General features: G+C 71.1%; 110 protein-coding genes and 1 tRNA gene (1 of these 111 running past the window's edge). 44 read left to right on the top strand and 67 right to left on the bottom strand.

From position 1 onward, the window contains the following. The first annotated feature begins 25 nt into the window (after window positions 1-25). Both BJP60_RS06665 and BJP60_RS06660 read left to right on the top strand, forming a co-directional pair. On the top strand, window positions 26-1,258 hold the full coding sequence (locus tag BJP60_RS06665; protein WP_203138457.1) for a thiolase family protein: 1,233 nt from the start codon (window positions 26-28) through the stop codon (window positions 1,256-1,258). A gap of 8 nt (window positions 1,259-1,266) precedes the next feature. After that, window positions 1,267-3,411, top strand: coding sequence for a 3-hydroxyacyl-CoA dehydrogenase NAD-binding domain-containing protein (locus tag BJP60_RS06660; protein WP_203139044.1), 2,145 nt, complete (start codon window positions 1,267-1,269; stop codon window positions 3,409-3,411). A gap of 87 nt (window positions 3,412-3,498) precedes the next feature. On the opposite strand, the gene dxs is transcribed toward BJP60_RS06660, so the two are convergent. The 5 genes from dxs to dut form a co-directional block, all read right to left on the bottom strand. After that, window positions 3,499-5,454: a 1-deoxy-D-xylulose-5-phosphate synthase gene (gene dxs / locus BJP60_RS06655; protein ID WP_203138456.1), complete on the bottom strand. Its 1,956-nt coding sequence runs from the start codon at window positions 5,452-5,454 to the stop codon at window positions 3,499-3,501. Window positions 5,455-5,539: 85 nt separating this feature from the next. Continuing rightward, complete coding sequence (locus tag BJP60_RS06650) at window positions 5,540-8,410, bottom strand: aconitate hydratase (protein WP_203138455.1); 2,871 nt, start codon at window positions 8,408-8,410, stop codon at window positions 5,540-5,542. Window positions 8,411-8,597: 187 nt separating this feature from the next. Beyond that, a complete protein-coding gene (locus tag BJP60_RS06645) occupies window positions 8,598-9,326 on the bottom strand; it encodes a DUF3159 domain-containing protein (RefSeq protein ID WP_203138454.1) in 729 nt (242 codons plus the stop codon). Between the two features lie 4 nt (window positions 9,327-9,330). Continuing rightward, a complete protein-coding gene (locus BJP60_RS06640) occupies window positions 9,331-9,918 on the bottom strand; it encodes a DUF3710 domain-containing protein (protein WP_203138453.1) in 588 nt (195 codons plus the stop codon). Next, a complete protein-coding gene (dut, locus tag BJP60_RS06635) occupies window positions 9,915-10,367 on the bottom strand; it encodes a dUTP diphosphatase (protein ID WP_203138452.1) in 453 nt (150 codons plus the stop codon). The genes BJP60_RS06640 and dut overlap by 4 nt, the downstream gene beginning before the upstream one ends. Window positions 10,368-10,379: 12 nt before the next feature. On the opposite strand from dut, the gene BJP60_RS06630 reads away from it, so the two are divergent. Further along, window positions 10,380-10,889: a DUF3093 domain-containing protein gene (locus tag BJP60_RS06630; RefSeq protein ID WP_203138451.1), complete on the top strand. Its 510-nt coding sequence runs from the start codon at window positions 10,380-10,382 to the stop codon at window positions 10,887-10,889. Here BJP60_RS06630 and BJP60_RS06625 read toward each other — a convergent pair whose 3' ends face one another. Next, on the bottom strand, window positions 10,890-11,186 hold the full coding sequence (locus BJP60_RS06625) for a DUF4193 domain-containing protein (RefSeq protein ID WP_203138449.1): 297 nt from the start codon (window positions 11,184-11,186) through the stop codon (window positions 10,890-10,892). It lies immediately after the preceding gene. Between the two features lie 241 nt (window positions 11,187-11,427). On the opposite strand from BJP60_RS06625, the gene sepH reads away from it, so the two are divergent. After that, complete coding sequence (gene sepH / locus BJP60_RS06620; RefSeq protein WP_203138448.1) at window positions 11,428-12,483, top strand: septation protein SepH; 1,056 nt, start codon at window positions 11,428-11,430, stop codon at window positions 12,481-12,483. Window positions 12,484-12,522: 39 nt separating this feature from the next. On the opposite strand, the gene BJP60_RS06615 is transcribed toward sepH, so the two are convergent. Next, on the bottom strand, window positions 12,523-13,647 hold the full coding sequence (locus BJP60_RS06615) for an alkaline phosphatase family protein (protein WP_203138447.1): 1,125 nt from the start codon (window positions 13,645-13,647) through the stop codon (window positions 12,523-12,525). Between the two features lie 95 nt (window positions 13,648-13,742). Between BJP60_RS06615 and BJP60_RS06610 the strand changes: the two genes are divergently transcribed. From BJP60_RS06610 to BJP60_RS06600, 3 genes are read left to right on the top strand one after another with little or no spacing between them, the layout of a single operon-like run. Then, window positions 13,743-16,196 (top strand): DNA gyrase/topoisomerase IV subunit A, encoded by a 2,454-nt coding sequence (locus BJP60_RS06610; protein ID WP_238439602.1) that lies wholly within the window; start codon window positions 13,743-13,745, stop codon window positions 16,194-16,196. A gap of 10 nt (window positions 16,197-16,206) precedes the next feature. Beyond that, window positions 16,207-16,962, top strand: coding sequence for a sulfite exporter TauE/SafE family protein (locus tag BJP60_RS06605; protein WP_203138446.1), 756 nt, complete (start codon window positions 16,207-16,209; stop codon window positions 16,960-16,962). Between the two features lie 6 nt (window positions 16,963-16,968). After that, complete coding sequence (locus BJP60_RS06600) at window positions 16,969-17,547, top strand: uridine kinase (protein ID WP_203138445.1); 579 nt, start codon at window positions 16,969-16,971, stop codon at window positions 17,545-17,547. Between the two features lie 109 nt (window positions 17,548-17,656). Here the strand turns inward: BJP60_RS06600 and BJP60_RS06595 are convergent, their stop codons facing one another. Further along, the gene (locus tag BJP60_RS06595; protein WP_203138444.1) at window positions 17,657-19,753 is read right to left on the bottom strand and encodes a DNA gyrase/topoisomerase IV subunit B; all 2,097 of its coding nucleotides are present in this window, start codon (window positions 19,751-19,753) and stop codon (window positions 17,657-17,659) included. A 195-nt stretch (window positions 19,754-19,948) separates the two neighbouring features. On the opposite strand from BJP60_RS06595, the gene BJP60_RS06590 reads away from it, so the two are divergent. Further along, window positions 19,949-20,164, top strand: coding sequence for a DUF7455 domain-containing protein (locus tag BJP60_RS06590; RefSeq protein WP_442923414.1), 216 nt, complete (start codon window positions 19,949-19,951; stop codon window positions 20,162-20,164). A gap of 175 nt (window positions 20,165-20,339) precedes the next feature. Here the strand turns inward: BJP60_RS06590 and BJP60_RS06585 are convergent, their stop codons facing one another. Together BJP60_RS06585 and BJP60_RS06580 are read right to left on the bottom strand one after the other, a co-directional pair. Then, window positions 20,340-21,371 carry an alanine racemase gene (locus tag BJP60_RS06585; protein WP_203138443.1) on the bottom strand — a complete coding sequence of 344 codons (1,032 nt, stop codon included), beginning with the start codon at window positions 21,369-21,371 and terminating at the stop codon, window positions 20,340-20,342. Next, window positions 21,368-22,051 carry an alanine racemase gene (locus tag BJP60_RS06580; protein ID WP_203138442.1) on the bottom strand — a complete coding sequence of 228 codons (684 nt, stop codon included), beginning with the start codon at window positions 22,049-22,051 and terminating at the stop codon, window positions 21,368-21,370. The genes BJP60_RS06585 and BJP60_RS06580 overlap by 4 nt, the downstream gene beginning before the upstream one ends. A gap of 52 nt (window positions 22,052-22,103) precedes the next feature. Here BJP60_RS06580 and BJP60_RS06575 point away from each other — a divergent pair, with 52 nt between their 5' ends. Beyond that, a complete protein-coding gene (locus BJP60_RS06575) occupies window positions 22,104-23,126 on the top strand; it encodes a sugar-transfer associated ATP-grasp domain-containing protein (protein WP_203138441.1) in 1,023 nt (340 codons plus the stop codon). 55 nt (window positions 23,127-23,181) lie between these two features. Here the strand turns inward: BJP60_RS06575 and BJP60_RS06570 are convergent, their stop codons facing one another. The 3 genes from BJP60_RS06570 to BJP60_RS06560 form a co-directional block, all read right to left on the bottom strand. Further along, the gene (locus tag BJP60_RS06570) at window positions 23,182-23,880 is read right to left on the bottom strand and encodes a coenzyme F420-0:L-glutamate ligase (protein WP_203138439.1); all 699 of its coding nucleotides are present in this window, start codon (window positions 23,878-23,880) and stop codon (window positions 23,182-23,184) included. 7 nt (window positions 23,881-23,887) lie between these two features. Beyond that, window positions 23,888-25,264, bottom strand: a complete 1,377-nt coding sequence (locus tag BJP60_RS06565) for an RNA polymerase sigma factor (protein WP_203138437.1) — start codon at window positions 25,262-25,264, stop codon at window positions 23,888-23,890. A gap of 249 nt (window positions 25,265-25,513) precedes the next feature. Continuing rightward, on the bottom strand, window positions 25,514-26,446 hold the full coding sequence (locus BJP60_RS06560; protein WP_203138435.1) for a proteasome assembly chaperone family protein: 933 nt from the start codon (window positions 26,444-26,446) through the stop codon (window positions 25,514-25,516). Between the two features lie 68 nt (window positions 26,447-26,514). On the opposite strand from BJP60_RS06560, the gene BJP60_RS06555 reads away from it, so the two are divergent. From BJP60_RS06555 to sucB, 3 genes are all read left to right on the top strand, one after another. Beyond that, entirely contained in the window at window positions 26,515-28,002 is a 1,488-nt protein-coding gene (locus BJP60_RS06555; protein ID WP_203138434.1) for a leucyl aminopeptidase, read from the top strand. Next, window positions 27,999-29,372, top strand: coding sequence for a dihydrolipoyl dehydrogenase (gene lpdA, locus BJP60_RS06550; protein ID WP_203138433.1), 1,374 nt, complete (start codon window positions 27,999-28,001; stop codon window positions 29,370-29,372). The genes BJP60_RS06555 and lpdA overlap by 4 nt, the downstream gene beginning before the upstream one ends. A 75-nt stretch (window positions 29,373-29,447) precedes the next feature. Then, a complete protein-coding gene (sucB, locus tag BJP60_RS06545; protein ID WP_203138432.1) occupies window positions 29,448-31,238 on the top strand; it encodes a 2-oxoglutarate dehydrogenase, E2 component, dihydrolipoamide succinyltransferase in 1,791 nt (596 codons plus the stop codon). Window positions 31,239-31,304: 66 nt separating this feature from the next. Here the strand turns inward: sucB and BJP60_RS06540 are convergent, their stop codons facing one another. Then, window positions 31,305-32,678 carry a hypothetical protein gene (locus BJP60_RS06540; RefSeq protein ID WP_203138431.1) on the bottom strand — a complete coding sequence of 458 codons (1,374 nt, stop codon included), beginning with the start codon at window positions 32,676-32,678 and terminating at the stop codon, window positions 31,305-31,307. A gap of 142 nt (window positions 32,679-32,820) precedes the next feature. Between BJP60_RS06540 and BJP60_RS06535 the strand changes: the two genes are divergently transcribed. Then, entirely contained in the window at window positions 32,821-33,528 is a 708-nt protein-coding gene (locus BJP60_RS06535; protein ID WP_203138430.1) for a DUF4191 family protein, read from the top strand. A gap of 46 nt (window positions 33,529-33,574) precedes the next feature. On the opposite strand, the gene BJP60_RS06530 is transcribed toward BJP60_RS06535, so the two are convergent. Further along, a complete protein-coding gene (locus BJP60_RS06530) occupies window positions 33,575-33,970 on the bottom strand; it encodes an RDD family protein (RefSeq protein WP_203138429.1) in 396 nt (131 codons plus the stop codon). Between the two features lie 156 nt (window positions 33,971-34,126). Here BJP60_RS06530 and glnA point away from each other — a divergent pair, with 156 nt between their 5' ends. From glnA to BJP60_RS06500, 6 genes are all read left to right on the top strand, one after another. Next, window positions 34,127-35,551 (top strand): type I glutamate--ammonia ligase, encoded by a 1,425-nt coding sequence (gene glnA / locus BJP60_RS06525; RefSeq protein WP_203138427.1) that lies wholly within the window; start codon window positions 34,127-34,129, stop codon window positions 35,549-35,551. A gap of 113 nt (window positions 35,552-35,664) precedes the next feature. Beyond that, a complete protein-coding gene (locus BJP60_RS06520) occupies window positions 35,665-36,039 on the top strand; it encodes a hypothetical protein (RefSeq protein ID WP_203138423.1) in 375 nt (124 codons plus the stop codon). Next, entirely contained in the window at window positions 36,036-36,425 is a 390-nt protein-coding gene (locus tag BJP60_RS06515; protein WP_203138420.1) for a hypothetical protein, read from the top strand. The genes BJP60_RS06520 and BJP60_RS06515 overlap by 4 nt, the downstream gene beginning before the upstream one ends. 188 nt (window positions 36,426-36,613) lie before the next feature. Next, complete coding sequence (locus BJP60_RS06510; protein ID WP_203138418.1) at window positions 36,614-37,210, top strand: hypothetical protein; 597 nt, start codon at window positions 36,614-36,616, stop codon at window positions 37,208-37,210. Between the two features lie 150 nt (window positions 37,211-37,360). After that, entirely contained in the window at window positions 37,361-37,597 is a 237-nt protein-coding gene (locus tag BJP60_RS06505; RefSeq protein WP_203138415.1) for a hypothetical protein, read from the top strand. A gap of 227 nt (window positions 37,598-37,824) precedes the next feature. Further along, on the top strand, window positions 37,825-38,463 hold the full coding sequence (locus BJP60_RS06500; protein ID WP_203138413.1) for a hypothetical protein: 639 nt from the start codon (window positions 37,825-37,827) through the stop codon (window positions 38,461-38,463). A gap of 601 nt (window positions 38,464-39,064) precedes the next feature. Here BJP60_RS06500 and BJP60_RS06495 read toward each other — a convergent pair. Next, on the bottom strand, window positions 39,065-39,382 hold the full coding sequence (locus tag BJP60_RS06495; protein ID WP_203138411.1) for a hypothetical protein: 318 nt from the start codon (window positions 39,380-39,382) through the stop codon (window positions 39,065-39,067). A 395-nt stretch (window positions 39,383-39,777) separates the two neighbouring features. On the opposite strand from BJP60_RS06495, the gene BJP60_RS06490 reads away from it, so the two are divergent. Continuing rightward, window positions 39,778-39,945: a hypothetical protein gene (locus tag BJP60_RS06490; RefSeq protein WP_203138409.1), complete on the top strand. Its 168-nt coding sequence runs from the start codon at window positions 39,778-39,780 to the stop codon at window positions 39,943-39,945. 1,143 nt (window positions 39,946-41,088) lie between these two features. Then, a complete protein-coding gene (locus BJP60_RS06485) occupies window positions 41,089-42,660 on the top strand; it encodes a glycosyltransferase family 2 protein (protein WP_203138407.1) in 1,572 nt (523 codons plus the stop codon). Here BJP60_RS06485 and BJP60_RS06480 read toward each other — a convergent pair. From BJP60_RS06480 to BJP60_RS06415, 14 genes are all read right to left on the bottom strand, one after another. Next, window positions 42,657-43,613: a phosphatase PAP2 family protein gene (locus BJP60_RS06480; protein WP_203138406.1), complete on the bottom strand. Its 957-nt coding sequence runs from the start codon at window positions 43,611-43,613 to the stop codon at window positions 42,657-42,659. The two genes, BJP60_RS06485 and BJP60_RS06480, sit on opposite strands and share 4 nt — an antisense overlap. Window positions 43,614-43,658: 45 nt before the next feature. Then, on the bottom strand, window positions 43,659-46,652 hold the full coding sequence (locus BJP60_RS06475) for a bifunctional [glutamine synthetase] adenylyltransferase/[glutamine synthetase]-adenylyl-L-tyrosine phosphorylase (protein WP_203138405.1): 2,994 nt from the start codon (window positions 46,650-46,652) through the stop codon (window positions 43,659-43,661). 10 nt (window positions 46,653-46,662) lie between these two features. Further along, the gene (locus BJP60_RS06470; protein ID WP_203138404.1) at window positions 46,663-48,000 is read right to left on the bottom strand and encodes a glutamine synthetase family protein; all 1,338 of its coding nucleotides are present in this window, start codon (window positions 47,998-48,000) and stop codon (window positions 46,663-46,665) included. A gap of 137 nt (window positions 48,001-48,137) precedes the next feature. Next, complete coding sequence (locus BJP60_RS06465) at window positions 48,138-48,356, bottom strand: SPOR domain-containing protein (protein ID WP_203138403.1); 219 nt, start codon at window positions 48,354-48,356, stop codon at window positions 48,138-48,140. 192 nt (window positions 48,357-48,548) lie between these two features. After that, window positions 48,549-49,061, bottom strand: a complete 513-nt coding sequence (locus tag BJP60_RS06460; protein ID WP_203138400.1) for a histidine phosphatase family protein — start codon at window positions 49,059-49,061, stop codon at window positions 48,549-48,551. A gap of 47 nt (window positions 49,062-49,108) precedes the next feature. Next, the gene (lnt, locus tag BJP60_RS06455) at window positions 49,109-50,812 is read right to left on the bottom strand and encodes an apolipoprotein N-acyltransferase (RefSeq protein WP_203138399.1); all 1,704 of its coding nucleotides are present in this window, start codon (window positions 50,810-50,812) and stop codon (window positions 49,109-49,111) included. After that, window positions 50,809-53,253, bottom strand: coding sequence for a DEAD/DEAH box helicase (locus BJP60_RS06450; RefSeq protein WP_203138391.1), 2,445 nt, complete (start codon window positions 53,251-53,253; stop codon window positions 50,809-50,811). Before BJP60_RS06450 ends, lnt begins: the two co-directional genes overlap by 4 nt. Further along, window positions 53,250-54,008 carry a twin-arginine translocase subunit TatC gene (tatC, locus tag BJP60_RS06445; RefSeq protein ID WP_203139041.1) on the bottom strand — a complete coding sequence of 253 codons (759 nt, stop codon included), beginning with the start codon at window positions 54,006-54,008 and terminating at the stop codon, window positions 53,250-53,252. The genes BJP60_RS06450 and tatC overlap by 4 nt, the downstream gene beginning before the upstream one ends. Window positions 54,009-54,067: 59 nt before the next feature. Then, window positions 54,068-54,334: a twin-arginine translocase TatA/TatE family subunit gene (locus BJP60_RS06440; protein WP_203139034.1), complete on the bottom strand. Its 267-nt coding sequence runs from the start codon at window positions 54,332-54,334 to the stop codon at window positions 54,068-54,070. 121 nt (window positions 54,335-54,455) lie between these two features. Continuing rightward, window positions 54,456-55,403 carry a helix-turn-helix transcriptional regulator gene (locus BJP60_RS06435; RefSeq protein WP_203138387.1) on the bottom strand — a complete coding sequence of 316 codons (948 nt, stop codon included), beginning with the start codon at window positions 55,401-55,403 and terminating at the stop codon, window positions 54,456-54,458. After that, entirely contained in the window at window positions 55,400-56,386 is a 987-nt protein-coding gene (locus tag BJP60_RS06430) for a helix-turn-helix transcriptional regulator (RefSeq protein ID WP_238439601.1), read from the bottom strand. The genes BJP60_RS06435 and BJP60_RS06430 overlap by 4 nt, the downstream gene beginning before the upstream one ends. 80 nt (window positions 56,387-56,466) lie before the next feature. Further along, window positions 56,467-57,462: an FKBP-type peptidyl-prolyl cis-trans isomerase gene (locus tag BJP60_RS06425; RefSeq protein ID WP_203138386.1), complete on the bottom strand. Its 996-nt coding sequence runs from the start codon at window positions 57,460-57,462 to the stop codon at window positions 56,467-56,469. A 10-nt stretch (window positions 57,463-57,472) separates the two neighbouring features. After that, complete coding sequence (locus tag BJP60_RS06420) at window positions 57,473-58,513, bottom strand: tRNA (adenine-N1)-methyltransferase (RefSeq protein ID WP_203138383.1); 1,041 nt, start codon at window positions 58,511-58,513, stop codon at window positions 57,473-57,475. Then, window positions 58,510-59,256, bottom strand: a complete 747-nt coding sequence (locus tag BJP60_RS06415) for an HAD family hydrolase (RefSeq protein WP_442923413.1) — start codon at window positions 59,254-59,256, stop codon at window positions 58,510-58,512. Before BJP60_RS06415 ends, BJP60_RS06420 begins: the two co-directional genes overlap by 4 nt. 166 nt (window positions 59,257-59,422) lie before the next feature. Here BJP60_RS06415 and BJP60_RS06410 point away from each other — a divergent pair, with 166 nt between their 5' ends. Continuing rightward, on the top strand, window positions 59,423-60,313 hold the full coding sequence (locus BJP60_RS06410) for a PAC2 family protein (RefSeq protein WP_238439600.1): 891 nt from the start codon (window positions 59,423-59,425) through the stop codon (window positions 60,311-60,313). 39 nt (window positions 60,314-60,352) lie between these two features. Here the strand turns inward: BJP60_RS06410 and BJP60_RS06405 are convergent, their stop codons facing one another. The 6 genes from BJP60_RS06405 to BJP60_RS06380 all read right to left on the bottom strand — a co-directional run bounded on the left by BJP60_RS06405 (window position 60,353) and on the right by BJP60_RS06380 (window position 66,280). Then, window positions 60,353-61,186, bottom strand: a complete 834-nt coding sequence (locus tag BJP60_RS06405; protein WP_203138382.1) for an undecaprenyl-diphosphate phosphatase — start codon at window positions 61,184-61,186, stop codon at window positions 60,353-60,355. Window positions 61,187-61,223: 37 nt separating this feature from the next. Beyond that, a complete protein-coding gene (locus BJP60_RS06400; protein ID WP_203138381.1) occupies window positions 61,224-62,522 on the bottom strand; it encodes a M20/M25/M40 family metallo-hydrolase in 1,299 nt (432 codons plus the stop codon). Window positions 62,523-62,597: 75 nt separating this feature from the next. Continuing rightward, window positions 62,598-62,683 (bottom strand) — tRNA-Leu (locus BJP60_RS06395). A gap of 201 nt (window positions 62,684-62,884) precedes the next feature. Next, window positions 62,885-63,958, bottom strand: coding sequence for a VIT1/CCC1 transporter family protein (locus BJP60_RS06390; protein WP_203138380.1), 1,074 nt, complete (start codon window positions 63,956-63,958; stop codon window positions 62,885-62,887). 68 nt (window positions 63,959-64,026) lie between these two features. Then, entirely contained in the window at window positions 64,027-64,521 is a 495-nt protein-coding gene (locus tag BJP60_RS06385) for a hypothetical protein (protein ID WP_203138379.1), read from the bottom strand. A 7-nt stretch (window positions 64,522-64,528) separates the two neighbouring features. Then, a complete protein-coding gene (locus BJP60_RS06380; RefSeq protein ID WP_203138377.1) occupies window positions 64,529-66,280 on the bottom strand; it encodes a DEAD/DEAH box helicase in 1,752 nt (583 codons plus the stop codon). A gap of 106 nt (window positions 66,281-66,386) precedes the next feature. On the opposite strand from BJP60_RS06380, the gene BJP60_RS06375 reads away from it, so the two are divergent. Then, complete coding sequence (locus tag BJP60_RS06375; protein WP_203138375.1) at window positions 66,387-67,214, top strand: SGNH/GDSL hydrolase family protein; 828 nt, start codon at window positions 66,387-66,389, stop codon at window positions 67,212-67,214. On the opposite strand, the gene BJP60_RS06370 is transcribed toward BJP60_RS06375, so the two are convergent. Continuing rightward, window positions 67,215-68,024 (bottom strand): TrmH family RNA methyltransferase, encoded by an 810-nt coding sequence (locus BJP60_RS06370; protein ID WP_203139025.1) that lies wholly within the window; start codon window positions 68,022-68,024, stop codon window positions 67,215-67,217. A 33-nt stretch (window positions 68,025-68,057) separates the two neighbouring features. Between BJP60_RS06370 and BJP60_RS06365 the strand changes: the two genes are divergently transcribed. The 4 genes from BJP60_RS06365 to BJP60_RS06350 all read left to right on the top strand — a co-directional run bounded on the left by BJP60_RS06365 (window position 68,058) and on the right by BJP60_RS06350 (window position 71,269). Then, window positions 68,058-68,906, top strand: a complete 849-nt coding sequence (locus BJP60_RS06365) for a Sir2 family NAD-dependent protein deacetylase (RefSeq protein ID WP_203138374.1) — start codon at window positions 68,058-68,060, stop codon at window positions 68,904-68,906. A 147-nt stretch (window positions 68,907-69,053) separates the two neighbouring features. Then, window positions 69,054-69,635 (top strand): histidine phosphatase family protein, encoded by a 582-nt coding sequence (locus BJP60_RS06360; protein WP_203138373.1) that lies wholly within the window; start codon window positions 69,054-69,056, stop codon window positions 69,633-69,635. A gap of 21 nt (window positions 69,636-69,656) precedes the next feature. Then, window positions 69,657-70,682, top strand: coding sequence for a DNA topoisomerase IB (locus tag BJP60_RS06355; protein ID WP_203138371.1), 1,026 nt, complete (start codon window positions 69,657-69,659; stop codon window positions 70,680-70,682). Between the two features lie 113 nt (window positions 70,683-70,795). Further along, window positions 70,796-71,269, top strand: a complete 474-nt coding sequence (locus tag BJP60_RS06350) for an Lrp/AsnC family transcriptional regulator (RefSeq protein ID WP_203138369.1) — start codon at window positions 70,796-70,798, stop codon at window positions 71,267-71,269. 3 nt (window positions 71,270-71,272) lie between these two features. On the opposite strand, the gene BJP60_RS06345 is transcribed toward BJP60_RS06350, so the two are convergent. Beyond that, window positions 71,273-72,151 carry an alpha/beta fold hydrolase gene (locus BJP60_RS06345; protein ID WP_203138367.1) on the bottom strand — a complete coding sequence of 293 codons (879 nt, stop codon included), beginning with the start codon at window positions 72,149-72,151 and terminating at the stop codon, window positions 71,273-71,275. A 362-nt stretch (window positions 72,152-72,513) separates the two neighbouring features. Between BJP60_RS06345 and BJP60_RS06340 the strand changes: the two genes are divergently transcribed. Further along, on the top strand, window positions 72,514-73,251 hold the full coding sequence (locus tag BJP60_RS06340; RefSeq protein ID WP_442923418.1) for a 3'-5' exonuclease: 738 nt from the start codon (window positions 72,514-72,516) through the stop codon (window positions 73,249-73,251). A gap of 20 nt (window positions 73,252-73,271) precedes the next feature. Continuing rightward, window positions 73,272-73,502, top strand: a complete 231-nt coding sequence (locus BJP60_RS06335; protein WP_203138364.1) for a hypothetical protein — start codon at window positions 73,272-73,274, stop codon at window positions 73,500-73,502. 177 nt (window positions 73,503-73,679) lie between these two features. Here BJP60_RS06335 and BJP60_RS06330 read toward each other — a convergent pair whose 3' ends face one another. Then, window positions 73,680-73,931: a type B 50S ribosomal protein L31 gene (locus BJP60_RS06330; RefSeq protein WP_135113515.1), complete on the bottom strand. Its 252-nt coding sequence runs from the start codon at window positions 73,929-73,931 to the stop codon at window positions 73,680-73,682. Between the two features lie 89 nt (window positions 73,932-74,020). After that, entirely contained in the window at window positions 74,021-74,803 is a 783-nt protein-coding gene (locus tag BJP60_RS06325; RefSeq protein ID WP_203138363.1) for an ABC transporter ATP-binding protein, read from the bottom strand. An 85-nt stretch (window positions 74,804-74,888) separates the two neighbouring features. On the opposite strand from BJP60_RS06325, the gene serB reads away from it, so the two are divergent. From serB to BJP60_RS06310, 3 genes are all read left to right on the top strand, one after another. Next, a complete protein-coding gene (serB, locus tag BJP60_RS06320) occupies window positions 74,889-75,524 on the top strand; it encodes a phosphoserine phosphatase SerB (protein ID WP_203138356.1) in 636 nt (211 codons plus the stop codon). Window positions 75,525-75,569: 45 nt separating this feature from the next. Then, window positions 75,570-76,025, top strand: coding sequence for a 2'-5' RNA ligase family protein (locus BJP60_RS06315; RefSeq protein WP_203138355.1), 456 nt, complete (start codon window positions 75,570-75,572; stop codon window positions 76,023-76,025). Between the two features lie 93 nt (window positions 76,026-76,118). Beyond that, entirely contained in the window at window positions 76,119-76,817 is a 699-nt protein-coding gene (locus BJP60_RS06310; RefSeq protein WP_203138351.1) for an alpha/beta fold hydrolase, read from the top strand. Here the strand turns inward: BJP60_RS06310 and fabG are convergent. Further along, on the bottom strand, window positions 76,814-77,533 hold the full coding sequence (gene fabG / locus BJP60_RS06305; protein WP_203138350.1) for a 3-oxoacyl-ACP reductase FabG: 720 nt from the start codon (window positions 77,531-77,533) through the stop codon (window positions 76,814-76,816). The two genes, BJP60_RS06310 and fabG, sit on opposite strands and share 4 nt — an antisense overlap. 152 nt (window positions 77,534-77,685) lie before the next feature. Between fabG and BJP60_RS06300 the strand changes: the two genes are divergently transcribed. The 3 genes from BJP60_RS06300 to BJP60_RS06290 are packed head-to-tail and all read left to right on the top strand — an operon-like array spanning window position 77,686 to window position 79,144. Continuing rightward, entirely contained in the window at window positions 77,686-78,075 is a 390-nt protein-coding gene (locus BJP60_RS06300) for a DUF3099 domain-containing protein (RefSeq protein ID WP_238439599.1), read from the top strand. After that, window positions 78,072-78,308: a hypothetical protein gene (locus BJP60_RS06295; RefSeq protein ID WP_203138348.1), complete on the top strand. Its 237-nt coding sequence runs from the start codon at window positions 78,072-78,074 to the stop codon at window positions 78,306-78,308. Before BJP60_RS06300 ends, BJP60_RS06295 begins: the two co-directional genes overlap by 4 nt. Beyond that, the gene (locus BJP60_RS06290) at window positions 78,305-79,144 is read left to right on the top strand and encodes an SURF1 family cytochrome oxidase biogenesis protein (RefSeq protein ID WP_203138347.1); all 840 of its coding nucleotides are present in this window, start codon (window positions 78,305-78,307) and stop codon (window positions 79,142-79,144) included. Before BJP60_RS06295 ends, BJP60_RS06290 begins: the two co-directional genes overlap by 4 nt. 22 nt (window positions 79,145-79,166) lie before the next feature. On the opposite strand, the gene BJP60_RS06285 is transcribed toward BJP60_RS06290, so the two are convergent. The 6 genes from BJP60_RS06285 to BJP60_RS06260 all read right to left on the bottom strand — a co-directional run bounded on the left by BJP60_RS06285 (window position 79,167) and on the right by BJP60_RS06260 (window position 83,831). Further along, the gene (locus BJP60_RS06285; protein ID WP_203138346.1) at window positions 79,167-79,712 is read right to left on the bottom strand and encodes a type 1 glutamine amidotransferase domain-containing protein; all 546 of its coding nucleotides are present in this window, start codon (window positions 79,710-79,712) and stop codon (window positions 79,167-79,169) included. A gap of 106 nt (window positions 79,713-79,818) precedes the next feature. Next, window positions 79,819-81,417 (bottom strand): ribosomal protection-like ABC-F family protein, encoded by a 1,599-nt coding sequence (gene abc-f / locus BJP60_RS06280; protein ID WP_203139024.1) that lies wholly within the window; start codon window positions 81,415-81,417, stop codon window positions 79,819-79,821. A 152-nt stretch (window positions 81,418-81,569) separates the two neighbouring features. Beyond that, window positions 81,570-81,905, bottom strand: coding sequence for a CHY zinc finger protein (locus BJP60_RS06275; protein ID WP_238439598.1), 336 nt, complete (start codon window positions 81,903-81,905; stop codon window positions 81,570-81,572). Continuing rightward, the gene (locus BJP60_RS06270; protein ID WP_203138345.1) at window positions 81,902-82,495 is read right to left on the bottom strand and encodes an energy-coupling factor transporter transmembrane component T family protein; all 594 of its coding nucleotides are present in this window, start codon (window positions 82,493-82,495) and stop codon (window positions 81,902-81,904) included. Before BJP60_RS06270 ends, BJP60_RS06275 begins: the two co-directional genes overlap by 4 nt. Then, complete coding sequence (locus tag BJP60_RS06265; RefSeq protein ID WP_203138344.1) at window positions 82,492-83,232, bottom strand: energy-coupling factor ABC transporter ATP-binding protein; 741 nt, start codon at window positions 83,230-83,232, stop codon at window positions 82,492-82,494. The genes BJP60_RS06270 and BJP60_RS06265 overlap by 4 nt, the downstream gene beginning before the upstream one ends. Further along, a complete protein-coding gene (locus BJP60_RS06260) occupies window positions 83,229-83,831 on the bottom strand; it encodes a biotin transporter BioY (protein WP_238439597.1) in 603 nt (200 codons plus the stop codon). Before BJP60_RS06260 ends, BJP60_RS06265 begins: the two co-directional genes overlap by 4 nt. Before the next feature lie 52 nt (window positions 83,832-83,883). On the opposite strand from BJP60_RS06260, the gene BJP60_RS06255 reads away from it, so the two are divergent. After that, window positions 83,884-84,456, top strand: a complete 573-nt coding sequence (locus BJP60_RS06255) for a TetR family transcriptional regulator (protein ID WP_203138334.1) — start codon at window positions 83,884-83,886, stop codon at window positions 84,454-84,456. A gap of 1 nt (window position 84,457) precedes the next feature. On the opposite strand, the gene BJP60_RS06250 is transcribed toward BJP60_RS06255, so the two are convergent. From BJP60_RS06250 to sufB, 8 genes are all read right to left on the bottom strand, one after another. Then, window positions 84,458-85,411 (bottom strand): siderophore-interacting protein, encoded by a 954-nt coding sequence (locus BJP60_RS06250; RefSeq protein WP_203138333.1) that lies wholly within the window; start codon window positions 85,409-85,411, stop codon window positions 84,458-84,460. Between the two features lie 27 nt (window positions 85,412-85,438). Then, window positions 85,439-86,866 carry an MFS transporter gene (locus BJP60_RS06245; protein ID WP_238439596.1) on the bottom strand — a complete coding sequence of 476 codons (1,428 nt, stop codon included), beginning with the start codon at window positions 86,864-86,866 and terminating at the stop codon, window positions 85,439-85,441. Continuing rightward, complete coding sequence (locus BJP60_RS06240; protein ID WP_203138332.1) at window positions 86,863-88,053, bottom strand: MalY/PatB family protein; 1,191 nt, start codon at window positions 88,051-88,053, stop codon at window positions 86,863-86,865. Before BJP60_RS06240 ends, BJP60_RS06245 begins: the two co-directional genes overlap by 4 nt. 76 nt (window positions 88,054-88,129) lie before the next feature. After that, a complete protein-coding gene (locus BJP60_RS06235; protein ID WP_203138326.1) occupies window positions 88,130-88,459 on the bottom strand; it encodes a metal-sulfur cluster assembly factor in 330 nt (109 codons plus the stop codon). A 10-nt stretch (window positions 88,460-88,469) separates the two neighbouring features. Continuing rightward, window positions 88,470-89,240 (bottom strand): Fe-S cluster assembly ATPase SufC, encoded by a 771-nt coding sequence (gene sufC, locus BJP60_RS06230; protein WP_203138324.1) that lies wholly within the window; start codon window positions 89,238-89,240, stop codon window positions 88,470-88,472. A 1-nt stretch (window position 89,241) separates the two neighbouring features. Then, a complete protein-coding gene (locus tag BJP60_RS06225; RefSeq protein WP_203138322.1) occupies window positions 89,242-89,568 on the bottom strand; it encodes a non-heme iron oxygenase ferredoxin subunit in 327 nt (108 codons plus the stop codon). Then, window positions 89,565-90,800, bottom strand: coding sequence for a Fe-S cluster assembly protein SufD (gene sufD / locus BJP60_RS06220; RefSeq protein ID WP_203138320.1), 1,236 nt, complete (start codon window positions 90,798-90,800; stop codon window positions 89,565-89,567). Before sufD ends, BJP60_RS06225 begins: the two co-directional genes overlap by 4 nt. Before the next feature lies 1 nt (window position 90,801). After that, entirely contained in the window at window positions 90,802-92,220 is a 1,419-nt protein-coding gene (sufB, locus tag BJP60_RS06215; protein WP_203138318.1) for a Fe-S cluster assembly protein SufB, read from the bottom strand. A gap of 234 nt (window positions 92,221-92,454) precedes the next feature. Between sufB and BJP60_RS06210 the strand changes: the two genes are divergently transcribed. Next, entirely contained in the window at window positions 92,455-93,540 is a 1,086-nt protein-coding gene (locus BJP60_RS06210; RefSeq protein WP_203138316.1) for a COX15/CtaA family protein, read from the top strand. 44 nt (window positions 93,541-93,584) lie between these two features. Here the strand turns inward: BJP60_RS06210 and BJP60_RS06205 are convergent, their stop codons facing one another. Continuing rightward, complete coding sequence (locus tag BJP60_RS06205) at window positions 93,585-94,100, bottom strand: YbhB/YbcL family Raf kinase inhibitor-like protein (protein WP_203138314.1); 516 nt, start codon at window positions 94,098-94,100, stop codon at window positions 93,585-93,587. A 164-nt stretch (window positions 94,101-94,264) separates the two neighbouring features. On the opposite strand from BJP60_RS06205, the gene BJP60_RS06200 reads away from it, so the two are divergent. Beyond that, window positions 94,265-94,642, top strand: coding sequence for a dinucleotide-utilizing enzyme (locus tag BJP60_RS06200; RefSeq protein ID WP_203138312.1), 378 nt, complete (start codon window positions 94,265-94,267; stop codon window positions 94,640-94,642). A gap of 60 nt (window positions 94,643-94,702) precedes the next feature. Here BJP60_RS06200 and BJP60_RS06195 read toward each other — a convergent pair whose 3' ends face one another. Then, window positions 94,703-96,160, bottom strand: a complete 1,458-nt coding sequence (locus BJP60_RS06195) for an MFS transporter (RefSeq protein ID WP_203138311.1) — start codon at window positions 96,158-96,160, stop codon at window positions 94,703-94,705. After that, on the bottom strand, window positions 96,160-97,092 hold the full coding sequence (locus BJP60_RS06190; RefSeq protein ID WP_203138310.1) for a heme o synthase: 933 nt from the start codon (window positions 97,090-97,092) through the stop codon (window positions 96,160-96,162). The genes BJP60_RS06195 and BJP60_RS06190 overlap by 1 nt, the downstream gene beginning before the upstream one ends. A 290-nt stretch (window positions 97,093-97,382) precedes the next feature. On the opposite strand from BJP60_RS06190, the gene tkt reads away from it, so the two are divergent. The 6 genes from tkt to pgl are packed head-to-tail and all read left to right on the top strand — an operon-like array spanning window position 97,383 to window position 105,459. Next, window positions 97,383-99,479 carry a transketolase gene (gene tkt / locus BJP60_RS06185; protein WP_203138309.1) on the top strand — a complete coding sequence of 699 codons (2,097 nt, stop codon included), beginning with the start codon at window positions 97,383-97,385 and terminating at the stop codon, window positions 99,477-99,479. Next, window positions 99,476-100,597: a transaldolase gene (gene tal, locus BJP60_RS06180; protein ID WP_203138308.1), complete on the top strand. Its 1,122-nt coding sequence runs from the start codon at window positions 99,476-99,478 to the stop codon at window positions 100,595-100,597. Before tkt ends, tal begins: the two co-directional genes overlap by 4 nt. Continuing rightward, entirely contained in the window at window positions 100,594-102,207 is a 1,614-nt protein-coding gene (locus BJP60_RS06175; RefSeq protein ID WP_203138307.1) for a glucose-6-phosphate isomerase, read from the top strand. The genes tal and BJP60_RS06175 overlap by 4 nt, the downstream gene beginning before the upstream one ends. Beyond that, window positions 102,204-103,760, top strand: coding sequence for a glucose-6-phosphate dehydrogenase (gene zwf / locus BJP60_RS06170; RefSeq protein ID WP_203138306.1), 1,557 nt, complete (start codon window positions 102,204-102,206; stop codon window positions 103,758-103,760). Before BJP60_RS06175 ends, zwf begins: the two co-directional genes overlap by 4 nt. Beyond that, window positions 103,757-104,695, top strand: coding sequence for a glucose-6-phosphate dehydrogenase assembly protein OpcA (locus BJP60_RS06165; RefSeq protein WP_203138305.1), 939 nt, complete (start codon window positions 103,757-103,759; stop codon window positions 104,693-104,695). The genes zwf and BJP60_RS06165 overlap by 4 nt, the downstream gene beginning before the upstream one ends. Next, window positions 104,692-105,459, top strand: a complete 768-nt coding sequence (gene pgl / locus BJP60_RS06160; RefSeq protein WP_203138303.1) for a 6-phosphogluconolactonase — start codon at window positions 104,692-104,694, stop codon at window positions 105,457-105,459. Before BJP60_RS06165 ends, pgl begins: the two co-directional genes overlap by 4 nt. 185 nt (window positions 105,460-105,644) lie before the next feature. Here pgl and BJP60_RS06155 read toward each other — a convergent pair whose 3' ends face one another. From BJP60_RS06155 to uvrC, 9 genes are all read right to left on the bottom strand, one after another. Then, the gene (locus BJP60_RS06155; protein WP_203138293.1) at window positions 105,645-105,998 is read right to left on the bottom strand and encodes an RNA polymerase-binding protein RbpA; all 354 of its coding nucleotides are present in this window, start codon (window positions 105,996-105,998) and stop codon (window positions 105,645-105,647) included. A 1-nt stretch (window position 105,999) separates the two neighbouring features. Next, a complete protein-coding gene (gene secG / locus BJP60_RS06150; RefSeq protein WP_203138292.1) occupies window positions 106,000-106,248 on the bottom strand; it encodes a preprotein translocase subunit SecG in 249 nt (82 codons plus the stop codon). Between the two features lie 106 nt (window positions 106,249-106,354). Next, the gene (gene tpiA, locus BJP60_RS06145) at window positions 106,355-107,143 is read right to left on the bottom strand and encodes a triose-phosphate isomerase (protein ID WP_203138291.1); all 789 of its coding nucleotides are present in this window, start codon (window positions 107,141-107,143) and stop codon (window positions 106,355-106,357) included. After that, entirely contained in the window at window positions 107,140-108,360 is a 1,221-nt protein-coding gene (locus tag BJP60_RS06140) for a phosphoglycerate kinase (RefSeq protein ID WP_203138290.1), read from the bottom strand. Before BJP60_RS06140 ends, tpiA begins: the two co-directional genes overlap by 4 nt. Window positions 108,361-108,449: 89 nt before the next feature. Continuing rightward, window positions 108,450-109,457 carry a type I glyceraldehyde-3-phosphate dehydrogenase gene (gap, locus tag BJP60_RS06135; protein WP_203138289.1) on the bottom strand — a complete coding sequence of 336 codons (1,008 nt, stop codon included), beginning with the start codon at window positions 109,455-109,457 and terminating at the stop codon, window positions 108,450-108,452. Window positions 109,458-109,549: 92 nt separating this feature from the next. Beyond that, on the bottom strand, window positions 109,550-110,176 hold the full coding sequence (locus tag BJP60_RS06130; RefSeq protein WP_203138288.1) for a superoxide dismutase: 627 nt from the start codon (window positions 110,174-110,176) through the stop codon (window positions 109,550-109,552). Between the two features lie 138 nt (window positions 110,177-110,314). Continuing rightward, window positions 110,315-111,286: a DNA-binding protein WhiA gene (whiA, locus tag BJP60_RS06125; protein ID WP_203138287.1), complete on the bottom strand. Its 972-nt coding sequence runs from the start codon at window positions 111,284-111,286 to the stop codon at window positions 110,315-110,317. 112 nt (window positions 111,287-111,398) lie between these two features. Beyond that, window positions 111,399-112,286 carry an RNase adapter RapZ gene (gene rapZ, locus BJP60_RS06120; protein WP_203138278.1) on the bottom strand — a complete coding sequence of 296 codons (888 nt, stop codon included), beginning with the start codon at window positions 112,284-112,286 and terminating at the stop codon, window positions 111,399-111,401. Window positions 112,287-112,296: 10 nt separating this feature from the next. Next, window positions 112,297-113,534: the 3' portion of an excinuclease ABC subunit UvrC gene (uvrC, locus tag BJP60_RS06115; RefSeq protein WP_203138276.1), read on the bottom strand. Its footprint extends 667 nt past the window's final position; the window shows 1,238 of its 1,905 coding nt (coding positions 668-1,905); its start codon lies beyond the right edge, outside the window; its stop codon occupies window positions 112,297-112,299.

Here is a 113,534-nt window from a genome sequence, read left to right as displayed (position 1 = left end):
GGCGTGCCCAAGGACTGGAGGCAGAGTGGCCGAGCTGGCTGATGTCTATTTCGTCGACGGAGTACGCACGCCCTTCGGGCGCGCGGGCGAGAAGGGCATGTACTGGAACACGCGAGCGGATGACCTCGTCGTCAAGGCGATGAAGGGTCTCCTCGAGCGCAACACCGAGATCCCGAAGGACCGGGTCGACGATGTCGCGATCGCCGCGACGTCGCAGACGGGCGACCAGGGCCTGACCCTGGGACGCACGTCGGCGATCCTGGCGGGTCTGCCCATGACCGTGCCCGGTCTCGCCGTGGAGCGGATGTGCGCCGGCGCGCTGACGAGCGTCACGACCATGGCCGCCTCGATCGGTGTCGGCATGTACGACGTCGCGATCGCGGGCGGCGTCGAGCACATGGGCCGCCACCCAATCGGCGCCAACGCCGACCCCAACCCGCGCTTCGTCGCCGAGAAACTCGTCGACCCGGGCGCGCTGAACATGGGCGTCACGGCCGAGCGCATCCACGACCGATTCCCCCAGCTCACGAAGGAGCGCGCAGACCGCTTCGGCATGCGCAGCCAGCAGAAGGTGCAGGCGGCCTACGAGGCCGGCAAGCTCCAGCCCGACCTCGTGCCCGTCGCCGTCACCGGCGCGGACGGCCAGTGGGGCCTCGCGACCGAGGACGAGGGCCGCCGCCCCGAGACGACGATGGAGGGCCTCGCGAACCTCAAGACGCCGTTCCGCCCGCACGGCCGCGTGACCGCGGGCACGTCGTCGCCACTGACCGACGGCGCGACCGTGAGCCTGCTGGCGAGCGGCGCAGCGGTGAAGGAGTTCGGCCTCACGCCCAAGATGAAGCTCGTCTCGTTCGCGTTCGCCGGCGTCGAGCCGGAGATCATGGGCATCGGCCCGATCCCGGCCACCGAGAAGGCGCTGGCGAAGGCCGGCCTCACGATCGACGACATCGGCCTGTTCGAGCTGAACGAGGCGTTCGCGATCCAGGTGCTCTCGCTGCTCGACCACTTCGGCATCGACGACGACGACCCGCGCGTCAACCCGTGGGGCGGCGCGATCGCGCTCGGCCACCCGCTCGCGGCGTCCGGCGTGCGTCTGATGATCCAGCTCGCGGCGCAGTTCGCCGAGCATCCCGAGGTGCGGTACGGCCTCACGGCGATGTGCGTCGGCCTGGGCCAGGGCGGCAGCGTCATCTGGGAGAACCCCCACTATTCGAAGAAGGCCGCCGCAGGCGTCCGCTCCGGCGAGAAGAAAAAGTGAGCGTGGCTGTGACCGACTACTCGAAGATCGACTACTCCCCGCTGCTCGCGCTGACGGAGGGCGAGGTCGTCACGCGCTCGCTGGTCAGCGACGTGCGCCTGGCCAGCGGCCGCACGATCGCGTTGATCACGCTGCACAACGGCAAGGACCACACGCGGCCGAACACGCTCGGCCCCGCCACCCTCACGGAGCTCGGCGAGCGGCTCGACGAGCTCGCGCAGCGCGCCGCGGCTGGCGAGATCGACGCCGTCGCGGTCACGGGCAAGCCGTACATCTTCGCCGCCGGCGCTGACCTGTCGAATGTGGGCGACCTGCCGTCGAAGGACATCGCGCGTCTGATCGCCCAGCTCGGCCACCACGTGCTCGGCAAGCTCTCGCACCTCGGCGTGCCGTCGTTCTCGTTTGTGAACGGCCTCGCCTTGGGCGGCGCCGTCGAGATCGCGCTGAACTCGACGTACCGCACGGTCGACTCCTCGGCCGCGGCGATCGCGCTCCCCGAGGTCTTCCTGGGCCTCGTGCCCGGGTGGGGCGGTGTGACACTGCTGCCGAACCTGATCGGCATCGAGAACGCGCTCGAGGTGATCATCTCCAACCCGCTCAAGCAGAACCGCACGCTCAAGCCGCAGCAGGCGTACGAGCTGGGCATGTTCGACGCGATCTTCAGTCCGACGAGCTTCCTCGAGGACTCGCTGCGCTGGGCGGACGGCGTGCTGGCGGGCACGATCAAGGTCGAGCGCAAGAACGCGCCCGGCAAGATCGAGCGCCTCACCAAGTGGCCCATCGCGGTCAAGGTCGCGCGCAACATGCTCGAGAGCCGCATCGGCACGGTCCCGCGGTCGCCGTACATGGCGCTCGACCTCATCGACAAGGCCAAGAGCGGCACGGTCGAGGAGGGCTTCGCGCGCGAGGACGAGGCACTGGCCGAGCTCATCTCCGGCGACCAGTTCGTCGCGTCGATGTACGCGTTCGACCTTGTGCAGAAGCGCGCCAAGCGTCCCGTGGGCGCTCCCGACAAGGGACTGGCGAAGAAGGTCACGAAGGTCGGCGTGATCGGCGCGGGCCTGATGGCGAGCCAGTTCGCGCTGCTGTTCGTGCGCCGCCTGCAGGTGCCGGTGCTCATCACCGACATCGACCAGGCGCGCGTCGACAAGGGCCTGTCGTACATCCGCGACGAGATCGCCGCGCTCGAGGCGAAGGGACGCATCGACGCCGACACGGCGAATCGCCTCCGCGCCCTGGTGCGCGGCACGGTCGACAAGAGCGAGTACGCCGACTGCGACTTCGTGATCGAGGCGGTGTTCGAGGAGACGGGCGTCAAGCAGCAGGTGTTCCGCGAGATCGAGCAGATCATCGCGCCCGACGCCATCCTCGCCACCAACACGTCGTCGCTGTCGGTCGAGGAGATCGGCTCGGTGCTCGCGCACCCCGAGCGACTCGTCGGCTTCCACTTCTTCAATCCGGTCGCGGTCATGCCGCTGATCGAGATCGTGAAGACGCCGCAGTCGAGCGACGAGGCGCTGTCGACCGCGTTCGTGGTCGCGAAGAACCTGCGCAAGAACGCCGTCCTGACGGCGGATGCGCCGGGCTTCGTCGTCAACCGCCTGCTGGCGAAGGTCATGGGCGAGGCCGCGCGCGCCGTCGACGAGGGCACGCCGCTGCTCACGGTCGAGAAGGCGTTCGCGCCGCTCGGGCTGCCGATGACCCCGTTCCAGCTGATCGACCTCGTCGGCTGGAAGGTCGCGGCGCACGTGCAGGACACGATGGTGCGGCACTTCCCCGAGCGCTTCTTCGCCTCGGAGAACCTGCACCGCCTCGCCGAGGTCGGCGACGTCGTCGAGAAGGACAAGAGCGGCAAGGTCACGGGCTGGACCAAGCAGGCGCAGAAGGTCCTCGACACCGGGAAGTCGCCGGCGTCGGAGGAGGAGATCCTGCGCCGCGTCGAGGACGGCCTGGCGAGCGAGATCAGGCTGATGCTGGACGAGGGCGTCGTGCCCGAGGTCGAGGACATCGACCTGTGCCTCATCCTCGGCGCCGGCTGGCCGTTCATCGACGGCGGTGCATCGGCCTACCTCGACCGGTCGGGCGCTTCCGAGCGCGCCGCCGGGGGCACGTTCCACACTCCGCCGCTGCGCGGGGCCGCGCACCGCGGCTGAGCGCCCGGCGACCGGACGCGAACGGGGTGACTCCTGCCACGGCAGGGGTCACCCCGTTCCGCTGTGCGGGCGCGGCAAGCCCGCGGATCAGCCGCGCGGCGCGGGCAGCTTGAACTCCCCCGTGACCGACGGCAGACCGCGACCGGTGTCGCGGCGTGCCATCGGCACGCGCGTGCCCAGCACCTGGGCGACGACATCCTGCGCGATCTTGGCGGGCGTGAGGCCCGCATCCTCGAGGATCTGCTCACGGGACGCGTGGTCGAGGAACGCGTCCGGCAGGCCGAGCTCGTCGACGGCCGTGTCGATGCCCGCCTCGCGCAGCACCTGCCGCACCCGCGTGCCGATGCCGCCGACACGGATGCCGTCCTCGAGCGTGATGACCAGGCGGTGACGCGCGGAGAGCTCGACGATGGACGCCGGCACCGGCACGACCCAGCGCGGGTCGACGACCGTGGCGCCGATGCCCTGAGCGCGCAGACGCGACGCCACATCGAGGCCGAGCCGCGCGAACGGGCCGATGCCGACGATCAGCACGTCCTCGACCTCGTCGCGCGCCAGCACGTCGACGCCGTCCTCCAGACGCTCGAGCGCGGGGATGTCCTCCTCGACCGAGCCCTTCGGGAAGCGGACGACCGTGGGCGCGTCACGCACCGCGACGGCCTCGTGCAGCTCCTCGCGCAGACGCGTCTCGTCGCGCGGTGCGGCGATCCGGATCCGCGGAACGATGTGCAGCAGCGCGAGATCCCACATGCCGTGGTGGCTGGGACCGTCGGGCCCCGTGACGCCCGAGCGGTCGAGGACGAACGTGACGCCCGCGCGGTGCAGTGCGACATCCATCAGCACCTGGTCGAACGCGCGGTTCACGAACGTCGAGTACAGGGCCACGACGGGATGGAGGCCGCCGTACGCCAGGCCCGCGGCCGACGCGACGGCGTGCTGCTCGGCGATGCCGACGTCGTACACGCGCTCCGGGAACCGCTCGGCGAACGGCGCGAGCCCCGTCGGGCGCAGCATCGCGGCCGTCATGGCGATCACGTCGGGGCGCTCCTCGCCGATGCGCACGAGCTCTTCCGCGAACACATCGGTCCAGCCCGGGGAGGACGCGCCGAGCGCTCCCCCGGTCGCGGGGTCGATGCGGCCGACCGCGTGGAACGCATCCGCCTCGTCGTCGAGCGCGGGCTGGTAGCCGCGGCCCTTCTCCGTGATGACGTGCACGATGACCGGCGCGCCGTACGACTTCGCCAGCGCGAGGGTCTCGATCAGGGCGGAGAGGTCGTGCCCGTCGACGGGACCGAGGTACTTCACGTCGAGGTTCGAGTAGAGCGACGAGTTGTTCGTGAAGCGCGACAGGAAGCCATGGGTGCCGCCGCGCACGCCGCGGTACAGCGCGCGCCCCACCGCGCCGAAGCGGCCCGCCATGCGCGACGAGCGCCGCGACAGGTCGCGGTAGGCCTCCGTCGTGCGCACGCGGTTCAGATGACGCGCCATGCCACCGATCGTCGGCGCGTACGAGCGGCCGTTGTCGTTCACGACGATCACGAGGTTGCGGTCGTTGTCGTCCGTGATGTTGTTGAGCGCCTCCCACGTCATGCCGCCCGTCAGCGCGCCGTCGCCCACGACCGCGACGACGTGCCGGTCGCTGCGGCCCGTGCGGCTGAACGCGCGCGAGATGCCGTCGGCCCAGCTGAGGGAGCTCGAGGCGTGGGAGGACTCCACGACGTCGTGCGGGCTCTCGGCACGCTGCGGGTAACCGGCGAGGCCGCCGCGCGCGCGCAGCGCGGAGAAGTCCTGGCGGCCCGTGAGCAGCTTGTGCACGTACGACTGGTGACCCGTGTCGAAGATGATCGGGTCGTCCGGCGACGAGAACACGCGGTGCAGGGCGATCGTCAGCTCGACGACGCCCAGGTTGGGGCCGAGGTGGCCGCCCGTGCGCGCGACGTTCTGCACGAGGAACTCCCGGATCTCCGCGGCGAGATCCGTCAACTGCTCCGGCGTGAGTGCGTCGAGGTCGCGCGGAGCACGGATCCCGTCGAGAAGACTCATGCCCCGAGCCTACGCGCGTCGTCTGGGATTCCGACGAACGACGAACGGCCCCCGGGAAGTCCCGGGGGCCGTTCGGTGGAGTGCGTCAGACCAGGCTGCGCAGCACGTACTGCAGGATGCCGCCGTTGCGGTAGTAGTCCGCCTCACCGGGGGTGTCGATGCGGACGACCGCGTCGAACTCGACCGGCTGCTTGCCCTCGGGCGAGTGCTCGCTCGGCGTCGCCGTGACCTTGACGGTCTTCGGGGTCACGCCCTCGTTGAGCTGGTCGAGGCCCTCGATCGAGACGATCTCGGTGCCGTCGAGGCCCAGCGACTCCCAGCTCTCGCCGGCCGGGAACTGCAGCGGCACGACGCCCATGCCGATCAGGTTCGAGCGGTGGATGCGCTCGAAGCTCTCGGTGATGACGGCCTTGACGCCCAGCAGGCTGGTGCCCTTCGCCGCCCAGTCGCGCGACGAACCGGAGCCGTACTCCTTGCCGCCGAAGATCACCAGCGGGGTGCCCTGCTCCTGGTAGTGCTGCGACGCGTCGTAGATGTACGACTGCGGCCCCTCGGGCAGCGTGAAGTCGCGCGTGAAGCCGCCCTCGATCTGCTGTCCGTCGTTGACGGCCTTGACCAGCGCGTTCTTCAGGCGGATGTTCGCGAACGTGCCGCGGATCATGACCTCGTGGTTGCCGCGGCGCGAGCCGTAGGAGTTGAAGTCGCGCTGCGCGACGCCGTGCTCCGTCAGGTACTGCGCGGCCGGGGTGCCCGCCTTGATGTTGCCGGCCGGGCTGATGTGGTCGGTCGTGACCGAGTCGCCCAGCGTCGCGAGCACGCGCGCACCCGTGATGTTCTCGACCGGCGTGAGCTCCATGCTCATGCCGTCGAAGTACGGCGCCTTGCGCACGTAGGTCGACTGCTCGTCCCACTCGAACACGGGGCCCTCGGGGGTGGGCAGGTTCTTCCAGCGCTCGTCGCCGTCGAACACGGTGGCGTACTGCTTGATGAACTGCTCGCGCGAGATCGAGGAGTCGATGATCTCCTGGACCTCCTCGGGCGCGGGCCAGACGTCCTTCAGGAAGACGTCGTTGCCGTCCGCGTCCTTGCCGAGCGCGTCGGTCTCGAAGTCGAAGTTCATCGATCCGGCCAGCGCGTACGCGACCACGAGGGGCGGCGAGGCGAGGTAGTTCATCTTCACGTCGGGGCTGATGCGGCCCTCGAAGTTGCGGTTGCCCGAGAGGACGGCCGTGACGGCGAGGTCGTTGTCGTTGATCGCCTCCGAGACCTCCTCGATGAGGGGTCCCGAGTTGCCGATGCAGATCGTGCAGCCATAGCCGACCGTGTAGAAGCCCAGCGCCTCGAGGTCCTTGTCGAGGCCCGACTTCTCGTAGTAGTCGGTGACGACCTTGGAGCCGGGGCCGAGCGTGGTCTTGACCCACGGCTTGCGCTTGAGGCCCCGCTCTGCCGCCTTGCGCGCGAGCAGGCCCGCCGCGATCATGACCGACGGGTTCGACGTGTTCGTGCACGACGTGATCGCCGCGAGCGTCACGGCGCCGTTGTCGAGCATGTACTCCTGGCCCTCGGGCGTGGTGACCTTCACCGGGTTGGACGCCGCGTGCGGCGCGCCGCTGACCAGCACCGACGGGGTGTGCTCGTGCTGCTCGCCCTCGTGCTGGTGGGAGACACCGTTCGCCGAGACGGTCTCGTGCTCGACACCCGGCGCCACGCCGGGGTCGGACGCGGGGAACGTGCCCTCGACCTCGACCGGCTCGCTCGCGCGGTCGGTGTAGTTGAGGATGTCCTTCTCGAACTGCGACTTGGCGTCCGACAGCAGGATGCGGTCCTGCGGGCGCTTCGGACCCGCGATCGACGGCACGACCGTCGACAGGTCGAGCTCCATGTACTCGCTGAAGACGAGCTCGCGCGCCGGGTCGTGCCAGAGCTTCTGCTCCTTGGCGTACGCCTCGACCAGCGAGACCGTCTGCTCGTCGCGGCCCGTGAGGCGCAGGTAGTCGAGCGTGACGTCGTCGATCGGGAACATGGCGGCGGTCGAGCCGAACTCGGGGCTCATGTTGCCGATCGTCGCGCGGTTGGCGAGCGGCACCGACGCGACGCCCTCGCCGTAGAACTCGACGAACTTGCCGACGACGCCGTGCTGGCGGAGCATGTCGGTGATCGTCAGGACGACGTCGGTCGCGGTCACGCCGGCGGGGATCTCGCCCGTGAGCTTGAAGCCCACCACGCGCGGGATCAGCATCGACACGGGCTGGCCGAGCATCGCGGCCTCGGCCTCGATGCCGCCGACGCCCCAGCCGAGCACGCCCAGGCCGTTGACCATGGTGGTGTGCGAGTCGGTGCCGACACAGGTGTCGGGGTACGCGCGCAGCACGCCGTCGACCTCACGGTCGTAGATGACCTTGGCGAGGTGCTCGATGTTCACCTGGTGCACGATGCCCGTGCCCGGGGGCACGACCTTGAAGTCCTGGAACGCGGTCTGCCCCCAGCGCAGGAACTGGTAGCGCTCGCCGTTGCGCTCGTACTCGATCTCCACGTTGCGCTCGAGCGCGTTCTCGGACCCGAACAGGTCGGCGATGACCGAGTGGTCGATCACCATCTCGGCGGGCGAGAGCGGGTTGATCCGGTTGGCGTCGCCGCCGAGCTCCGTGACGGCCTCGCGCATGGTGGCGAGGTCGACGATGCAGGGCACGCCGGTGAAGTCCTGCATGACCACGCGCGCCGGCGTGAACTGGATCTCGGTGTTCGGCTCGGCCGTCGGGTCCCACGAGCCGAGCGCGCTGATCTGCTCCTTGGTGATGTTCGCACCGTCCTCGGTGCGGAGCAGGTTCTCGAGCAGCACCTTGAGGCTGAAGGGGAGCTTCTCGAAGCCGTCGACGGCGTCGATGCGGAAGATCTCGTAGTCGGTGCTGCCGACCGTCAGGGTGCTCTTGGCACCGAAGCTGTTCACCGTTGACACGGGCTGTCTCCTCCTGGTCGACCGCGCTTGCGCTCCCCATCTTGCCCCCACCTCGACCGGCGAGGCCAGCAAGGCGGGCCTAACAGGCGGAGGGTGCGGAACGGGTCCGCGGGGTGCGCGATTTATCTTGACATCGAGATAAATCTACCACGCACGGAACCGGCGCATGCGCGCGTGCGCAGTGGCGTCAGCCGCGTCGTGCGGGATACAGCGCCCGCGCGGCGAGCCACGTCACGGCCACCAGCGGCGCGAACAGCGGCAGCCCCATCACGAGCTTGAGCGTGCCCAGCAGCGTCGTCTCGTTCGCGAGGTACAGCGGCAGCTGCACGGCGAGCCGCGCGAAGAAGAGCCCGGCCCACGCGAGGGCCAGCCAGCGGAACACGCGGCGCTTGCGACGATCCTCTCGCCAGGCCGTGCCCTCCCCTGTGAGGAAGCCGGCGGCGAGCCCGATCAGCGACCAGCCGATCACGGCCGAGACGAGGAACGCCGTGCCGTACACCGCGTTCGTCACGAGACCGATCACGAAGTTGTCGCGGCCCTGGCCCGTGAACAGCGCGAGCGCCGCGGCGGCCGCGGCCGCGAGCAGGCCGCCCATCGCGGCGGCGGGAGGCGACTTCTGCGCGAGGCGCACGATCGTGAACACGGCCGCGATCCCGACGGAGAGCCCGAGCGACAGCACCAGCGGCTCCGGCCAGAGCGTGTAGACGATCACGAACACGAGGCTCGGCAGGATCGACTCGAGCACGCCGCGCACGCCGCCCATGGCCTTCCACACCACGTCGCCCGTGGTGGCCTCCTCGGCGGGATCGATTCCCGCACGGCGCGCGACACCGCCGATCGCGGCGCCGACGACCTCGGACGCCGAGGGCTCGGGCCTGCTGTCGGGGCGGGTGCCGCCCCCGTCCTGCGAGCTCATCGCGTCACGCCGACGCGGGCGTCGACGGCATCTTGAGCGGGATGAGGTCGCGCGGCGGCATGGGCGCGCCCCCACGCACGACGACGATCGAGCGGAACAGGTCCTCGACCTGCTCCGCGGCCGCGGGGTCCGACGCCGCGGCGCCGCCGATCACGCCGCGCAGGAACCAGCGCGGGCCGTCCACCCCGACGAAGCGGGCCAGACGCATCTGCGCGTCCTGGCCGGCGACGACAGGGACCTCGGCCAGCAGCTCGGCGCCGAGCGGGCCCTCGCGCTCCTCGACGCGTCCGCCCTGCTGGCGCACCTGGTCGCGGATCTGCGCGCGCGTCTCGTCCCACAGCCCCGTGGTGCGGGGCGCGGCGAACGGCTGCACCTGCAGGGTCGAGTCGGCGTAGTCGAGTCCGACCGCCACGATGCGCTTGGTCTGCTCCTCCACCTCGAGACGGAGGTTCAGCCCCTCCCGCGGCAGCACCTTGATGCCACCGAGATCGATGTAGGGGCGGACGGGGTTCGCTTCGCTCTCGTCGAGCGGTCCCGCGGTGGCGCGGTCGCCGGGGGCCGCCTTGCGACCGATCTCGAGCTCGTCGCTCACTTGCTGTCTCCTTGGGTCTGGTAGCCCGTCGATCCGAAGCCGCCCTCGCCGCGCACGTGCTCGGGAAGCTCGTCGACCGGGATGAAGCGCGCCTGCGGGACGGGCATCAGGATCAGCTGGGCGATCCGGTCGCCGACGGCGATCTCGTACGCCTCGCGCGCGTCCGTGTTCAGCAGCGCCACCTTGATCTCGCCCCGGTAGCCCGCGTCGATCGTGCCGGGCGCGTTGACGATCGTGATGCCGTGCTTCGCCGCGAGGCCGCTGCGCGGCACCACGAAGGCGGCGTAGCCGTCCGGCAGGGCGATGCGCACGCCCGTGCCGACGAGCGCACGCTCGCCGGGCTCGAGGCGGACCGCCTCGGCCGCCGTCAGATCGGCGCCCGCGTCCCCCGGGTGCGCGTACACCGGCGGAGCCGATGCGATGATGGGGACGTCCACGGTTTCGGTCACTCCACGAGGGTAATGCAGAACACATCACCGCCCGCTCCGCGCGATCGCGCGACGTCGCCGGGCTCAGCGCGACGCCCCCTGTACCGCGAGCGGCTCTCGCCCTCGCTGTGGATCCTCGGCGGCGCCGCGGTCGTCGCCCCCATGGCCGCCCTGGTGTTCGTGCAGTACGACAGGACGCTCTCACTGGTGATCGGCATCGCCGTCGCCGTGCTCGTCGTTTCGGCGCTCATCCTGTCCTCGCCCGTCATCGAGGTGACGGGCGACGAGCTGCGCGCGGGCCGCGCGCACATCGACGTCGCGCTGCTCGGCGAGCCCGTCGCGCTCACCGGCGAGGAGGCGCGCGCCGCGCGCGGCTCACGCCTGGATGCGCGCGGCTGGCACCTGATACGCGGCGGGGTCGCCGGGATCGTCGTCCTCCCGGACGTGGATCCCGACGACCCCGTGTCGTCGTGGACGCTCTCGTCGCGGACGCCCGACCGCCTCGCGGCGGCGGTGCGTCACGCGCAGAGCGCGCGCCCCTGATCAGTGCGAGCAGTCGCGGCAGATCGGGCCCGCGGCGTCCTCGTGATCGATCTGCGAGCGGTGCTTCACCAGGAAACAGTTCATGCAGGTGAACTCGTCCTCCTGCGGCGGGAGCACGACGACGTCGAGCTCGACGTTCGAGAGGTCGGCGCCCGGGAGGTCGAAGCTGGAGGGGTTGTCCGCGTCCTCCACGTCCACCGAACCCGACATGGTGTCGGGGACACGCGCCTTCAGCGCCTCGATCGACTCATTGCCGTCGTCCTCGGTCTTGCGCGGGGCGTCGTAATCGGTTGCCATGTGAGTGGGTCACGCTTCTTTCATCAGCTGTGGTGCGGTCTCCGCCGTGCGGCGGAGCGGCGATAGTCTGCACGGCCGTCGCGCGTTATGCAAATGCGTCGGCGTGCTGGTGTCGAAACTCGCGGCACGCCCGTTCTATTCCCGCCGTTCGGCCCCGCCCGTGAAACCATGGCGACGTCGTGATGCAGCGGCGGGCCGCTGTCCTGCAGCGGCGACAGGGGCGAGCCAGAGGAGGATGGGCATGGAATCGCTCACCATCATCGGACACGAGGACGGCCGGCTCGTCCTGGCCACCGAGGCCGGGCAGCGCTTCACGCTCGCGATCGACGACGTGCTGCGCTCCGAGATCCGCCGGGCCCAGCGCGATCAGGCGCCCGCCGAGCCGCGCGCTCCGCTGCCGAGCCCGCGCGAGATCCAGGCGCACATCCGATCCGGCATGTCGGCGGAGGACGTCGCCGCGCTGCTCGGCGCGCGTGTGGAGGACATCCGGCGCTTCGAGGGACCCGTGCTCGCCGAGCGCGAGCACGTCGTCGGCCAGGCGCTCGCGGTGCCGGTGCTGATGGGCATCGAGCTGGAGCAGGACGAGAACCCCACGTTCGGCATCGCGATCCGCGCCAAGCTCGCCGAGCTGGGCGCGACGGGCGAGCGCTGGACGAGTTGGAAGGAGTCCTCGGGCTGGATCGTCAAACTCGAGTTCACGGCGAACGACGTCGACCACGACGCGCGCTGGAGCTTCGAGCCGCGCCGCAGCGCGCTGTCGCCGCTGAACGGCGACGCGACGCAGCTGTCCCGCCAGGGACCGATGCCCGAGGGGCTGATCCCGCGCCTGCGCGCTCTCGACACGGTCGCTCCCCTGCAGGGGAACGGCTCGGAGGACGAGAGGGAGGAGGACCGCTTCGACTCGGGCGCGTTCGGCCCACGTCGTCTGCCCGAGCCGCAGCCGGAGCACGAGTCCTCCCCCACGGTCCGCGACTTCGCCACCAAGCGGGCGCCGGCATCGCAGAGCGCCAGCTCCGACACGGCCGACCTGCTCGAGGCCCTGCGCCGTCGGCGCGGTCAGCGCGAGCCCGCCCCCGCGTTCGACACGGAGCTCGTCGACCGCACGTCGGATCACCCGGCAGGCGGTGCGGCCGAGGGCGAGCGCCGCGCGCCCGTCGCGCTGTTCGATGCGACCCCCGAGCAGACGCAGGGCCAGGACGAGACCCCGGCCGAGAGCGAGGAGACCCCGCGCCGTCGCGGCCGGGCCTCGATGCCGTCCTGGGATGAGATCGTCTTCGGCGCGCGCAGCGACGACTGACGTCCCCGCGGTGCCGGCCGCGCGATCGCGGCGCGGCGCTCAGCCGGCGTAGGCGCCGAGCCGCAGCAGCGGGACCATAAGCTCCTCGGGCGTGACCGAGCCGTGCTGGCCGACCATGTCCTGTGCGCGCTTGTCCTCGAGCCGGTCGTCGTAGAACGCCCACGTGCCGCGCGCGGCCACGAGGAGGTCGCCGATCCGCGGCCGGATGTCGTCGGCGACCGTGCCGAACAGCCCGCCGGCGATCGCCTCGTCGCGCGTCGCGACATCGGCCGTCCGTCCCGACACCGATTCCCACACGGCGGCGGCCTCCCGGATGTCCACGCCGTCCTCCAGATACACGTGCAGCAGGCGCGGCTCGCCACCCAGGTGCGCGACGCCGTCCAGCCGCGGGTCCTTCTCGCCCAGCAGGACGTGCCGGTGGCGCGGCACGTCGACCATGCCGTGATCGGCCGTCACGACGGCCCCGACGCCGGGCGGCACGGGGGCTGCGAACGCCGCGTCGATGTCCTCGAGCGCCGCGATCCACGCCTCCGAGTCGACGCCGCGCCGGTGACCTGCCTTGTCGACCTCCGGGAGGTAGCAGTACACGAGCGAGCCCGGCTCCCGCGCCGCGAGTTCGTACGCGAGTCGCACGCGCATCCGGACGTCGTCCGACGCGACGTACTCGGCGCCCCGCAGGATCGCCGCCGTCAGGCCCGTCGTCGCGTACTCCGCGAGCCCGACGGCGAACGCCCGGCGGCCCTCCGCGCCCGCGCGCTCGAACACCGTCGGGCGCCGCTGCCACGTCGCGGGGTCGAGCCCGTCCCGCTCGTAGCCGTTCAGCTGATTCGCGAGCCGTCCGCGATCCGGGTCCATGACGCGGTAGCCGACGAGCCCGTGCTGCCCCGGATCCGATCCCGTCAGGATGGACGACAGCGCGGCGGCCGTCGTCGACGGGAACACCGTGCGCGCGACGTCCTTCCGCCCGCCGAGGGACGACAGCCGCCGGGCGTGCCCCGCGTGCGTCCGCAGCTGCTGCGCACCCAGCCCGTCGATCACGAACAGCACCGCGGATCCGGCGGGGCGCAGCCAGTCGGACGTGCCGGACAGCGACCGCAGGATCTCCGGCGCAACTCCGGTGAGGCTCCGGGCCGAAGCGGGCGCCGTCGGTACGATGGGGGGCATCCGGGCAAGTCTCGCACAACGCGCTTCGCCCGCTCCGGGGCCCGAGCCCGGAGCCCGCCGCTCCTCCGCACGGAGGCGCTCCGAGAAAGAGAAGCATGGCCCGAAAGTCCTCCGCCTCCCCGAGCTCGACGGAACCGGTCGACGAGCGCATCGAGGACATCGACCTCGAGCAGGAGATGCAGGGGTCGTACCTCGAGTACGCCTACTCGGTCATCTACTCGCGCGCCCTCCCCGACGCGCGCGACGGTCTCAAGCCCGTGCAGCGGCGCATCCTGTACCAGATGGCCGAGATGGGCCTGCGGCCCGACCGCGGCCACGTCAAGAGCGCGCGCGTCGTCGGCGAGGTGATGGGAAAGCTCCACCCGCACGGCGACACCGCGATCTACGACGCGCTCGTGCGTCTCGCGCAGAACTGGGCCCTGCGCGTGCCGCTCGTGGACGGGCACGGCAACTTCGGATCGCTCGACGACGGGCCCGCGGCCGCGCGGTACACGGAGGCGCGCCTCGCCTCCCCCGCCCTGTCGCTGACGGAGAACCTCGACGAGGACGTCGTCGACTTCATCCCGAACTACGACGGCCAGTTCCAGCAGCCGTCCGTGCTACCCGCCGCCTACCCGAACCTGCTCGTGAACGGCGCGAGCGGCATCGCGGTCGGCATGGCGACGAACATGGCGCCGCACAACCTCAGCGAGGTCGTCGCGGCTGCGACGCATCTACTCGAGCACCCCGAGGCGACGACGGCCGAGCTCATGGAGTTCGTGCCCGGACCTGACTTCCCCTCGGGCGGCATCCTCGTCGGGCTCGACGGCGTGCGCGATGCGTACGAGACCGGGCGCGGCGCGTTCAAGCTGCGCGGCAAGGTGTCGATCGAGCAGATCGCGCCGCGCAAGACCGGCATCGTCGTCACGCAGCTGCCGTACATGGTCGGCCCGGAGCGCGTCATCGAGAAGCTCAAGGACGCCGTGCAGTCCAAGAAGCTGCAGGGCATCAGCGACGTCGCCGACCTGACCGACCGCAACAACGGCCTACGCCTCGTGATCGGCGTCAAGACGGGCTTCGACCCGAACGCCGTGCTCGAGCTGCTGTACAAGCTCACGCCGCTGGAGGACTCCTTCAGCATCAACAACGTCGCGCTCGTCGACGGGCAGCCGCGCACGCTCGGGCTCAAGGAGCTGCTGCGCGTCTACATCGACCACCGCCTCGAGGTCGTCACGCGCCGCAGCCGTTATCGCCTGGACCGCCGCCGCGAGCGGCTGCACCTCGTGTCCGGTCTGCTGATCGCGATCCTGGACATCGACGAGGTGATCCAGGTCATCCGCTCGTCCGACACGTCCGAGCAGGCGCGCACGCGCCTGTGCACGGTGTTCGACCTCGACGACGTCCAGGCGGAGTACATCCTCGAGCTGCGCCTGCGCCGCCTCACGAAGTTCTCGCGCATCGAGCTGGAGCAGGAGCGCGACGCTCTGCTGGCCGAGATCGCGGCGCTCGAGGAGCTGCTCGGCTCGGACGTGCTGCTGCGCAAGCAGGTCGCGCTCGAGCTCGACGAGACGGCCGAGAAGCACGCCACCCCTCGCCGCACGCTGCTCATGAACGGCAAGCCCGCAGCTCCCCGCCCGCGCAAGGGCGAGCCGGATCTGCAGATCGCCGACGGGCCGACGACGATCGCGCTGTCGACGACCGGACGTGCGGTGCGTGTCGAGGTCCCCGAGGGCCAGCTGCTGCAGGCACCCGCGCGCCGCAGCAAGCACGACGCGATCCTCGCGACCGTCACCGCGACGATCCGCGGCGAGGCCGGCGCGATCACCTCGAAGGGTCGCCTGGTGCGCTTCCACCCGGTCGACCTGCCGTCCGTCCCCGCGAACTCGGTGCAGCTCGGCGTCGGCGTGAAGCTGCACGACTACATCGGTCTCACGGACAGGAACGAGCGGATCGTCGGGCTCGTGCGGCTCGACGACGACACCCCGCTCGCGCTCGGCACGGCGCAGGGAATCGTCAAGCGCATCGTGCCCTCGGCGCTTCCCCCCAAGCCGGAGCTCGAGATCATCGGGCTCAAGGCCGGGGACACGGTCGTCGGCTCCGCGCCGGCGGCGGATGACGCCGAGCTGGTGTTCGTGACGTCCGACGCGCAGCTGCTGCGCTTCGCAGCGTCGGCCGTGCGTCCGCAGGGCGCGCCCGCCGGCGGCATGGCGGGGGTCAAGCTCGGGGCGAAGGCCGAGGCGATCTTCTTCGGCGCCGCGACCGGTGACGAGAACATCGTCGTGACCGTGTCGGGCTCGACCGCGGCGATCCCGGGCACCGACACCGGTCGGGCGAAGATCACCGACTTCTCCGAGTTCCCCGCGAAGGGCCGCGCGACCGGCGGCGTCCGCGCACACGCGTTCCTGAAGGGCGAGGACCGGCTGACGCTCGCCTGGGTGGGCCCGGATCCGGCCCGCGCGGTCGACCCCACGGGCGCGGTGCGCAAGCTCCCCGAGTCCCTCGCCCGCCGCGACGCGTCGGGTCAGCCGCTCGAAGCCGTGATCGGATCCATCGGGCGCACGCTGCGCTGATCCGCCTCTCATGGAGCTGCTCGGGTTCGTCGCGATCTGCGTCGCGTCCCTCGTGGGCGCCGTGGGGCAGCGTGCGCTCGGCATGGGCTTCGGCCTGGTGACGGTGCCCGTGCTGGTCCTCGTGCTCGGCCCGCTCCCGGCGGTCACGGCGGTGAACGTGCTGGGCGCGCTCACGTCCATCATCGTGCTGGCGCAGGTATGGCGGCTCGTCCAGTGGCGACGCCTGATCTGGCTGCTGCTTCCGGCGCTCGCCGGCGTCGTGCCGGGCATCCTCATCGCGACGTCGGCCGACGACGCGGTGCTGAAGACGGTCGTGGGCGTGCTGATCCTGGCGGGCGTCGCGCTGTCCGTGTGGATGCGCCGCAGCGAGAGACCCCTCGAGGGCGACGTCCCGGTCGCCGTGACCGGTGCGGTCGCCGGCCTGCTGAACGGCTCCGTGGGCGTGGGCGCCCCGGTGCTCGGCCTGTACGGCGCGGTCGGCGACTGGCCGCAGCGCGCCTATGCCGCCGCGCTTCAGCCGTTCTTCTTCGTGCTCAGCGTCACGACCGTGGTGAGCAAGACGCTCCTCGATCCCGCCGGCGCGCTGCCGTGGCCGTGGTGGGCGTGGCTGGTGGTCAGCGCTCCGCTTGTCGCGGGCGTGTTCCTCGGCGACCGGCTGGCAGGCCGGCTCCCGGAGCGCACCGCGCGCGCGATCATCCTGCTGATCTCGCTGCTCGGCGGAATCTCCGTGCTCTGGTCCGGCGTCGCCGCCCTGATCGCGGGCTGAACGAACGTGGACGCCCTCGACGCGCTCGTCGCGGAGATCATGTCGGCGACAGCGCCTCCCGCCATCGTGGCGATCGACGGCGTCGATGGCAGTGGAAAGACGACGTTCGCCCGCGAACTGCGCGATCGTCTCGTGAGACGGCGCTCCAGCATCATCCATCTCGACGACTTCCTCAATCCGCCCGGGATCCGTCACGCGCGCGGGCGCTGGTCACCGCTCGGCTTCTGGCTCGACACCTACGACTACCCGGCATTCCGTCGGCGCATAGCGGAGACGCCGCGTGACACGCTCGCGATCGTCGAGGGCATGTTCCTCCAACGCGACGGTCTTGCCGGGCTGTGGGACCTGTCGGTCTTCCTCGACGTCCCTTTCGCCGAAACGGCGCGGCGGATGGCGGTCCGTGACGGAACACATCCCGATCCTGATCACCCCTCGATGCGACGTTATGTCGAAGGCCAGCGGCTGTACTTCGCGGCCGCGCGTCCGTGGACGCGCGCGACGCATGTCATCGACAACACCGATCCTGCGGCGCCCCGGCTCATCCGACCGAGAGACTCCTTCGCCGGCCGCGACGGACGTGGCTGAGCACCGGATCCCGCGCTCGCCATCCGATCGCCGGGTCGTTCAGCACAAGGGCGTCCGCATACGACTCCCGCCTTACCGCGCTAAGCGCGAACTGATCACCAGCGGTCGGTCAGGCGTCGATGGACTCGCGGCTGAGGCGATCGGCCGACTCGACGATGAAGTCGCGTCGCGGACCGACCTCGTTGCCCATCAGGATCTCGAATGTGCGACCCGCCGCCTCGGCGTCCTCGAGGCGCACGCGGCGCAGCAGACGACCGTCGCGCATCATCGTGGTCTCCGCGAGCTGATCCGCGTCCATCTCCCCCAGGCCCTTGTAGCGCTGGATCGGCTCCTGCCAGCGCTTGCCCGACTTGCGCAGCTTGTCGAGCAGCCGGTGCAGCTCGGCCTCGCTGTAGGTGTAGATCGTCTCGTTCGGCTTCGAGCCCGGATTGATCACGATGATCCGGTGCAGCGGCGGCACCGCCGAGAACACCCGGCCGGCCTCCACAAGCGGGCGCATGTAGCGGTAGAACAGCGTGAGCAGGAGCGTGCGGATGTGGGCGCCGTCGACATCCGCATCGCTCATCATGATGACCTTGCCGTAGCGCGCCGCGTCGAGGTCGAACGTGCGGCCGGAGCCGGCGCCCACGACCTGGATGATCGACGCGCACTCGGCGTTCGAGAGCATGTCGCCGATCGACGCCTTCTGCACGTTGAGGATCTTGCCGCGGATCGGCAGCAGCGCCTGGTACTCGCTGTTGCGGGCGAGCTTCGCGGTGCCGAGCGCCGAGTCGCCCTCCACGATGAACAGCTCCGACTGGGCGACGTCCTGCGTGCGGCAGTCGACGAGCTTGGTCGGCAGGGACGAGCTCTCGAGCGCGTTCTTGCGACGCTGGGTCTCCTTGTGGGCGCGCGCCGACACGCGCGCCTTCATCTCGGCGACGACCTTGTCGAGCAGCATCGACGTCTGGTTCTTGTCGTCGCGCTTGGGCGATGCGAAACGCGCCTTGAGCTCGTCGCGCACGACCTTCGCCACGATCGCTCGCACGGCGGGAGTGCCGAGCACCTCCTTGGTCTGGCCCTCGAACTGCGGCTCGGGCACCGTGACGGTGAGCACGGCGCTCAGACCCGCGAGCACGTCGTCCTTCTCGAGCTTGTCGTTCCCGACCTTGAGCCGGCGCGCGTTCGCCGCCACCTGGTCGCGCAGCTGCTTCAGCAGCTCCTGCTCGAAGCCCTGCTGGTGCGTGCCGCCCTTGGGCGTCGAGATGATGTTCACGAACGACCGGATGTGCGTCTCGTACCCGGTGCCCCAGCGCAGCGCGATGTCGACGTTGCACTCGCGCTGCACCTCGGTCGACACCATGTGCCCGTTCGGCTGCAGCATCGGGACGGTCTCCGTGAACGTGCCCGATCCCGTGAGGCGCCACGTGTCGGTCACGGGTGCATCGACCGCGAGGAAGTCGACGAACTCGGAGATGCCGCCGTCGTACTTGAACGAGGTCTCGACCGGCTCGCCGTCACCCTCGGCGCGCGGGCGCTCGTCGCGGATGACGATCTCGAGGCCCGGCACGAGGAATGCGGTCTGGCGGGCGCGCGTGACGAGCTCATCCAGCTGGAACGCGGCGTCCTTCGTGAAGATCTGGCGGTCGGCCCAATAGCGCACGCGCGTGCCCGTGACGGCCTTCGCGACCTTACCGACGACGCGCAGCTGGCTCGTCTCCTCGAACGGCGTGAAGGGCGCATCCGTGCGTGGGCCGCCCTTGCCGTCCGCGAACACGCCGGGCTCGCCGCGGTGGAACGACATCGCCCAGGTCTTGCCGTTGCGGTCGACCTCGACGTCGAGGCGCTCGGAGAGCGCGTTGACCACCGAGGCGCCGACGCCGTGCAGACCGCCGGATGCGGCGTACGAGCCGCCGCCGAACTTCCCGCCCGCGTGCAGCTTGGTGTAGACGACCTCGACGCCCGTCAGTCCCGTGCGGGGCTCGACGTCGACCGGCACGCCGCGCCCGCGGTCGCGCACCTCGACGCTGCCGTCCGCGTGCAGGATGACGTCGATGCGCGATCCGTTGCCGGCGACGGCCTCGTCGACGGAGTTGTCGATGATCTCCCACAGGCAGTGCATGAGGCCCGGCGAGCCGTTCGAGCCGATGTACATGCCCGGGCGCTTGCGGACGGCCTCGAGGCCTTCCAGAACCTGGAGATGATGGGCGGAGTACTCGGCGGTCACAATCTTCGATGCTAACCGCGGCAGCGGACATCGCCCCGCTGACACTCCCTTCTCCCCTACTCCCGTCTGGGCGGAACGGCTCCGGCGTACGCGCTGAGCGAAACATGCCGCCCGCCGGGCAGGATTGCCAGCCCCGGGTGGTTATATGTGATGCATCCCGCAAGCGTGCACGGATGGATGAACGAGGAGGCAGACATGATGACGACCACGACCGAAGCTCCCGCCCCCTCCTACCGCCTCTCGGCGATGGATCGCTGCGACTCCTGCGGAGCGCAGGCCTACATCGCCGCCGAGGTGAACGGCAGCGAACTGCTGTTCTGCGCCCACCACGGCCGCAAGTACGAGGAGAAGCTGCGCGCCGTCGCCACGTCGTGGCACGACGAGACGTCGCGCCTGAACGAGGCCGACTGACCGCAGCCACAGGCTTCACGCGCCCGCCGCCCTTCGGGGCCGCGGGCGCGTTCTGTGCGCGCGGGGTGCGGCCATCCGGCGCGAGACCTCATGTCCGGCACGACTCATCGCCGTGCGGTGATGTCTCGTCACGGAGTTGAGGTCTCGCGGGCCGGTGCCCGCCGCGAATCGCGGCTCAGTCGACGATGCGACGCGGGATGAGCGGCGACACGCGCAGAACAGGCTCCTCGCCGACCGTGCCGATCGCCTCGGCGAGGGTCGTGGACGACGACTCGCCCGACGCTCCCGGGCCGAAGACCGCGACCTCATCGCCCACGGCGGCGCCGGGCCAGGCCTGCACGACGCTCGACGCGAGGCCGACGCGTCGCAGCGCCCGCGCCCCCGCCGGCGTCCCGACGGACGCCGCACCGCTCAGCGACGACGGCAGGCCGTCGAGGGAGCCGAGGCCGATCTCCGCCTCGCCGTCGTGCACGGCGGCGACGCGCGCCACAAGCGTCGCGGCGGGCGCGATGCCCGGGAGCTCGGGCCCGTCGGCCGAGCGGATGCCGTAGCAGAAAGCCCCGACGCGCACGAGGTCGTACCGGAACTCCGCGCGCGCCCAGCCGGCCGCGCTCGCGGCGAGGTGACGCACCTCCGGGTTCAGCCCCGCCGCGCGAGCCACCTCGACCGCGGCGTCGAACGCGGCGCGAGCGACGTCGTCGTCCTCGTCGCTCGCCTCGGAGATGTGGCTCCAGATGCCCGCGACGCGGATGCGGCCCTCGCGCTCGAGCTCGGCGGCGCGCGCCACGAACGCGGGCCAGTCCTCGGGTCGCACGCCGTTGCGGTGCAGCCCCGTGTCGATCTTCAGATGCACGACGGCCACCTCCCGCGCGACATCGGCGATCCGCTCGAGGTAGTCCGCGTCCCCGACACCGAGCTCGAGACCGCCCGCCAGCGCGGTGGTGGCGTCCTCGGCGCCGAGCGTGAGCCAGCAGAACACGCGCGCCGCGTCGCCCGCGACAACCTTCGCACGCAGCGCGCTGCGGACGTCGATCGCACCGAACCAGCGCACGCCCGCGTCGAGCGCGACCGCCGTGACCGCCTCGACCCCGTGCGCGTACGCGTCGTCCTTCACGACCATGAGCAGCTCGGCGGGTGCGATGCGCGTCCGCACGGCCTCGATGTTCGCCGCAAGGCGCGCGCGGGAGATCCGCAGCTCGCTCGTCATCCGGACACCTCCCGCTCGACGTGCAGCCCGACCGCGCACACGAGCTCGGCGGGGGTCAGACCGGTCGCGGTCGTCCAGGCGGCGAGCCCGTCGCGCACGAGGCCGGAGCCGAAGTAGACGGCCTCGTCGCCCGGCTGCACCGGGGCGTCGCCGATGTCGATCACGCACACGTCCATCGCCACGCGCCCGACGATCGGCCGCACGTCGCCCGCGAGCTCGACGCCGACCCGGTTCCCGAGCGCGCGCACGACGCCCTCCGCATACCCGCCGGCGATCAGCGCCACGCGCGTATCGGCCTGCGCCCGATGCGTGTATCCGTACGAGACGCCCTCGCCGGCCAGCAGGCGCTTGGTGGACAGCACCGGCGCCGCGAGCGTCAGTGCGGGCTCACCGCCCGATCCGGGCATGCCGTAGAGCAGCTCGCCGGCGGACGGTTCCCGCTGGACGAGCGCCAGACCGGTCGACGTGACGGCGGCCGCATCCCGCTCGTCGGCCGCCACCGACCGGATGCCCGCCTCCGCGACGACCGCCGCGACGAGCTCGATCCCGTGCCCCCAGGCATCGCGCCGCAGGTCGGCGACCGCGCCCGGATCGCGCGCGAGAAGCCGCGCGTTGGAGAGGAGGGCCGAGCGCGATACGCGTGCGACGGGGGTCGCCCGCCGGGGGTTCGGCCAGGTCACCGACCTAGACTAACCCGAGGGCCGATCGGCCCCGATGACCCTCGGAGTGTGAATGTCTGACAACCGCCTCGGCCTCGCCGGCAAGTTCCGCTACCTCGCCGAGCGCGCCCGCCGCATCGACGTCAAGTCGGTCGCGGAGCGCGCCAGGGAGGTGCACGAGCAGCACGGCACGTGGACGCCGAAGGTGTTCGCCGACATGCTGTGGTCGGCCGCCCGGCACGACGTGGCGTTCCAGGACTACGTCGACTACGACTTCGCGATCTTGTCGAAGGACGAGCGCGCGACGTACATGACCCACCCGGTCTCGATGCAGCTCGCGCAGCGGTTCGCGCAGAAGGACAAGCGCGTCCTGTTCGAGAACAAGATCGAGTTCAACAAGCTGTTCGACCGCTTCCTCAAGCGCGAGTGGCTGATCGTCGAGGCGGGCAACGCCGACGCCGTGCGCTCCTTCGCCGAAAAGCACGGCACGTTCATCGCGAAGGTGCCCGTCAGCCACATGGGGCTGGGCGTGCGCCGCTACCACGCGAAGGACGTCTCGGACTGGGACGCCTTCCACCGCGGTCTGCTCGAGCGCGACGAGCTGCTGCTGGAGGAGGTCATCCGCCAGCACGACGACCTCGCCGCGGTGTGCCCCGGCACGGTGAACACCACGCGCATCACGGCGTTCTTCGACGGCACGGACGTGCACCTCCTTGCGATCGCGCAGAAGTTCGGCCGCGGCGCCGTGAGCGACCAGATGTCGTACGGCGGCTTCTACACGATGCTGCACGACGACGGGCGGGCGTTCGGCCCCGGCTACGACTCGCACAACCACGTGCACGAGAAGCACCCCGACACGGACTTCCCGATCGCGGACTTCCGCCTGCCCCTCATCGACGAGGTCAAGGCCTTCATCGACGAGGTGGCCCGCGTGGTGCCCGAGGTGCCGTACGTCGGCTGGGACGTGGTCGTCAGCCCAGACGGCCCCGTGCTGGTCGAGGGCAACTGGGGCGCCGGCGTCTACGAGAACAAGCCCAGCGTCACGGGTATCCGCACGGGTCACAAGCCGCGCTACCGCAAGGCGATCGGCTTCTGACGCCAGACGCGGAAACGCCCCTCCGAGGAGGGGCGTTTCTGCGTGAGGGCGCGGGTCAGATGGGGCGGACGATCCCCAGTGGCGTGGACTGGTGTCCCTGCCCCAGCGGGTTGTCGCGCAGGATGCGCACGAGGCGCTTCTCCCCCGCCTTGTCGAGCGTCGACCCGAGAATGTTGCCGCCGATGTCGTTGATGTCGACGACGGCGACGTCGACGCCGGAGCCCACCAGGGCCTGCACGCGGTGCGCGACCGCGCGAGGCTTGGCGGGTCCGAGCACGACCGCCTGGTTGTACGGCGGGATGGTGCCGCTCGTGGGGCCGTCGATCGCGCGTGCCTTGTCGCCCGCGATGCGGTAGAAGTCGCCCTTGCGCCCGAGGGCCTTCGTCACGGCGGCGACGGCGGCGGCGAGGAGGATCCGCGGCGTCCCGCACTCGCGCAGCGCCATCTCCATCGTCTCGGGCATGCCGAGCCCGATGCCGTAAGGCGTCTTCTGCACGTACTTCGACAGGAAGCGGGCGAGCGGACGCACGCGGATGTCGCTGAGCAGGTACGAGCGCCCCTGCGTGATCGCGACGATCTTCTCGGTCACGAACAGCAGGTCACCCGGCTGCACCGCGTCCTTGGCGTACTCGGTGATGATCTGATCCAGGTCGTCATCCGGCATGACGACGCGCGTGCGCAGCGGGATCCGCTGCACGCGCTCGCCGTCGACCTCGACCTCGAGGGCCTTGCCCTCGTTGGCTGCGGCGGTCATCGACGGATCACTCGAGGTAGTCGCGCAGCGACTGCGAACGGCTCGGGTGACGCAGCTTCGCCATCGTCTTCGACTCGATCTGACGGATCCGCTCGCGCGTGACGCCGAACGTGTCGCCGATCTGGTCGAGCGTCTTGGGCTGTCCGTCTCCCAGGCCGAAGCGCATGCGGATCACGCCCGCCTCACGCTCGGAGAGCGAGTCGAGCAGGCTCTCGAGCTGACGCTGCAGCATCGTGAAGCCCACCGCGTCGGCCGGCACGACCGCCTCGGTGTCCTCGATCAGGTCGCCGAACTCGCTGTCGCCGTCCTCACCCAGAGGAGTGTGCAGCGAGATCGGCTCACGGCCGTACTTCTGCACCTCGATGACCTTCTCGGGGGTCATGTCGAGCTCCTTGGAGAGCTCCTCGGGTGTGGGCTCGCGCCCCAGATCCTGCAGCATCTGACGCTGCACGCGGGCGAGCTTGTTGATGACCTCGACCATGTGCACCGGGATGCGGATCGTGCGCGCCTGGTCGGCCATGGCGCGCGTGATCGCCTGACGGATCCACCAGGTCGCGTACGTCGAGAACTTGAAGCCCTTCGTGTAGTCGAACTTCTCGACCGCACGGATCAGACCGAGGTTGCCCTCCTGGATCAGGTCCAGGAACTGCATGCCGCGGCCGGTGTAGCGCTTCGCGAGCGAGACGACGAGGCGCAGGTTCGCACCGAGCAGGTGCGACTTCGCGCGCTGGCCGTCGCGGGCGACCCACTGGAGGTCGAGTCCGAGCTGGCTGGACTTCTCCGCCGCCGACATCTTCGACAGCTTCTCCTCGGCGAACAGGCCGGCCTCGATGCGCATCGCGAGGTCGACCTCCTCCGCCGCGTTCAGCAGCGGGACCTTGCCGATCTGCTTGAGGTAGTCCTTCACCGGGTCGGCCGTGGCGCCCGTGATCTGAGTGGAGTAGACGGGGACCTCGTCCTCGTCGCTCGACGTGATGACGATCGCCCCCGTGGGCAGCGGCTCGGTCACGACGCTCTTGGGCGCCTCGTCCTCCTCCGCGGTCTCGGCGGCGTCGTCCTTGCCGGCCTCGGCCTCGGTCTCGGTCTCGGCAGCCTCGAGCTCGACGTCCTCGTCGACGACCTCGTCGTCGGGCTCGTCCGAGTCCGCGGCGCTCTTCTTGGGCGCGGCCTTGGCCGCGGTCTTCTTGGCGGGAGCCTTGCGGGCGGGCTTGTCGGCCCCCGCGCCGGTCCCCTCGACCTCGGTGGCCTTCTTGGCGGCGGTCTTGCGCGCCGTGGTCTTCGCCGTGGTCGTCTTCTTCGCGGTGGTGACCTCGACGGTCTCATCCGCCTCGGCAGCGTCCTTCTTCTTCGCGGTGGTCCGCGGAGTCTTCGTGGCAGTGGTCACGTTTCGCCTTTCACCGGCGGCGCCGCGCGCCGCGCCCCCGGGTGTATTCGGGCACTAGTAAGACCCTTGTCAAGTCCGGCGCATCCGCATGCGGCGTCTCGACAACGGGTCGGACACCCATTCTCTCATACGTCGAGCGGCACTACGCCCAGGCCCTCGTGCGGCGCGGCGGCGCCGCTTTCGCGCACTCTCAGTCAACCCGCGCGGGCGCGTCGTTATTCCCTTCCGCGGCGTCCCGCAGGCGCGGGATCAGCCCCGCTTGTCGTCGTCGCCCGTGGGGCGCGAGGCGAGGAAGCGCTCGAGCTCGGCCGCGAGCTCGTCGGCACTCGGCAGCTCCCGCTCCCGCAGACCGCCGACGGTCGGCTCGCCGCCGCCTGCGAGTCCCGCGGCGTACGCGTCGTACCGCTCCTCGAGGCCCTGCACCATCCGGCCCAGCTCCTCGTTGCCCGCGATCTGATCCTCGACCTTCCCGAGGTACTCGCGGTTCTCGCCGTACAGCTCGTCCAGCGTGAAGACGAGCCCGGTGGCCGCCATCAGCTTGTCCAGCGCGGCGATGGTCGCGGCCGGGTAGTCGGTCTCGGCGAGGTAGTGCGGCACGAGCAGCACGAAGCCCGCGGTGTCGAAGCCGGCCTCGATGAAGCGGTACTCGAGCAGGTGGCCGACGGTCGCCGGCACCTGAGTGCGCGGATGCCAGATCGAGTGCGCCTCGATCAGGTCGGCCCGGTTGCCGCTGACCGTCACGCCCAGGGTGCGCGTGTGCGGCACCGGCATCGCGATCGCGTGCACCCACGTGACGGATTTGGCCGCGAACTCGTCCGCGAAGTCGATCGCCGCCTCGACGAACGCATCCCACGCGAAGTCGGGCTCGTAGCCCGACAGCAGCAGGAACGGCTGGCCGAGCGCGTCGCGCGCGAGCGACAGCTCCAGGCGCGGCGGTCGGTAGTCGCTGAGGTGGTCCTGCTCGAACGTGACGATGGGGCGGCGCGCGCGATAGTCCAGCAGCGTGTCGTTCGAGAACACCGCGACCGGTCGCGGGTTCAGCTCGTTGCGCGCGAAGTCGATGAGGTTCGACACGGCCCCGCCGGCGTCCGTGAAGCCGGTCATCAGGATGACCAGCGGAAGGCGGTCGGGCACGACCGGGCCGTTCGCGACCCGATCATAGATGTCACCAGTCGAGGGCATGCCTCCATGCTACGAGCCGACGGAACGGCGAGGCCCGGTTCCGCTCAGCGCGTACCTAGGATGGAGGAATGCCGATTCCCGTTCTCGCGCTGACCGACGATCGATTCCCCACCGAAGGCGCGGAGGCGGCCATCCTGGCCATCCCCTCGTTCGGCGAGGACGACGAGCTCGACATCCCGGGCCTGCGCCCCGCGCTCGACGCCGTCGGCTTCACGGGCGCGAAGAACGCCTTCACCCGCGTCTACGCCCCGGAGGTCACCCAGCTGCCGCTCGCGGTCGTGGGCCTCGGACCGGACGCCGACACGGCGGCCGTGCGCGAGGCGGTGGGCACCGCGGCGCGTCAGCTCGTCGGCTTCGACACCGTCGCGGTCCACGTCGCCGCCGACATCGACGACGCGTGGCGGGCGGCGGCCGAGGGCGCCGCGCTGGGTGCGTACACGTTCGGCTCCTACAAGACGCGGGATCTCGAGAAGGCGCGGAAGAAGCGACGGGCGTCGCGTGTGCTCGTGCACGTCCCCGGTCCCGTGGACGACGCCGAGCTCGCGGTCGTGCGGGCGGGCGCGGAGGCGGTCGCCCTCGTGAAGGACCTCGTCTCGACGAGCGCCGACCGGCAGAGCCCCGAGCAGCTCGCCGACGCGGCCGTGACAGCGACCGACGGCCTGGGAATCGACGTCACGGTGTACGACGAGGCCGCGCTCGAGGAGGGCGGCTTCGGCGGCATCCTCGGCGTCGGTAAGGGCTCGGACCGTCCGCCCCGCCTCGTGCGGCTCGAATGGGCCCCCGAGGGCGCCGAGCGCCACGTCGCGCTCGTGGGCAAGGGCATCACGTTCGACACGGGCGGGCTGTCGCTCAAGCCCGCGGCGTCCATGCTCGGCATGAACGAGGACATGACGGGCGCCGCCGAGGTGCTCGCGGTCGTCCGCGCCGCGGCGCAGCTGAACCTCCCCGTCCGCGTCACGGCGTGGATGTGCATCGCCGACAACATGCCGTCGGGCCGCGCGACGCGCCCCGGCGACGTGCTGACGATGCTCGACGGCACGACCGTCGAGGTCACCAACACCGACGCCGAGGGCCGGCTCGTGCTCGCCGACGGCCTCGTCGCGGCGAGCCGCGAGAACCCCGACGTGATCGTCGACGTCGCGACCCTGACGGGGGCGATCCTCGTCGCCCTCGGCACGCGCCACACGGGCGTGATGGGCCACGGCGACGCGGTCGACGCGTTCCTGCGCGCCGCGGACCGCACGGGCGAGCTCGCCTGGGCGCTGCCGCTTCCCGAGTACATCGCGGAGCAGCTCGACTCGCGCATCGCCGACATGCGCAACGCCGACATGGGCAACCGCAACGGCGGCTCGCTGTTCGCCGGCCTGTTCCTGCAGCGCTTCGTCGGACGCACGGGTGAGGGCGACGACGCCCCGCGCATCCCGTGGGTACACCTCGACATCGCGGGCTCCGCAATGAGCGCGAGCAGCGCCTTCGGCTTCACGGACAAGGGCCCGACGGGTGCCACGGTGCGTGCGCTGATCGACTTCGTCGCAGCGGGCGGTGAGGTGCAGTGACCGCGCACGAGTTCGACCTCGTCGTACTGGGCGGGGGCAGCGGGGGCTACGCCGCGGCCCTGCGCGCCTCCGAGCTCGGCAAGAGCGTCGCGCTGATCGAGAAGGATCGGCTCGGCGGCACGTGCCTGCACCGCGGGTGCATCCCGACCAAGGCGCTCCTGCACGCGGCGGAGATCGCCGACTCGGTCCGCGAGTCGTCGTCCTACGGCGTCACCGCATCCTTCGGCGGCATCGACCCGGCGGCTCTGCGCGCCTACCGCGAGGGCATCGTGGCCAAGAAGTTCAAGGGCCTCGAGGGCCTCATCGCCCGCCGCGGGATCACCGTCGTCGCGGGCGAGGGACGACTCGAGGCAGGACGCACCGTGCGCGTCGGCGACGACACGTACCGGGGGCAGCACGTCGTGCTCGCGACGGGCTCCTACAGCCGCAGCCTCCCGGGCCTAGAGATCGGCGGCCGTGTCCTCACGAGCGAGGGCGCGCTCGCGCTGGACGAGGTGCCCGGCAGCGTCGTGATCCTCGGCGGCGGCGTGATCGGCGTGGAGTTCGCGAGCGTGTGGCGCTCGTTCGGCGTCGAGGTGACCATCGTCGAAGCGCTGGATCACCTCGTTCCGAACGAGGACATCGCCCTCAGCAAGGGGCTGGAGCGGGCGTACCGCAAGCGCGGCATCCAGGCGCGCCTGGGCGTCCGGTTCGCCTCGGCGACGCAGGACGCCAGCGGCGTCACCGTCGCTCTCGAGGACGGCTCGGAGATCCGCGCCGACTACCTCCTGGTCGCGGTGGGACGCGGTCCCGTGACGGCCGACCTGGGGTTCGAGGAGTCCGGCGTCACGCTCGACCGGGGATACGTCACGGTGGACGAGCAGCTGCGCACGACCGCGGAGGGCGTGTGGGCCGTCGGCGACATCGTGCCCGGCCTGCAGCTCGCGCACCGCGGCTTCCAGCAGGGAACCTTCGTCGCCGAGGCCATCGCGGGGCTGAAGCCCGTGCCCGTGCCGGAGACGCAGATCCCGAAGGTCACGTACTCGCACCCCGAGGCCGCATCCGTCGGGCTCACCGAGGCGCAGGCCGTCGCGGAGCACGGTGCCGACGCCGTGCGCACCTACGAGTACAACCTGGCCGGCAACGGCAAGAGCGAGATCATCGGCACGGGCGGCCTGGTGAAGGTCGTGCGCGTCGCCGACGGCCCCGTGCTCGGCGTGCACCTGCTCGGCGACCGGGTCGGCGAGCTCATCACGGAGGGGCAGCTCGCGGTCGCCTGGGAGGCGCACCCCGAGGACATCGCCCCGCTCATCCACGCGCACCCCACCCAGAGCGAGGCGCTCGGCGAGGCCTTCCTCGCCCTCGCCGGGAAGCCGCTGCACGCCGTCTGAGCGTCCGGCGGTGAGCTTCGCGCACCCCACGTCACTAAGCTGTAAACGTCATCGAATCCTGAAGGAGACTCCGACATGAGTACTTCCGTGGTCCTCCCCGAGCTCGGCGAGAGCGTCACCGAGGGAACGGTCACCCGCTGGCTGAAGAAGGTCGGCGACACGATCGCCGTCGACGAGGCCCTGCTGGAGATCTCGACCGACAAGGTCGACACCGAGATCCCGTCCCCCGTCGCGGGTGTGATCGAGGAGATCCTCGTTCAGGAGGACGAGTCCGTCGAGGTCGGCGCTGTTCTCGCGAAGATCGGCGACGGCTCGGGCAGCGGTTCGTCGGACGACGCCCCCGCCGCCGAGCAGCCGGCCGCCGAGCAGGCACCGGCGCCCGAGGAGCAGGCGGAGGCGCCCGCCGCGGCCCCGGCCGAGGCTCCCTCGACCGAGCAGGACGCGCCCGCGGCCGCTCCGACCGCCGAGACGCAGCCCGACGGCGACGCGACCGACATCGTCCTGCCCGAGCTCGGCGAGAGCGTCACGGAGGGCACCGTCACCCGCTGGCTGAAGAAGGTCGGCGACGAGATCGCCGTCGACGAGGCCCTGCTCGAGATCTCCACCGACAAGGTTGACACCGAGATCCCCTCGCCCGTCGCCGGCGTGATCCAGGAGATCCTCGTCCAGGAGGACGAGACCGTCGAGGTCGGCTCCGTGCTCGCGCGCGTCGGCAGCGGCGCGCCCGCCGCCGCGCCGGCACAGGAGGCCCCGGCTGCTCCGGCTCAGGAGGCCCCGGCTGCTCCGGCTCAGGAGGCCCCGGCCGCTCCGGCTCAGGAAGCCCCGGCCGCCCCCGTGCAGGAGGCCCCGGCCGCCCCGGCGCAGGAGGCTCCGGCGCAGCAGGCCCCGGCCGCCGCTCCGGCCCAGGAGGCCCCGAAGGCAGAGCCCGAGGCCCCGTCGGCCGAGGACGACAAGGTGTACGTGACGCCGCTCGTGCGTCGCCTCGCCGCGCAGAACGGCGTCGATCTGGCGTCGGTCACGGGTACGGGCGTGGGCGGTCGCATCCGCAAGGAGGACGTGCTGAAGGCCGCCGAGGCCGCCGCGGCTCCGGCTGCCGCGGGCACCTCCGCCCCGACGCAGTCGGCTCCCGCCACGAAGCTCGAGGTCTCGGAGCTGCGCGGCACGACGCAGCCGATGTCGCGCCTGCGCAAGGTGCTCGCATCGCGCGCGGTCGAGTCGATGCAGTCGACCGCTCAGCTCACCACCGTGGTCGAGGTCGACGTCACCAAGCTGTCGGCCTTCCGCGACCAGGTGAAGGGCGAGTTCCAGTCGAAGACCGGCGACAAGCTGTCGTTCCTGCCGTTCTTCGCGCTGGCCGCCGCCGAGGCGCTGCAGGCGTACCCGATCGTCAACTCGACGCTCGACGGCGAGAACATCGTGTACCCGCCGAGCGAGAACCTCTCGATCGCCGTCGACACGCCGCGTGGCCTGCTCACGCCGGTCGTGCGCGACGCGGGCTCGAAGAACCTCGCGCAGATCGCGCACGAGATCGCCGATCTGGCGGCCCGCACGCGTGACAACAAGCTGAAGCCCGACGAGCTCGCCGGCGGCACGTTCACGCTGACCAACACCGGTTCGCGCGGCGCGCTGTTCGACACGCCTGTCGTGTTCCTGCCCCAGTCGGCCATCCTCGGCACGGGCATCGTCTACAAGCGCCCCGGTGTCGTGAAGGTCGACGGCGTGGAGGCGATCGGCATCCGGTCGTACGTCTACCTCGCCCTGTCGTACGACCACCGCACGATCGACGGCGCCGACGCGGCGCGCTTCCTGAGCGCCGTGAAGTCGCGCCTCGAGGAGGCCGCGTTCCAGGGCGACCTCGGCATCTGATCACGCAGTAGTCACGGAAGGGCCCGGCCCGGCGTCTCGCCGGCCGGGCCCTTCCGGCGTTCGCGCTCATCCCGACCCCGGCAGCGCCTGTGCACTGCGCAGCAGCCACGTCTCCGCCGGCCGCACGAGCTGCAGCAGCACAACCTCGCTCGTACGAGACGGATCCTCCAGCCGGACGACCGCCACGTCGCCGTAGTCGTCGAGCAGCACGGGCTCGGCGGTCGCGGCGAGCCGCAGCGCCGCGTCGGGCAACGGCTCGGCGGTCTCGTCGCGCACCCCGGCGCACAGCGGATCGCCGTGGGCCGCGCATTCCGCGACGGCGCCGACCAGCCGGACCGCGGCGGTCTGCGCGTCCTCGGGGCCGGGCGACCCGGACGGCGTGGGCGCGGGCGTCGCCGGCCGGGAGGGCGCGGCCGTGGGGCTCGGCGATGTCGCCGTCGGGGACGGCTTCGCGATGTCGCGCGCGTGCGCGTCCGCCGGCTCGGATTCCGACGGCCACAGCAGCCCGACCGCGATCACGGCCGCCGCCGCGGCCGCCCCCGCGAGCATGGGCAGCCGTCGCCCGCCCGCGAGGGCGCGCCGAGCGGCCGTGCGCGTGCGGTCGACCGCGTCCCCCATCGTCTCGGCGAACCCCGCGTCGGTGAAGCGCTCGATCAGGCCCACGAACCCGGCGCTGCCCGGCGCATCCGCCCCAGCGACGTCGGGTGCGTCGTCGGCGGCTGTCGTCGTGCGCCCCGGGGACCGGTCGCCCATCCGCTCGATCGGCCGCGGAGCGCACGCCTCGAACAGCGCGTCCTCGAGCGGCTCGAGCGCACGACGCAGCCGCCGGGGCCGCTGCAGCGCGTCGCGCGCCTCTTCGATCAGGCGCAGCAGGACGCGGTCCTTCGTGTGGCCGACTGCCTGACCGAGCAGCGCGCTCGCCTCCCCCGCGACCGGGCCACCGTCCTCGGCGGGTGCGAACAGCGGCCGGCCGTCGTCATCGAGCCACCACCGCCCGGCGACCGGCTCGGTCTCGGGCGCGACGTCCTCCCACGCCTCGCGCGTGCCGCGCAGGAGGCTCACGACGAGGGTCACCAGCTCGCCCCCGCCGAGCGGCCGCGATCCCGCCGTGCGCACGTCGAGCAGCCGCGCGACGGGTTCGCGACACCACGGCAGCTCGAAGTCGTGCCCGTCGTGGCGACGCACGAGATCCATCGGCGCGAGAAGGTGCTGCGGCGGGTGCGCGCGGCCGACGAACACGCGGTCGGCCGAGGCGACCGTGTCGGCGAGCACCACGCGGCGCTCCCCCGCGGCCGCGAGGACGCCCTCGAGCGGCGCCTGCGGCGGGCCGAGCCGGCGGATCGGTCGATACGCGTTCGTGAGCGGCCCCGCGGCGGGATCGGTGGGCGCCGGCGCACCGTCGGTCTCCGGGACTTCGGCAGGAGGACGCGCACTGACCATGACGTCATCCTGCGCGCTCCTCTGTGGGCCGTGCCGGGGCGGGCGGCGATGTGGCGGCGCAGCCGAGATGAGAGCGCCTGTGGACGAGTCCCCGCGCACGCGACGGGTCGGCGCGTGCCCGTCGACTCGGTAGGCTGGAAGCATGGCAGCACGCACCCCCGAGGCAGAGAAGCGCCCGGGATTCTTCAAGCAGATCAGGTCCCTGTTCACCTTCACGCGTGAGGTGTACCCCTGGCTCGGCTGGCTGCTGCTCGGGATCCTGGTCGCCGGCATCGCCATCGGCATCCTGCTCGGCTTCCTCCTCCAGCCGTCCGTGTGGGGCGTGATCCTGTGGGGCCTCGCCGGCCTCATGCTCGGCCTGCTCGCCGCCATGATGACCCTCACGCGTGTCTCGACGAAGGCGATGTACCGCAAGATCGACGGAATGCCCGGCGCCACGGGGCACGTGCTGTCGACGATGCTCGGCCGCAGCTGGCGTTCGAGCGAGATGCCCGTCGGCGTCAACCCGAAGACCCAGGAGGCCGTCTACCGCGCCGTCGGACGCGGCGGCGTCGTGATCGTCGGCGAGGGCGCCCGCGGACGCCTCACGCGCCTGATGCGCGACGAGCGGATGAAGGTCAGCCGCGTCGCCGCGGGCGTGCCCGTGCACGAGCTGTACGTCGGCCACGGCGATGACGAGGTGCCGATCTCGCAGCTCGCGAAGACGATCAAGAGCTACCCCAAGGCCATCGACCGCGCCACCATGGGCGCCGTCGTCCAGCGGATCGAGTCGGTCTCGCAGTCGCTCGCGTCGCTGCCGATCCCGAAGGGCATCGATCCGACGAAGGCGCGCGCTCCGCGTCCTCGCTGAGCCGGATGTGACGAGCGCCCCGCCTTTCGGCGGGGCGTTCGTCGTCTCAAGCGCGGATCAGGATCGTGCGCGCGGCGCGGTCGTGGAGTCCGCGCTGGTCCGGATCCCACACCACGGCGGGGATCAGCAGGACGAGCAGCAGGGTGCGCACGATCGGGCGCCACACGCCAGTCCATCCCCCGCCCTCGACCTGCAGGCGCATGCCGGCGATGCGGTGACCCGGGCTGCCGCCGATGGTCGGGATGAACAGGACGTGGATGACGGCGAACACCGCGAGCGTCGCGAGCGGGTCGTAGTCGAAGAAGGCGATCGAGATCACGACGGAGGCGGTCCAGTCGATCGCGATGCCGAGGATCCGGCGCGGGAGGCGTGCGACGCTCCCCTTCCCGGTCGCCGGCAGGCCCAGTCGCTGTCCCGGATACGCGTCGGCGGAGGTGCTCATCGCTCCAGCCTAAGTGGCGCGGAAACGCGCGCCTCTCAGGGTCCGCGTAACATCCCGGAAACATGAGGGACACCCTCGGGCAATGCCCTGCGGCTACGGTCGTGGCGTCACCTGCGTTCCAGGCGATCCCACTAGTCCCACCAATCTGGAGCCTCAATGTTCAACGATTCATCCGAGGTGCTGGCGTTCATCAAGGACAACGATGTCAAGTTCCTCGACATCCGTTTCACCGACCTCCCCGGTGTCCAGCAGCACTTCAACATCCCGGCGTCGACTGTCGACGAGGAGTTCTTCACGGTGGGGCAGCTGTTCGACGGCTCCTCGATCCGGGGCTTCGCGAACATCCATGAGTCGGACATGCAGCTCATCCCCGACGTGACCACGGCCTACCTCGACCCCTTCCGCGAGGCCAAGACGCTGGTCATGGTCTTCGACATCTACAACCCGCGCAACGGCGAGATCTACTCGAAGGACCCGCGTCAGGTCGCCAAGAAGGCCGAGAAGTACCTCGCCTCCACCGGCATCGCCGACACCGCGTTCTTCGCGCCCGAGGCGGAGTTCTACATCTTCGACGACGTGCGCTACGAGGTGAAGCAGAACGCGAGCTTCTACTCGGTCGACTCCGAGGAGGGCGCGTGGAACTCCGGCCGCGCCGAGGAGGGCGGCAACCTCGCCAACAAGACCCCGTACAAGGGCGGCTACTTCCCGGTCTCGCCCGTCGACAAGACGGCCGACCTGCGCGACGACATCAGCCTCCACCTCATCGAGGCCGGCCTGAAGCTCGAGCGCGCGCACCACGAGGTGGGCACGGGCGGCCAGCAGGAGATCAACTACCGCTTCGACACCATGGTGCACGCGGCGGACGACATCCTGAAGTTCAAGTACATCGTGAAGAACGTCGCCGAGCAGTGGGGCAAGGTCGCGACCTTCATGCCGAAGCCGCTCTTCGGCGACAACGGCTCGGGCATGCACACCCACCAGTCGCTGTGGAACGACGGCAAGCCGCTCTTCTACGACGAGAAGGGCTACGGCCAGCTCTCCGACATCGCGCGCTGGTACATCGGCGGCATCCTGAAGCACGCTCCCGCCGTGCTCGCCTTCACAAACCCCACGCTGAACAGCTACCACCGCCTGGTGAAGGGCTTCGAGGCGCCGGTCAACCTCGTCTACTCGGCGGGCAACCGCTCGGCGGCGATCCGCATCCCGATCACGGGCTCGAACCCGAAGGCCAAGCGCATCGAGTTCCGCGCGCCCGACGCCTCCGGCAACCCGTACCTCGCCTTCGCGGCGCAGCTGATGGCCGGCCTCGACGGCATCAAGAACCGCATCGAGCCGCACGAGCCCGTCGACAAGGACCTCTACGAGCTTCCGCCCGAGGAGGCCAAGGAGATCCCGCAGGTGCCGAACTCGCTGCAGGACTCGCTCGAGGCGCTCGACAAGGACCGCGCGTTCCTCACCGCCGGCGGCGTGTTCACCGACGAGCTGATCGACACGTGGATCGACTACAAGCTCGAGAACGAGATCCGTCCGATGGCCCAGCGCCCGCACCCGTTCGAGTTCGAGCTGTACTTCGGAGTGTAAGGAGATTCCGCGGAGTTCCGGGACATAGTCCGCAGGGAGTCCGCGAGATTTCTTGGAGAGAGCCCGTCAGGTCGGCCCTGGCGGGCTCTTCTCATCACCTTAGGATCGGGACTGTGACGCAGAGCAGCGCCTCGGACGCCATGTGGACGCCTCCCCCGCGGGATGAGTGCGCGGAGCAGCGAATGCCCGTCGCGCTAGAGGAGCAGTACCTGCTCAACGTCCGGCGTGTTACATGGAATGGCCAACTCGTTGAGTACGCCGTGGTGTTGTCTTTTCGCGAGTCGGTGGACGAAGCGTGGGTGGAGATTCACTCCATCGACACGAAGCACCACGGATGCGTGCATCGGCACAGAGACGGTGATCACACGAGCTGGGACGAGATCCGGCCGATCCAATCTCAGGCCGATGTTCAATCATCCTTCGCGGACTCCTATGATGAGGTGTACTCGGTCTACCTCATCCTGACCGGACAGGACCCATTGAAATGAATCGTCACGAAGCGACCCGTCGTGTCGTCGCCGCTATCGCGTTCGGCCCGCAAGAGGTCGGTCTGCCTTATGTTGCGCCTGACGGGTCTCAGCCGTTGGTAGTTGCGACCCCCGCCGAGTACCTCAGTGACGTGCTGGTGCGCGTCGACGCCGTCGGAGGCAGCGCCAACGTAGCCCTGGCAGAGGTGAAGCGGTTCTCAATCTTCACCATCACGAAGGCAATGACCGCGGTCGATGCTTCCGAGGAATCCACGGATCACTTGAACTCCGACATGTCGATGGGCATGTTCAAGATCAAGTACACAGGCCGTCGCAAGTCCCACTTTGCCGTAAAGGGAGTCGACGTGGAGGTCAATTCGGAAGCGTCAAGCTTCGCGTACGCCTGAGCCTGGGCTGGTCGCACGCAACACCTGCGCCACTGCCTGGCGGGAGGACTCGTCACGGTCGGGCCACATGTACCCGTAGGTGTCGAGCGTGGTCTTCGCGGAGGCGTGCAGCCTCGCCTGCACGGTCTTGAGGTCGAGGCCGGCCGAGATCAGCAGGCTCGCGAAGTAGTGCCCCAGGTCACCTCGCCATGTTCGCGGAGCTCGCCGGCAAAGCACAGGAGGCCGCGGAGGCGCAGTACGCCCTCGACGGGAACACCGAGGCGTACCGCCAGACGCTCGAAGCTTCACGCCAGTCGCTGATCGACCGGATCACCGACCTCACCGGCAACGGGGACGCAGCGACCGCGTTGGCCGACGAGATCTTCAAGATCCCGACCGAGACACAGTGGAAGGCAATTGCCGACACAAACGAGGCGTTGCGCCGTGCAGCGGCGTTCCAGGAGTACCTCAACAACCTCCACGCGCCAACGCTGGACATCGGGATCACGACCGACGGCATCCCGCGAAACCTCGAGCGCGGGTCCGACAACAACGCGACGGTCAACCTGTATGTCGGCGGCAAGCCCCTCGCGTTCTCCGCCTGCGGCTGGGCGTTGGGCATCTACCCGTACACGTCGGGAGGGATCCACAAGTTCGCGGAGGAGTTTGACGAGGCGTACATCACCCTCGACCCGAAGCACCGGAACCGCAACCTCGCGATTCACGAGGAGGTCGGCTTCCGGCTCGGCGCCTGGCATCAGCCCTCGATGTTCGCATCCGCGCCGGCCACCGCCGCTCCCGCGTAGCAAGGCCCGCTGGTCGGCTCGTGACGTTCCACTCGTCGGGCAACTTCCGCAGCGACCTCAACCGGCTCGACCACGAGCTGAGGCACTACGCGCGCGAAGGCAGAGGAGGGCGCAATTGATGACCAGCCACGTCAACCGGAGACGCGAGGGATGTTCCAGTTCGGTGACGAGCTCTTCATCCTCGACTCCGACGTCGCGGAGACCGACGCGCACGACCCCGCCCGGAGAGTGCTCACGCCGGACCCGGGCCGACGCTTCGACGCGGTCGTGCGGATGTTCAGCATCCGCAACCGTACGCAGTCACCCGGGTACATGAGGATGATCGTCCACCGCGCGCTGTCGCTCGTGCAGGACTACTGCTTCCTCGCAGACACAACGCCGGGGTGAGGTACTCGACATCATGCGCCGCTACACGAAGCTCTTGCACGAGCTTCGTGTCGCCGAAGCCATCACCACCCAACCTTGAACGGATTAACCCGTCCCTCAGCTAGCGACAGCAGGCTTCGCCGTTCGACACCGGACCGAGCACGCCCGCTGAAATCGCAGCGCCGGCGGCCGGGCAGCACACCGGCCCTGACCTCCGCGCTGCCTGTTCTTCGTGGCACCATGCATTCGTGACGAAGGAAGATCCCACGCCTGAGCCGTCTGTCGTCAATTTCGACCAGTACGCAGCCACGGGAGACCAGGACCCGCCCATCGACTTCGAGCAGCTGGAGCGCATCGAGTCGGAGCACGATCGGGAGACCGTCCGCGAAGCGTACAGGCGCCTCGGCATCAACCCGACGAAGGTCAGCGCCTCATTGCTGAAGGCGATGGACTTCAGCGGCATCGAGGAAGCCCGGGAGCGTCTCAAGCAGCTGAGGCTGCCGCCCAGCACCGCAGCTGACTCGCTTCTCCGACGCATGCCGAAGCTGTCGCCCGAAGTTGTCGCTTCGCTGCCCCAACCGTACGAACTGCCCGACATGTCCGATACTCCGATGCACCGCACCGCGGAGGCCACCGAGCGCATGGTCGACGTTCTTACCGACGTGCACACGGTAACCGCAGACCTGGTGCGCCTGACGAACGCCAACCTGCAGATGTCCCACGACCAGCAGGCCAACGCGGAGCGTGCACAGACCTTCACTCGGAGGATGACATGGGCTTCCCTCGCGGTGGCTGTCCTCTCGCTCGTCATCGCCGGGCTGTCCGCAGTCGCCACAATGCAGCCTCAGCCGACGCCCACGGTCGTAGTCACACACGAGCCCGATTGAGCAGACAATCCAGCGGATCTGCAGGCAACTCTTGCACCTCGACTCAACCGGGGAAATCCAAGGACGGGGGATGCACCCAACGTCCCCAGCCTCCGGACCGCCGGGGGGCGGCGGACACCGAAAGCGGGTTCAAAGACTGCACTGAGGGGGTGCCGGGTGCCTCGTGGTGGTGCTCGTGTGGGCTCTGGTCCTGCACCTGAGGCGACCCTCGGCAGTTTCGATGGGCAAGTCCCCGAAGTGCCTACCTGAAGGGCCTAGACTCCGGCGACCTCGGAGCGATCCCGCTCCGAAACTCCCCGATTCGCTTGGAGCCCCATGAATCAGCGTAACCGCTACCACCGCCGTCCGTCCCGACTCGCCTGGTGCGAGGTTGGCGAGCACTTCTACGTCCCCGATCGGAGTTTCGGCGACCCTTCTGGGTGCCCGGAGCATCCGGACGAAATCGCCGAAGCCGCGTAGCCACAGCTCGACGCGAAAGACGAAGACGCCGGGCGTTGCCCCCCACTTCTCAGCGAGGAACGCCCGGCGCAGCGTCGATCGTACCGCGCATCCATAGGGCTAGCCCTGGTAGGCGTCGACGGCGACGGACCGGAAAAGCACCTTAATGGCCGTCGTGACACTCACAGGCGCAGCGATGGTCCGAGCGGGTCGCGTCGTCGTGCATCCACCCGAGGCAGCCGCGATGTTTGTTCTGCGCGCATCCGGGATCCATGAGTCGACCGTCAACGGCGAGCATCCGCTGCAGCGTCACGTCGTCGATGTCGAGGATCTCGATGATGCGTCGGCGATCGAACCCACGATCCGCCATGAGCCGCGCGTTCCGCTGCGCCGTGGCGTATGCGACGCGCGCATCTCGAGCGGAGAGCTCGAGAAAAAGCTCCATCGTTTCCTGCGTGCCGTTACGCTCGTCTGAGCTCATTGCTTCCTCCTGGACGCGGTGTTGCTATGCGACACGGCTCCTTGTGCTTGCCGGCCCGGGAGCCGTGTCGCATTCTCATGTTCGTCAGGCGAGCTCTTCGCCTGCGCTCATACAACAGCACCCCTCCGTCACCGCCGCAAACCTGCCTGTGGAAAGCCCTGTGGAAGGCGCGCGCGACACGCCGCTGAAGTGGGGACAACTGCTGTGGAGAACTTCGTCCACAGCGTGTGGACACCTACGGCGTTCCCTTGTCCCGCTTGGGATCGCGCCGTCTCACAGCTTGTGAGTGTGGTGTGATTGAACAACGACTTGAAGGTTTGATGGTCCGCAAGGGCTCCGACGGTGGTGTGAGTAAGTTCTCGCGTAGGTTGGCACGCCGTCGATAGCCTGCCGAGATGGCGCATGATGCTTTCTCCTCGGACGACCTCGATCAGGCGAAGCAGCTCATCAACGAAGTCGATGCGGCGACGCCGGAGGACGGTGCGCCCGACGCTGCGACCCGCAAACTAGTGCGTGTGCTGCGCATCCTCGTCGACCAGATCGAAGAGCTCAGAGCCTCATAGGGAGGAGCAATGTCCGAGCGCCGGCGTAATCTGCCCGCATGACCGAGCCGCTCCCGCCCGACGCTGCTCTCGGTGTGAAGCTCGCCGCGATCCTCACCCGCAACCAGTTCACGACTGAGCGGCGCCCGGTCGTCGAGGAGTCGCTCGCGATGTCTCGTGGCCGCGACAAGGTCGTCGCCGGGAGGTCGGTATGTGGGCGGGGTACCACGAGCACGATGAGTACATGCAGCCAGTCAGGAGCGCGCTGCTCGGGATCCCAGGCGCGCACGAGTGGGTGCGGGTCGGGCGGAAGCGCAGGGGCATCCGCCACACGACCTAGTCAGTGTCCCGGGAGCGACGGCCCGCCGAACTGAGGCGGCTCTGCGTCAAAGTACGGTTCGAGACGCCCGCAGTCCGGGCCCCATTACCCCGGGCGGGGGACGCGTTACGACCCCCAGGATGGGCACCGCGGCTGCACCTCGAGGTCATCCACGCCGAGAGCCTCCCTCCGGCCCTGTGCGCCCGGATGCGGCGCATTCGCACCCCGCAAGGAGGGGAAGGCGGGAAAGGCCCCGGCCGCGCTATGCGGCGCACAGCCTCGCGCGCTGACGCATCCGCTGCTGGTGAATCGAATCGTTCGCGAGGGTCTGCCCGTACCAGGCGAGCAGCACGTCCTCGCGGACCACTCGAGCCCGTGGCCCGTCGATGATCGCCCATCCCATCGGCATACCGGCGCGACCCCAGCTCCGGATGGTCTGCACGGACCGGCGAACACGCTTCGCGGCCGCAGCGTGTCCGAGCCACGTGACGTGAGCGCTCATCCTGCGCCCTCAGTCCGCAGCGAGTCCGCAGAAAGCCCGTTCCGGCCCGTCATCTCACATCACGCTCCATCACCTAGTTCCGCGGGATTACGCGGAAGTCCTGCGACCACATCATCCGCCATCTTCAGTGGCGGAGTTCGAGCTGTGCTTCGGCGTCTGACCCGAACCCGCACGAGGCCCCGCCACCCTTCGAGGTGGCGGGGCCTTCGTCGTCCTTTACGGGCTCACATGTCGCGCAATGCTTGAGTCCCGCACGGCACTCGGGTGGAATGGGGCGATGAGAGCCCGCTTCGCCGCGACCGCTGTCCTTTCCTCCGGCCGCAGGCGGACGAGCTCCATCCGGGTGAGCGTGATCGTCCCCGTCTACAACCCCGGGCCGGGGCTGGACGATCTCATCGCCTCGCTCGATAAGCAGACGCTCGGCAGACACCGGCTCGAGGTGCTGCTCTGTGACGACGGCTCGGATGAGGCCACGCGCGAGCGCCTGCGCCGGATCGCCTCCTCCCGTCCGCACGTGCGCGTGCTGGAGCTCGAGCGCACCGGCTGGCCGGGGACGCCCCGGAACCACGGGATCGACGCCGCGAGAGGCGCGTACCTGTTCTTCGCGGATCAGGACGACCGCGTGTTCACGAACGGTCTGCGCGACATGGCGGCGTTCGCCGACGCGCACGGCTCGGACGTCGTCGTCGGGAAGGTGGTGGGCGTCGGCCGCGCCATCCCCGGGGCGATCTTCCGCCGCGACGTCCCCTCCGCGGTGCTGGGGCGCGACCCGCTGCTGGAGCTGCTGACTCCGCACAAGCTCTTCCGGACGTCGTTCGTCCGGGACAACGGCATCCGCTTCCCGGACGGCCGCGTGCGGCTGGAGGATCACCAGTTCGTCATGCAGGCGTACTTCGCCGCCAGGACGATCTCGATCCTCGCGAGCCGTCCGTGCTATGCCTGGCTCAAGAACGAGGGCAGCGCGAGCTCATCGCGCATCGACCCCGGCACCTACTTCCCGCATCTCGAGCGGGTGCTCGAGATCGTCGAGCGCAACACCGATCCCGGTCCGCTGCGCGACACGCTGCTGCGCCACTGGTACCGCGGGAAGATCCTGAAGCGGCTCGACACCCGCAGACTGCTGCGCTATCCCGAGGACTACCGCGCGCGCTTCCTCGACGCTGTCGAGCCGCTGGCGCGACGCTGGTTCGGCGAAGCCGTGGACGCCGGACTGCCGATGCCCATGCGCGTGCGCTCGGCGCTGCTGCGCGCGGGTCGGCGGGACGATCTGCTCCGGCTGGCGGAGTTCGAGAGCGGCCTGGAGTGCCGGGCCGAGCTGCGGTCGGCCCGATGGCGCCGGGATGGAGCGCTCGTGGTGACGCTCGACGCCACGATCGGGCACCGCACGGAGAGCGCCGCCGCTCTGCCCGGGATCGACGGCTCATCGGCGGTCTGGCGACCTCCCGCGGCGATCGGCATCGGCGACCTCGACGAGAGCACGCTGGATGCGACGCGCGATCTCCGCGGCGACAGGATCCGGCTGCACCTGAAAGCGGGTCGCCGGGAACGCCGGATGCCGGGGCGCGACGCGCGCCGGATGGCGGGCGCCACCGTCGTCGTCGAGCCGTTGAGCGTGTTCCCATGGCGGGACTCCTCCGAGGGCGGCCGTGTCACGGTGCATGCGCTGCACGCGGGCTGGGACATCTCGGCACCGCTCCGCGCCGATCCGTCCGTCCTCGAGGGCATCGGCCGCGCGCCGTGGCTCGCGGGTCGCCGCTGCCGGCTCATCGTCCTCGACGACGGCACGGTCGCCTTGCAGCGGTCCTACCCCGCCGGCCGTGCGCGCGACGTCACCGCCCGCGTGGCGCGGCGCCTGCGGGCGCGACTGCGCGACGCGAGGCGCGGGCTGCGGCGAGCCGGAGCACGCCCGCTCTAGGACGCGCGCGCGTTCGGGGCCTCGAGAGCATCGCCCTGCGGCCGAGGCCGGCCGGCGACCTCGAGGCGATGCCAGAGCGCCCAGAAGACGAGGGCCGTCACGCCCGACGCTCCGGCGGCGAGCGAGTGGGCGCCGAGGTAGGCGGTGTAGTCCTGCGCCTCATTCGCGATCGCGAGGTCGGTTCCTCGTGCCAGCGGGATCCCCCACAGCAGCAGCGCACCCAGTGCGAGAGAACCCACCGCTCCGACGCCGACCAGCACTGCCAACACGACCCGCGCGCGGTGCGGCCTGCCCCGATACGGGGTGATCGCGCCGCGGCGTGAGAGCCACCATGCGGCCAGGCATCCGCAGACCAGGGCTACGGCGTCGCCCCCGAGCGTGTCGCTGAAGCGGTGCCACTTGGCGGTCACCGTGTAGGCGCCGATGCCGATGGCCCACGTCAGGGCGAAGAGCATCGTCACGCCGCGCCACCGATAGGGCACGACGATGCGCGCGGCGAACAGGACCGTCATGGCGATCGTCGTGTGGCCGCTCGGGAAGCTGTTCTGCGTGTAATCGCCGACCACCTCGACCAGCGGAGGACGGGGAAGCACGAATCGCTTCAGCGTCTGCGTGATCAGCTGCCCGAGCACGATCACCCCGACGCCGGCGATCGCGAGATCGAGGCGACGCCTCAGCAGTCCGACGGCGGCGACGAGCACCGCGGCGATCGCGAGCGACCAGACCGTGATGTCGCCGAGCGCCTGATTGGCCGTGTCCAGCTCGTCCGGCCGCACCTGGTCGGCGCCGCGCAGGGCCGCGTTCTCGACGACCTGCCCGCCCACGGTCCACACCGCGATCAGATACGTCGCGATCAGCACCGCCGCCCCGATCGCCGCGCCGACGAGCCACCGCCGCCCATCGTGGGCGGGCGTCGTCGCGAGACGGTTCGGGAGTTCGTCCATCGGCGTCATGCCGCGAACATACCAACACCCCGGAAACGCCCAGATGCGGTCCCGTCAGCCGTAGAACAGGCGGTCGAAGACGCGGCGCGCGCGCCGCGCGGTGCCGAGCCAGTCGTCCTCCACCTGCGTGGCGCTGTGCGGCGGGTACTCGAGGATGCGGCCGATGCCGTCGAGCAGTCTCCGGTCGGTCGGCAGCACGTCGCTCGTCTGGCCCGACAGGAGCGTGTTCGCCGAGCGCAGGCGCGCCGCGAGCAGCCACGCCGCGCGTAGCCGGTCCGCGTCCTCGTGCTCCACCAGGCCCGCCTCGACCGCGGCGGACAGCGCATCGAGCGTCGACGTGGTGCGCAGGCCCGGAACCCGGTGCGCGTGCTGCAGCTGCAGCAGCTGCACGAGCCACTCGACATCGCTCAGGCCGCCGGGGCCGAGCTTGAGGTGCCGGGTCGGATCGATCCGCTGTGGCAGGCGCTCGGTCTCCACGCGCGCCTTGATCCGCTTGATCTCGCGCACCGTCTGGGCGTCGGGATCGACCGGGTAGCGCACGTCGTCGGCCAGCCGGGTGAAGGCATCGAGCAGCTTGTGCGATCCGGCCACACCCCGCGCCCGCAGCAGCGCCTGCGCCTCCCACGACACCGACCAGCGGCGGTAGTACTCGGCATACGCGTCGAGCGAGCGCACGATCGGCCCCTTGCGCCCCTCCGGACGCAGGTCGGCGTCGAGATCGAGGGGCAGCCGGAAGTCCTCCGACACCCGCCGGACCTCGGCGACGATCTTCAGCGCGAGGTTCTCGGCGCGGTGCGGCTCGACCTCCTCGGGACGGTACACGTACAGGACGTCCGCGTCGGACCCGAAGCCCAGCTCCGCCCCGCCGAAGCGCCCCATCCCCACGATCGCGAAGTCGAGCGTCTCGTCCGCATCCGTCACGACGTCGCGCCGGACGGCGCGCAGTGTCGCCCGCAGTGTCACCTCGGTGATGGTCGTGAGCGCGGCGCTCAGCTGATCGAGCGTCGTGACGCCCAGCACCGCGCCCATCGCGGTGCGCAGCATCTCGCGGCGCCGCAGCGCCCGCACGGAGCGCATCGCGTCCTCGATCGTCTCGTGCCGATCCTGGATCGCGCGCGCCTCCTCCTCGAGCGCGGCGACCGCGCGCGGCTGCAGCTGCTCATCGCTGTCCAGCCACGCGACCGACTCGGGGATCCACTCCATGAGCTCGCCCGCGTAGCGGGACGCCGACAACAGGCGCGTCAGCCGCTCCGCCGCGCCCGACGAATCGCGCAGCATCCGCAGGAACCACGGGGTCTCCCCCAGCCGCTCGCTGATACGGCGGAAGGCCACGAGCCCGTAGTCGGGATCCGCCCCGTCCGCGAACATGCGCAGCATCACGGGCATGAGGTGCCGCTGGATCGTCGCCTTGCGGCTCAGGCCGCTCGTGACGGATCGGATGTGCCGCAGCGCGACGGCGGGCTCGCGGAAGCCGATCGCGGCGAGCCGGTCGCGGGCCTGCTCCTCCGTGAGGGACGCCTCGTCCTGCGGCAGGCGCGCGACGGCGGCCAGCAGCGGCCGGTAGAACAGGCGCACGTGGATCTCGCGCACCTCGCGCTTGATGTCCTCCCACACCTCCCCGATGCCGTCGGCCGACTCCGCGAGCGCCGTGGCCCGGGCGAGCGCGCGCAGGCCCTCCTCGGTGCGCGGCATCAGGTGTGTGCGGGAGAGGCCGACGAGTTGCAGGCGGTGCTCGATCAGCCGCAGCGTGCGATAGTCGCGCGCGAACGCCGCGGCCTCGCTCCGCCCGATGTAGCCACCCTCCTCGAGCGCCGCGATCGCCGCGAGCGTGCCGCGCTGGCGGATCGACTCGTCCGAGCGCCCGTGCACGAGCTGCAGCAGCTGCACGGCGAACTCGATGTCGCGGATGCCGCCGGGGCCGAGCTTCACCTGATGCGGCACGTCCGCGGCGGGGATGTGCTCCATGACGCGCTCGCGCATCCGCTGCACGTTGTCGACGAAGTCCTCGCGGCCCGAGCTCGCCCACACCTTCGGCTGCGTGGCGGCGACGTACGCGTCCCCGAGCGCGATGTCGCCCGCGAGCGGACGCGCCTTGAGCAGCGCCTGGAACTCCCAGCTCTTGGCCCAGCGGTCGTAGTACGCGATGTGCGACTCGAACGTGCGCACGAGCGCGCCCTGCTTGCCCTCCGGGCGCAGATTGGGGTCGACCTCCCACAGCGGCGGCTCGGCCTCGATGCCGTCGATGCCGCGCATGGTCTGGATCGCCAACCGGGTCGCGATCTCGATCGCGCGCGGTTCGGACAGCTCGGACCCCTCGGCGGGCTCGCCCACGAAGATCACGTCGACGTCGCTGACGTAGTTCAGCTCCCGTGCCCCCGACTTCCCCATGCCGATGACCGCGAGCCGCGTCTGCGCGACCTCGTCGCGGCCGAATCCGCCGAAGCCCGTCGTGCCGGCGACCTTCGCCCGCGCGACGGCGAGAGACGCCTCGAGCACCGCGCCGGCGGCGTCCGCCAGCGCGGCCGAGACCGCGTCGACCACTGACACCGGGTCGGGGTGGGTCAGGTCGTAGGCGGCGATCTCCGCGATGACCGAGCGGTAGGCGACCCGCAGGGCGATCCAGGACGTGTCGTCGCCGGATGCCGCGAAGCCGGCCTCATCGGCGCCGATCGCGGCGCCGAGCGTGCGGCGCAGCTCCTCCCCCGTGGGCAGCCGGCGTCCCGCCCCCGGCAGGTCGGCGAGCCGCTCCGGTCGGCGCAGGTAGAAGTCGGCGAAGCCCCGCGAGGCGCCGAGCAACCGCCAGGCGACCTCACGCCCGCGCGCGTGGTGCAGCACGTCGCGCACCGCCCGCTCGTCGCGACGCGCGATGCGCACGAGTCCCGCGAGCGCCTCATCCGGATCCGCCGCCTGCGCGGCATCCGCCAGCAGCGTCTGACGATCCATCCCGACGAGCTGCCCGAGCTCGGCGAGCTGGTCGTCCGCCTCGTCGAAGCGCGAGAAGCCCAGTCGTGCGAGGTGCGTCAGCGACGACGCGCGATCCGGGGTCATGGAGCGGGGCTCAGATGATGTCGAGGCTGTGCTTCAGCTCGAACGGCGTCACCTGCGCACGGTACTGCTCGTACTCGCGGCGCTTGTTGCTCAGCACGTAGCTGAACACCTGCTCGCCGAGCGTCTCGGCCACGAGCTCGCTGTCCTCCATGTGCCCGATGGCGTCGTACAGGCTGGAGGGCAGGCGGCGGTATCCGAGTGCGCGGCGCTCGGAGTCGCTCAGGGCCCACACGTTGTCCTCGGCCTCGGCGGGAAGCTCGTACTCCTCCTCGATGCCCTTCAGACCCGCGGCGAGCATGAGCGCGTACGCCAGGTACGGGTTCGCCGCCGAGTCGATGCCGCGGTGCTCGATGCGCGCCGACTGGCTCTTGCCCGGCTTGTACATCGGCACGCGCACGAGCGCCGAGCGGTTGTTGTGACCCCACGTGATGTAGCTCGGCGCCTCGTCGCCGCCCCACAGGCGCTTGTACGAGTTGACGAACTGGTTCGTCACGAGCGAGATCTCGTTCGCGTGGCGCAGCAGGCCCGCAATGAACCGGCGGCCGATCTTGGAGAGCTGGTACTCCGCGCCCTCCTCGTAGAACGCGTTCGTGTCGCCCTCGAACAGCGACATGTGGGTGTGCATGCCGCTGCCGGGCTCGCCATGGAGCGGCTTCGGCATGAACGTGGCGTGCACGCCCTCCTCGATCGCGACCTCCTTCACGACCGTGCGGAAGGTCATGATGTTGTCGGCCATCGTGAGGCCGTCCGCGTAGCGCAGGTCGATCTCGTTCTGCCCCGGGCCGCCCTCGTGGTGGCTGTACTCGACCGAGATGCCGAGGTCCTCGAGCATCCGCACCGAACGGCGGCGGAAGTCGTGCGCCGTTCCGCCGGGGACGTTGTCGAAGTAGCCCGCGCGGTCGACCGGCTCGAGCCCGTCCTCGCCCGGCGTCGCCGACTTGAGCAGGTAGAACTCGATCTCGGGGTGCGTGTAGAACGTGAAGCCGGCGTCCGCGGCCTTGGCGAGCGTGCGCTTGAGGACGTTGCGCGGGTCCGCCACGGCGGGCTGCCCATCCGGCGTGGTGAGGTCGCAGAACATCCGGGCGGTCGGGTCGATCTCGCCGCGCCACGGCAGGATCTGGAAGGTCGTGGGATCCGGGTGCGCGAGCAGATCGGACTCGTACGTGCGCGTGAGGCCCTCGATCGCCGATCCGTCGAAGCCGATGCCCTCGCTGAACGCGCCCTCGACCTCCGCGGGGGCGATCGCGACGGACTTCAGCGTTCCGACGACGTCCGTGAACCAGAGGCGCACGAACTTGACGCCGCGCTCCTCGATCGTGCGCAGTACGAAGTCCCGCTGCTTGTCCATCGTGTCCCTTCGGGAGTGGCGTGGGCCGGTGAGCGCGGCCGCTGTGCCGCTCGATCAGCCTACTGGTCGAAGGGTGCGCGACCGCGTCACCGACGCGCTCCGCAGGGGGCGTCGGCGACGCGGCACGCCGCGTGGAATCAGGGCGTGCCGCCCCAGCTGTCCTCCCGCCGGTCCTCGTCCTCCCAGGCCTTGGAGCGCGCGGCCAGCGTCTCGGGGGCACGGCGCGCCTCCTCCTCGCTCGCGAAGGGCCCGATGCGGTTCATCGAGGGCGATTCGGGCCCGTGCTCCACCTCGCCCGTGCGCGAGTTGTACCACCAGCTCTTCTCGATCTCGTCAGGCGTTCCATCGATCGTCATGCCCCGATCCTACGAAGCCGACGCCGCGCCGCCGAGGGGGTTGCATCCGGTCGCGGAGCGCGTCAGCGCTCGACGCACGGCAGGCCGAGCGGCCGGAGCGGCCCGCGGACCGGCCGGCTGTGACGCGTGTCGCACGGAGGGGCGGATGAGCCTGCACGCCGGCCGCTCAGCCTGCATCCGGCCCGAACCGACTCAGATCCTGACGTCGACGAGATCCGGAAAGCCAAGGGACGCCCAGAACAGACCTGCCTCGGCGCCGCGCGTGAGGATCCCTCGGCTGACCAGCCAGGCGGAGAGGATCATCCCGTGCGTTCCGATCACGGGGTCGCCGGCGTGCGCGCGCACCGCCTCGTCCAAACGGGCGGCGGCGCGGAGCGGACTCTCCCAGCCGATGTGGCGCTCGTCCAGCCGGCCTTCCACCCACGCGCGTCTACGCGCCGTGGCCTGATCGTCGAACGGCTCACCGGGACGGCGGACCTCACCGAAGCGCGCATCGATGACAGGCGCGCGGCCCGTCGCGCTCTCCAGCGTCTCGATCGCCTTCCGCTCGTCGCTGCACAGAAGAGTCGCCTCATCCGGGATGCGGTGGCGGAGCTGGACTGCGCGCGCGTGCCCGTCACCCGAGAGAGGCCATTCGCGCGGAGGCGTCGCCGCATCCGCAGCCGGCATCGCATGCCGCACAAGCAGGATCCGCCGCGCCGTCATCGCGCGATACGGGTCTGAGCGCGCATCAGCTTCACGGGAGGCACGGCTCAGCGGAACATCGCCTGGACGCGCTGGACGTCGGAGCGGGTGCGCCGGGTCGGAGTGCGGCGCGCGGCCGGTCCCGACGGGCCGTGCGTGAAGTGCAGGAGGGCGACGAGCGCAAGGCCGGCCATCGCACCCCACAGCAGGATCTGCTGCACCGCGCCGCCCACCACCACGGCAGGCGTGAGGCCGTCTCGCAGCTCGACGTCGCCGATCAGCGCCCCGGCCTCGTCGACCCCGAGAGACGACACGGATGCGCCGTCCGGCGCGATGATCTGGCTCGTCCCGACCGTCGACAGGTTGACGACGGTGCGGCCCGTCTCGATCGCGCGCATGCGGGCGAACGCGAGCTGCTGAAGGTTCTCGTCCGTGCCGCGGAAGTCTGCGTTGTTGGTCTGGAACACGTAGACCTGCGCGCCCCCGGTCGCGCCCTCGCGGATGAGGTCGTCCGCGATCACATCGAAGCAGATCGCGAGGCCCACGACCGTGTCGCCGACCCGCACGACCGGCGCGTCGGTGCCCGGCGTGTACTCCCTCCCGATCATCCCGATCAGGTCGGGCACGATCGCCTCGAAGAACGGCCGATCCGGCACATACTCGCCGAACGGCACCGGATGCCGCTTCGCGTGCGTCTGAAGTCCTCCCGCGACGTCCTCGCCCTCGGCCGTCCACAGCATGGACGTGTTGAAGACGTCCTCGCCGTCGACCGAGGCGGCGTTCATGAGGATCGGCGCGCCGTACGCACGCGCGGCCTCCGTGAGCCGGTCGTCCGTGATCGGCTCCTGCAGCGGGTCGTACTCGACGCCGCCCTCCGGCCATACGACGAGGTCGACCTGCTCGTCCTCGAGCGGTGCGGAGGCCTCGAGCTGCGCGTCGAGCACCGCCCAGTCCTCGCGTTCGTCGAAGTACGCGGTCGGGCCGTTCCCCTGCACCGCGCCGACCCTCAGCGTGCCGGCCGCCGAGGTCTGCCACTGTGGCAGCACGAGCAGGATGAGCGCCAGTGCCGCCGCAGGCACGAGCGACATCGGCCGCCACGAGCGCAGCCGCACGACCTCGATCACCGCCGCGCAGAAGACGACGATCAGGAACGTGAGGCCGCTCACCCCCACCCACGATGCGACGTGCGCGAGCGGGCTCTCGGACTGACTCATGCCGATCCGGCCCCACGCGAAGCCGCCATATGGCCAGCTGCCCGTGATGAGCTCGCGCGCGGTCCACAGGGCGCCGATCAGCAGCGGCAGCAGGATCAGGCGGGCCCACCGGCCGCCTCGGAACCAGCCGTACACGAGCGCCATCGGAATCGCGCCGACTCCGGTGAAGACCGTCTGCAGGCCCGCGAGGGCCATCCACGGCAGCCACGCCTGCGGATTGTCGCCGAGGAAGCTCGCCGACCAGTCGATGTGCGGGAACCAGAAGAACCCGCCGAACGCGAGCCCCACGAGCAGCGCGCCGCGGGCCGTGCGGCCGATCAGCGACACGAGCGACAGGCTGACCGCCACGGGGGCGAGAGCCCAGATGCCGAGCGACGGGAACGACGCGTCGAGCGCGAGGCCGCCGACCGCGGCGGCGATCGTCGCCGCCCACAGCGGCAGAAGCGGCCGGGCCGGGGCCGGCCGCGTGCTCTTGCGGGCGTCGCCTCTCGGCGTGCCGCTCTTCCGCGAGCCGCTCCGCTGGGCGCGAGCGGCGGACGGCGTACGCGTGCCACTCATACCGAGCTGTACGCGACGATTCCGCGTCGCACGGCGTCGAGGGCGCGCCGCGCCGTCCGGGCCAGTTCGCCGTCCGCGACGAGCGAGAGCTGGTCGAGCAGGTCGATCGTCTGCTTCGCCCAGCGCACGAAGTCACCCGCCGCCATGTCGGCCTCCAGCAGCACGCGATCCAGCAGACCGCCGCGCGCCCACAGATGCATCGCGGCCGCGAGGCCCGTCGCGACGGGCTCGGTGCCCGGGAGGCGGTTGTCCTGCTCGAGGTCGTCCAGGCGGGCCCAGAGCTCCTCGGTCTCGGCGAGCGCGAGCCGGAATGCGCCGCGCGGAAGGGAGCGCGGATCCGCACCGCCGTCATCGCGACCGCGCGGCTCGTACACGAGGCAGCAGGCGAGCGCCGCGAGCGAGGCGGCGTCGAGGTTCTTCCAGATCCCGGTGCGCAGCGACTCCGCGACGAGCAGATCCCGCTCGCCGTAGATCCGCCGCATACGCCGCCCGGCGGCCGTCAGGGTCGCCTCGTCGTCCTCGAGACGCACGTAGTCGAGCGTCGTGAGCACGTCGATGATCCGGTCGAACACGCGCGCGACAGTGCCCGTGCGGTTCTCGATCTGGCGCCGGGTCTTGTCGGTCTGGCGGCGCAGCTTCCAGTAGCGCTCAGCCCAGCGCGCGTGCTTCTCGCGATCGGGGCAGCGATGGCACGGGTGCCGCTGCATACGGCGGCGCAGCCCGTTGATCTCGCGCTGACGCTTCTCGCGCGTGCCGCGGCCTGCCGTGACGTCCTTGCGGTTCAGCTTCTCGAGGTCGCTCAGCTCGCGCCGGATGCCCGAGTACTCGGTGAAGTCACCGTGCTCGCACGTCATCGCCTTCTCGTAGCCGGCGAGCGAGTCCTCGGCCTCCTTGACCTGCCGGGCGAGGCCCACGACGGCGCGATCGGCCTGGAACTGCGCGAACGACGACTCCAGCACCTCGCGCGCTCGCGCGCGGCCGAACTGGTCGATGAGGTTCACGGCCATGTTGTACGTCGGCCGGAAGCTCGAGTTCAGAGGATACGTGCGACGGGACGCGAGCGCGGCGACCGCCTGCGGGTCCATCCCCTCGCTCCACTGGACGACCGCGTGGCCCTCGACGTCGATGCCGCGGCGGCCCGCTCGACCCGTGAGCTGCGTGTACTCCCCCGACGTGATGGCGACGCGCGCCTCTCCGTTGAATTTCTCGAGCTTCTCGAGCACCACCGTGCGGGCGGGCATGTTGATGCCGAGTGCGAGCGTCTCGGTCGCGAACACGGCCTTGACGAGCTTGCGCTGGAAGAGCTCCTCGACGACCTCCTTGAAGGCCGGCAGCAGCCCCGCGTGGTGCGACGCGACGCCGCGTTCGAGGTTCTCCACCCACTCCCAGTAGCCGAGGGCCGCGAGGTCCTCGTCCGGCAGCGCGGCCGTGCGCGACTGCACGATCTCGCGGATTTCGCGACGCTCGTCCGCCGTCGTCAGGCGCAGGCCGGATCGCCGCACCTGCTGGACCGCGGCGTCGCAGCCCACGCGGCTGAAGATGAAGAAGATCGCGGGCAGCAGGTTCGAGCGCTCGAGCAGCTGCACGACCTCGGGACGGTCGATCCGCTCGGCCCGGCGCGGCGGCCCCGGCCGGTGATAGCCGCCGCGACGGCGGCCGCCGCGGCGCGCCTCGAGGAACGAGCTGTTGGCGGCGAACGCCTGGCCGCCGCGCATCCGCAGGAGCTCCTGGTTCACCTGCGCCGTCGCCACGCCCGCGCGGTCGTCGAACAGCGGCAGCAGGTCGCCGCGCACCAGCACGTGCTGCTCGAGCGGCACGGGCCGCGTCTCCGACACGATGACGTCGGTCTCGCCACGCACGGTGTCGAGCCAGTCGCCGAACTCCTCCGCGTTCGACACGGTCGCGCTGAGCGACACGAGCCGGACGTCGGACGGGAGGTGGATGATGACCTCCTCCCACACCGCGCCACGGAAGCGGTCGGCGAGGTAGTGCACCTCGTCCATCACCACGTAGCGCAGGCCGCGCAGCGCGGGCGAGTCGGCGTACAGCATGTTGCGCAGCACCTCGGTCGTCATGACCATGACGCGCGCGTCGCCGTTGATGTTGGTGTCGCCCGTGAGCAGGCCGACCTCGTCCTCGCCGTAGACGTCCTGCAGCTCGCGGAACTTCTGGTTCGACAGCGCCTTCATCGGCGTCGTGTAGAACGCCTTCTGGTTCGGCGTCTGCATCGCCAGGTGCACCGCGAACTCGCCCACGATCGTCTTCCCGGCGCCGGTCGGCGCGGCCACGAGGACGCTGCGCCCTCCCTCGAGCGCGCGGCACGCCTCGATCTGAAACTCGTCGAGCCGGAACCGCTGCGCCTCGGCGAACGCGTGGGTCTGCGGGTGCTCCCGGTTCTCGCGCGCTGCGGCGTAGCGCTCGGCAGGGCTGTGATCGGTCATGACTCCTCCGCCAGCAGCGCCCGTTCGCGCTTGCGCTTACGCCGGTCGAACAGCAGCGAGACCCCGACGGCGCAGAAGTACAGCACGACGAGGACCCCGGCGAGCAGCAGCATCGAGGCGATGTCGGCCGCCGGCGTCGACACCGCCGCGAAAGCGGTCGCGACGATGATCGCGACGCGCCAGCCCTTGAGGATCTCCATGCCCGACACGATCCCCGCGAGGTTCAGCGCGACGAGGAAGACGGGCGAGACGAACGCGATCCCGATGACGGTGACGGTCTTGAACGCGAAGTCGTAGTACGCCGCGGCCTCGTAGAACTGCGAGGCGAACTGCTGATCGGGCACGAACGACGACATCAGCAGCAGGATGTGCGGCATGATCAGCACGCCCACGTAGCAGCCCGCGAAGAACAGCGGGACGGCGGAGGCCATGAAGCCGATCGTGTACCGCACCTCGCGCCTGGTGAGCCCGGGCATGACGTACGCCCAGATCTGCCACAGCCAGACGGGCGCCGAGAACAGCAGGCCGATGGCGAAGGCGATGCGCATGCGCATGTCGAACGAGCTCGTCACGCCCGTGTAGACGAGCCGCGTGAAGTCGTCGCCGAGCTGGTCGGCGACCTCCGCGATCGGGCCGAGCAGGAACGCGATGATCGGATCCGTTACGAAGAAGGCCACGATCATGCCGACGACGAGCGCGGCGGCCGCGATCACGAGGCGTCGGCGCAGCTCGACGAGGTGCTGCGCCAGCGTCATCCGCCGATCGCGGTACGGCTGGTCGTCGCTGGTGGCGGCGGCCTGCGAAGCCACCACTGCTACGGGGTGTTCGTGGGGCGCGGATCGTCCGTGTCGGGGTCGCGTCGCGTCGCGTCGCCCGTCCCGGGGTAGCCCTGCGCCTGCGTTCCGGTCGCGGGCGGCGGGGTGTCGCCGTCCTCGGCCTTGAGCTGCTTCATCTCGCCGCGGAAGAGTCGTGCGGACTGGCCGAGGCTCTTGGCCAGCGCGGGAAGGCGCGCCGCACCGAACAGGAGCAGGATCACGGCGAGCAGGATGAGCAGGTGCCAGCCGTTCAGGTTGCCGAGCATGAGGGGGATCTCCGTCGTTCGCGGTCGGGCGGGATGCATGGCAAGTCTAACCGCGCCACCTCTCCACCAGCCGGGAGAGCGCGCCCAGGGCGCGGCACGGCTTCGCGGCCGCGGGCGCCGCTCAGGCGTCTTCGCCGTAGAGCGCGAGCGCCGCGGTCGCCCACTCCGCCGCGGCCCGACGCGCCGAGGGCGGCTCCACGATCTCGACCCGCCCGGCGCGACGCGCGGCGAGCCGCTTCAGGGTGCGGGCATCGGACACGCGCAGCCGCGCGGTCGTGATGCCGCCCGACGACGACGTCTCCGCGCCGGACAGGTAGTCGCCGACGAGCGGGGCGAGGTCGTCGGCGAACCGCACGACCGCGACCTCGTCGTTCTCGCCCGGCTCGAACATGTCGGGCACCGGGTCGTGCGCATGCTGGATCGGATCGTCCGTGACGCGCGGATCGCTCACGCGCTCGAGCAGGAAGTTCCGCATCGCGCGCCGCATGTGGCACCAGCCCTGCAGGTACCACTGCCCCTCGGTCACGATGACCTTCACCGGATCGACCGTGCGCGTGGTGGGCTCGGCGTCCGGTCGGCGGTAGGTGAACGAGAGCGTCACCTGGTCGCGCAGCGCCTGCGACACCAGCGCGCGCACCTCGTCGACCGGCTCGGGCACGACGACCACCTCGGCGGGCGCCCCGGACGCGCCGCGCGACAGCTTGGCGAGCAGCCCCGCGTACACCTCGCCGCCCGCGACACCGGGCAGAGACCCGGCCAGCCGAAGACCGCCGAGCAGCGCGGCCGCCTCGCGCGCGGTCAGGCGGGGCGAGCGCTCGAGCCCGACGGACTGGGTGATCTCGATGATCCCCTGCTCGTCGAGAAGGTCCCAGTTGATGTCGAACAGGTCATCGGGCATCTGCTCGGGGCGGCCGATCAGCGTCAGCTTCTCGACCATCGTGCGCATCTGCGCGGGCGTCACGTCGAAGTCGCGCGCGGCGTCCTCGAGAGACACCTCGCCGCGCTCGACGAGGTACGGGACCAGCGTCAGGTACAGCGTCACGCGATCGGGTGTCAGCAGCTTGGTCATGCGGCGCTCCCCTCCGTCGCGTGGGCATCGCGCGCGGCACGCAGGCGCGCCACGACCGCCGCGCGCAGCTCGTCCGGCTCGACGACCCGCACCTCGGGGCCGTACGACGCGAGCTCGTCCGCGAAGATGTGCAGGTCGACGAACGACACGTGCATCCCCTGCGCGGCCGGCTCTCCGCGCCGCGCGAGACGCAGCGCGGCCTCGCTTCCCGGTGTGACCTCGAGCAGCGCCTGGTTGCGCGCCGCGACCTCGCGCAGGCTCTCCTCGGCCCGCGCGCCCGCCCCCACGCGCAGCTCGGGATCGAAGCGCTCGCGCGTCGCGACCACGTCCCCGACGATCCGCGCCAGCAGGAACATCCTGTCGCCGTCCGCGTCGATGTCGTGCGCCGAGACGTGCCAGCGCCCCTCGTAGTCGACGAGGGCGAGCGGCCGCACGCGGCGACGGCGGGGCTTCTCCTCCCCCGGCTTCAGGTAGTCGAACGTCACCACCCGGCACGCCTCGATCGCGTCGCGCAGCGGCCCGAACGACGGCTCCCGCACGGTCATGCGCGGCGCGAAGCCGATGATGGGCTCGTCGACCTCGATCCCCAGGGCGCGGATCTTGCGCAGTCCCGTCGTGGCGTCCTTGGACAGCGAGCCCTCGCTCCACACGGAGCCCGCGAGCGCCAGGATTGCGACCTCCGCGGGCGTGAACGTGATGTCGGCGGGAAGGTCGTATTCCGCCTTCGGGATGCGGTAGCGCGCTTCCCGGAGATCGTTGGGGTCGGCGCTGTCGCCGATCGTCTCGATCGGCACGCCGAGCTCGCGCAGGTCGTCCTTGTCGCGCTCGAACATCTTCTCGAGCGCGTCGGCCTTGGCGCCGGCGCGCTGGCGGTAACCCGACACGGACTCGAGGATCTGCTGCTTCGTCAGCCCGATCTCTGTGGCCATGAGCGCCACGATCAGGTTCAGCTGGCGCTCTTCCGCCTGGATCCTCTCCGCCACCTGGCCATCCTAGGCCGAGGCGGGGCACGCCACGCGCTCCCGCGGCGCGGTGTCCTACGACGCCGTGACTGCGGCGGGCGTTACGGCGCGGGGACGGCGGTGGCCGGAGTCGAGCCGAGGATGTCGATCACGAAGACGAGCGTCGAGTTCGCCGGGATCGTGCCCTGGGCCTGGTCGCCGTAGCCCTGGTCAGGCGGGATGACCACCATGACCTGCGAGCCGATCGTCTGACCCTCGAGCGCCTGGGCGAAGCCGGGCACGACCTGGTCGGGCACCAGCGTCGCGGGCATGGGCGGCTCGCCCTGCCACGTCGAGTCGAACACCTCGCGCTCGTCCCACGTCACGCCCGTGTAGTGCACGACCGCTGCCTCGTCCGCGCCGAGCACGGGGCCGTCGCCCTTGATCAGCGTCTGCACCACGACCTCGGACGGGGCGGTGGCATCGGGGACGATGATCCCGGGGACGCCGTCGGGCGTGCGCACGACGGTGGGCAGACCCAGGCCGGCGTTGAACTGCACCTCGCCGGAGGCGGCGCGCGGCAGCACCTTGCGCACGTCGATGACGGCGATGAGCGAGCCCTCCTGCGGCAGACCGGCCTGCGCGTACATCGCGCGGGTCTCCTCGGTGACGCCGTCCTGCGAGATCGCGACCGCGATGCGGGATCCCTCGGTGGCGCACAGCAGCGCGTCCTCGAACGCGGGGAACTGCGACGTCCACCCCGACAGCGGGCTCACGCCGGTGACGTCGCCGCTGTAAGCGGTGCCCAGCAGCTGCGATCCGCTCTCGCCGTCGATCAGCGTGATGTCGAGCACCGCGGGCTGGTCGACGTCCGTGATCGCAGGACCGTCGCCGCGCTCGACGTCGGCGTGCGCGTCGTCCGCGGTGACGAACGGGGTGCGCACGTCCACCGTGGGCTGCGTCTCGAGCGCGCCCGACACCTCGATCTGGGACATCGTCTCGGGGTCGCTGTTCGCGACGCGATCGCATGACGCGCCGGCCGTTCCGGCCGGCGCACAGCCGACGAGGGCGACTCCGATCAGGGCGGCGGTCGAGAGGACGGCCGAAGTTCTCCGCATGCCGTTCAGTCTATGCGTCGCGTTCCGGTGCCTCCGACGCGGCGGAGGCGTCGGGGGCGTCCGCGCGACCGGAGGCGATCCGCGCGCCGTGCGCGGCCTTCTGGGCCTCGCGGATGCGCTTGCGGAGGTTCTTGTCGGTGATCTCCCTGTCGCCCACGGCACCGGGCGTCCAGATCTCCACGTCCTCGTCCGAGAAGCTGTTCTTCGACGCCCGGCGCTTGACCTCGGGCGGCACGACACCGGGCGCGAGGCGTCGCGCGGAGATCAGGAAGCCCGTGTGGGCGACCATCCGGTGATCCGGTCGCACGGCGAGGCCCTCGACGTGCCAGCCGCGCACCATCGTCTCGTTCGCCTCGGGGTCGGTGAAGGCACCCGTGCCGCGGATGTACTCGGCGACGCGCGAGAGCTGCGTGGCGGTCGCGACGTAGCAGATCACCACGCCGCCGGGCGTGAGCGCGTCGGCGACCGCGTCCATGACCTCCCACGGCGCGAGCATGTCGAGCACGACGCGGTCGACCGAGCCCGGCTCGACGGCCTGCGGCAGCGCCTCCGCGAGGTCGCCCTCGCGCACCTCCCAGAAGTCCGGCATCTCGCCGAAGAAGGTCTCGACGTTGCCGCGCGCGACGTCCGCGAACTCGGCGCGCCGCTCGAACGAGATCAGCCGCCCCTCCGAGCCCACGGCACGCAGCAGCGACAGCGACAGCGCGCCGGATCCGACGCCCGCCTCGACGACGACCGCGCCCGGGAAGACGTCGGCCTGCGCGACGATCGCGGCGGCGTCCTTCGGGTACACGATCGCGGCGCCGCGCGGCATCGACATCACGAAGTCGCGCAGCAGCGGGCGCAGCGCCAGGTACTCGTGACCCGAGCTGTTGGTGAACACTGAGCCGTCCGGATGACCGATGAGCTGCTCGTGCTTGAGCACGCCGTGATGCGTGTGCAGCTCGCCGCCCTCGCGCAGCGTGATGGTGTGCATGCGGGCCTTCGGCCCGGTCAGCTGCACGCGGTCGCCGTAGCGGAACGGTCCGCGCGGACGGGGCACGCCGGTCATGCGGAGGCCTCCTTCGCCGGGGCCGCCTTGGCGGCGGCGCGCTCGGCGTGGAGGGCGCCGAGGTCCGCGGCCGAGCGGTCGGCGAGCGTCGGCCAGAGCGCGTCCGCGCCGAGGTCGTCGAGCGGCAGGATGTTCGGGACGCCGAGGGCGACCGCGCCCGATGCGATCGCCGAGCGCAGGCCGTTGGGCGAGTCCTCGATCGCGACCGTGTCGGCGATGTCCACGCCCAGCGCCTCCGCGGCCTGGAGGTACGGGTCCGGGAAGGGCTTGGGCCGCTTCGCGTCGTCGCCGGCGACCACGACGTCGAACGCCTCGAACTCGATCAGGTCGAGGATGGACAGGGCCATGTGGCGGTACGACATGGTGACGAGCCCGGTCTTCACACCGGACGCCCTGAGGTCGCGCAGCAGCTCCAGCGCGCCCGGGCGGAAGGGCACGCCCTTGTCCGCGCACATCGCGATCACGCGCGCGCTCAGGGTCGAGATGATCTCGTCCTCGCTCAGCCGCACGCCGGCGGCCTGCAGGATCCGCGCCGATGCATCGAGGCTCAGGCCGACGAGCTGCAGCGCGTCCTCGTGCGTCCACGAGCCGCCGTGCTCCTCGACCAGCGGGGCCTCGGCCGCGATCCAGTAGGGCTCGGTGTCGACGAGCGTGCCGTCCATGTCCCACAGGACGGCGGCGGGCAGCTGGCCGGTCGGCGCGGCGGCGCTCTGCTGACCGGGAAGGGTGCGGGGTGAAGTCACCGAGACAGCCTAGCCGCGGCCACCCGGAGGCCCCCTGCGAGCCGACGGCGCACCGCGCGGCGCGACCCGAGAGATCACCGCGCGTCAGGCCCCATGTGCGCACGACGCGCCTATCCTGGGACGAAGTCCCGCCGGGCACGTCGCGCGGCGGACGGAGAGGAGCCGAGTGGAGCACGAGGCCGACATCGCCGCAACCGCCGCCGGCGCGACCCTCGGACGCAGGATCATCGTCGCCGCGTTCGACGGATGGAACGACGCGGGCGAGGCCGCCACGAGCGCCGTGGGGCTCCTGCTTGCGAACGGCGAGTACGAGCCGGTGATCAGCGTCGACCCCGAGCTCTACTTCGACTACCAGTACACGCGCCCGACCGTGGAGTCTGATGCGACGGGCCGCCGGCGGCTGCGCTGGCCCGAGGCCACGCTGCACCGTCCCGTGAACGCGCGCGAGGGCGAGACGGAGTTCTGGGTGCTGACGGGCGTCGAGCCCGCCCGCGCATGGCAGGCCTTCGCGGCCGAGTTCGTCGACGCCGCGCTGCGGGAGGACATCACGGGCTTCGTCACCCTGGGCTCGATGATGGCCGACGTGCCGCACACCCGGCCCATCTCGATCTTCGCGGGCAGCGACAACGAGGCGCTGCGCGGCGCCCTGGCGCTCGAGCGCAGCAGCTATGAGGGACCCGTCGGCGTGCTGAGCGTGCTCGGCGACGCGGCCGAGCAGGCGGGCATCCCGTCCGCGAGCCTGTGGGCCAGCGTGCCGCACTACGTCGCGGGTCACACGCCGTCCCCCAAGGCAACGCTCGCCCTGCTCGACCGGCTCGAGGAGCTCGCCGCGGCGGACGTGCCGCGCGGCACGCTCGCTGCGGAGGCCGCCACGTGGGAGGCGACGATTGACGCGGCCGCGAGCGACGACGACGAGATGCGGGAGTACATCCGCCAGCTCGAGCAGGCGCGCGACACGGTGGACGCCCCCGAGGCGTCGGGCGACGCGATCGCGCAGGCGTTCGAGAGCTACCTGCGCCGCAGCGACGGCCGGGGCAAGGACGAGCGCGGCCGCTGACGCGTCCCGCTGAGAGCGCGTCGCCGCGCGCGGCGTCCGCTAGAAGGCCTGCAGCACGCCGGTCGCCAGCAGGACCAGCAGCACGCCGCCCAGCGCGACGCGGTAGATCACGAACGGCAGGAAGCTGCCGGTCTTGAGGTAGCGCATCAGGTAGGCGATCACGATCCAGCCCACGACGCCGGCGACGAGCGTCGCGACGACGGTCTCGCCCATGCCGTACGGGCCGCTCTGCGGCTCGTTGAGCGCGTGCAGCAGCTCGTACAGGCCGCTGCCGAACACCGCGGGCACCGCCAGCAGGAAGGCGTACTCGGCGGCCGCCGTGCGGTTGTAGCCGAGCAGGCGGGCGGCCGTGGTGGTGGCGCCCGAGCGCGAGACGCCGGGCACCAGGGCCAGCGCCTGCGCGAAGCCCATGGCCACGCCGCTGGGATACGTGATGTCGTCGAGGTCGCGGTCGCGGCGTCCGTAGCGGTCGGCGATGCCCAGGATGATGCCGAAGACGATCAGCACGATCGCGACGAGCCACAGGTTGCGGAACACGTCGCGGATGACGTCCTGGAACAGGAAGCCGAGCACGCCGATCGGCAGCGTGCCGATGATCACGAGCCAGCCCATGCGCGCGTCCGGGTCGTTGCGCGGGACGCGGCCGGCCAGCGACTGCGCCCACCGCGAGATCACGCGCACAATCTTGTTCCAGAAGTACACGAGCACGGCGGCCTCGGTGCCGATCTGCGTGATCGCGGTGAAGGTCGCGCCCGGGTCGGTCGCCGAGGGCAGGAATTCGCCCAGGATGCGGATGTGGGCGCTCGACGAGATCGGCAGGAACTCGGTGAGGCCCTGCACGAGGCCGAGGATGATCGCTTCGAGGAACGGCACGATCCAAGAGCCTAGGCGACGCCTCCTGGTCTGCCCGTCAGTACGTGCGGACGAGATCCGTCAGCACGCGCACGCCGAACTCCAGCGCGTCGATCGGCACGCGCTCGTCGACGCCGTGGAACATGCCCGTGAAGTCGAGGTCGGCAGGGAGCTTGAGCGGCGCGAAGCCGTAGCCGTCGATGCCGATCGTCGCGAGCGCCTTGTTGTCGGTTCCCGCGCCGAGCAGGTACGGCAGCACCGGCACGCCGGGGTCGTGCCGGCCGAGCGCGCCGACCATCGCGTCGACCAGCGCGCCCTCGAACGGGATCTCCAGGCCGATGTCGCGATGGAACATTCGGATCTCGATGTCGTCGCCGACGATGCGCTGCACCTCGGCGAGCACGGCCTCCTCCGCGCCCGGCAGGACGCGGATGTCGACCGTCGCCTGCGCGGCGTCCGGGATCACGTTGTGCTTGTAGCCGGCTGTCAGGCCCGTCGGGTTGGTGATGGTGCGGAACGTCGACGCGACGAACGCCGCCGCGGGCCCCGTGCTCGCCGCGAGGGCGTCGGGAGCGGACGCCGGGTCCATCCCGGCGATGTCGGCGATGCCGGCGAGCAGGCGCTCGGTCGTCGCGGTCATCTCGACCGGCCAGTCGGTGGCGCCCAGGCGCGCGACCGCGGCGGCCAGGCGCGTGACGGCGTTGTCGGGATGCACGCGGCTGCCGTGGCCCGCGCGTCCGCGCGCGACGAGCGTGACCCACATCAGCGCCTTCTCCCCCACCTGCAGCAGATACGCGCTGCGGTCGCCGACGGGGATCGAGTAGCCGCCGACCTCGCTGATCGCCTGGGTGGCGCCCGCGAACCAGTCCGGCCGGTCGCGCACCACCAGCTGGGACCCCTCGACGCCGCCGTTCTCCTCGTCCGCGAAGAACGCGAGCACGAGATCGCGCTCGGGCTGCTCGCCGGCGCGCAGGATGTCCCCGACCGCGCCGAGGATCATCGCATCCATGTTCTTCATGTCGACCGCGCCGCGGCCCCACAGCATGCCGTCGCGGATCTCGCCCGCGAACGGGTCGACCGACCAGTCGTCCGCGACCGCGGGCACGACGTCGAGGTGACCGTGCAGCACCAGGGCGGGCTTGTCGCGGTCGCGCCCCGGCACGCGCGCCGCGACGTTCGTGCGGCGCTCGATCGGCTCGTAGTACTCCGGCTCGAGACCGAGGCCCTCGAGGTGCGCGCCGACGTACTCTGCCGCCTCGCGCTCGCCCTTGGCGCGTCCGCCGCCCCAGTTGGTGGTGTCGATCCGGATCAGGTCCTGCGCGATCCGCGCGACCTCGGGCAGCTCAGGCGACGACATGCGTTCAAACCTAGCCCGCGCGGATCGACGCCCGGGAACGACGAAGGCCCCGGATCTCTCCGGGGCCTTCGGTCTGTGCGCGAGGGGGACTTGAACCCCCACGCCCTATACGGGCACTAGCACCTCAAGCTAGCGCGTCTACCTATTCCGCCACCCGCGCAACCGGGTGCCCGACCTTGCGACCGGGGCTGTGATCGCTTTCGCGACCGAAGAGAAACATTACCACGCGCTCAACCGCCCGGCGAATCGCCGTCGCGCCCCGGGCGCGTCCGTCGGCGTGCGGCCCGAGCAGGCGGACACGCCGCGACCGAGCACGGCCGCGCACGCCTGTTCGAGCCGGACATGCCGGTCGCGGGCGGGCGTCAGCCGAGCGTCACGCCGAAGGCGAGGCCGAGCACATACGTCACGGCCGCAGCGCCGTAGCCGATCGCGAGCTGGCGCAGGGCGCGCTTGAGCGGCGAGGCGCCCGACAGCAGCCCGACGGTCGCGCCTGTGCCGAGCAGGGCGATGCCGACGAGCACCAGAGCCACGACGACGGCGGGCACTCCCGTGAGCCCGAGCAGCCACGGCAGCACGGGGATGACCGCGCCGCTCGCGAAGAACAGGAAGCTCGATCCGGCGGCACGCCAGGCGCCGCCGACGACCTCGTGCAGGTCGATGGCCCCCGTGCGGACGGGCACGCGGCCGGCGTGCGCCTCGGCGATCGCCCTGCGGGCGCGGGCGTCGGCCTCCTCCGCGGCCATGCCGCGCGCGCGGTAGACGAGCGCGAGCTCGTTCGAGTCGATGTCGAGGTCCGGCAGCGCACCGTCGCCGTAGGTCCCGGGCTCGGTCGCATCCAGCAGCTCGCGCTGCGAGCGCACCGACACGAACTCCCCCGCGCCCATCGACAGCGCACCCGCGAGCAGGCCCGCGACGCCGCTGAACAGCACGACCTGAGGGGCCACGCCCGTCGCACCGATGCCGAGCACGAGCGCGAGGTTCGACACGAGACCGTCGTTCGCGCCGAACACGGCCGCGCGGAACGTCCCGGAGAGCCGCCGGCGGCCGCGCGCCGCGAGGCCGCGCACGACCTCGTGGTGCACCTTCTCGTCGGCGCGCATGGCCGGCGTCGCGTACTTCTCCCCGTCGTACGGGGAGCGCGCCTCGGCCTGCTGTGCGAGCGCCAGCACGAAGATCGTGCCGAACCGGCCCGCCATCCACCCGAGCATCCGCGTGCGCAGGCTGGCGCGGGGTATGCGGGCCGGCTCGCCGCCGAGCAGGGCGAGCCAGTGCGCCTCGTGGCGCCCCTCCGCGAGGGCGAGCTGCTCGAGGATCGCGCGCTCCTCGCCATCCTTCGTCGCCGCGAGCCGCCGGTACACGTTCGCCTCGGCGCGCTCATCGGCCAGGTACTGCGCCCAACGACGGCGATCGACGGACGTGGCTGCGGGCGCGCTCAAGGGGCCTCCAGGGAGGAAGGGGAAGACGGGATGCCTCCACGCTAGCCAGCAGGCGGCCGGTGCCCGCCTCAGCGATCGGGATTGGCAGGATTTCGGATCCCCGAAGCACCGCCTTTCACCGCCCGGCGCAGCCCGCGCTCCCCCATCCGCATCACCATCCCGTGCGCTGCGGCGAACACCGGCCGCAGCACCGGGCTGAGCATCCGCATCCAGGCGCGCTGCACCGTGACGTCCCACCGGATCTCGATGGCCGACCCGTCGCCCGTCGGTCGGATCCGGATCGCGCCGTGCCCGACCAGATCGCCGCTGCTGTCGGCGTCGAGGGAGGAGTCCGACTCGATCGCGGTGATCCGCAGTGTGCAGCGCAGCCGGTAGCCGAGCGGCGCGCGCACCGCGAGGACGACGGAGGCCCCGGGCGTGAGCGCGGACGCGGGACGCTCGACCCGCACCCCGGGCCACCAGGCGCCGCTGGCCCCCGTGACGGTGCGCTCGATCTCGCGCCAGCAGCGGCCGGGAGGCGCCGGCACCGCCCAGCGGCTCTCGAACGAGTAGTCGGCGCGCACGGGGGGCCTAGGAGCGCACGCGCTTGCGCAGCACGTCGATGCGCGCCTGGAGCTGGGCGACCGTCGCCTTGGAGACCTCGGGACCGCCGCAGCGGCGCCGCAGCTCGGCGTGGATCATGCCGTGCGGCTCGCCGGTCTGACGCGCGTACACGCCGACCAGGCTGTTGAGCAGCTGACGCTGCTCGCGCAGCGTGCGATGCAGCGGCTGCGGCAGCGTCGTGACGGGTTCGTCGCCGAGCTCCGACTCCCGCGCCTCGCGCGCCTGGCGATGCCGGGACTGCCGTGCGACGCGCTGCATCAGGAGCTCGTGCACGTGCTCGGGCTCGAGCAGCCCGGGAAGCCCGATGAACTCCTGCTCCTCGTCCGTGCCGGGCACGGCCAGCTGGCCGAACTCCTTGCCGTCGAACACGACGCGGTCGAAGTGCGCGACCGAGCCGAGCGCCTCGAAGGAGCCCTCCTCCGTCAAGGCGTCGGACGCTTTGTCCTCGCGCTCGGCGGCCTCCAGCAGCGAGTCGTCGAGGCCGTCCTCGTCCTTCTCGCCGCGGTCGAGCACGTGGTCGCGCTGACGCTCCATCTCGTTCGCCAGGGCCATGAGCGTCGGCACGTGCGGCAGGAACACGCTCGCGGCCTCGCCGCGGCGCCGGGCGCGCACGAAGCGCCCGATCGCCTGCGCGAAGAACAGCGGCGTGGAGGACGATGTGGCGTACACGCCGACCGCGAGGCGCGGCACGTCCACGCCCTCGGACACCATGCGCACCGCGACCATCCAGCGATCCGTGCTCTCCGAGAACCGCTCGATGCGCTGGGAGGCCTCGGTGTCGTCCGACAGCACGACGGTCGCGCGCTGGCCCGTGATCGAGTGCAGCAGCTTGGCGTACGCGCGCGCCGCGGTCTGGTCCGTCGCGAGCACGAGGCCGCCGGCGTCCGGGACGTGCTGGCGGATCTCGCTCAGGCGCGCGTCGGCGGATCTCAGAACGGCCGACATCCATTCGCCCTGCGGATCGAGCGCGGTGCGCCACGCCTGCGACGTGATGTCCTTGATGTTGTCCTGGCCGAGGTGCGCCTCGAGCTCGTCGCCGGCGCGCGTGCGCCACTTCATGTGCCCCGAGTAGACGTGGAACAGCACGGGCCGGACGACGCCGTCGGCCAGCGCGCGGCCGTAGCCGTACGCGTAGTCGGTGATCGAGGTGCGCAGGCCCTGGGCGTCGGGCGCGTACTCGACGAACGGGATCGGGGCGTCGTCGCTGCGGAACGGCGTGCCGCTCAGGAGCAGGCGGCGCCGCGCGGGACCGTACGCCTCGCGCAGCGCGTCGCCCCAGCTCAGCGCCTCGCCGCCGTGGTGCACCTCGTCGAGGATCACGAGCGTGCGGCCGCCCTCGGTCAGCGCGCGGTGCACGGCCGCCTTCACCGCAACCTGCGCATACGTCACCACGACGCCGTGATACTGACGAGAGAACGTCGTGTGGTGGTTGCGGAACGCGGGATCGAGCCGGATGTGCGCGCGCGCCGCGGCATCCGCCCACTGCGTCTTGAGGTGCTCGGTCGGCGCGACCACGATGATCCTGTCGACCTCGCGTGTGCGCAGCAGCTCACCGGCGAGCGTCAAGGCGAACGTGGTCTTTCCGGCGCCCGGCGTGGCCGCCACGAGGAAGTCGCGCTTGTCGGCCTCGAAGTAGGCGTCGAGCGCCTCCTGCTGCCAGGCGCGCAGCTTGCCGGCGGTGCCCCAGGGCGCTCTCTGCGGATAGGACGGTGACAGCATGGGGTTCCAGGGTAACGGCCCCCTCCGACCTTCGGCCGAGCCCCGGCGCGTCCGGCGTGCGGCGTAGTCTGCTGGGCGTCCCGCTCCCGTCCCCGCAGGAGGATCCATGTCCGATGACGCTGTCCGCAGTCCGTTCGTGGCGAACCCGGAGCCCCACCCGTGGCGACGCTTCGTCGCGATCGGCGACTCGTTCACGGAGGGCATCGGCGACCCGGAGCCCGGCTCGCCCGGCGGGCACCGCGGCTGGGCGGACCGCGTCGCCGAGGTGCTGTCCCGCCAGGTCGAGGACTTCGCGTACGCCAACCTTGCGGTGCGCGGGCGCCTGATCGCGCAGATCGTCGACGAGCAGATCGAGCCGGCCATGGCGCTCAAGCCCGACCTCGTGACGTTCTGTGCGGGCGGCAACGACGTCATCCGGCCCGGCGGCGATCCGGACGAGGTCGCGTCGCTGTTCGAGAGCGCCGTCGAGCGGCTCGGCAGCGGGGGCGCGACGGTCGTGATCTTCACCGGCATCGACACGCGCTTCACGCCTGTCTTCCGTCCGCTGCGGGGTCGCGTCGCGATCTACAACGAGAACCTGCGCGCGATCGCCGATCAGTACGACTGCATCGTGGCGGATCAGTGGGCCCTGAAGTCGATCCAGGACATGCGGTTCTTCGACGACGACCGGCTGCACATGAACCCGCTCGGCCACCACGAGGTCGCCCGCATGGTGCTGCGCGCGCTCAACGTGCCGAACGACCTGCAGCCCATGCAGCCGGACCCGCTCCCGCCGTCGACGTGGCGGCAGGCGCGCGCGCACGACCTCGTGTGGGCGCGCACCCACCTCGTGCCGTGGGTGCTGCGGCGCCTGCGACACCAGTCCTCGGGCGATAACGTCACGGCGAAGCGTCCCGAGGCCGTGCCGCTCGGCACGATCAAGCCGCTCGTCTGATCAGCCGCGCCGGCCGCGGCTCACGGCCCACAGCGCGACGGCGCTGGCGGAGGCCACGTTGAGCGAGTCGACGCCGCCCGACATCGGGATCGTCACGACCGAGTCTGCCGCCGCCAGCGCCCGCCGCGACAGTCCGTCTCCCTCGGCACCCATCAGCAGCGCCACCCGCGCCGGCGGATCTGCGGCGAAGTCGTCGAGGGAGACGGCGTCCTCGGCGAGCGCGAGCGCGGCGATGTGGAACCCCGCCTCGTGCAGCTGCTCACGGGCCTCGGGCCATTCGGGAAGACGCGTCCACGGCACCTGGAACACCGTTCCCATGCTCACCCGCACGCTGCGCCGGTAGAGCGGATCGGCGCAGCGCGGCGTCACGAGCACGGCGTCCGCTCCGAGGCCTGCGGCAGCGCGGAACGCCGCGCCCACGTTCGTGTGGTCGACGATGTCCTCCAGGATGACCGCGAGTCGGGCCCCGGCGAGGACGTCGGCGACCGCTCTGGGCTCGGGCCGGTGCATCGCGGCCAGCACACCGCGGTGCACCGCGTAGCCCGTGACGCCCTCCGCGACGGCGGCGGGCACGACGTACACCGGCACGTCGTCGTGCCCCGCGAGCACATCCGTCAGCTCGGGCACCCAGCGCCCCTGCGTCAGCACCGAGCGCGGCCGGTGCCCCGCAGCGAGCGCGCGCGCGAGCACCTTCGCCGACTCGGCCATGTAGAGCCCGCCCTCGGGCTCGAGGACGCGCCGCAGCGCGACGTCGGTCAGATCGCGGTAGTCCGCGAGCCGGGGATCGCCTGGGTCGTCGATGGGGAACATCTGCACGTAACAAGCATTGCCTAGACTCTCTGCGTGCCCGTGCCCCACCTCGACGACCACACGACCGCGGATCTCGGCCGCGCGGTCGAGGCCCTCGCCGGCCGCCGCGTCGCCGTGCTGACCGGCGCCGGGGTCTCGACCGATTCGGGCATCCCCGACTACCGCGGTCAGGGTGCGCCCCGTCGCACTCCCATGACCGCGCAGACCTTCCTGAGCGATGAGGCCGCGCGACGCCGGTACTGGGTCGGCTCGCATCTGGGCTGGCGGGCGTTCACGGCCGCGGCGCCGAACCCCGGGCACGAGGCGCTCGCGGAACTGGAGCGTGAGGGCATCGCCACCGGCGTCATCACGCAGAACGTGGACGGCCTGCACCTGCGGGCCGGCAGCCACCGCGTCGTCGAGCTGCACGGCACGATGCGCCGGGTCTTCTGCACGCACTGCGGCCAGGTCTTCGACCGCCGCGACATCGCCGAACGGCTCGAGCAGACCAATCCCTGGATCACCGTGCCGGAGAACGTCAAGCTCGGCCCCGACGGCGACGTGCTTCCCGAGACCGCCGAGGGGTTCGTGATCCCGGAGTGCACGGTGTGCGGCGGCATGCTCAAGCCCGACGTCGTCTTCTTCGGCGAGTTCATCCCGGCCGAGAAGTTCCGCGAGGCCGAGCAGCTGCTGTACAGCAGCCAGGCGCTGCTGATCGCCGGGTCCTCGCTGGCGGTCAACTCGGGCATCCGCTTCGTCGAGCGGGCGCGACGGCGCAAGATGCCGGTCGTGATCGTCAACCGCGGCGAGACCCGCGCGGACAATCGCGCGACCGTGCGCATCGAGGCCGGCACGACCGAGGTGCTCGGCGAACTCGCCCGCGCGCTCCCCGCCGCCCGCTGATCGCCGCACGCCGAGCCTCGCCTCAGGATCACGCCACGTTTCGACTCGTCGCTGCGCTCCTCGCTCAACGACCAGTAGGCGGCTCGCTGCGCCCGCTGATCGCCGCACGCCGAGCCTCGCCTCAGGATCACGCCATACGATCGGAGGGTGACTCTCCTCGCACTCGTCCGCCACGGCCAGACCGACTGGAACTTCGAGCTGCGGATCCAGGGCCGCACCGACATCCCCCTCAACGACACGGGCCGCGCGCAGGCGCTGCTCGCGGCCGAGACGCTGCGGGACGGCGGATGGACGCGCATCACCTCGAGCACGCTGCAGCGCGCGAAGGAGACGGCGCAGATCATCGCCGACGAGCTCGGACTCGACGCCCCCGACACGCACGAGGGACTGGTCGAGCGTGACTACGGAGTCGGCGAGGGCTCGCTCGTGGCCGACTTCCACGAGCGCTACCCCACGGGCGAGGCCCCCGACAGCGAACCGGTGGAGAAGGTCGCCGAGCGCGCGCTGCGGGCCGTGAGCGAGGTGGCGGACGAGGCCGGAGACCGGCCGACGATCATGGTGGCGCACGGCGGCGTGATCCGCGCCCTGCTGCGGATCGCCACCGACGGCGCGCTGCCCCGCCAGGGCGAGCGCATCGAGAACGCCTCCGTGACCGTGTTCCGCTTCACCCCCGAGGACGGTCTCACCCTGGAGTCGTCGTCGCTGGTGACGCCGGAGGTCGGGGCGTAACAGCCCCGGACCGATACCCGCATGGTGCGCCTGCGCCGCTCCTCCCCCGCTCAGCCGGGGTGGACGCGCCGCGCCGTCGGCCGCAACTTCTCGTACCGGGACCAGAACGGCGACCGCCTTCCCGAGGAGGACGTGGAGCGCATCCGGTCGCTCGCGATCCCGCCCGCGTGGAAGGACGTGTGGATCTGCCCCTACCCGAACGGGCATCTGCAGGCCGTCGGCACGGATGACGCCGGTCGCCGCCAGTACCTCTATCACCCCGAGTGGCGTACGCGCCGCGACGCCGCCAAGTTCGACCGCGTGCTCGACTTCGGCCGTGCGCTGGGTGCCGCGCGGGAGCGGGTGCGCGACGATCTCGCACAGGACGGCATGCCGCTCGAGCGCGCGTGTGCGCTCGCGGTGCGGCTGCTGGATCTCGGGTGCTTCCGCATCGGCAACGACGTCTACGCCGACACGAACGGAAGCTTCGGCCTGACCACCCTGCGTCGCGATCACGTCACGCGGCACGGGCGAGCGCTCGTGTTCGCGTTCACGGGCAAGTCGGGCGTCGACCACCGGATCGAGATCGAGGACGAGCCCGTCACCGCCGCCGTCGAGACCCTGCGGCGCCGCCGTGACGAATCCGAGACGCTGCTCGCCTGCCGCAACGGCACGTGGCGCACCCTGACGTCCGCCATGGTCAACGAGTACGTGCGCGAGATCACGGGGATGGACGCGACCGCGAAGGACTTCCGCACGTGGCACGCCACCGTGCTCGCCGCGGCGGAGATCGCCGCCGGCGCCGACGAGCTCGAGCGCTCCGGCCGCGGCGGCGTCACGCGACGTCGCCGCATCGTGACCGACGCGATGCGCGAGGTCGCCGACTTCCTCGGGAACACGCCGACGCTCGCCCGCACGTCCTACGTGGATCCGCGCGTGGTGTCGGCGTTCGAGGAGGGCCGCACGATCTCGCGCGCCGTGCGCCGCTCCTTCGACTCCTTCGACGAGCGTCAACTCGCCCTGGAGCGCGCCACGCGCCGACTCATCCGTGAGGTCGACGAGGCCTGATCGGATCGCTGAGGGTGAGCCCGCGAGAGGCAGGCCAGGGCGCGCAATCGATCCGATAACGACTGAGCAGGATGCGCAAGCACGCCCGCGACATACTGCTAATGTCTCGCACTATGGCTTCCCTGGATCACGTCGACCTCGAGCTGCTTGCCGCGCTCAGCGAGGACCCGCGCGCCACCGTCGTGGCGCTCGCGGAGCGCCTGCGCCTGTCGCGCAACACCGTTCAGGCCCGCATGGCGCGCCTCGACAAGGCCGGCGTGTTCCGCTCGTTCGAACGCTCGATCTCCACCTCGGCCCTCGGCTTCCCGCTCGAGGCGTTCCTCGCGATCGGCGTGCGCCAGGTCGACCTGCCCCGTATCACGGACGCGCTCGCATCCGTTCCCGAGGTCGTCCAGGTGCACGGCCTGTCGGGTCAGACCGATCTGCTCGCGCTCGTCGCGTGCCGCGACGCCCGTCACCTGTTCGACGTGGACGCGCGCATCCTGGGCATCGAGGGCGTCGAGCGCACCGAGACGTCCCTCGTGATGAGCGAGGCCGTTCCCTACCGGGTGAGCGGCCTGATGCAGCTCGCGCGCCGCGAGCCGTAACCCTCACGCCAGGAAGGCGCGGATCGCCTCGGCCGCCTCGGCCGGCTTCTCGTAGTGGATCAGGTGGCCGACGCCCGAGATCTCCACGAGACGCCCATCCGCGAAGCGCGTCGCGAGCGCGCGCTCCGCCTCGATGGGCGTGATGTCGTCGCGATCCGCGGCGACGAGCAGGGTCGGCACCGTGATCCGCTCCGCGTACTGGCTGACGTCGTGCGACACGCTCGTGACGAACGCATCGTGCAGCACGTCCCGGTCGGCGAAGTTGGAGAAGTAGCGGTCGTGCTGGTCGTGGATGAATGCGCGCAGGCCGCGCTCGCGCGTCTTCGCCATGGCGATCGACATGACGCGGACGATGATCCTCGTGCGCAGCAGCCACGTCCCGATCGCGCGCGGCAGCCGGGCGCCCGCCCAGTAGTAGAAGATCGCGAGCCGGGTCAGGACGCCGCGCGGCCCTTCGAGCGCCGGCGCGCCGATCGGGTTGATGAGGATCAGCCGGGGCGTCGTCAGTCCGCGTGCGATCGCGGCGGACGACACGATGGACCCGAACGAGTGGCCGAGGATGACGCTGTCCGGCGCGACCGCGGCATGGAAGGCGTCGAGCCAGTCGGCGTATGCCTCGATGTCGTGGCGCCGGCCCGGCAGCGGGGGCGTCTCGCCGAAACCCGGCAGGTCGGGCATGATCACGCGCATGCCGGGGAGATGCGCGACGACCGGCTCGAGACCGTGGTGCTCGCCGCGGAAGCCGTGCACGGCGACGACCGTGGTTACCGCGTCGTCCGGGCCGTACGTCCAGTAGGCGGTGCGGCCGCCGAGGACGTCCACCTCGCGTCGCACGACGGGGATCTCGGACAGGCGGGCAGAGTAGGGCGACGCGACGGGCACGGCTCGAGTCTACGGAGGCGGGTCTGGGGCTCTGCCGGGGTGGCTCCCGGGTGATGTCGGCACCGCGCCCTACGGTGTGGAACATGACGAGGTCGTGGCCGGATCCGCCCCCGCTGTTCGAGCTGGATGAGCTGGACGACCCCGGCGAGACGACCACGTGGATCCCGCGCGTCGATGAGGACGCCTCCCCCGAGGACGCCGTCGCCTCCGGATCGCCGGTTGCGCCCGACGCGACGGGCGACGCGGACGCCCGCGAGAGCGATGTCGCTGCCGTCGTCGAGGTCCAGACCGTCGTCGAGGTCCAGACGTGCGCCGAGGTCGGGACCGTCGTCGAGGTCGAATCCGTGATCCAGGTCGAGACCGTGGTCGAGAGCCGCGTCGAGGTCGAGACGGTCGTCGAGGTGACGCCGGATCGCTGGACGAGCCGGATCGGCGTGTTCGATCTCGAGACGACGGGCGTCGACGTCACGCAGGACCGGATCGTCACGGCCTATGTCGGGCTGCTCGACGCGACGGGACGCGTCATCCACGAGGAGCACTGGCTGGCCGACCCCGGCATGGACATCCCGGAGGGCGCGACCGCCGTGCACGGCATCACGACCGCGCATGCTCGAGCCCATGGACGTCCCGCGGCCGAGGTGGTGGCGGAGGTCACGGCGGCACTGCGCACCCTGCTCTCGGCCGGCATCCCGGTGGTCGCATACAACGCGGCCTACGACTTCTCGCTGCTGAAGTGCGAGGGCGATCGGCACGGACTGCAGCCGCTGGACTCCCCCGCGCCCGTGATCGATCCGCTCGTGATCGACAAGACCCTCGACCGCTATCGCAAGGGCAAGCGCACTCTCGACGTCGTCGCGGCGCACTATGCGGTGCCGCTCGATGCGGCGCACGAGGCGTCCGCCGACGCCATCGCCGCCGGCCGCGTGGCGCTCGCGCTGGCCGAGCGCTTCGCCGACCGCCTGCCCGACGACGTGCTCGAGCTGCACACGCGTCAGATCGGCTGGGCGCGCGAGCAGGCCGAGAGCCTGACGGAGTACTTCATCAGCATCGGCCGGCTCGAGCCCTCCGAGGCCCTCAACGGCACGTGGCCCGTCCGCTGACGGCGGCGTAGCCTCGCTCCATGACGCGGGACGACGGCATGGAGCGGCTGCGGCGCAAGTACCCGCTGCAGGGCGCCGGCTCGGCGATGGACGCGGTCTGGCGGCCGTCCGCGCACGACGCCGACATGGAGGCCCAGTCGCTGAAGATCGTCCCCGTTCCGGCACCCAGCCCCGACAAGGGTCCCGGCGTCCTCGACTTCGACAACGGCACGATCGAGATCACCGTCGACGAGTCACCCCGGTCCGGCTGATCCGTCGTCCTCGGCGGTGCGGCCAGCCGCGCAGCGCGTCCGTCCCACGAGACCTCATCTCCGCGGCGAGACATCACAGCTCGGCGATGTCTCGTCGCCCAGATGAGGTCTCGCGACGGACGTGGAGCGGAAAAGCGAAAGACCCCGCCGGAGCGGGGTCTTTCGGGAGAACGCGGCTTACTTGGAGCCGAAGTTCTTGAAGCGCTGGTTGAACTTCTCGACGCGGCCGGCCGAGTCCATGATGCGCTGCTTGCCCGTGTAGAACGGGTGCGACGCCGACGAGATCTCGACGTCGATCACCGGGTACTCGACGCCGTCGAGCTCGATGGTCTTGTCGCTGGTCACGGTCGAACGGGTGAGGAAGGTCTCGCCCGAACCGAGGTCGCGGAACACGACCGCCTTGTACTCGGGGTGGATGTCAGTCTTCATGGGGTCCTTGCCAAGAGGTTTCGAAAGTCTTCCGGTGCTTGGGCACCAGCGAACGAGTCTACCAGATGCGGGCGCTGCCTCGGTCCGGGTCAGTGGGCGCGGGCCGCGTAGCGGCCGTCGTCCTCGCTGAGCTTGATCTGCACGCCGAACGTCTCCGACAGGTTCTCCTCCGTGAGGGTCTCCGCGAGAGGGCCCGCCGCGACGGCCTTGCCGTCGCGCAGCAGCAGCACGTGCGTGAAGCCCGGCGGGATCTCCTCGACGTGGTGCGTGACCATGACGAGCGCGGGCGTGACGGGCGACTTGGCGTACTCGCTCAGCAGGCCGACGAGCACCTCGCGCGAGCCGAGGTCGAGGCTCGCGGTGGGCTCGTCCAGCAGCAGCAGCTCGGGGTCGGTCATGATCGCGCGGGCGACCTGCACGCGCTTCTGCTCGCCCTCGCTCAGCGTGCCGAAGGTGCGGTCGGCGAGGTGGTCGAGGCGCCACTCCTGCAGCACGCGCAGCGCGCGGCGCTCGTCGATGTTCTCGTACTGCTCGTTCCAGCGGCCGAGCACCGAGTACGCAGCGGTGAGCACCGCGTTCAGCACGGTCTCGTCCGCGGGGATCCGGCGCGCGAGAGCCGCCGACGCGAAGCCGATGCGCGGACGCAGCTCGAACACGTCCGTGCGCCCCAGCCGCTCGTCCAGGATGTCGACGGTGCCCGACGTCGGGTGGATCAGCGTGTCGGCGAGCTGCAGGATCGTCGTCTTGCCGGCGCCGTTCGGCCCGAGCACGACCCAGCGCTCGTCGTCGTTCACCGCCCACGTGAGACCGTCCACGATGTTCCGGCCTTCTCGGCGGACGACGACGTCTTGGAAGGAGAGCACAGGGGGCATGCGGCAAGCCTACTCATCCGTGCGGTGAGGCCCCGGCGGACGCGCGGGCCGGGCAGACGCCCTCGGACCGGTACGCTCGACACTCGTGACCGCGCGCCTCCTCGTCGTCCTCGATGCCGATTCCACGCTGATCCGGAACGAGGTCATCGAGCTCATCGCGGACGAGGTCGGGCGGGGCGCGGAGGTGGCCGCGGCGACCGAGGCGGCGATGCGCGGCGAGGTCGACTTCGCGCAGAGCCTGCGCTCCCGCGTGCGCGAGCTGCGGGGCGCGCCCGTCGCGTCGTTCGCTCACGTGCGGGCGCGGATCGAGCCGACGCCGGGTGTCACGGCGCTGATCGACGCGGTGCACGCGCGCGACGGGCTCGTCGGCGTGGTCTCGGGAGGGTTCCACGAGATCCTCGACGACCTGGCGCCGCACCTGGGGGTCGACCTGTGGCGCGCCAACCGACTCGTCGCCTCGGACGGCGCGCTCACCGGCGAGCTCGACGGGCCGATCGTCGACGCCGCGGCGAAGCGCGAGTGGATGGCGCGCTGGGCCGAGGAGCACGGTGTGCCGCTCGCCCGTACGATCGCGATCGGCGACGGCGCCAACGACCTCCTGATGCTCGAGGCCGCGGGCCTGGGCCTCGCGTTCAACGCCAAGCCCGCCGTGCGCCGCTCCGCTCCCCTGGTGATCGGCCCCGTCGACCTCGCCCAGGTCATTCCCCTGCTGCCGAACTGACCGCCGCGCATGTCCCCGGCCGCCTTGCGCTCATAGGGTGAGCCCATGAAGGCCGCCCTCATCGTGCCGGTTCCGGAGCTCGCCGCCGTCGATGCTCATCGCGCCGCGCTGGATCCGTCGCACGCTTCGGGCGTGCCGCCGCACGTGACCATCATGTTCCCCTTCGGCACGCCCGACGAGATCGGGGTCGCCGGCATCGCGCGCCTCGCACAAGCGATCCAGGACGTCACGGCGTTCGAGGCGTCCTTCACGTTCGTCGGCTGGTTCGGTCAAGACGTGGCATGGCTGCGGCCGCGCGACGACTCGGGCTTCCGGCGCCTGACCTCCGCGGTGCAGGCGGCGTTCCCCGAGTTCGAGCCATACGAAGGGGCCCACGACGACGTCGTGCCGCACCTCACGATCGGTACCGTGCCGCCGGCACAGCACCATACGCTGCGTGCGGCCATCGGAGAGGTCGAGCGGGCTCTTCCCCTCCGCACGTTCGTGGACGCGATCCACTAGGGGGTCTTGACGGACCAGACCGCCTCGTGGACGGTGCGGCACCGGCTGCGGCTCGCCGCTCCGGATGTCGGGGGCCGCCCCTAGCCTGTGGGCATGGCAGACATCATCCTCATCCCCGGACTCTGGCTCGACGCCGCGTCGTGGGACGCTGTCGTTCCCGAACTCGAAGCCGCGGGGCACCGCGCGCACCCGCTCACGCTCCCCGGCGTCGGGGCACCCGCATCCGAATCCGCGGACATCGGCATCGCCGACTGGGTCGACGCCGTTGTCGAGCGAGTCGACGCGGCGGAGGGACCGGTCGTGGTCGTCGGGCACTCGGGCGGCGGAAACGTCGCGTGGGGCGTCGCGGACCGCCGGCCCGACAAGGTGGCGCGCGTCGTCCTGGTGGACACCATGCCGCCGCCGTCCGGATTCGGGATCTCGGAGTTCCCCGTGGTCGACGGCGTCGTGCCGTTCCCCGGATGGGACTTCTTCGGCGAGGACGCCGCCGACCTCGATGCCCAGACGCGCCAGCGCACGGCACTGCGGGCCAAGCCTGTGCCGGCCCGGGTGCCGACGGATGCGCTGCAGCTCGGCGACGACCGCCGGTTCGCGGTGCCGGTCACGGTGCTCGCGGGCGCCCAGAACGAGGCCGAGCTGCGCGAGATGCTCGCGGCGTGGCCCGCGTGGGGCGAGACATTCGACGCGATCGAGTCGGTCGAGGTCGTCACGCTCGGCACGCGGCACTGGCCCCAGTTCTCGAAGCCGGACGTCCTCGCCGCGGAGATCGTGAAGGCCGCGGCGCGGGCTTAGTGCCCCATGCCGAGGCCGCCGTCGACGGGGATCACGGCACCGGAGATGTACGCGGCGTCGTCCGACGCGAGCCAGGTCACGGCCGCGGCGACCTCGTCGGCGCTGCCGTAGCGGCCCGCGGGGATCGACTTGCGGTACTCGGCCTGCAGTTCCTCGGACAGCTCCGCGGTCATGTCGGTCTCGATGAACCCGGGGGCCACGACGTTCGCGGTGATGCCGCGCGCGCCGAGCTCGCGGGTGAGCGAACGCGCGAAGCCGACGAGCGCGCTCTTGGACGACGAGTAGTTGATCTGCCCGGCGGAGCCGAGAAGGCCCACGACGCTCGAGATCAGGATGACCCGGCCGAAGCGCGCCTTCAGCATGCCCTTCGAGGCGCGCTTGACCACGCGGAAGGAACCGCCGAGGTTGGTCGCGACGACGCTGTCGAAGTCGTCCTCGCTCATCCGCAGCAGCAGCGTGTCCTTCGTGATGCCCGCGTTGGCCACGACGACCTCGACCGGGCCGAGCTGCTGCTCGACCTCGGTGAACGCCGCATCGACCGCGGCCGCATCCGTGACATCGGCGCGCACCGTCAGCGTCCCCTCGGGACCCTCGCCGCTACGAGCGGTCACAGCGACGCGGTAGCCCTCCTTCACGAACCGCTCGGCGATCGCACGGCCGATGCCACGGTTGCCGCCGGTGACGAGGACGACACGGCCGGAATTGTCGGTGCTCACGATGCTGCTCTCCTGTCGATGACGATCCTGGCAAGCCTACTTTCGACGCGGGCATGCGGCCGGGTGCCGGTGCCCACAAGCCTCCCGACTCACGGCTGTACCCGGGGAACAGCGGCGTAGTCTTGAGGGATCGCACGGATTGGTTGAATCCCTTGAACGCCTCCCGCAAAGAGCACTCCGCCCAGTCGGCGACGTCACTGCCCGTCGCTCCGGCAGACGACGCGGGCGCGCGCGTGCGCAACTACCTGCTCACCATGGGCATCCGCATCGCGTGCCTGCTGCTGATGGTGCTCGTCACCCCGTACGGCTGGTACAGCTTCGTCTTCGCCGCGGGGGCGATCTTCCTGCCGTACTTCGCCGTGGTCGGCGCCAACGCCGCCAGCGCCCGCAGCGCAGTCGGCGCCGTGCATCCCGAGGCCGCGGCGATCGAGGCGGCCGCTCCGGAAGCCGAGCGGCAGGAGGAGCGCCCCACGCCGCCCACGGTCATCCGGATCACCGAGTCGCCGCGGAAGCCGGCCGAAGGCGGGCCGGACCGCACATGATCGGTGCCCTTCTCGGCGGCGGAGGACCCGCCGCCCCCATCTGCTCGCGCGCCGGCTGCGGCGAGACGGCGACGTGGTCGATCGCGTGGCGCAATCCGAAGATCCACACGGCCGACCGGCGCAAGGTGTGGCTGGCGTGCGACGAGCACGTCGGCTATCTGCGCGAGTTCCTCGCCGCGCGCGACTTCCCGCTCGAGGTGTCGGCCGGCATCCCCACGGGAGGCGACGCATGAGCCCCTTCTCCCGCAATCGCGGCGTGCGCTGGAGCGTCTACGCGCTGATCGCCGTGCTGTTCGCCGTCGCGTGCGGCTTCCTCTCGCACTGGCAGTTCTCGCGCAACGAGGAGCGCGCGACGATGCTCGAGCTCGTCGCCGCGAACTACGACGCCCCGCCGCTCGCGGCGGAGGACGTGCTCGATCGCGGCTACTCCCCCGACGAGGAGTGGCACCCCATCCGGCTGACCGGGCGGTACCTGTCGGACGACCAGCTGCTCGTGCGCAACCGCGCCCAGGGCGGAACGAGCGCGTTCGAGGTGCTCGTTCCGTTCGAGCTGACGGACGGCCGGATCGTCACGATCGACCGCGGCTGGGTCCCGCCGGGCGAGGATACGGTGCCCGACAGCGTGCCCGCTGCCCCGGAGGGCGAGGTCACGGTGATCGCCCGCATGCGTCCGAGCGAGTCGCTGCCCTCCTCGGGCCGCACCGCGCCCGAGGGTCAGCTGCCCACGATCCATCTGCCGTCCGTCGCGGCGATCACGGGCCCGCAGACCGAGACGGACTTCTACGGGCTGATGGTGAGCGAGGACCCGGCTCCGGCGACGCGACCCGCCGAACTCGCCGCCCCCACGGACGATCCGGGCCCGCACCTGTCGTATGCGATCCAGTGGATCCTCTTCGCGATCATGGGCTTCGTGTTCATCGCGTACATGATCCGGACCGAGATCCGGGCCCGCCGCGAGGACGCGGCCGACCCGGATCCGGACGAGGACGACGCCCCGCGCCCCGCGAAGCGGCGCCGGCGGGATCGCGATGCCGACGAGGAGGACGCGCTCCTCGACGCGGGCGCCTGAGGGGCGAGCGGACGGCCGCGGCTCAGGGCTCCGGCGTCTCGAGCGCCTTCGCGATCGCCGCGTTGAAGGCGTCCAGGTCGCCCGGGTTGCGCGACGTGATGAGCGTGCCGTCGACGACGACCTCCTCGTCGCGCCAGTCGGCCCCCGCGTTGCGCAGGTCCGTCTCGAGCGATGCGTACGAGGTCAGCGAGCGTCCCGACGCCAGCCCGGCGTTGGCGAGGATCCACGGCGCGTGGCAGATCGCCGCGACGGGCTTGCCGGCGTCGAAGAACGCCTTCACGAAGTCGACGGCCTCGGTCTCGAGACGCAGCGAGTCGGCGTTGAGCGTGCCGCCGGGCAGCACGAGCATGTCGTAGTCCTCCGCGCGCGCGTCAGCGAGCGGCACGTCGACGTCGAACACGTCGCCGTGCTCCCAGTCACCCTGCATCGCCTGCACCGTGCCCTCCTCGGGCGAGATCAGCACGGTCGTCGCGCCCGCGCCATCCAGCGCGTCACGGGGGCTCGTGAACTCGACCTGCTCGACGCCCTTCGTGAACAGGAACGCGATCTTCTTGTCTGCCAGGGTCATGGCACCTCCGATGTCGTTTGCGTGGTTCCATCCCACGACGACGCGGCGGCGACCGCAAACCCCTCGACAGCGGCGGGGACGGCCGCTACGCGAGCGACCCGGACGCTCAGGCCAGCGTGATGAGGTCCAGGTAGGACTTGTTCCAGATGTCCTCGACACCGTCCGGCAGCAGCAGCACCCGCTCCGGGTTGAGGGCCTCGACGGCACCCTCGTCGTGCGACACGAGCACGACCGCGCCCTCGTAGTGCGACAGCGCCCCGAGGATCTCCTCGCGCGAAGCGGGGTCGAGGTTGTTGGTGGGCTCGTCGAGCAGCAGCACGTTCGCGCTCGAGACCACCAGCGTCGCCAACGACAGGCGGGTCTTCTCCCCGCCCGACAGCACACCGGCCGGCTTGTGCACGTCGTCGCCCGTGAACAGGAACGAGCCGAGCACCTTCCGGGCCTCGGTCTCGTTCAGGTTGGGCGCGGCGGACACCATGTTCTCGAGCACCGAGCGATGCACATCCAGGTTCTCGTGCTCCTGCGCGTAGTAGCCGATCTTCAGGCCATGGCCGGGCTCGATCCGGCCCGTGTCGCTCTGATCGGCCCCCGCGAGGATGCGCAGCAGCGTGGTCTTGCCGGCGCCGTTGAGCCCCAGGACGACGACCTTCGAGCCGCGGTCGATCGCGAGGTCCACGCCCGCGAAGATCTCGAGCGCGCCGTACGACTTCGACAGCGACTTCGCCATGAGCGGCGTCTTGCCGCACGGCGCGGGCTTCGGGAAGCGCAGCGCGGCCACGCGGTCGACCTGGCGCACCTCCTCCAGTCCTTCGAGCAGCTTCTCGGCGCGGGCGACCATCTGGTGCGCGGCGGCGGCCTTGGAGGCCTTCGCGCCGAAGCGAGCCGCGCGATCCTGCAGCGCCGATGCCTTCTTCTCGGCGTTGGCGCGCTCCTTCTTGCGGCGCTCCTCGTCCGCCACGCGCTGACGCAGGTAGTGCTTCCAGCCCATGTTGTAGAGGTCGATGACCTGCCGGTTCGCGTCGAGGTAGAAGACCCGGTTCACGGTCTCCTCGACGAGGTCGACGTCGTGGCTGATCACGATCAGCCCGCCCTTGTACGACTTCAGGAACTCGCGCAGCCACACGACGCTGTCGGCGTCGAGGTGGTTCGTCGGCTCGTCCAGGATCATCGACTCGGCGTCCGAGAACAGGATGCGCGCGAGCTCGATGCGGCGGCGCTGACCGCCCGACAGTGTCTTGAGCGGCTGGTCCAGGATCCGGTCCGGCAACGAGAGGTTGTTCGCGATCGTGGCGGCCTCGGCCTCGGCCGTGTAGCCGCCGAGGGCCTCGAAGCGCTCCATGTCGCGCGCGTAGCGCTTCATGGCCTTGGCTGCGACCTTCTCGTCCTCCGACGCCATGGCCACGGACGCCTCCTGCATGCCCAGCTGCAGCGAGCCGAGTCCGCGCGCGTCGAGGATGCGCGTGCGCGCGAGCTGCTCGGGGTCGCCGCTGCGCGGGTCCTGCGGCAGGTAGCCGAGCTCGCCCGTGCGCTCGACCCGGCCGTTCGCGGGAATCAGGTCGCCCGCGAGCACTTTGGTCAGCGTGGTCTTGCCGGCGCCGTTGCGGCCGACGAGTCCCACCTTGTCGCCGGGTCCCACGCGGAACGAGACGTCGGACATGAGCATGCGCGCGCCGACGCGGATCTCGAGGTCGTGCACGGCGAGCACAGCGGACATCCATTCCCCGCGCGCGGCGCGGTGTACAGGGGGTTCTGGCTCCGGAATCCGGATCGGGAGGGACCAGCCTCCCAGTATAGGAGGCGCGGCCTGGGCCCATCCCGAGCACGCTTCCTCACGCGCGGGACGACCGCCCCGGCGGCCTACCGTTGCGGAGCGAAGTAGAGGTGGTGATGCAGGCTGCAGCGGGGATTGAAGGCGCCGCCGCAGCGTGCGCACGCGGAGGCGTCGAGGTACTCGGCGATCGACGACGTTTCGCCGCACACGCCGCACAGCAGGGCCTGCGGCTCGCGCACGCCCGCCGGCCAGCGCCGCGCGGGGTGATCCGCCTCCTCCTCGTGGCACGCGTGGCACGGATACCAGCGCCCGCAGCAGGGGAACAGGATGGCGAGGACGTCGTGCGGACCGGCCCAGTGCGCGCAGCGCGTCTGCGCGTCGACCACCGCACCGCGCACCGTGTGCGACCCGACGCGGATCACGCGATGCCCCGTGCGCTGAGCGCGTCCGCAACGTCGTCGGCGTGGCGCAGCGACATCACGAGCAGCGTCACGATCGCGCGCGGGCCGAGCCGGACGCCGCGGGCGCGCTGGGCGTCACGGATGCGGGCGGCGAAGTCGGCGACGACCGGCACGAGCGCGATCGTGAGCGTGAGCGTGAAGCCGACGCGCCACGGGTCGACCCCGATCCGCCGCAACGGCGACAGCGCGCGCTGCAGCGCGTCGAGGAGGTCGGCCGTGCGCGTGGTCAGCGTGAGCAGGCCCGCGAGCATGACGACCGAGACGACGCGCGTCGTGTTGACCACGGCGTCGGCCGGGGACAGGAAGATCAGCTGCGTCGCCGCGACGAACACCGCGATCCAGCGCGTCGCCCACAGCTGCCGCAGGAAGGTCGCGGCACCGAAGCCGCCGCCCGCGAAGGCGATCAGGACGAGCAGCATCGCGCCCGCCGCCAGCAGCGGCGTCCGCGCGCCGAGCGAGATGGCGAGCGCGAGCACCGCGAGCCCGATCAGCTTCACGCCGGCGGGCGTGCGGTGCAGCGGACTCGTCCCCGGGCGGTAGAGGGAGATCACGACGCCCCGTCGGGGTCCGGCACCTCGGTGAACTCGGCGCGGTAGCGATCGATCAGCTCGGCCGGGTCGCCCACCTCGGTGAGCCGTCCGTCCGCGAAGCGCACCGCGACGTCGCAGCGTGCGGCCAGCTCGAGATCGTGCGTCACGAGCATCATCTGCGCCGCCGTCTCCTGCAGCAGCAGGTCGCCGATCCGTCGCGCGTTTCCGAGATCCAGCAGCGTGGTGGGCTCGTCCGCCACCACGAGCGCAGGCTCGCGGATCAGCACCGAGACCAGCGCCAGCAGCTGCTTCTGCCCGCCGGACAGGCTGTAGGCGGGCTGGTCCGCACGATGCCCGAGCCCGTAGCGCTCGAGAGCCGCGGACACCCGCGACGTCACCTCCGCGCGGGACATGCCGGAACCGCGGAGCGACAGCGCGACGTCCTCCGCGACTGTGGGCATCAGGATCTGCGCGTCGGGGTTCGTGAAGACGAATCCCACGCGCTCGCGGATCCGCTTGGCGTCCCGCCGCGCGTCGAGGCCGTGAACGGTGATCCGGCCGGCGCTGGGCGCCACCAGCCCGTTCAGCAGCCGCGCGAACGTCGACTTGCCCGATCCGTTCGCCCCGATGACCGCGATCCGCCGCTGATCGAGGCGCACGGACACGTCGCGCAGCACCGACGCGCCGCCGAGCTCGACCGAGACGCCGTCGAGCTCGATCACGCCCCGGGACGAGGCCGCGTCCGGCCGCCCGTTCATCGCCCGGCGAGTTCGCGCTCCGCAGGGCGCGAGGTCGGCGCGAAGGCGAACGCCGGCGGGTAGGCCCGCCACAGCGCGAGCGCCAGCAGCGTCGCCACCGCGGCCTTGATCAGGTCGCCCGGCACGAAGACGAGGCTCGACAGCGCGGAGTCCGCCAGCGGGATCCCGGTGACGAGGGACACGCCGGGGATTCCCAGCGCGTAGACGACCGCGATGCCGCCCACGACCGCCCCGAGCGCCACGCGCCACGCGTCGAGGCCTGCCCGGCTCGAGCGCGCGATGAGCCCGGTGACGACCACGCCGGGGATCCACCCGAGGAGGTATCCGGCGGTCGGGCCGACGAACACCCCGAGACCTCCGGAGCCACCGGACAGCACCGGCAGGCCGACGCCTGCCAGCACGACCACGACGAGCACGGCGGCGACGCCCCGCAGCGGGCCCAGCGCGATGCCGGCGAGCATCACGCCGAGGGTCTGCAGCGTGAGCGGCACTCCGGTCGGCAGCGGGATCTCGCCCGCGACGCCGAGCACGACGATGATCGCGGCGAAGATCGCGATGCGGGCGAGATCGCGCGCTTCGAAGCGGCGGGATGGGGTCACGGGATCCTCCTGAACACTGTTCACCTGAACACCGTTCACTATAGTGTTCCGCATGGACCTCCGTGACACCCGCCGCGTCACGGAGCGCCACACGCGCGACGGCATCGTCGACACGGCGCTCGCCCTCCTCGAGGAGACCGGTCTGCCCGATCTCTCGATGCGGCGCCTGGCGGCGGCGCTCGGGGTGCAGCCGAGCGCCCTCTACTGGCACTTCGAGAACAAGCAGTCGCTCCTCGCCGACGTCGCCGACCGGATCGTCGCTGCCGCCGCCGACGTGCCGGACGCGAGCAGCGGAGACGCCCGCGTCACCGGCCTCGCGTTCGCGCTGCGCGACGCCCTGTTCTCGCACCGTGACGGTGCGGAGATCGTACTCAGCACGCAGGCGCTGGGCCTGGGCTCGGACGCCGCGCGGGCGCGCCTCGCCGCCGCGCTCGGGGCCGACGGCAGCGCGGCGACCGTGCTGCTGCAGTTCATCCTCGGCCACGCGTCGCTCGTGCAGCAGCGCATCCAGGCCGCGCGCTTCGGCGCCTACCCGCAGGGCGAGGCCGAGGTCGTCGCCCAGACCTCGGCCGACTTCGCGGCGGGCGTGCGGATGATCCTCGCCGGCATCCCGGCCGGATCCTGACTCAGCCCGTGCGCTCGGCGACCCCGCGGCGCCAGTAGCCCATGAAGGCCACGCGCCGGCGGTCGACGCCGTGGCCCGACACGAGCAGGCGGCGCAGGATCTTGATCGTCGCCGCCTCGCCGGCGATCCAGGCGTAGAACTCGCCCTCGATCGGCTCGGGGCTGTCCCACAGCATCTCGACGTCGACGTCCACGTCGGCGAGCTCCTGCGGACGGGGCGCGGCGGCGAGCGCCAGGACCTCGCCGTGCTCGCGGGCCCATGCCGTGACGGCCTCGATCAGGCCCTCGCCGTGCTCCCGCTCGGGCAGCCCCTCCCGCTCGCGGGAGATCCAGCGGATGTCCGCCTGCGCGTGCGGCTCGATCACGCCCGCGTCGGCGGCGCACGGCACCTCGATGAACACGTCGGCCGTCACGCCGTGCGGGAGGCCGTCCAGGATGCCGCCGATCGCCGGCACCGCGGTCTCGTCGCCCACGAGCAGCACGCGCGACGCGTGCAGCGGACGCCAGTCGATGCCGCCGCGCGCGTGCGGGCTGCGCTCGTCGGGACCGACGATCACGAGCTCCTCGCCGCCACGGGCATTCTCCGCCCACGTGCCCGCCGGCCCGGCGTCGTGGTGCACGACGAAGTCGACGGTGAGCTCGCGCGCCCGCGGATCGATCCGCCGCACCGTGTAGGTGCGGAACGGGTTGCGCACGGCATCGGGCAGACCGCGCCAGATGTCGTACCAGTCCCCGTGCCGCTCCTCATCGTCCTGTCCGATGTCGCACAGCGATCCGTCCGCGAACGGGAGGATCAGCTTGATCCGCTGATCCAGCCCCGCGGTGCCGAAGTGCTCGAACTCGGGACTGGAGAACGTCAGCCGCGCGAAGTGCGGGGAGAGGCGCTCCACGCGCTGGACGACGGCGCGGTACGGCCGGTACGCGGGACGGACTGGCGGCGGGGCGAGTTCGGTCACGAGCACCAAGTGTACGTTAGGTGAGCCTTACCTTTCGTGTGCGTGTCCCAGACGAACGCCCGGAGCCAGCGCGAGCACGGCGAGGGCCGCGGCGATCGCGAACACGACGGCGAACGCCGCACCGGTTCCGGACAGCGACGTGAAGGCGAGCCCCATCACGGCGATGGTCGCGGAGGCGCCGACCGAGTCGCTGATCTGCAGCGCCGACGAGTTGAACCCCTCGTTCGCGCGGCTCGAGTAGGCGAGCGTCAGCACCGTGAGCCGCGGGTACATCAGGCCCATCCCGAATCCCGCGAACGACCACAGCAGGATCGGAGCGGCCGCCGGCAGCGCGAGCACCGGGGTGAGCGCGCACGCGATGGCCGCGATCGCGAGCAGCACGACGCCGATCACCGCGATGCGGGTGTTCCCGATGCGATCGCCGTGACGTCCCGACACCTGTGCGCTGAGCGCCCACGCGAGAGCAGCGGCCGTCAGACCCAGCCCCGCCCACGTCGGCGAGAACCCGAAGCGGTCGATCAGCAGGTACGGCACGTACACCTCGGCGCCGAACAGCGCGCCGGCGATCAGACCGCGCATCAGGATGACACTCGGCAGCCCCGCGCCCAGCCGCAGGGTGCGCCGCGGCAGCAGGGGCAGGATCGCGAAGCCGATCACCGCGAGCGCCGCGACCGCGATCGTCCAGCCGAGCGCGGGGGTGATCGACTCGGCGAGTTCGCCCGTCGTGCCGAGCGCGAGCGCGGCGACCGCGACCACGACGGCGAACAGCAGTCGGCGTCCGACGCCGGCCTCTCGCGGGTGCTCCGACGCGGACGAGAGATGCCGCACGCGCGGCAGGATCATCGCGTACGCCACAACCGTGAGCGCGGCCAGCGCACCGAACACCCAGCGCCAGTGCAGATGCTCGGTCACGATCCCGGCGAGGAACGGCCCCACGAGCGAGGGCACGACCCACGCCGCCGAGAACATCGCCATGACGCGACCGTGCAGCGCCGGCGGGTAGACGCGCGCGACGACCACGTACAGCGCCACCACCTGCGCGCCGGAGCCCAGGCCCGTGATGAGGCGGCCGAGCACGAGGATCTCCATCGTCGGCGCGGCGGCGTCGAGCGCGAGCCCCGCGACGAACAGCAGCACGGCGGTCGTCAGCGGCGCGACCGGCCCCGCGCGGTCCGACCACGCGCCCGAGGCGACCATGCCGATCACGCCGGTCGCGAGCGTGCCCGAGAACGCGAGCGCGTACAGCGCCTCTCCCGACAGGTCGGCGCTCACGATCGGCATGACGGTGGTCAGCGCGAGGGACGTGAGCGCGGAGAGGAAGATCAGCGACACGGATCCCGCGGTCACCCACACCACCCGCGGATCCCACAACGAGGCGACGCCCGGCTCGGAGGGCGGGACGGTCGGCACGGGCCCCGTGAAGCCGCGCGGGTCGGCGCTCAGCGGATCGGTCACTTCGCCCCGCTGCCCTCGCCCGACGCGCCGGAGCCGACGAGCGCGCCGATGCGCGTCATGGCCTCGGTCAGGATCTCCGGACCCGTGCCGTAGTTGATCCGCACGTGGCCGCGCCCCTCGTCGCCGAACATCGGCCCCAGGTGCAGCGCGACGCGCGCCTCGCGGCGGATCTTCACGGCCGGGTCGTCGCCCCAGCCGAGCGCGGAGAGGTCGACCCAGCCGAGGTAGCCGGCCTGCCCGGGCAGGTAGCGGGCGCCCGGCACGTGCTCAGCGAGCAGGTCGTGCAGCAGGTGCCGGTTCAGGTCGAGACGCGCGATCAATGCGTCGAGCCAGGCGTCACCGTCGTCGAACGCGGCGACGGTCGCGATGAGACCGAACAGGGAGGTGCGCCACTCGACCTCGTCCGGCAGCGAGCGCACGATGCGAGCCGGCTCGGCCGCCGCGGTCAGGATGAACGCGCACTTCAGTCCCGCGAGGTTGAACGCCTTGCTGGCGCTCGAGAGCGCGAAGCCGATCTCCGCCGCCTCGGGCGCGGCGTCCAGGAACGGCGTGAAGGTCGCGTCCGGCATGGTCATGGGCGCGTGGATCTCGTCGCTGATGACCCAGGCGCCGTGCCGCTCGGCGATCCGGGCGAGCTCGGCGAGCGTCTCGCGCGCGTGCACGGTGCCGGTCGGATTGTGCGGGTTGCACAGCAGCATGACCTTCGCGCCGCGGGCGAACGCGGCGTCGATCCCCTCGAGGTCGAGGCGCCATCCGCCGGTCTCGGCGATCAGCGGAACCCGCTCGGCGATCGTGCGGGACTCCTGCTCGTTGACCGAGAAGAAGGGCGGGTACACGGGCGGCGTCACGACGACGCGGTCGCCCGGGTCCGTGAGCGCCCGCAGCAGCTCGGAGATCCCCATCATCACGTCGCAGGTCGTGCGCACGCGCGACGCATCGATCGTCCATCCGTACCGCCGCGCCGCGAAGTCCGCGAAGGCCGCGGGAAGGCGGTTCCGGGGCCCGACGTAGCCCGTGTCGCCGAGCGCCAGCGCGGCCTGCAGCGCTTCGGAGATCGGCGGCGCGAGCGGGAAGTCGGTCTCGGCGACGAACAGCGGGAGCACGTCCTCCGGATACGTCCGCCACTTCGCGCTGCTCCGCTGCCGGAGCCGATCGAGGGGCAGGGCGTCCAGCGGGGTGATGCTCACTCGATCGAGCCTAACCCCGGGTCGGACGACGACAGGCCCGGGGTCTCCCCCGGGCCTGTCGTTCACCGTCTGCCGGCTAGATCGCGAAGCCGAGCGCGCGCATCATGTCGCGGCCGTCGTCCGTGATCCGCTCGGGACCCCACGGCGGCATCCAGACCCAGTTGATGCGGAATCGCTCCACCACGTTGTCCAGCGCCTGCGCCGTCTGCTCCTCGAGCACGTCGGTCAGCGGGCAGCCGGCGCTCGTGAGCGTCATGTGGATGATGAGGGCGTCGTTCTCCTCGTCCCACGCGAGGTCGTAGATGAGTCCGAGGTCGACGACGTTGACCCCGAGCTCGGGGTCCATGACGTCCTTGAGGGCCTCGGTGACCTCGTCGTACTTCTCGGGCGTGAGGGTCGCGCTCATGGCGGCGATCCTACGCCTCGAGCGGGGCGTCGGCGGGCAGGTAGGCCGCGTAGCCCTCGTTCTCGAGACGCTCGGCGAGCTCGGGGCCGCCCTCCTCCGCGATGCGGCCGCCGACCATCACGTGCACGAAGTCCGGCTTGATGTACCGCAGGATGCGCGTGTAGTGCGTGATCAGCAGGACACCCAGGCCGGTGTTCTCCTTCGCGCGGTTGACGCCCTCCGACACGATCTTGAGCGCGTCGACGTCGAGCCCCGAGTCGGTCTCGTCGAGGATGGCGAGCTTCGGCTTCAGCAGCTCGAGCTGGAGGATCTCATGGCGCTTCTTCTCGCCGCCCGAGAAGCCCTCGTTGACGTTGCGCTGGGCGAACTTGCTGTCCATGCGCAGGTTCTTCATGCCCTCCTTGACCTCCTTGGTCCACGTCCGCAGCGAGGGGGCCTCGCCGTCGATCGCGGTCTTGGCGGTGCGGAGGAAGTTGGTCACCGTGACGCCCGGGATCTCGACCGGGTACTGCATCGCGAGGAACAGGCCCGCGCGAGCGCGCTCGTCGACGGCCATCTCGAGGACATCCTCGCCGTCGAACGTGATGGTGCCGCCCGTGACGGTGTACTTGGGGTGGCCGGCGATCGTGGAGGCGAGCGTCGACTTGCCCGAGCCGTTCGGGCCCATGATGGCGTGCGTCTCACCGGAGCGCACCGTGAGGTTCACCCCGTTCAGGATCGGGATGATGCCTTCGTCGGTTTCGACCGTGACGTGCAGGTCGCGGATCTCGAGAACGGACATTTCAGACTTCCTTCTTCAGGGTGGGGTCGATGAGCACGTCGTCGCCGTCGATCTGGACGGTGAACACGGGGACGGGCTCGTAAGCGGGGAGGTTGAGGGGCTTGCCGGTGCGCAGCGAGAACGCGGAGCCGTGGGCCCAGCATTCGAGCGTCTCGCCCTCGACGAAGCCCTCGGACAGGGAGATGTCGCCGTGCGTGCAGGTGTCGCCGATGGCGTGCACCTCTCCTGCCGAGTCGAGCACGACGGCGATCGCGACGCCGTCGACCTCGACCTTGAGCGGAGTGTCCTGCTCGAGATCGCTCAGTGCGCAGACGCGCGCGGCGCTCACGCGCCGGCTCCGATCGGGCCTGCTCCCTCGGCGAGCTCCTTCTCGATGAGCGCGGTGAGCTCCTCCTCGAGGGCGGGGATGCCGATCTTCTGCACGGTCTCCGACAGGAAGCCGAGCACCACGAGCCGGCGCGCCTCGTCCTCCGAGATGCCGCGGGCCTGCAGGTAGAACAGCTGCTCGTCGTCGAAGCGACCGGTCGCCGACGCGTGACCGGCGCCCTTGATGTCGCCCGTCTGGATCTCCAGGTTCGGGATCGAATCCGCGCGCGCGCCGTTGGTGAGCACGAGGTTGCGGTTCGCCTCGTACGAGTCGGTGCCGGTCGCGTCGGGGCCGATCAGGACGTCGCCGATCCACACGGTGCGGGCGCTCGCGCCCTGCAGCGCGCCCTTGTACAGGACGTCGCCCGTGGTCTCGGGGCCCTTGTGGTGCAGGTACACCTGGCTCTCGAGGTGCTGACCCGAGTCGCTGAACGCGAGGCCGAACATCTCACCGTTGGAGCCCGCGCCCGAGAGCTCGAGGTTCGGGTTCACGCGCACGACGCCGCCGCCGAAGCTCACGACGATGTGGCGCACCGAGGCGTCGCGGTCGACGCGGGTCTGGTGCGCCGCGGCGTGGATGGCGTCGTCGTTCCACTGCTGCACCGTCACGACCGTCAGGTCGGACCCGTCGCGCGCGATGATCTCGACGTTCTGCGCGTACTGGGCGGCACCGCTGTGCCGCAGCACGACCGTCGCCTTGCTGTGCTCGAGAGCCTCGATCACGAGGTGGCCGTCCGCGCGGCGGTCGGCGCCCCGACCCGTGATCCGGATCTCGATCGGCTCGGCGACCTCGGCCTCGCGCGGCACGCGGACGTGCAGCGCCTCGGTCGCACCGTGCCAGGCGATCGCCGCGGGCAGGTCCTCGGGCACGAAGAACTCGCCGCGCGGCGCCTCGCCGGCCTTGAGCGGCGCGCCCACGTACTCGGCGCCCGCCGTGACCTCGACCGTCACACCGTCGTTCGCCCCGGCCGCCGCGAACAGCGGCTTGAGGCGCGCGACCGGCGCGTGCTTCCAGTTGACCTCGCGCCCGGTCGGCACGCCGAAGTCGGCGGGCTCGAACGATCGCAGGCGCTCCGAGCGGGTCTGCACCGGGACGCCGGTGACCGGCGCGCTGGTGTCGGCGACCTGCGCCGCGGGGTCCACGTGGGCGTGCGTGTCCTCAGGCGCCTGCTGCGCCGTCGTCGACGTCGTCATATCAGCCGACCGATCCTTCCATGCCCATCTCGATGAGCTTGTTCAGCTCGAGGGCGTACTCCATGGGCAGCTCGCGCGCGATGGGCTCGATGAAGCCGCGCACGATCATGGCCATGGCCTCGTCCTCCGGCATGCCGCGCGACATGAGGTAGAACAGCTGCTCCTCGCTGACCTTCGACACCGTCGCCTCGTGACCGAGCTGCACGTCGTCGACGCGGATGTCGATCGCCGGGTAGGTGTCCGAGCGCGAGATCGTATCCACGAGCAGCGCGTCGCAGCGCACCGTGTTGGCCGAGTGGTGCGCGTTGGCGTCGACGCGGACCTCGCCGCGGTAGCCGGCGCGGCCGCCGCCGCGCGCGATCGACTTCGACACGATCGACGACTGCGTGTACGGCGCCATGTGGATCATCTTGGCGCCGGCGTCCTGGTGCTGGCCGGGGCCCGCGAACGCGACCGAGAGCGTCTCCCCCTTGGCGTGCTCGCCCATCAGGAAGATCGACGGGTACTTCATCGTGACCTTCGAGCCGATGTTGCCGTCGATCCACTCCATGGTCGCGCCCTCGTGCGCCACGGCGCGCTTGGTGACCAGGTTGTAGACGTTGTTCGACCAGTTCTGGATCGTCGTGTAGCGCACGCGGGCGTTCTTCTTCACGATGATCTCGACGACGGCCGAGTGCAGCGAGTCGCTCTTGTAGATCGGGGCGGTGCAGCCCTCGATGTAGTGCACGTACGAGTCCTCGTCCGCGATGATCAGCGTCCGCTCGAACTGGCCCATGTTCTCGGTGTTGATGCGGAAGTACGCCTGCAGCGGGATCTCGACGTGCACGCCCTTCGGGACGTACACGAACGAGCCGCCCGACCAGACCGCCGTGTTCAGCGCCGCGAACTTGTTGTCGCCCGCCGGGATCACCGTGCCGAAGTACTCCTCGAAGAACTCGGGGTGCTCGCGCAGGGCCGTGTCGGTGTCCATGAAGATGACGCCCTGCGCCTCCAGGTCCTCGCGGATCTGGTGGTAGACGACCTCCGACTCGTACTGGGCGGCCACGCCGGCCACGAGGCGCTGGCGCTCCGCCTCCGGGATGCCGAGCTTCTCGTATGTGTTGCGGATGTCCTCGGGCAGGTCCTCCCAGGACTGCGCCTGCTTCTCCGTCGAGCGCACGAAGTACTTGATGTTCTCGAAGTCGATGTCGCTGAGGTCGGCGCCCCAGGTCGGCATCGGCTTCTTGCCGAACAGGTCGAGACCCTTGAGGCGGGTCTTGAGCATCCACTCCGGCTCGCTCTTGAGGGCCGAGATGTCGCGCACGACGGCCTCGTTGAGGCCGCGCTTGGCGCTCGCGCCGGCGGCATCCGGGTCGTGCCAGCCGAACTCGTACACCCCCAGACCCTCGAGCTCGGGACGGTCGATCAGCACATCGGACATGGCGTCACACTCTCCTCATCAGGCCTCAGACGGTGTCACCCGCTCCAGGGCCCCGGAGCGGGGCTCTGTGGTGGGCCTTTCACATGAGGCGCGAAGAACTCGCGCCTAGACTTGGAGCGGCGCGGCGAGACTCCTCGCGCGCATCCGCAGCATTCCCGATTCTACAGGTTCTCCCCCTCGCCGGGCCGAACACGGACCTGTCTCACGGGGTACCGCCAGGAGGCCTTCACCGTCATGTCCGTCGCCACCGCATCCCCGTCGACCCCGACATCCGGAGCACACGCGGCGCGGCCGGGGCGACTGCTGAGGGTGGTCGCATGGCTGTCGTTCCTCGCCGAGGTCATCATCATCGGCACCGGCGGCGCCGTGCGCCTGACCGGCTCGGGCCTCGGCTGCTCGGAGTGGCCGCTGTGCACGCCGGAGTCGCTCGTCCCGACGCCCGAGCTCGGCATCCACGGCTTCATCGAGTTCGGCAACCGCACCATGACGGGTGTCGTCGGCATCCTGGCCCTCGCCGTGCTCGTCCTGACGATGCTGCACGTGAAGGCGCGGCGCGAGCTGATCCGCACCGGCTGGTTCGCGCTCGGCGGCGTCGTGCTCGCGGGCCTCGCCCTGGCGATCACGCGCTCGTTCGTGGTCGCCGTCTCCGTCGCGCTCGTGGCGGTCATCGTGGCGGCGATCGTGACGGTCCGCACGGCTCCCGCGCGGCGCGACCTGCTCGTGCTCGCATGGCTCGTGCTGATCGGCGTGGTCGCGCAGGGGCTCGTGGGCGGCATCACGGTGCTCACGGGGCTGAACCCGTTCATCGTGGGCTTCCACTACGCGAGCTCGGTCGTGCTCGTCACCCTCACCGCGGCGTACCTCGTGCGCGCCTATGACGTGCCCGGTCCGCGGGAGCGCGCCGTGCCGGCCTGGTTCGCGATCCTGACGCACGTCACGACGCTCGCGCTCGCGGTGACGATCTTCGCGGGCGTCCTGACCACGGCGAACGGCCCGCACTCGGGCGACGCGAACGTCGTGCGCACGGGCTTCGACGCCACGGTCCTCGCCCACGTGCACTCCTGGCCTGGCTACATCCTGCTGGCCCTCGTGGTGGTGCTGACCGCGGCGGCGGCGCTCAAGCGCCTGCGTCCGCTGGCGTGGCTCGTGACGCTGCTGGCGGTGATCGCCGTGCAGGTCGTCGTCGGCGTGATCCAGGCGCGCAACGGGCTGCCCGAGCTGCTCGTGGGCATCCACATGGTGCTCGCCGGCCTGTCGGCCGCCGCGTTCACCGTCGTCGTGCTGCGCCTCAAGCGCCCCGCGCAGGGCGCCTCGCGCTGACGCCGCCCCGCGCTCGAGCCGTCAGCCCACGCAGAGGCGCGGCTTCACTCGTCGCTCGTGGCGGTCGGCACGAGGATGCCGCGCGCGAGCGAGTGGAAGTGGCGGTTGAATCCCAGGATCGCGGGCGTCGCGTCGTCCGGCAGGTCCAGGTGCTCGACGTCGAGGGCGTCCACGACGAAGAAGTAGCGGTGCACGCCGGTGCCGGCGGGAGGGCTGGCGCCGATGTAGCCGCGGACCGCGGTCTCGTTCGGCAGCACGATGCCCGCGGGGGTCTCGCCGGTCGCGATCGACGTCACGTCGGCCGGGATGTCGTAGACCGCCCAGTGCCAGAAACCCGATCCGGTCGGCGCATCCGGATCGAAGCACGACACCGCGAAGGACTTCGTCCCCTCGGGCGCGCCGGACCACGACAGCTGCGGCGACGTGTCGGATCCGCCCATGCTCTCGGACCACTGCGCTTTCGGGAGCGGCTGGTCGTGGGCGATGTCGGTGCTCATCAGCGTGAGCGGCGCGAAGTCGCGCAGCGTCGCGAGCTCGGCATAGGGGTCGTAAGAGAACATGGACCCTCCTTCCGCCGCCAGGCTAACCCCGCGCCCCGACCGCCCGCGCGGGTTGACGACCGGCGCACAGGCGATCCATAGGGGGCGCATCGATCGCGCCAGGGCGCGACGGGGAACGTGGGCCGTCGCCGGCCGCGAACGACGCGGCCCGATCCAGGAGGAACATGTCTCACGCCCAGCCCCGCCCGATCCGCCGCCCGCGACTCGTGCGCAGCATCCCGTTCTGGCTGCTCCTGCTCGGCTCGATCGCGAGCCTCGCGGCGGGCATCCTGCTGACCGTCCCGAACATCGCTCTGATGGCGACGACTCTGCTCGACGGCACCGCCACGGGCATCGAGGTGTACGCCGGCCAGGCCTGGGTCACGCTCGGCGCCGCGTTCGCCGGCGCGGGCGTCCTCGGGCTGCTGATCGCCCTCGCGCTGGCAGCGGCCGCGTCGCTGCTGCCGCGTCCCGCCGGCGCGGTGGAGTCGCCGGCGGCGCCGGTCGAGGCGAGCGGCGACGAGCCCTCGCGCGACGAGGTCCCCGCCGGGGCGACCGCCTGACTCGTGCGTGCGGCGCCGCCCGGCGCCGCACGCCGTCGGGGCGATGCGAGGAAGGGAACCCTACGCGTCGACGCGGCGACGACGAGCGAGGTCCGCCAGAGCGGCGACGAGCGCGATCGCGATGAATCCCGCCACGGCCGCCATCCCGTACGCGTAGGCGTGATGGAACACCTCGAGCTCGGATGTCGTGCCCTGCTCGCGGTAGATCGCCGCGTAGAACAGCGACAGCGCGATCGCCATGCCGATCGCCGTCCCCATCCGCTGCCCCAGCTGTCCGACGGAGCCCGCGAGCCCCGCCTGCGCGACCGGGACGTCCGCGTACATCAGCGTCTGGTTGGGCGACACCACGAACCCGCCGCCGAGCCCGCCGATCACCATGACGACCGCCATGAGCCAGCCGACGTGCGCGGGGGGCGCCAGGACGGCGGCGAGCACCAGCGCGATGATCGCCGCGAGCATCGTGCCGACGCCGAGCACGACGAGGCGACGACCCTGACGCGCCACGAGGCGGCCGCCGAGCCAGGATGTCGTCGCGCTCGCGAGCGCGAAGCCGATCGTCACGAGCGCGGCGTTCAGCGCGGTGAAGTGCAGGCCGGTCTGCAGGTACAGCGTCGTGATGAGGAACAGCGCCGGCATGCCCATGAAGTAGGCGCTGCCGACCATCACGCCGTTGCGGAACGACGGCAGCCCGAACAGCCGCAGCGGCAGCAGCGGCACGCGGCCGCGCGCCTCATAGCGGCGCTCCCACAGCAGCAGCGCCGCGGACAGGACGGCGAGCACGGCGAGCGACCACCACCGGGCGGGCGGATCCTCGGGCGAGCCGGTCGTGAACAGGAACGGCAGCATGAGCGAAAGCACGGCACCGCCGAACAGCACGACGCCGACCGGATCCAGCTCGAGCCGGCGGCCCGTCCCCTGCGATCCGGGCAACAGGCGCAGGGCGAAGAAGATCGCGATCAGGCAGAGCGGCACGTTCATCCAGAACAGCGCGCGCCAGCCCGCGTCCTCCCCCGCCAGCGCGATCGTGACGCCGCCGACGAGCGGCCCGAGCGCGGTGGCCAGGCCGATCGTCGCGCCGAACATGCCGAACGCGCGGCCGCGGTCGCGGCCCTGGAACATCTGCTGGATCAGGCCCATCACCTGCGGCATGTGGATGCCCGCGGCGATGCCCTGCGCCACCCGGCCAAGCATCAGCACCGCGGCGTTCGGCGCGAGCGCGCACGCGGCGCTCGCGAGTGTGAACAGCGACAGCCCCACGACGAACAGGGTGCGCCGCGACCGCTGGTCGCCGACGCGCCCCATCGGCACCATCAGCAGCGCGAGCGCGAGCACGTAGCCAGACAGCACCAGCTGCAGCTCGGTCGACCCGACGTCGAAGGCGTGCTCGATCGCGGGGAGCGCGACGTTGACCTTGCTCAGATCGAGCAGCGTGATCGCCGCGACTCCCGCGCAGACCCAGAACGCCGACCACCGGCCGGTCGGGGCCTCCTGCGGATCCGATCCCTCGGAGGCCGGCATCAGAAGGGCAGCAGCGGATCGATCGCGACGGCGAGGAAGACGAGCGTGAGGTACGTGATCGAGGCGTGGAACACGCGCATCGGGCCCGGCGCCTGGCCGCGGCCCTCCGCGGCCTGCAGCACCGTGCGGTTGTACAGACGGTGCGACTCGTACAGGAACCAGCCGCCGAACACGAGCGCCGACACCGTGTAGACGAGCCCCATGCCCGCGACCGGGATGAGCAGCAGCGAGCACGCGACGGTCGCCCACGCGTACAGGATGATCTGCAGGCCGACCTGCACGCCGTCGCGCGTCGCGCCGAGCATCGGCACGTCGGTGTTGGCGTAGTCGGCCGCGTACTTGATGGACAGCGGCCAGTAGTGCGGCGGCGTCCACAGGAACACGAGCGCGAACAGGATGAACGGGGCCCAGTCGAGGGAGTTCGCGACGGCGGCCCAGCCGATCAGCACCGGGAAGCAGCCCGCGATGCCGCCCCACACGATGTTCTGCTCGGTGCGGCGCTTGAGGATCATCGTGTAGATCACGACGTAGAAGAAGATCGCGGTCGCAGAGAGCCCGGCGGTCAGCAGGTTCGTGGTCAGCAGGAACCACACGGTCGAGACGATCGCGAGCGTCCACGCGAACACGAGCGCGGCCCGCGGGGTGATCTCGCCCGTCACGATCGGCCGGTTCTCCGTGCGCTGCATATGAGCGTCGATGTCGCGGTCGATGTACATGTTGAACGCGGCGGCGGAGCCCGCGCTCAGCGATCCGCCGATCACCGTGGCGAGCACGAGCCAGAGGTTCGGCATGCCGTCGGCCGCGAGGAACATCACCGGCACCGTCGAGACGAGCAGCAGTTCGAGCACGCGGGGCTTGGTGAGCGCGACGTAGGCGCGGATCTTGCGACCCAGACCCGTCGACGTCGAGGTCTCCGGCGCGATCGTCGACATGGCGATGCTCTCCTCTGCGACCTCGGGAACGACCTTCCGATTCTAGGGCATGCGCGCCACCTCACGACGCGCACCACCCACTCGTGAGCATCGCGTCACCGGGCCGTCACCGGCCCGCCTCCGGACACGCGATCGCGGATGTCACGATGCGTCCCGGGACACGTTCCCGGCGATTTCCCCGGCGCTATGCTGGGGGGCACACGCGCGCTCCGCGTCGCTGCTCCACCCCGTGCACACGCACTCACGAGCGGCCGCGCCGGCGCCACTACCCCACCACGAAAGGCGATCCGGTGACGGAACTGCGTTGGGATGAGATCGATAGGCGCGCCGTGGACACGGCTCGCGCTCTTGCGGCGGACGCCGTCGAGAAGGTCGGCAACGGCCACCCGGGAACGGCCATGAGCCTGGCGCCCGCGGCCTACCTGCTGTACCAGCGGGTCATGCGCCACGACCCGACCGACGTGCACTGGCCCGGACGCGACCGCTTCATCCTGTCGGCCGGCCACTCGTCGCTCACGCAGTACGTGCAGCTGTACCTCGGCGGCTTCGGCCTCGAGCTCGACGACCTCAAGGCGCTGCGCACGTGGGGCTCGCTCACGCCGGGCCACCCGGAGTACGGCCACACCGACGGCGTGGAGATCACGACCGGCCCGCTCGGCCAAGGGCTCGCCTCATCCGTCGGCTTCGCGTATGCGGCGCGCTACGAGCGCGGACTGTTCGACCCCGAGGCGCCCGCCGGCGAGAGCCCGTTCGACCACCACATCTTCGTGATCGCGTCGGACGGCGACATCCAGGAGGGCGTCACCAACGAGGCGTCCTCGCTCGCGGGCCACCAGCAGCTGGGCAACCTCGTCGTGATCTACGACGCCAACCAGATCTCGATCGAGGACGACACGAACGTCGCCTTCACCGAGGACGTCGCCGCCCGCTACGAGGCGCTCGGCTGGCACGTCCAGACGGTCGACTGGAAGAAGACCGGCGAGTACGTCGAGGATGCAGCCGAGCTGTTCGGCGCGCTCGAGGCGGCCAAGGCCGAGACCTCGAAGCCGTCGATCATCGTGCTCAAGACCATCATCGGATGGCCCTCGCCCGGAAAGCAGAACACGGGCAAGATCCACGGCTCGGCGCTGGGCGCCGACGAGCTCGCCGCCACGAAGCAGGTGCTCGGCTTCGACCCCGAGCAGACCTTCGTCGTCGCGGACGACGTGCTCGCCCACACGCGCTCGCTCGCCGAGCGCGCGGCCGACATCAAGGCCGAGTGGCAGCAGAAGTTCGACGCGTGGGCAGAGGCCAACCCCGAGCGCAAGGCGCTGTGGGACCGCCTCCAGTCGGGCGAGCTGCCCGAGGGTATCGAGTCCTCGCTGCCGGTGTTCGAGCCCGGCAAGGACGTCTCCACGCGCGCGGCGTCGGGCCAGGTCATCAACGCCCTCGCCGAGCAGCTGCCCGAGCTGTGGGGCGGATCGGCCGACCTCGCCGAGTCGAACCTCACCACGATCAAGAACGCGCCGTCGTTCATTCCGAACGAGTGGTCGACGCACGAGTGGACGGGCAACCCGTACGGCCGCGTGCTGCACTTCGGCATCCGCGAGCACGCCATGGGCGCGATCGTGAACGGCATCGTGCTGCACGGGCCGACGCGCGCCTTCGGCGGCACGTTCCTGATCTTCAGCGACTACATGCGCCCCGCCGTGCGCCTCTCCGCGCTGATGGACATCCCGAGCATCTTCGTCTGGACGCACGACTCGGTCGCGCTCGGCGAGGACGGCCCGACCCACCAGCCGATCGAGCAGCTGACCGCCCTGCGCGCGATCCCGAACTTCGCGGTCGTGCGCCCCGCGGACGCGAACGAGACCGCCGCCGTGTGGCTCGAGATGCTGCGTCGCCGCAAGGGACCGGCCGGCATCGCCCTGACGCGTCAGAACATCCCGGTGTTCGAGCGCGGCGAGGGCGAGGCGTCGGGCGACACGTTCGCCTCCGCGTCGCTCGCCGCCAAGGGCGCGTACGTGCTCGCCGAGGCCCCGAACGGCACGCCCGACGTGATCCTGATCGCGACCGGCTCCGAGGTGCAGCTGGCCGTCGCGGCCCGCGAGACGCTCGCGGCCGAGGGCGTGGGCGCCCGCGTGGTCTCGGCGCCGTCGCTCGAGTGGTTCGCGGAGCAGGACGAGGCCTACCGCGAGAGCGTGCTACCCCAGGGCATCAAGGCCCGCGTCTCGGTCGAGGCCGGTCTCGGCCTCGCGTGGCGCCCGGTGGTCGGCGACGCCGGCCGTTCGGTGTCGATCGAGCACTTCGGCGCATCGGCCGACTACAAGACCCTGTTCGAGAAGTTCGGCGTCACCGCCGAGGCCGTGGTGACCGCGGCCCGCGAGACCATCAAGGAGAACGCATGACCACCCCCACCGCCGCTCTGGCAGCCCAGGGCGTCAGCATCTGGCTCGACGACCTCTCGCGTCAGCGCATCCTGTCCGGCAACCTCGCCGAGCTGATCCGGACGCGCAACGTCACGGGCGTCACGACGAACCCGACGATCTTCGCGCTCGCGCTGTCGAAGGGCGAGGCCTACCAGGGCCAGGTCGAGCAGCTCGCCGGCGAGGGCGCCTCGGTCGACGAGGCGATCTTCTCGATCACCACCGACGACGTCCGCAACGCGTGCGACCTGTTCCGCCCGCTGTACGACGAGACGAACGGCGTCGACGGCCGCGTGTCGATCGAGGTCTCCCCCGACCTCGCCCACGACACCGAGGGGACCGTCGCGCAGGCGAAGGACCTCGCGGCGCGCGTGAACCGCCCGAACGTGCTCATCAAGATCCCCGCGACCAAGGCGGGCCTGCCGGCGATCACCGAGGTGATCGGCGCGGGCATCAGCGTCAACGTCACGCTGATCTTCAGCCTCGAGCGCTACGACGCCGTCATCGACGCCTACCTCGCGGGCCTCGAGAAGGCACAGGCGGCGGGCATCGACCTGTCGGGCATCCACTCGGTCGCGTCGTTCTTCGTGTCGCGCGTCGACTCGGAGGTCGACAAGCGCCTCACCGCGATCGGCACGGACGAGGCGAAGGGCCTCGCAGCGCAGGCCGGCCTCGCCAACGCGCGCCTGGCGTACGAGCTGTACGAGAAGCGGTTCGCCGAGAGCCGGGCGACCGACCTCGTCGCGGCCGGCGCGAACGTGCAGCGCCCGCTGTGGGCCTCGACCGGCGTCAAGGACCCGGCGCTTCCCGACACGCTCTACGTCACGGGTCTCGTGGCCCCCGGCACGGTCAACACCATGCCCGAGAAGACGCTCGAGGCCACCTACGACCACGCCGAGGTCACGGGCGACACCGTCACCGGCGCATACGCCGAGGCGCACGAGCTGTTCGACAAGCTCGCCGCGGTCGGCGTCGACTTCGCCGACGTCACGGAGGTGCTCGAGAGCGAGGGCGTCGACAAGTTCATCGCCTCGTGGCACGAGCTGCAGGACACCGTGAAGAACGCCCTGGAGAGCGCGACCAAGGGAACGGACGCGTGACCTTCTCGATCCGCGTCTCGGGGGACGCGGAGAAGGCCGTCGCCACTCACCTGCCGGTCCTCATCCAGGAGCTCGTCGCCTCGGGCATCACGAACCTCGACGCGTCGCTGTGGGGCCCGGAGGCCGAGGAGGAGGCGTCCAAGCGCCTCGGCTGGGTGCAGGCGGTGTCGGTGTCACGCCCGCTCGTCGCCGAGATCGTCGCGCTGCGAGCCGAGCTGAACGCCAAGGGCGTCGACCGCTTCGTGCTGGGCGGCATGGGCGGCTCGTCGCTCGCGCCCGAGGTCATCACGCAGACGGCGGGCGTCGAGTTGACGATCCTCGACTCGACCTCCCCCGGGCAGGTGCTGGCCGCGCTCGACGGCGGACTGGAGCGCACCGCGCTCATCGTGTCGTCGAAGTCCGGCTCGACCGTCGAGACCGATTCCCAGCGCCGCGCGTTCGAGGCCGCCTTCCGCGACCTCGGCATCGACCCGGCCGAGCGGATCATCGTGGTCACGGATCCCGGCTCCCCGCTCGACGAGTCGGCGCGCGCCGCCGGGTACCGCGTGTTCAACGCGGACCCGTCGGTCGGCGGTCGCTACTCGGCTTTGACGGCCTTCGGCCTCGTGCCCTCGGGCCTGGCCGGCGCCGACATCGCCGAGCTGCTCGACGAGGCCGAGGCCTCGCTGCTCGAGGTCGCGATCGACGCGCCGGAGAACCCCGCGCTGGCGCTCGCGGCCGCGATCGCGGGCACGCGGACGCCCGACGGCTCGGCGCGGCGCGACAAGCTCGGCCTGATCACGGATGGCACGCACATCGTGGGCCTGCCCGACTGGATCGAGCAGCTCATCGCGGAATCCACGGGCAAGCAGGGCACGGGCATCCTGCCGGTCGTGCTGCTCCCCGTCTCGCCCGAGCTCGACGCGCAGCCCGCCGACCTGCAGATCGTGCGTCTCGTGGACGACGCGGAGGAGGTCGAGCGCCGTCACCACGGCGAGATCCTCGTGAGCGGATCGCTCGGCGCGCAGTTCGTCGTGTGGGAGTACGCCACCGCGATCGCGGGCCGCATGCTCGGCATCAACCCGTTCGACCAGCCCGACGTCGAGTCGGCGAAGGTCGCGGCGCGCGGCCTGCTGGACGCGCGCCCCGAGCCGACCGCCCCGGCCTTCGTCGAGGCGGGCGTCGAGGTGCGGGTCAGCGACCCCGCTCTCGCCGCGAGCGGCACGGTGCAGGGCGTGCTCGACGCGCTGTGGGCCGCGCTGCCCGAGGACGGCTACGTGTCGATCCAGGCGTATGTGAACCGCCTCGAGATTCCGCAGCTGCAGGGTCTGCGCGAGATGGTGGCGGCCGACTCCGGCCGTCCGACCACGTTCGGATGGGGCCCGCGATTCCTGCACTCGACCGGTCAGTACCACAAGGGCGGGCCGGCCCAGGGCGTGTTCCTGCAGATCACCGAGCGCACCGAGCTCGACGTCGAGATCCCCGAGCGGCCGTTCACGTTCGGCCAGCTGATCGAGGCGCAGGCGGCGGGCGACGCCGCGGTGCTCGCGGATCACGGCCGCCCGGTCGTCACGCTCACGCTCACGGACCCGCAGGCCGAGGTGCTCGCGCTGTTCGAGGCCGCGCAATGACGGCAGGCTCGGTGGAGATCGCGCGCGGCGCGAATCCGCTGCGCGACCCGTCCGACCGGCGCCTGAACCGGATCGCCGGTCCGAGCGCGCTCGTGATCTTCGGTGTGACGGGCGACCTGTCGCGCAAGAAGCTCATGCCGGCGGTCTACGACCTCGCCAACCGCGGACTGCTGCCGCCCGGATTCGCGCTCGTCGGCTTCGCGCGTCGCGACTGGGAGGACCAGGACTTCGCGAAGGTCGTGCACGACGCTGTCAAGCAGTACGCGCGCACCGAGTTCCGGGAGGAGACCTGGCAGCAGCTGCAGCAGGGCATCCGCTTCGTGCAGGGCGAGTTCGACGACGCCGAGGCGTTCCGTCGCCTGCGCGAGACGGTCGACCGCCTGGACGTCGAGCGCGGCACGATGGGCAACCACGCGTTCTACCTGTCGATCCCGCCGAAGTCGTTCCCCATCGTCGCGCAGCAGCTGCTCGACTCCGGGCTCGTCGACGACAAGCCGGACGACGACCGCTGGCGCCGCGTGGTGATCGAGAAGCCGTTCGGTCACGACCTGGCTTCCGCGCGGAAGCTGAACGACTCGCTCGAGGCGGCGTTCCCGGCCGATTCGATCTTCCGGATCGACCACTACCTCGGCAAGGAGACCGTCCAGAACATCCTGGCGCTGCGGTTCGCGAACGAGCTCTACGAGCCGATCTGGAACCGCAACTACGTCGACCACGTGCAGATCACGATGGCCGAGGACATCGGCGTCGGCGGACGCGCGGGCTACTACGACGGCGTCGGCGCGGCGCGCGACGTGATTCAGAACCACCTGCTGCAGCTGCTCGCCCTCACCGCCATGGAGGAGCCGATCAGCCTGTCGGCCGAGCACCTGCGTGCCGAGAAGGAGAAGGTTCTGGCCGCCGTGCGGCTGCCGGACGACCTCTCCACGGCGACCGCACGCGGCCAGTACGCGGGCGGATGGCAGGGCGGCGAGCAGGTCTGCGGCTTCCTCGAGGAGGAGGGCATGAACCCTCGGTCCACGACGGAGACCTACGCCGCGATCAAGCTCGAGATCAACACGCGCCGCTGGGCGGGCGTGCCGTTCTACGTGCGCTCCGGCAAGCGCCTGGGCCGCCGCGTGACCGAGATCGCGGTGGTGTTCAAACGCGCCCCCGAGCACCTGTTCACGCGCGGTCAGACGGCCGAGCTCGGACAGAACGCGCTCGTGATCCGCGTCCAGCCGGACGAGGGCGTCACGATCCGGTTCGGATCCAAGGTCCCCGGCTACGGCACGCAGGTGCGCGACGTGACGATGGACTTCGGCTACGGCCACGCCTTCACTGAGGCGAGCCCCGAGGCCTACGAGCGCCTGATCCTCGACGTCCTGCTGGGCGACCCACCGCTGTTCCCGCGGCACGAGGAGGTCGAGCTGTCCTGGAAGATCCTCGACCCGGTCGAGGAGTACTGGGCGTCGCAGGACGGTCCCCTTGAGCAGTACGACTCGGGGTCGTGGGGTCCGCCGTCCGCCGATGAGCTCCTTGCCCGCGACGGCCGCGTCTGGAGGCGCCCGTGATCATCGATCTGCCCGACACGACCGTCAGCAAGGTCGCCCGCCAGCTCGTCAACACGCGCGAGGAGGGCGGCGCCGTCGCGCTCGGCCGCGTGCTGACCCTCGTCATCAAGTCGCACCGCGGCTTCGAGGAGGAGGCGATCGAGGCCGCGAACGACGCCTCGCGCGAGCACCCCATGCGCGTGATCGTGCTCGTCACCGACACGGAGGGCTCTGCGCGGCTCGACGCGCAGATCCGCGTGGGAAGCGACGCCGGCGCGAGCGAGGTCATCGTGCTGCAGGCGTACGGCGACGCCGCGAGCAACGAGTCGACGCTGCTCACCGGCCTGCTGCTGCCCGACGCGCCGGTCGTCGCCTGGTGGCCGGACGAGCCGCCCACGCGCCCCGGCGCGTCGGCGCTCGGCCGCATCGCCCAGCGCCGCATCACCGACGCATCGACGGCTCCCTCCTCCCCCGACCGGCTCACGCAGCTCGAGAGCGCGTACATCCCGGGCGACACCGATCTCGCGTGGACGCGCCTGACGCGCTGGCGCGAGCAGCTCGCGGCGGTGCTCGATCAGCCGCCGTACGAGCCCGTCACGGCGGTCGCGGTCCGGGGCGCGTCGACGTCGCCGTCCACCGCGCTGCTGGCGGCGTGGCTGGGGCTCGCGCTCGATCTGCCCGTCGACTGGCAGTACGAGGATCCGGCGGTCTGGGATCACGGGATCCACTCGGTGCGTCTCACGCGTCCGAGCGGCGACATCGTGCTCGAGCGCCAGACCGAGTCGCTCGCGCTGCTGACGCAACCCGGTCAGCCCGACCACGATCTGCACCTGCCGCGCCGCTCGCTGCGCGAGTGCCTCGCGGAGGAGCTGCGCCGGCTCGACCCCGACACGCTCTACGGCCGCGTCATCAGCGACGGCTGGAGCCGCCTGACGGAGCCGCGAGGCTCGGCATGACCGGGCAGCGCGTGGTGGTGCTGCCCGACAAGCAGCAGCTGGCCGAGAACGTCGCGAACCGCTTCGTCGGGCGCCTCGCGCAGCTGACCCAGGAGGGCCGCGACGTCCACGTCTCCCTCACGGGCGGCGGCATGGGCTCCGCGGTGCTCTCGGCGGCGGCCGAGCACGGGTGGGCGAGCGAGATCGACTGGTCGCTCGTGCACTTCTGGTGGAGCGATGAGCGCTTCGTGCCCCGCGGCGACGAGCAGCGCAACGCCGGCCAGGCCCGGGCAGCGATGCTCGACCGCATCGGCGTGCCGGCCGGGAACGTGCACGAGCCCGCGTCCACCGACGACGGCCTCTCGCTCGACGAGGCCGCCGACGCGTACGCGGCCGAGCTCGCCCGCCACGGCGCTGACGGTGCCGCGTGGCCGGCGTTCGACATCTGCTTCCTGGGCGTGGGTCCGGACGGGCACATCGCGTCGCTGTTCCCCGACCGCGGCGAGGTGCTGGTGACCGACCGCGCCGTGCTCGCGGTGCGCGAGTCGCCCAAGCCGCCGCCCGAGCGCATCACGTTCACGCTGCCGGTGATCAACGCGTCCGCGGACATCTGGATGGTCGTCGCCGGCTCCGACAAGGCGGCCGCGCTGGGTCTCATGCTGGCGGGCGCGAGCCCGGGGAGCGTGCCCGCGGCGGGCGCCGAGGGCACCTCGAGCACCGTCGTCTTCGTGGACGAGGATGCCGCGGCCGACGTGCCGGAGGATCTGATCGATCCGGAGTACTAGCCGCCACGGGCGGTTCGCCCAGCGACATCGTCCGCCTCGCTGGGCGAGCGGAGCACGTCGAAACGGTCCAGACCAGCCACGGGTTTCACCCGTCGGCGGTTTGGACCGTTTCGTCTCGTCGCTTCGCTCCTCGCTCAACGACCGGAGGCGCTCATGCCTCAGCAGGTCGTGTGGGGTCGAGCTGATTACTGTCCGCGCTTCTCGCGGAGCTTCTGCAGCGCCTCGCCGAGCAGCTCCTCGGCCTCGTCGTCCGTGCGACGCTCCTTCACGTACGCGAGATGCGTCTTGTAGGGCTCGTTCTTGGCGACGGCCGGCGGGTTGTCCTTGTCACGACCCGCGGGGAGGCCCGAGTGCGGGTGGTCGACGATGTCGGGGATCTCCTCCTCCGGCAGACCCGCGGCGTAGTAGCGCACGGTCTCGTTGCCGAGGCCGTCCCAGTAGCTCACCGCGATGCGGTCGGCGTGGTGCCCGTGGTCCTGCTCGCCCATCGGGCCGGATCCGACACGGGTGCCGCGGATCGCGTTTCCTCCGACGGCCATGTCAGATCACCTGGAACTTCGTGATGAGGCCGAGGCCCACGATGGAGAAGAACCACGCGAGCGAGAGCACGATCGTGATGATGTTCAGGTTGCGCTCGGCGAGGCCCGACGAGCCCATCGCCTGCGACATGCCGCCGCCGAACATGTCCGACAGCCCGCCGCCGCGTCCCTTATGGAGCAGGATCAGCAGCGTCAGGAGCAGGCTGGTGATACCCAGCAGCACCTGGAGGATGAATTCGATGATCTGCACGGATGGCCTTTCGTGGGTGCGGGACGGAGTAGCCGCACGAAGGATCAGTATACGGGGCGCCCCGCCGCGGAGCCGAGCGGCTCACGCGACGGGGCATCGCCGCGGCTCAGACGCCGACGTGCTTCTGGAAGCGCACGATCGCGGCGAACTCGTCGACGAGCAGGCTCGCGCCGCCCACGAGCGCGCCGTCCACGTCGGGCTGGCGCATGAAGCTCGCGATGTTCGCGGCCTTGACCGACCCGCCGTACAGGATGCGCGTGCGCGCCGCCGCCTCGTCGCCCAGCTTGGCCTTCACGACCTCGCGCAGCTTGGCGCAGACCTCCTGCGCCTGCTCGGGCGTCGCGGCCTGACCCGATCCGATCGCCCACACGGGCTCGTACGCGACGACGATGTCGGCCGCGGCGGGCACGCCCTCGAGCGCGACCTCGAGCTGACCGACCGGCACCGCGCTGGCGCCGTGCTTCTCGAGGTCCTCCGCGGTCTCGCCGACGCAGATCACGGGGACGAGCTCGTGCTTGAGGGCGGCCTTGACCTTCGCGGCCACGACGTCGTCGCCCTCCGCGTGGTATTCGCGGCGCTCCGAGTGGCCGATGATCACCGAGCCGACGTCCAGGCGCTTGAGGAACGCGCCCGAGATCTCGCCGGTGTAGGCGCCCGAGTCGTGCACGGAGAGGTCCTGCGCGCCCAGCCCGAACGGGATCTTGTCGGCGTCGATCAGCGTCTGCACGCTGCGCAGGTCGGTGAACGGCGGGAACACGGACACGTCGACCGAATCGAACTCGTGCTTGGCGTCCTTGAGCGCCCAGTGCAGCTTCTGCACGAACGCGACCGCCTGCAGGTGGTCGAGGTTCATCTTCCAGTTGCCCGCGATCAGCGGGGTGCGCTTGCCGGTCATGCTGCCGACCATCCGAGGACCTCCAGTCCGGGGAGCTTCTTGCCTTCCAGGAACTCGAGGCTCGCGCCTCCGCCCGTCGAGATGTGACCGAACGCGTCGTCGGCGAAGCCGAGCTGACGTACGGCCGCGGCGGAGTCGCCGCCGCCGACCACGCTGAGGCCGTCGACCTCGGTGAGGGCCTGCGCGACCGCCTTGGTGCCGGCAGCGAACGGCGCGAGCTCGAACACGCCCATGGGCCCGTTCCAGAACACGGTCCGGGATCCGCGGATCGCGTCCGCGAACGCGGCCGACGTGTCCGGACCGATGTCGAGACCCAGCCCCGAGGATCCGAAGGCGGTGTCCTCGATCGCGTCGGCCGACGTCACGACGTGCTCCGCGTCGGCGCCGAACTTCGACGCCACCACGATGTCGGTGGGAAGGACGATCTCCACGCCCTTCTCCTGCGCGGTGCGGAGGTAGCCCTGCACCGTCTCGATCTGATCCTGCTCGAGCAGGCTCGCGCCGACCTTGTGGCCCTGCGCGGCGAGGAACGTGAACAGCATGCCGCCGCCGATCAGCAGGCGGTCGACGCGCGGCAGCAGGTGGTCGATGACGCCCAGCTTGTCCGACACCTTCGAGCCGCCCAGCACGACCGTGTAGGGCCGCTCCGGGTTCTCGGTGAGGCGGTCGAGAACGTCGAGCTCGGCGGCGATCAGTAGGCCGGCGGCGCTCGGCAGCTGCTGCGCGAGGTCGTACACGCTCGCCTGCTTGCGGTGCACGACGCCGAAGCCGTCCGACACCATGACGTCGCCGAGGGCGGCGAGCTGCTGCGCGAATGCGCCGCGCTCGGCCTCGTCCTTGGCGGTCTCGCCTGGGTTGAAGCGCAGGTTCTCGAGCACGGCGATCTCGCCGTCCGCGAGCCCCGCGACCGTCTCCTGCGCCGACTCGGCCACCGTGTCGCGCGCGAACGCGACGGGCTTGCCGAGCAGCTCGGAGAGGCGGTGCGCCACGGGCTCGAGGCTGTACTTCGCATCGGGGGCGCCCTCCGGGCGGCCGAGGTGCGAAACGACGGCGACGCGGGCGCCCGCGTCGAGCAGCGCGTTCAGGGTCGGGAGCGACGCGCGCACGCGCCCGTCGTCCGTGATGGTGCCGTCCTTGAGGGGGACGTTGAGGTCGCAGCGCACGATGACGCGCTTGCCGGCGACCGAACCGAGGGATTCGAGAGTTCTCAGAGACATCGATCCGACTCTACTCCCGCCCCGGGCGCGACGAAGGCCCGCCGGGCCGGACGGATCCGGGCCGACGGGCCTTCGCAGGACGTCAGGTGTTACAGACGCGCGCCGACGTACTCGGCGAGGTCGACGAGACGGTTCGAGTAGCCCCACTCGTTGTCGTACCAGGCCGACACCTTCGCGAGGTTGCCCGAGACGGACGTCAGGCCCGAGTCGAAGATCGACGAGAACGGGTTGAGCTGGATGTCGCTCGACACCAGCGGGTCCTCCGAGTACTGCAGGTAGCCCGCGAGCGAGCCCTCGGCGGCAGCGGCCTTGTACGCCTCGTTGATGGCCTCCTTGGTGAGGCCGTCCTTCGTCACGAGCGTCAGGTCGACGACCGAGCCCGTGGGGACCGGCACGCGGTAGCTCGTGCCGTCGAGCTTGCCCTGCAGCTCGGGCAGGACGAGGCCGATCGCCTTGGCGGCGCCGGTGGAGGTCGGCACGATGTTGATGGCAGCGGCGCGGGCGCGACGCAGGTCCTTGTGCGGGCCGTCCTGCAGGTTCTGGTCGGCCGTGTAGGCGTGCGCCGTCATCATGAAGCCGCGCTCGATGCCGAAGGCGTCGTTGAACACCTTGGCGAGCGGGGCGAGCGCGTTGGTCGTGCACGACGCGTTCGAGATGACGTGGTCGTTCTCGGGGGCGTAGCTGTCCTCGTTCACGCCCATCACGAACGTGGGCGCGGGGCCGCTGGCGGGAGCCGAGATGAGCACCTTCTTGGCGCCGCCCTCGAGGTGCTTGGCGGCGTCCTCCGGCTTGGTGAAGCGGCCGGTCGACTCGATGACGATGTCGGCGCCGAGGTCGCCCCACGGCAGCGCTGCGGGGTCCTTCTCGGCGAAGGCCTTGATGACCTTGCCGTCGACCGTGATCGACTGCTCGTCGAAGGTCACGTCCTTGCCGAGCGGGCCGCCGACGGAGTCGTACTTGAGCAGCTGCGCGAGCGCCTTGTTGTCGGTGAGGTCGTTGACGCCAACGATCTCGAAGTCCGCGCCCTGCGCGAGCGCAGCACGGACGAAGTTGCGGCCGATGCGGCCGAAGCCGTTGATTCCGATCCTGACGGACACTGAGGTCTCCTGTAGGTCATGCGCGCTCTCGCACGCGGTGGGTGTGACGGGCGTGGTCCGGCGGGCACGCACCCCGCCGGACCCTCCGTCGATCAGCCGGCGACGAGCAGCCCGGCGGTCTTCTCGCGAGCGGCGGCGAAGCGAGCGGCGACATCCTGCCAGTTGGCGATGTTCCAGAACGCCTTGACGTACTCCGCCTTCACGTTGAGGTAGTCGAGGTAGAACGCGTGCTCCCACATGTCGAGCATGAGCAGCGGCGTGAGACCGAGCGGCACGTTGGCCTGCTGGTCGAAGAGCTGGAAGATGGCGAGGCGCTGGCCGATCGCGTCCCACGCGAGAACCGACCAGCCCGAGCCCTGGATGCCGTTCGCGACGGCGGCGAAGTGCGCCTGGAACGCGGCGAACGAGCCGAACTGGTCGGCGATCGCGGCGGCGAGCTCGCCCTCGGGCTCTCCCCCGCCGTTCGGCGAGAGGTTGTTCCAGAAGATGGTGTGGTTGGTGTGTCCGCCGAGGTGGAACGCCAGGTCCTTCTCGAGCTTGTTCACGTTGGCGAAGTCGTTCGCCTCGCGCGCAGCGGCGAGCTGCTCGAGCGCCGTGTTCGCGCCGGCGACGTACGTGGCGTGGTGCTTGTCGTGGTGCAGCTCCATGATCTTGCCGCTGATGTGCGGCTCGAGCGCCGCGTAGTCGTAGGGCAGGTCGGGGAGGGTGTAGACAGCCATGCGATGTTCCCATCCGCGCCGGGCTGCCGGCGCTATCGGTGTGCCTCCACGTCGCTCTCGCAACGGGACCGGACGCTCCTCATCCTAGTGAGGCCGGAGGACCGTGGGACTCCCTGTTGCGCGGATCGCGCCGGTGGCTTAGGAACCGGCGGGAACGGCCGACTCCGTGCCGGGCACGCCGTCCTGCTCGGCCCGCTTGTCGGCCATCGCCAGGAGGCGGCGGATGCGGCCCGCGACGGCGTCCTTGGTCAGCGGCGGGTCGGCGTGATGGCCGAGCTCGTCGAGGCTCGCGTCGCGGTGCGCGAGGCGCAGCTCACCGGCCTGACGCAGGTGCGGCGGCACCTCCTCGCCGAGGATCTCGAGGGCGCGCTCGACGCGGGCGCACGCCGCGACGGCGGCCTGGGCCGAGCGGCGCAGGTTGGCGTCGTCGAAGTTCACGAGACGGTTCACCCCGGCGCGCACCTCGCGGCGCTGGCGGAGCTGGTCCCACTCGGTCGCCGTCTGCGCCGCGCCCATGGCGATGAGCATGCCGCGGATGGCCTCGGCCTCGCGCACGACGACGCGGGGCACTCCCCGCACCTCGCGGGCCTTCGCCGCCACGCCGATGCGGTGGGCGGCGCCGACGAGCGCCATGCCGGCCTCGCCCGTCGGGCAGGCGATCTCGAGCGACGCCGAGCGCCCGGGCTCGGACAGGCTTCCGGAGGCGAGGAACGCGCCGCGCCACACGGCGGCCAGGTCGTCGCGCGACCCGGTCGTGAGCTTGTTCGGCAGCCCGCGCACGGGGCGGCGACGGACGTCGAGCAGCCCGGTCTGGCGGGCGAGGGTCTCGCCGCCGTCGACCACGCGCACGGCGAAGTACTCGCCCACGCGACTGCCGGAGCCCTGGATGCGGGCGAGTTCGGGGCGGACGCCGTAGATCTCGGCGATGTCGCGCGCCGTGCGGCGGGCGAGATCGGGGGTGTCGACCTCGGCCTCGACCGCCACGCGCCCGGCGATCGAGTGCAGGCCGCCCGCGAACCGCAGCAGCGCGGTCAGCTCGGCGACGCGCACCGTCGGACGCGGGTCGCGCACAGCGACGAGCTCGGCCTTGACATCGGCGGTCAAAGACAACGTTCCCCCTACTTCTGAGACTGCGGCGCCACGATCGGCGCGAAGACTCAGCCTACCTTCCGCGGGCCGTCCGACGCCGGGGGTGACTTCTCAGCCGGAGGCGCTAGCCGTGCTATTCGCGGCCGAGGTCGCGGTGTCGCAGGCGCACCGACACGCCCGGGACGCTCTTGAGGCGATCGGCGAGCGCGATCGCCATGGCGACGGAACGGTGCTTGCCTCCCGTGCAGCCGACAGCGACCGTCGAGTGCCGCTTGTTCTCGCGCTGGTAGCCCGCGAGCACCGGGCGCAGCGCGGTCGCGTACGCGTCGAGGAACTCGGCCGCGCCCTCCTGCGTCATCACATAGTCGCTGACCTCGGACTCCTCGCCCGTCAGGCCGCGCAGGTCGTCGTTCCAGAACGGGTTGGGCAGGAAGCGCATGTCGGCGACGAGGTCGGCGTCGGGCGGAAGGCCGTACTTGAAACCGAAGCTCTGCACCGTCACGATGTGCGCGGGCGCCTCGGCATCGGCGAAGAGGTCTCCCACGCGGTTCGCCAGCTGATGGATGTTGAACCGGGACGTGTCGATGATCACGTCCGCGCTCTCGCGCAGCGGCGACAGCAGCTCCCGCTCGCGGTGGATGCCGTCGACGAGCGTGCCGTTCCCCTGCAGCGGATGCGGCCGGCGGACCGCCTCGAAGCGGCGCACGAGCACCTCGTCGGAGGCGTCGAGGAACACGACCCGCAGGTTCCTGCTGTCGCGGATCGCCTGCGCCTCGGCGGGCAGCTCGGCGAACAGGTCGCGGCCGCGCACGTCGACGACGGCCGCCACGCGCGGCAGCTGTCCCCCCAAGCGCCCGGCGAGGTCGAGCAGCGGCCGCAGCATCTGCGGCGGCAGGTTGTCCACGACGTACCAGTCGAGGTCCTCGAGAGCATTCGCGACTGTCGAGCGCCCGGCTCCGGACATGCCGGTGACGATGAGCACCTCTCCCGTGCCGCCCGGCTTGCGCCCATCGTCGATCATCACGTCAACCCTATGCTGTCGCGCGCTCTTCCCGGAGATCACCCTGCAGGTGACGCACGACGGTCTCGGCGAGCTTGGGCCCGATGCCGGGCAGCTCCTCGATCTGCTCGGCGGTCGCGGTGCGCAGCGCCGCGACCGAGCCGAAGTGCCGCAGCAGGGCCTGGATGCGCGCGTCGCCCAGGCCCGGGACCTCGCTCAGCACGCTGCGGATGTCGCGCTTGCGCCGGCGCCGCTGGTGCGAGATCGCGAAGCGGTGGGCCTCGTCGCGCAGGCGCTGCACGAGATAGAGCGCCTCGCTCGTGCGCGGCAGGATGACCGGGAAGTCCTCGCCGGGCAGCCAGATCTCCTCCAGGCGCTTGGCGATGCCGCACAGCGCGATCTCCTCGTGGCCCGACTCGCGCAGCGCGCGTGCGGCCGCCTCCACCTGCGGCTTGCCGCCGTCCACGATCAGCAGCTGCGGCGGGTACGCGAAGCGGGGCCGCTTCTTGACCGTGCCCTCCTCGCCGGGCTGCGCCTCCGGCTCGTCGGGGCGGTCGAGGTGGGCAAGACGGCGGCTGAGGACCTGATGGATCGAGTCGGTGTCGTCCGTCGTGTGCGCGATCGAGAACGACCGGTACTGGTCCTTGCGGGGAAGCCCGTCCTCGAACACCACCATGGATCCGACCACGTTCGTGCCCTGCAGGTGGGAGATGTCGAAGCACTCGATGCGCAGCGGCGCCTCGTCCATGCCGAGCGCCTCCTGCAGGTCGTTCAGCGCCTGGGTGCGGGCGGTGTAGTCGCTCGTGCGGCGGGTCTTGTGCCGCATCAGCGCCTGCTGGGCGTTGAGCGTCGCCGTCCGCAGCAGCTCGGCGCGCTGCCCGCGCTGGGCGACGGCGATCTCGACCGTCTTGCCGCGGCGCGTGCGCAGCCACTGCTCGAGCTCGTCGGCGTCGGGCGGCAGCACGGGCACGAGCACGCGCCGCGGGACGTCGGCGGGCGCCGCGTCCCCGTACACGCGCTGCAGGACCTGGTCGACGAGCTCGCCGCCCGAGATGTCCAGCTCCTTGTCGATCGTGGTCGAGCTGACGCCGCGCACGCGGCCCCCTCGCACCACGAAGTGCTGCACGGCGGCCGACAGCTCGTCCTCCGCGATGCCGAACAGGTCGGCGTCGGTGTCCGCGGGCAGCACGAGCGCGCTCTTGTTCAGCACGGCATCGATCGAGGCGAGCTTGTCGCGCAGGATGGCGGCCTGCTCGTAGTCCATCGCCG

It is taken from the genome of Microbacterium sp. JZ31, from assembly GCF_016805985.1.
GTDB lineage: Bacteria > Actinomycetota > Actinomycetes > Actinomycetales > Microbacteriaceae > Microbacterium.
This window is presented reverse-complemented; position numbering and strand designations above follow the sequence as displayed.

Excerpts from the sequence above, each read along its gene's own strand:
- dxs (WP_203138456.1), bottom strand. The coding sequence starts at position 5,454 with ATGAGTCTTCTCGACGGGATCCGTGCTCCGCGCGACCTCGACGCACTC.
- BJP60_RS06645 (WP_203138454.1), bottom strand. The coding sequence starts at position 9,326 with ATGAGCTCGCAGGACGGGGGCGGCACCCGCCCCGACAGCAGGCCCGAG.
- BJP60_RS06630 (WP_203138451.1), top strand. The coding sequence starts at position 10,380 with ATGCAGAACACATCACCGCCCGCTCCGCGCGATCGCGCGACGTCGCCG.
- BJP60_RS06625 (WP_203138449.1), bottom strand. The coding sequence starts at position 11,186 with ATGGCAACCGATTACGACGCCCCGCGCAAGACCGAGGACGACGGCAAT.
- sepH (WP_203138448.1), top strand. The coding sequence starts at position 11,428 with ATGGAATCGCTCACCATCATCGGACACGAGGACGGCCGGCTCGTCCTG.
- BJP60_RS06615 (WP_203138447.1), bottom strand. The coding sequence starts at position 13,647 with ATGCCCCCCATCGTACCGACGGCGCCCGCTTCGGCCCGGAGCCTCACC.
- BJP60_RS06610 (WP_238439602.1), top strand. The coding sequence starts at position 13,743 with ATGGCCCGAAAGTCCTCCGCCTCCCCGAGCTCGACGGAACCGGTCGAC.
- BJP60_RS06605 (WP_203138446.1), top strand. The coding sequence starts at position 16,207 with ATGGAGCTGCTCGGGTTCGTCGCGATCTGCGTCGCGTCCCTCGTGGGC.
- BJP60_RS06590 (WP_442923414.1), top strand. The coding sequence starts at position 19,949 with ATGATGACGACCACGACCGAAGCTCCCGCCCCCTCCTACCGCCTCTCG.
- BJP60_RS06585 (WP_203138443.1), bottom strand. The coding sequence starts at position 21,371 with ATGACGAGCGAGCTGCGGATCTCCCGCGCGCGCCTTGCGGCGAACATC.
- BJP60_RS06575 (WP_203138441.1), top strand. The coding sequence starts at position 22,104 with ATGTCTGACAACCGCCTCGGCCTCGCCGGCAAGTTCCGCTACCTCGCC.
- BJP60_RS06570 (WP_203138439.1), bottom strand. The coding sequence starts at position 23,880 with ATGACCGCCGCAGCCAACGAGGGCAAGGCCCTCGAGGTCGAGGTCGAC.
- BJP60_RS06560 (WP_203138435.1), bottom strand. The coding sequence starts at position 26,446 with ATGCCCTCGACTGGTGACATCTATGATCGGGTCGCGAACGGCCCGGTC.
- BJP60_RS06555 (WP_203138434.1), top strand. The coding sequence starts at position 26,515 with ATGCCGATTCCCGTTCTCGCGCTGACCGACGATCGATTCCCCACCGAA.
- sucB (WP_203138432.1), top strand. The coding sequence starts at position 29,448 with ATGAGTACTTCCGTGGTCCTCCCCGAGCTCGGCGAGAGCGTCACCGAG.
- BJP60_RS06540 (WP_203138431.1), bottom strand. The coding sequence starts at position 32,678 with ATGGTCAGTGCGCGTCCTCCTGCCGAAGTCCCGGAGACCGACGGTGCG.
- BJP60_RS06535 (WP_203138430.1), top strand. The coding sequence starts at position 32,821 with ATGGCAGCACGCACCCCCGAGGCAGAGAAGCGCCCGGGATTCTTCAAG.
- BJP60_RS06530 (WP_203138429.1), bottom strand. The coding sequence starts at position 33,970 with ATGAGCACCTCCGCCGACGCGTATCCGGGACAGCGACTGGGCCTGCCG.
- glnA (WP_203138427.1), top strand. The coding sequence starts at position 34,127 with ATGTTCAACGATTCATCCGAGGTGCTGGCGTTCATCAAGGACAACGAT.
- BJP60_RS06515 (WP_203138420.1), top strand. The coding sequence starts at position 36,036 with ATGAATCGTCACGAAGCGACCCGTCGTGTCGTCGCCGCTATCGCGTTC.
- BJP60_RS06510 (WP_203138418.1), top strand. The coding sequence starts at position 36,614 with ATGTTCGCGGAGCTCGCCGGCAAAGCACAGGAGGCCGCGGAGGCGCAG.
- BJP60_RS06505 (WP_203138415.1), top strand. The coding sequence starts at position 37,361 with ATGTTCCAGTTCGGTGACGAGCTCTTCATCCTCGACTCCGACGTCGCG.
- BJP60_RS06495 (WP_203138411.1), bottom strand. The coding sequence starts at position 39,382 with ATGAGCTCAGACGAGCGTAACGGCACGCAGGAAACGATGGAGCTTTTT.
- BJP60_RS06490 (WP_203138409.1), top strand. The coding sequence starts at position 39,778 with ATGGCGCATGATGCTTTCTCCTCGGACGACCTCGATCAGGCGAAGCAG.
- BJP60_RS06480 (WP_203138406.1), bottom strand. The coding sequence starts at position 43,613 with ATGACGCCGATGGACGAACTCCCGAACCGTCTCGCGACGACGCCCGCC.
- BJP60_RS06475 (WP_203138405.1), bottom strand. The coding sequence starts at position 46,652 with ATGACCCCGGATCGCGCGTCGTCGCTGACGCACCTCGCACGACTGGGC.
- BJP60_RS06470 (WP_203138404.1), bottom strand. The coding sequence starts at position 48,000 with ATGGACAAGCAGCGGGACTTCGTACTGCGCACGATCGAGGAGCGCGGC.
- BJP60_RS06465 (WP_203138403.1), bottom strand. The coding sequence starts at position 48,356 with ATGACGATCGATGGAACGCCTGACGAGATCGAGAAGAGCTGGTGGTAC.
- BJP60_RS06460 (WP_203138400.1), bottom strand. The coding sequence starts at position 49,061 with ATGACGGCGCGGCGGATCCTGCTTGTGCGGCATGCGATGCCGGCTGCG.
- lnt (WP_203138399.1), bottom strand. The coding sequence starts at position 50,812 with ATGAGTGGCACGCGTACGCCGTCCGCCGCTCGCGCCCAGCGGAGCGGC.
- BJP60_RS06450 (WP_203138391.1), bottom strand. The coding sequence starts at position 53,253 with ATGACCGATCACAGCCCTGCCGAGCGCTACGCCGCAGCGCGCGAGAAC.
- tatC (WP_203139041.1), bottom strand. The coding sequence starts at position 54,008 with ATGACGCTGGCGCAGCACCTCGTCGAGCTGCGCCGACGCCTCGTGATC.
- BJP60_RS06440 (WP_203139034.1), bottom strand. The coding sequence starts at position 54,334 with ATGCTCGGCAACCTGAACGGCTGGCACCTGCTCATCCTGCTCGCCGTG.
- BJP60_RS06435 (WP_203138387.1), bottom strand. The coding sequence starts at position 55,403 with ATGACCAAGCTGCTGACACCCGATCGCGTGACGCTGTACCTGACGCTG.
- BJP60_RS06425 (WP_203138386.1), bottom strand. The coding sequence starts at position 57,462 with ATGCGGAGAACTTCGGCCGTCCTCTCGACCGCCGCCCTGATCGGAGTC.
- BJP60_RS06420 (WP_203138383.1), bottom strand. The coding sequence starts at position 58,513 with ATGACCGGCGTGCCCCGTCCGCGCGGACCGTTCCGCTACGGCGACCGC.
- BJP60_RS06400 (WP_203138381.1), bottom strand. The coding sequence starts at position 62,522 with ATGTCGTCGCCTGAGCTGCCCGAGGTCGCGCGGATCGCGCAGGACCTG.
- BJP60_RS06380 (WP_203138377.1), bottom strand. The coding sequence starts at position 66,280 with ATGCTGTCACCGTCCTATCCGCAGAGAGCGCCCTGGGGCACCGCCGGC.
- BJP60_RS06375 (WP_203138375.1), top strand. The coding sequence starts at position 66,387 with ATGTCCGATGACGCTGTCCGCAGTCCGTTCGTGGCGAACCCGGAGCCC.
- BJP60_RS06370 (WP_203139025.1), bottom strand. The coding sequence starts at position 68,024 with ATGTTCCCCATCGACGACCCAGGCGATCCCCGGCTCGCGGACTACCGC.
- BJP60_RS06355 (WP_203138371.1), top strand. The coding sequence starts at position 69,657 with ATGGTGCGCCTGCGCCGCTCCTCCCCCGCTCAGCCGGGGTGGACGCGC.
- BJP60_RS06350 (WP_203138369.1), top strand. The coding sequence starts at position 70,796 with ATGGCTTCCCTGGATCACGTCGACCTCGAGCTGCTTGCCGCGCTCAGC.
- BJP60_RS06335 (WP_203138364.1), top strand. The coding sequence starts at position 73,272 with ATGACGCGGGACGACGGCATGGAGCGGCTGCGGCGCAAGTACCCGCTG.
- BJP60_RS06330 (WP_135113515.1), bottom strand. The coding sequence starts at position 73,931 with ATGAAGACTGACATCCACCCCGAGTACAAGGCGGTCGTGTTCCGCGAC.
- BJP60_RS06325 (WP_203138363.1), bottom strand. The coding sequence starts at position 74,803 with ATGCCCCCTGTGCTCTCCTTCCAAGACGTCGTCGTCCGCCGAGAAGGC.
- BJP60_RS06315 (WP_203138355.1), top strand. The coding sequence starts at position 75,570 with ATGAAGGCCGCCCTCATCGTGCCGGTTCCGGAGCTCGCCGCCGTCGAT.
- BJP60_RS06310 (WP_203138351.1), top strand. The coding sequence starts at position 76,119 with ATGGCAGACATCATCCTCATCCCCGGACTCTGGCTCGACGCCGCGTCG.
- BJP60_RS06295 (WP_203138348.1), top strand. The coding sequence starts at position 78,072 with ATGATCGGTGCCCTTCTCGGCGGCGGAGGACCCGCCGCCCCCATCTGC.
- BJP60_RS06290 (WP_203138347.1), top strand. The coding sequence starts at position 78,305 with ATGAGCCCCTTCTCCCGCAATCGCGGCGTGCGCTGGAGCGTCTACGCG.
- BJP60_RS06285 (WP_203138346.1), bottom strand. The coding sequence starts at position 79,712 with ATGACCCTGGCAGACAAGAAGATCGCGTTCCTGTTCACGAAGGGCGTC.
- BJP60_RS06265 (WP_203138344.1), bottom strand. The coding sequence starts at position 83,232 with ATGAACGGGCGGCCGGACGCGGCCTCGTCCCGGGGCGTGATCGAGCTC.
- BJP60_RS06255 (WP_203138334.1), top strand. The coding sequence starts at position 83,884 with ATGGACCTCCGTGACACCCGCCGCGTCACGGAGCGCCACACGCGCGAC.
- BJP60_RS06235 (WP_203138326.1), bottom strand. The coding sequence starts at position 88,459 with ATGAGCGCGACCCTCACGCCCGAGAAGTACGACGAGGTCACCGAGGCC.
- sufC (WP_203138324.1), bottom strand. The coding sequence starts at position 89,240 with ATGTCCGTTCTCGAGATCCGCGACCTGCACGTCACGGTCGAAACCGAC.
- sufD (WP_203138320.1), bottom strand. The coding sequence starts at position 90,800 with ATGACGACGTCGACGACGGCGCAGCAGGCGCCTGAGGACACGCACGCC.
- sufB (WP_203138318.1), bottom strand. The coding sequence starts at position 92,220 with ATGTCCGATGTGCTGATCGACCGTCCCGAGCTCGAGGGTCTGGGGGTG.
- BJP60_RS06210 (WP_203138316.1), top strand. The coding sequence starts at position 92,455 with ATGTCCGTCGCCACCGCATCCCCGTCGACCCCGACATCCGGAGCACAC.
- BJP60_RS06205 (WP_203138314.1), bottom strand. The coding sequence starts at position 94,100 with ATGTTCTCTTACGACCCCTATGCCGAGCTCGCGACGCTGCGCGACTTC.
- BJP60_RS06200 (WP_203138312.1), top strand. The coding sequence starts at position 94,265 with ATGTCTCACGCCCAGCCCCGCCCGATCCGCCGCCCGCGACTCGTGCGC.
- BJP60_RS06195 (WP_203138311.1), bottom strand. The coding sequence starts at position 96,160 with ATGCCGGCCTCCGAGGGATCGGATCCGCAGGAGGCCCCGACCGGCCGG.
- BJP60_RS06190 (WP_203138310.1), bottom strand. The coding sequence starts at position 97,092 with ATGTCGACGATCGCGCCGGAGACCTCGACGTCGACGGGTCTGGGTCGC.
- tal (WP_203138308.1), top strand. The coding sequence starts at position 99,476 with ATGACCACCCCCACCGCCGCTCTGGCAGCCCAGGGCGTCAGCATCTGG.
- zwf (WP_203138306.1), top strand. The coding sequence starts at position 102,204 with ATGACGGCAGGCTCGGTGGAGATCGCGCGCGGCGCGAATCCGCTGCGC.
- pgl (WP_203138303.1), top strand. The coding sequence starts at position 104,692 with ATGACCGGGCAGCGCGTGGTGGTGCTGCCCGACAAGCAGCAGCTGGCC.
- BJP60_RS06155 (WP_203138293.1), bottom strand. The coding sequence starts at position 105,998 with ATGGCCGTCGGAGGAAACGCGATCCGCGGCACCCGTGTCGGATCCGGC.
- tpiA (WP_203138291.1), bottom strand. The coding sequence starts at position 107,143 with ATGACCGGCAAGCGCACCCCGCTGATCGCGGGCAACTGGAAGATGAAC.
- BJP60_RS06140 (WP_203138290.1), bottom strand. The coding sequence starts at position 108,360 with ATGTCTCTGAGAACTCTCGAATCCCTCGGTTCGGTCGCCGGCAAGCGC.
- BJP60_RS06130 (WP_203138288.1), bottom strand. The coding sequence starts at position 110,176 with ATGGCTGTCTACACCCTCCCCGACCTGCCCTACGACTACGCGGCGCTC.
- rapZ (WP_203138278.1), bottom strand. The coding sequence starts at position 112,286 with ATGATCGACGATGGGCGCAAGCCGGGCGGCACGGGAGAGGTGCTCATC.